The 115343-nt window shown below is 69.6% G+C and carries 73 protein-coding genes (2 of these 73 only partly in view); 31 read left to right on the forward strand and 42 right to left on the reverse strand.

Annotated features, from left to right (window positions below; translation table 11 throughout):
* The 5 genes in view from AC07FN_RS03605 to AC07FN_RS03625 are tightly spaced (at most 7 nt apart) and all read left to right on the forward strand, a layout consistent with a single transcriptional unit that may run on beyond the window.
* Nucleotides 1-74: the 3' portion of an ABC transporter substrate-binding protein gene (locus AC07FN_RS03605; protein WP_478394176.1), read on the forward strand. 1537 nt of this gene lie to the left of the window's left edge; 74 of the gene's 1611 nt are visible here — the last part of the coding sequence; the start codon falls outside the window, past its left edge; its stop codon occupies nucleotides 72-74.
* A gap of 7 nt (nucleotides 75-81) precedes the next feature.
* Nucleotides 82-1008 (forward strand): ABC transporter permease, encoded by a 927-nt coding sequence (locus tag AC07FN_RS03610; RefSeq protein WP_478394177.1) that lies wholly within the window; start codon nucleotides 82-84, stop codon nucleotides 1006-1008.
* Nucleotides 1001-1900, forward strand: a complete 900-nt coding sequence (locus AC07FN_RS03615; protein ID WP_478394178.1) for an ABC transporter permease — start codon at nucleotides 1001-1003, stop codon at nucleotides 1898-1900. Before AC07FN_RS03610 ends, AC07FN_RS03615 begins: the two co-directional genes overlap by 8 nt.
* Entirely contained in the window at nucleotides 1894-2919 is a 1026-nt protein-coding gene (locus tag AC07FN_RS03620; protein ID WP_478394268.1) for an ABC transporter ATP-binding protein, read from the forward strand. The genes AC07FN_RS03615 and AC07FN_RS03620 overlap by 7 nt, the downstream gene beginning before the upstream one ends.
* On the forward strand, nucleotides 2916-3944 hold the full coding sequence (locus AC07FN_RS03625; protein WP_478394179.1) for an ABC transporter ATP-binding protein: 1029 nt from the start codon (nucleotides 2916-2918) through the stop codon (nucleotides 3942-3944). The genes AC07FN_RS03620 and AC07FN_RS03625 overlap by 4 nt, the downstream gene beginning before the upstream one ends.
* 82 nt (nucleotides 3945-4026) lie before the next feature.
* On the opposite strand, the gene AC07FN_RS03630 is transcribed toward AC07FN_RS03625, so the two are convergent.
* Complete coding sequence (locus AC07FN_RS03630; protein WP_478394180.1) at nucleotides 4027-4347, reverse strand: TetR/AcrR family transcriptional regulator C-terminal domain-containing protein; 321 nt, start codon at nucleotides 4345-4347, stop codon at nucleotides 4027-4029.
* On the opposite strand from AC07FN_RS03630, the gene AC07FN_RS03635 reads away from it, so the two are divergent.
* Nucleotides 4332-4853, forward strand: coding sequence for a zinc-binding dehydrogenase (locus tag AC07FN_RS03635; RefSeq protein ID WP_478394181.1), 522 nt, complete (start codon nucleotides 4332-4334; stop codon nucleotides 4851-4853). The two genes, AC07FN_RS03630 and AC07FN_RS03635, sit on opposite strands and share 16 nt — an antisense overlap.
* A gap of 121 nt (nucleotides 4854-4974) precedes the next feature.
* Here AC07FN_RS03635 and AC07FN_RS03640 read toward each other — a convergent pair whose 3' ends face one another.
* From AC07FN_RS03640 to AC07FN_RS03650, 3 genes are all read right to left on the reverse strand, one after another.
* On the reverse strand, nucleotides 4975-6159 hold the full coding sequence (locus tag AC07FN_RS03640; protein WP_478394182.1) for a Gfo/Idh/MocA family protein: 1185 nt from the start codon (nucleotides 6157-6159) through the stop codon (nucleotides 4975-4977).
* Between the two features lie 442 nt (nucleotides 6160-6601).
* A complete protein-coding gene (locus AC07FN_RS03645; RefSeq protein WP_478394183.1) occupies nucleotides 6602-7606 on the reverse strand; it encodes a hypothetical protein in 1005 nt (334 codons plus the stop codon).
* Between the two features lie 184 nt (nucleotides 7607-7790).
* Entirely contained in the window at nucleotides 7791-8690 is a 900-nt protein-coding gene (locus tag AC07FN_RS03650) for a LysR family transcriptional regulator (RefSeq protein WP_478394184.1), read from the reverse strand.
* Nucleotides 8691-8822: 132 nt separating this feature from the next.
* On the opposite strand from AC07FN_RS03650, the gene AC07FN_RS03655 reads away from it, so the two are divergent.
* Together AC07FN_RS03655 and AC07FN_RS03660 are read left to right on the forward strand one after the other, a co-directional pair.
* The gene (locus AC07FN_RS03655; protein WP_478394185.1) at nucleotides 8823-9779 is read left to right on the forward strand and encodes an NAD(P)H-dependent flavin oxidoreductase; all 957 of its coding nucleotides are present in this window, start codon (nucleotides 8823-8825) and stop codon (nucleotides 9777-9779) included.
* 75 nt (nucleotides 9780-9854) lie between these two features.
* Nucleotides 9855-10898, forward strand: a complete 1044-nt coding sequence (locus AC07FN_RS03660) for an NAD(P)H-dependent flavin oxidoreductase (RefSeq protein WP_478394186.1) — start codon at nucleotides 9855-9857, stop codon at nucleotides 10896-10898.
* Between the two features lie 127 nt (nucleotides 10899-11025).
* On the opposite strand, the gene AC07FN_RS03665 is transcribed toward AC07FN_RS03660, so the two are convergent.
* Together AC07FN_RS03665 and AC07FN_RS03670 are read right to left on the reverse strand one after the other, a co-directional pair.
* Nucleotides 11026-12210: a globin domain-containing protein gene (locus tag AC07FN_RS03665; protein ID WP_478394187.1), complete on the reverse strand. Its 1185-nt coding sequence runs from the start codon at nucleotides 12208-12210 to the stop codon at nucleotides 11026-11028.
* 75 nt (nucleotides 12211-12285) lie between these two features.
* Nucleotides 12286-12732, reverse strand: a complete 447-nt coding sequence (locus tag AC07FN_RS03670) for an RrF2 family transcriptional regulator (protein WP_478394188.1) — start codon at nucleotides 12730-12732, stop codon at nucleotides 12286-12288.
* A gap of 153 nt (nucleotides 12733-12885) precedes the next feature.
* On the opposite strand from AC07FN_RS03670, the gene AC07FN_RS03675 reads away from it, so the two are divergent.
* From AC07FN_RS03675 to AC07FN_RS03695, 5 genes are all read left to right on the forward strand, one after another.
* Nucleotides 12886-13593, forward strand: coding sequence for a GntR family transcriptional regulator (locus AC07FN_RS03675; RefSeq protein WP_478394189.1), 708 nt, complete (start codon nucleotides 12886-12888; stop codon nucleotides 13591-13593).
* 119 nt (nucleotides 13594-13712) lie between these two features.
* On the forward strand, nucleotides 13713-14849 hold the full coding sequence (gene solA / locus AC07FN_RS03680; protein WP_478394190.1) for an N-methyl-L-tryptophan oxidase: 1137 nt from the start codon (nucleotides 13713-13715) through the stop codon (nucleotides 14847-14849).
* Between the two features lie 16 nt (nucleotides 14850-14865).
* Nucleotides 14866-16317, forward strand: a complete 1452-nt coding sequence (locus AC07FN_RS03685; RefSeq protein WP_478394191.1) for a sodium:solute symporter family protein — start codon at nucleotides 14866-14868, stop codon at nucleotides 16315-16317.
* Entirely contained in the window at nucleotides 16314-17480 is a 1167-nt protein-coding gene (locus AC07FN_RS03690; protein ID WP_478394192.1) for an NAD(P)/FAD-dependent oxidoreductase, read from the forward strand. Before AC07FN_RS03685 ends, AC07FN_RS03690 begins: the two co-directional genes overlap by 4 nt.
* Before the next feature lie 476 nt (nucleotides 17481-17956).
* The gene (locus tag AC07FN_RS03695; protein WP_478394193.1) at nucleotides 17957-18751 is read left to right on the forward strand and encodes an SDR family NAD(P)-dependent oxidoreductase; all 795 of its coding nucleotides are present in this window, start codon (nucleotides 17957-17959) and stop codon (nucleotides 18749-18751) included.
* 207 nt (nucleotides 18752-18958) lie between these two features.
* Here the strand turns inward: AC07FN_RS03695 and AC07FN_RS03700 are convergent, their stop codons facing one another.
* Nucleotides 18959-19423, reverse strand: coding sequence for a MarR family winged helix-turn-helix transcriptional regulator (locus AC07FN_RS03700; RefSeq protein WP_478394269.1), 465 nt, complete (start codon nucleotides 19421-19423; stop codon nucleotides 18959-18961).
* Nucleotides 19424-19586: 163 nt separating this feature from the next.
* Between AC07FN_RS03700 and AC07FN_RS03705 the strand changes: the two genes are divergently transcribed.
* Both AC07FN_RS03705 and AC07FN_RS03710 read left to right on the forward strand, forming a co-directional pair.
* Nucleotides 19587-20789 (forward strand): MFS transporter, encoded by a 1203-nt coding sequence (locus tag AC07FN_RS03705; RefSeq protein ID WP_478394194.1) that lies wholly within the window; start codon nucleotides 19587-19589, stop codon nucleotides 20787-20789.
* Between the two features lie 57 nt (nucleotides 20790-20846).
* Entirely contained in the window at nucleotides 20847-21665 is an 819-nt protein-coding gene (locus AC07FN_RS03710) for an aldo/keto reductase (protein ID WP_478394195.1), read from the forward strand.
* Nucleotides 21666-21729: 64 nt separating this feature from the next.
* On the opposite strand, the gene AC07FN_RS03715 is transcribed toward AC07FN_RS03710, so the two are convergent.
* Nucleotides 21730-22620 carry a LysR substrate-binding domain-containing protein gene (locus tag AC07FN_RS03715; RefSeq protein ID WP_478394196.1) on the reverse strand — a complete coding sequence of 297 codons (891 nt, stop codon included), beginning with the start codon at nucleotides 22618-22620 and terminating at the stop codon, nucleotides 21730-21732.
* Nucleotides 22621-22771: 151 nt separating this feature from the next.
* Here AC07FN_RS03715 and AC07FN_RS03720 point away from each other — a divergent pair, with 151 nt between their 5' ends.
* The gene (locus AC07FN_RS03720; RefSeq protein ID WP_478394197.1) at nucleotides 22772-23782 is read left to right on the forward strand and encodes an aldo/keto reductase; all 1011 of its coding nucleotides are present in this window, start codon (nucleotides 22772-22774) and stop codon (nucleotides 23780-23782) included.
* 32 nt (nucleotides 23783-23814) lie between these two features.
* Nucleotides 23815-24228 (forward strand): SRPBCC family protein, encoded by a 414-nt coding sequence (locus AC07FN_RS03725; protein ID WP_478394198.1) that lies wholly within the window; start codon nucleotides 23815-23817, stop codon nucleotides 24226-24228.
* A gap of 65 nt (nucleotides 24229-24293) precedes the next feature.
* Here the strand turns inward: AC07FN_RS03725 and AC07FN_RS03730 are convergent, their stop codons facing one another.
* From AC07FN_RS03730 to AC07FN_RS03740, 3 genes are read right to left on the reverse strand one after another with little or no spacing between them, the layout of a single operon-like run.
* Entirely contained in the window at nucleotides 24294-25391 is a 1098-nt protein-coding gene (locus AC07FN_RS03730) for an NAD(P)/FAD-dependent oxidoreductase (protein ID WP_478394199.1), read from the reverse strand.
* Nucleotides 25392-25423: 32 nt separating this feature from the next.
* A complete protein-coding gene (locus tag AC07FN_RS03735; protein WP_478394200.1) occupies nucleotides 25424-26902 on the reverse strand; it encodes a peptide MFS transporter in 1479 nt (492 codons plus the stop codon).
* A 44-nt stretch (nucleotides 26903-26946) separates the two neighbouring features.
* Complete coding sequence (locus AC07FN_RS03740) at nucleotides 26947-27570, reverse strand: helix-turn-helix domain-containing protein (protein ID WP_478394201.1); 624 nt, start codon at nucleotides 27568-27570, stop codon at nucleotides 26947-26949.
* 246 nt (nucleotides 27571-27816) lie between these two features.
* Here AC07FN_RS03740 and AC07FN_RS03745 point away from each other — a divergent pair, with 246 nt between their 5' ends.
* The gene (locus AC07FN_RS03745; protein WP_478394202.1) at nucleotides 27817-28461 is read left to right on the forward strand and encodes a histidine kinase; all 645 of its coding nucleotides are present in this window, start codon (nucleotides 27817-27819) and stop codon (nucleotides 28459-28461) included.
* Between the two features lie 190 nt (nucleotides 28462-28651).
* Complete coding sequence (locus AC07FN_RS03750) at nucleotides 28652-29059, forward strand: CAP domain-containing protein (RefSeq protein WP_452615944.1); 408 nt, start codon at nucleotides 28652-28654, stop codon at nucleotides 29057-29059.
* A 5-nt stretch (nucleotides 29060-29064) separates the two neighbouring features.
* Here AC07FN_RS03750 and AC07FN_RS03755 read toward each other — a convergent pair whose 3' ends face one another.
* From AC07FN_RS03755 to AC07FN_RS03770, 4 genes are all read right to left on the reverse strand, one after another.
* Nucleotides 29065-30177, reverse strand: coding sequence for a sensor histidine kinase (locus tag AC07FN_RS03755; RefSeq protein WP_478394203.1), 1113 nt, complete (start codon nucleotides 30175-30177; stop codon nucleotides 29065-29067).
* Complete coding sequence (locus tag AC07FN_RS03760) at nucleotides 30174-30923, reverse strand: response regulator transcription factor (protein ID WP_452615946.1); 750 nt, start codon at nucleotides 30921-30923, stop codon at nucleotides 30174-30176. The genes AC07FN_RS03755 and AC07FN_RS03760 overlap by 4 nt, the downstream gene beginning before the upstream one ends.
* Nucleotides 30924-31132: 209 nt before the next feature.
* Nucleotides 31133-31813 carry a helix-turn-helix transcriptional regulator gene (locus AC07FN_RS03765; RefSeq protein WP_478394204.1) on the reverse strand — a complete coding sequence of 227 codons (681 nt, stop codon included), beginning with the start codon at nucleotides 31811-31813 and terminating at the stop codon, nucleotides 31133-31135.
* Nucleotides 31814-32192: 379 nt separating this feature from the next.
* Nucleotides 32193-33581 carry a helix-turn-helix transcriptional regulator gene (locus tag AC07FN_RS03770; protein ID WP_478394205.1) on the reverse strand — a complete coding sequence of 463 codons (1389 nt, stop codon included), beginning with the start codon at nucleotides 33579-33581 and terminating at the stop codon, nucleotides 32193-32195.
* 233 nt (nucleotides 33582-33814) lie between these two features.
* On the opposite strand from AC07FN_RS03770, the gene AC07FN_RS03775 reads away from it, so the two are divergent.
* Nucleotides 33815-36469, forward strand: coding sequence for an AAA family ATPase (locus tag AC07FN_RS03775; protein ID WP_478394206.1), 2655 nt, complete (start codon nucleotides 33815-33817; stop codon nucleotides 36467-36469).
* Nucleotides 36470-36477: 8 nt separating this feature from the next.
* Here AC07FN_RS03775 and AC07FN_RS03780 read toward each other — a convergent pair whose 3' ends face one another.
* From AC07FN_RS03780 to AC07FN_RS03790, 3 genes are all read right to left on the reverse strand, one after another.
* Nucleotides 36478-37587, reverse strand: a complete 1110-nt coding sequence (locus tag AC07FN_RS03780) for a sensor histidine kinase (protein WP_478394207.1) — start codon at nucleotides 37585-37587, stop codon at nucleotides 36478-36480.
* The gene (locus AC07FN_RS03785) at nucleotides 37584-37829 is read right to left on the reverse strand and encodes a hypothetical protein (RefSeq protein WP_478394208.1); all 246 of its coding nucleotides are present in this window, start codon (nucleotides 37827-37829) and stop codon (nucleotides 37584-37586) included. The genes AC07FN_RS03780 and AC07FN_RS03785 overlap by 4 nt, the downstream gene beginning before the upstream one ends.
* 146 nt (nucleotides 37830-37975) lie before the next feature.
* A complete protein-coding gene (locus tag AC07FN_RS03790; protein ID WP_478394209.1) occupies nucleotides 37976-39280 on the reverse strand; it encodes an aspartate aminotransferase family protein in 1305 nt (434 codons plus the stop codon).
* 84 nt (nucleotides 39281-39364) lie between these two features.
* Between AC07FN_RS03790 and AC07FN_RS03795 the strand changes: the two genes are divergently transcribed.
* Entirely contained in the window at nucleotides 39365-40291 is a 927-nt protein-coding gene (locus AC07FN_RS03795; protein ID WP_478394270.1) for a LysR family transcriptional regulator, read from the forward strand.
* Between the two features lie 442 nt (nucleotides 40292-40733).
* Here AC07FN_RS03795 and AC07FN_RS03800 read toward each other — a convergent pair whose 3' ends face one another.
* Nucleotides 40734-41531 carry a MerR family transcriptional regulator gene (locus AC07FN_RS03800; RefSeq protein WP_478394271.1) on the reverse strand — a complete coding sequence of 266 codons (798 nt, stop codon included), beginning with the start codon at nucleotides 41529-41531 and terminating at the stop codon, nucleotides 40734-40736.
* 146 nt (nucleotides 41532-41677) lie between these two features.
* Between AC07FN_RS03800 and AC07FN_RS03805 the strand changes: the two genes are divergently transcribed.
* Nucleotides 41678-42568: a lysostaphin resistance A-like protein gene (locus tag AC07FN_RS03805; protein WP_478394210.1), complete on the forward strand. Its 891-nt coding sequence runs from the start codon at nucleotides 41678-41680 to the stop codon at nucleotides 42566-42568.
* Between the two features lie 184 nt (nucleotides 42569-42752).
* On the opposite strand, the gene AC07FN_RS03810 is transcribed toward AC07FN_RS03805, so the two are convergent.
* The 16 genes from AC07FN_RS03810 to AC07FN_RS03885 form a co-directional block, all read right to left on the reverse strand.
* Nucleotides 42753-43391, reverse strand: a complete 639-nt coding sequence (locus AC07FN_RS03810) for a type VII secretion system-associated protein (RefSeq protein ID WP_478394211.1) — start codon at nucleotides 43389-43391, stop codon at nucleotides 42753-42755.
* A 29-nt stretch (nucleotides 43392-43420) separates the two neighbouring features.
* Nucleotides 43421-44059 carry a type VII secretion system-associated protein gene (locus AC07FN_RS03815; protein WP_478394212.1) on the reverse strand — a complete coding sequence of 213 codons (639 nt, stop codon included), beginning with the start codon at nucleotides 44057-44059 and terminating at the stop codon, nucleotides 43421-43423.
* Between the two features lie 54 nt (nucleotides 44060-44113).
* On the reverse strand, nucleotides 44114-72646 hold the full coding sequence (locus AC07FN_RS03820; protein WP_478394213.1) for a DnaJ domain-containing protein: 28533 nt from the start codon (nucleotides 72644-72646) through the stop codon (nucleotides 44114-44116).
* Nucleotides 72647-72954: 308 nt separating this feature from the next.
* Entirely contained in the window at nucleotides 72955-73992 is a 1038-nt protein-coding gene (locus AC07FN_RS03825; RefSeq protein ID WP_478394214.1) for a hypothetical protein, read from the reverse strand.
* A gap of 111 nt (nucleotides 73993-74103) precedes the next feature.
* Nucleotides 74104-74514 carry a YbaB/EbfC family nucleoid-associated protein gene (locus tag AC07FN_RS03830; protein ID WP_358383367.1) on the reverse strand — a complete coding sequence of 137 codons (411 nt, stop codon included), beginning with the start codon at nucleotides 74512-74514 and terminating at the stop codon, nucleotides 74104-74106.
* Nucleotides 74515-74625: 111 nt separating this feature from the next.
* Entirely contained in the window at nucleotides 74626-77928 is a 3303-nt protein-coding gene (locus tag AC07FN_RS03835; protein ID WP_478394215.1) for a right-handed parallel beta-helix repeat-containing protein, read from the reverse strand.
* A gap of 64 nt (nucleotides 77929-77992) precedes the next feature.
* Nucleotides 77993-80683, reverse strand: coding sequence for a hypothetical protein (locus AC07FN_RS03840; RefSeq protein WP_478394216.1), 2691 nt, complete (start codon nucleotides 80681-80683; stop codon nucleotides 77993-77995).
* 5 nt (nucleotides 80684-80688) lie between these two features.
* Entirely contained in the window at nucleotides 80689-82041 is a 1353-nt protein-coding gene (gene eccB / locus AC07FN_RS03845; protein ID WP_478394217.1) for a type VII secretion protein EccB, read from the reverse strand.
* 10 nt (nucleotides 82042-82051) lie between these two features.
* A complete protein-coding gene (eccD, locus tag AC07FN_RS03850) occupies nucleotides 82052-83443 on the reverse strand; it encodes a type VII secretion integral membrane protein EccD (RefSeq protein ID WP_478394218.1) in 1392 nt (463 codons plus the stop codon).
* Between the two features lie 85 nt (nucleotides 83444-83528).
* Nucleotides 83529-87524, reverse strand: coding sequence for a type VII secretion protein EccCa (gene eccCa, locus AC07FN_RS03855; protein WP_478394219.1), 3996 nt, complete (start codon nucleotides 87522-87524; stop codon nucleotides 83529-83531).
* A gap of 40 nt (nucleotides 87525-87564) precedes the next feature.
* Nucleotides 87565-90522, reverse strand: a complete 2958-nt coding sequence (locus tag AC07FN_RS03860; RefSeq protein ID WP_478394220.1) for a hypothetical protein — start codon at nucleotides 90520-90522, stop codon at nucleotides 87565-87567.
* A 73-nt stretch (nucleotides 90523-90595) separates the two neighbouring features.
* Nucleotides 90596-91393, reverse strand: coding sequence for a hypothetical protein (locus AC07FN_RS03865; protein WP_478394221.1), 798 nt, complete (start codon nucleotides 91391-91393; stop codon nucleotides 90596-90598).
* Nucleotides 91394-91496: 103 nt separating this feature from the next.
* A complete protein-coding gene (locus AC07FN_RS03870; RefSeq protein WP_478394222.1) occupies nucleotides 91497-91793 on the reverse strand; it encodes a WXG100 family type VII secretion target in 297 nt (98 codons plus the stop codon).
* Nucleotides 91794-91826: 33 nt separating this feature from the next.
* The gene (locus AC07FN_RS03875) at nucleotides 91827-92150 is read right to left on the reverse strand and encodes a WXG100 family type VII secretion target (protein ID WP_358383393.1); all 324 of its coding nucleotides are present in this window, start codon (nucleotides 92148-92150) and stop codon (nucleotides 91827-91829) included.
* 593 nt (nucleotides 92151-92743) lie between these two features.
* Entirely contained in the window at nucleotides 92744-93982 is a 1239-nt protein-coding gene (locus AC07FN_RS03880; RefSeq protein ID WP_478394223.1) for a PLL family lectin, read from the reverse strand.
* A 348-nt stretch (nucleotides 93983-94330) separates the two neighbouring features.
* Nucleotides 94331-94684, reverse strand: coding sequence for a hypothetical protein (locus tag AC07FN_RS03885; protein WP_478394224.1), 354 nt, complete (start codon nucleotides 94682-94684; stop codon nucleotides 94331-94333).
* A 506-nt stretch (nucleotides 94685-95190) separates the two neighbouring features.
* Between AC07FN_RS03885 and AC07FN_RS03890 the strand changes: the two genes are divergently transcribed.
* A complete protein-coding gene (locus AC07FN_RS03890; protein WP_478394225.1) occupies nucleotides 95191-96402 on the forward strand; it encodes a LysR family transcriptional regulator in 1212 nt (403 codons plus the stop codon).
* A gap of 17 nt (nucleotides 96403-96419) precedes the next feature.
* On the opposite strand, the gene AC07FN_RS03895 is transcribed toward AC07FN_RS03890, so the two are convergent.
* A complete protein-coding gene (locus AC07FN_RS03895) occupies nucleotides 96420-96860 on the reverse strand; it encodes an ester cyclase (RefSeq protein WP_478394226.1) in 441 nt (146 codons plus the stop codon).
* A 370-nt stretch (nucleotides 96861-97230) separates the two neighbouring features.
* Complete coding sequence (locus AC07FN_RS03900) at nucleotides 97231-97737, reverse strand: carboxymuconolactone decarboxylase family protein (protein WP_478394227.1); 507 nt, start codon at nucleotides 97735-97737, stop codon at nucleotides 97231-97233.
* Nucleotides 97738-97899: 162 nt separating this feature from the next.
* Between AC07FN_RS03900 and sigJ the strand changes: the two genes are divergently transcribed.
* Entirely contained in the window at nucleotides 97900-98841 is a 942-nt protein-coding gene (sigJ, locus tag AC07FN_RS03905) for an RNA polymerase sigma factor SigJ (RefSeq protein WP_478394228.1), read from the forward strand.
* Between the two features lie 216 nt (nucleotides 98842-99057).
* Nucleotides 99058-102042: an arabinosyltransferase domain-containing protein gene (locus AC07FN_RS03910; protein WP_478394229.1), complete on the forward strand. Its 2985-nt coding sequence runs from the start codon at nucleotides 99058-99060 to the stop codon at nucleotides 102040-102042.
* 297 nt (nucleotides 102043-102339) lie between these two features.
* On the opposite strand, the gene AC07FN_RS03915 is transcribed toward AC07FN_RS03910, so the two are convergent.
* Nucleotides 102340-103563 (reverse strand): trans-sulfuration enzyme family protein, encoded by a 1224-nt coding sequence (locus AC07FN_RS03915; RefSeq protein WP_478394230.1) that lies wholly within the window; start codon nucleotides 103561-103563, stop codon nucleotides 102340-102342.
* A 99-nt stretch (nucleotides 103564-103662) separates the two neighbouring features.
* Here AC07FN_RS03915 and AC07FN_RS03920 point away from each other — a divergent pair, with 99 nt between their 5' ends.
* From AC07FN_RS03920 to AC07FN_RS03935, 4 genes are all read left to right on the forward strand, one after another.
* Nucleotides 103663-104166 (forward strand): Lrp/AsnC family transcriptional regulator, encoded by a 504-nt coding sequence (locus AC07FN_RS03920; RefSeq protein WP_478394231.1) that lies wholly within the window; start codon nucleotides 103663-103665, stop codon nucleotides 104164-104166.
* A 175-nt stretch (nucleotides 104167-104341) separates the two neighbouring features.
* On the forward strand, nucleotides 104342-105751 hold the full coding sequence (locus AC07FN_RS03925; RefSeq protein WP_478394232.1) for an endoglycoceramidase I: 1410 nt from the start codon (nucleotides 104342-104344) through the stop codon (nucleotides 105749-105751).
* A gap of 669 nt (nucleotides 105752-106420) precedes the next feature.
* Complete coding sequence (locus AC07FN_RS03930; protein ID WP_478394233.1) at nucleotides 106421-106936, forward strand: hypothetical protein; 516 nt, start codon at nucleotides 106421-106423, stop codon at nucleotides 106934-106936.
* Nucleotides 106937-107093: 157 nt separating this feature from the next.
* Nucleotides 107094-107687, forward strand: coding sequence for a sterol carrier protein domain-containing protein (locus tag AC07FN_RS03935; RefSeq protein WP_478394234.1), 594 nt, complete (start codon nucleotides 107094-107096; stop codon nucleotides 107685-107687).
* Between the two features lie 34 nt (nucleotides 107688-107721).
* Here the strand turns inward: AC07FN_RS03935 and AC07FN_RS03940 are convergent, their stop codons facing one another.
* On the reverse strand, nucleotides 107722-108867 hold the full coding sequence (locus AC07FN_RS03940) for a glycosyltransferase (RefSeq protein WP_478394235.1): 1146 nt from the start codon (nucleotides 108865-108867) through the stop codon (nucleotides 107722-107724).
* A 572-nt stretch (nucleotides 108868-109439) separates the two neighbouring features.
* Between AC07FN_RS03940 and AC07FN_RS03945 the strand changes: the two genes are divergently transcribed.
* Nucleotides 109440-110498, forward strand: coding sequence for a hypothetical protein (locus tag AC07FN_RS03945; protein ID WP_478394236.1), 1059 nt, complete (start codon nucleotides 109440-109442; stop codon nucleotides 110496-110498).
* Nucleotides 110499-110664: 166 nt separating this feature from the next.
* Here AC07FN_RS03945 and AC07FN_RS03950 read toward each other — a convergent pair whose 3' ends face one another.
* Nucleotides 110665-111276 (reverse strand): DUF4232 domain-containing protein, encoded by a 612-nt coding sequence (locus AC07FN_RS03950; RefSeq protein ID WP_478394237.1) that lies wholly within the window; start codon nucleotides 111274-111276, stop codon nucleotides 110665-110667.
* A 385-nt stretch (nucleotides 111277-111661) separates the two neighbouring features.
* Between AC07FN_RS03950 and AC07FN_RS03955 the strand changes: the two genes are divergently transcribed.
* Nucleotides 111662-113581, forward strand: coding sequence for an FAD-binding monooxygenase (locus AC07FN_RS03955; RefSeq protein WP_478394238.1), 1920 nt, complete (start codon nucleotides 111662-111664; stop codon nucleotides 113579-113581).
* Between the two features lie 31 nt (nucleotides 113582-113612).
* On the opposite strand, the gene AC07FN_RS03960 is transcribed toward AC07FN_RS03955, so the two are convergent.
* On the reverse strand, nucleotides 113613-114710 hold the full coding sequence (locus AC07FN_RS03960; RefSeq protein WP_478394272.1) for a glycosyltransferase: 1098 nt from the start codon (nucleotides 114708-114710) through the stop codon (nucleotides 113613-113615).
* Nucleotides 114711-114822: 112 nt separating this feature from the next.
* On the reverse strand, nucleotides 114823-115343 hold the 3' portion of the coding sequence (locus tag AC07FN_RS03965; protein WP_478394239.1) for a glycerophosphodiester phosphodiesterase family protein. Its footprint extends 469 nt past the window's final position; the window shows 521 of its 990 coding nt (coding positions 470-990); the start codon falls outside the window, past its right edge; its stop codon occupies nucleotides 114823-114825.

Below are 115343 nucleotides of genomic sequence, written 5' to 3' on the forward strand. Positions count from 1 at the left end.
CGCCGGTCACGCTCGGCGGCGACCTCCAGTACTACCTGACCGAGTTCGAGTGCGGCCCCGGCCGCGAGGGGTGATGCCGACATGCTCGGATACGTCGTCCGCCGCTTCGCGGCGATGCTGCCGGTGTTGTTCGGCGTCACGTTCCTGATCTTCGCGCTGGTGTACGCGATGCCCGGCGACCCGATCGCCGCGCTCGCCGGCGACCGGCCGATGCCACCGTCCACTGTGGCGGCGCTGCGCGAGCAGTACCACCTGGACGAACCGCTGATCACCCAGTACCTGCTGTACATGACCGGGTTGTTCCAGGGCGACTTCGGCACCGACTTCTTCGGCCGGCCGGTGCTCGAGATGATCGCCGAGCGGTGGCCGACGACGCTGCAGCTGGCGCTGACCGCCTGGGTGTTCAAGCTGGTGATCGGCCTCGTGGTCGGGATCTTCGGCGCGCTGCACCGCGGCCGCTTCGGCGACCACCTGACCCTGGCGTTCACGGTGCTCTTCGTGGCGCTGCCCGGATTCGTCATCGCGTTCATGGCGCAGCTGGTGTTCGGCTTGCAGCTGGAGCTGTTCCCGATCGCGGGCGTGGCCAACGGCTGGCCGATGAGCTTCATCCTCCCCGCGCTGGTGGTGGCGCTGGAGGCAGCGGCGCCGCTGGCGCGGCTGACCAGGTCGAGCCTGGTCGACGTGATGGGCGCCGAATTCATCCGCACCGCGCGGGCAAAGGGCGCGTCGGCCGGTCGCGTGGTGTGGGGGCACGCGCTGCGCAACTCGATGATCCCGGTGGTCACCTATCTCGGGCTCAGCCTGGCGGCGATGCTCGGCGGCGCCGTGATCGTCGAGAGCGTGTTCAACCTGCCCGGCATTGGCGGCCTGCTGGTGCAGGCGGTGCAGACCCAGCAGGGCACCATCGTGGTGGGCGTGGCCACCTTCATCATCCTGATCTACCTGCTGGTGAACCTGCTGGTGGACATCAGCTACGGAATCATCGACCCGAGGGTGCGCAATGGCTGACCGGACCGACTTCTCCCCCACTCCTACCCGGGCCGCGCCCCGCCGGAGGTTCACCGCGGTCGGGCGGCTGCCGAGGCCGCTGCGCGCGCCGCTGTTCGTGGTCGCGGCGCTGATCGCCGCCGGCTACGTGCTGATGGCGGTCTGGCCGAGCCTGTTCACCTCCGCCGATCCGATGCACTGCGAGCTGCGGCTCAGCGGCGCGGGCCCGGCGCCGGGCCATCCGTTCGGCTTCGACATGCAGGGCTGCGACTACTTCGCCAACGTCGTGCACGGCGCCCGGCCGTCGATCGCGATCGGCCTGCTAGTCACCGCGGTGACCTTCGTGCTGGCCGCGGTGCTCGGCTCGCTGGCCGGTTACTTCGGCGGCATCGTCGACGGGGTCGTGTCGCGGATCGCCGACGTGGTGTTCGGCCTGCCAATGATCATCGCCGCGATCGTGGTGCTCAACCTGTTCGAGGAACGCACGATCTGGACGGTGAGCCTGGTGCTGATCGTCTTCGGCTGGCCCGGCGGCATGCGCTACATGCGCGGCTCGGTGCTCAAGATCCGCAACCTCGAATACGTGCAGGCCGCGCGCGTGCTGGGCGGCAGCCACCTGCGCATCATGGGCACGCACATCGCGCCGAACGCGCTGACCTCGCTGATCGTGCTCAAAACCCTGGAGATCGGCGGTGTCATCGCCGCCGAGGCGGCGCTGACCTTCCTCGGCATCGGGCTCCAGCCGCCCGCGATCTCGTGGGGGCTCCAGCTCTCCACCGCCCAGCAGCAGTGGCAGGCCAGCCCGCACCTGCTGGTCTACCCGGCCCTGTTCCTGACCGGCGCCGTCCTGGCGTTCGTTGTCCTCGGCGACAGCCTGCGGGAGACCCTCGACCCGAAGGGAAAGCAATCGTGAACGCGAAGGCGCGGTCCGCGCCGCACCAGGCCGAGGACGACCGGCGCACGGTTCTCGACGTGCGCGGCCTCAGCGTCGACTTCCACACGCCCGCCGGCCGGTTGCACGCCGTCCAGGACGTCAGCTTCAGCGTGAGCGCGGGCGAAACACTAGCCGTGCTCGGCGAATCGGGCTCGGGCAAGAGCGTCACCGCGCAGGCGATCATGGGCATCCTCGACACGCCGCCGGCCGAGATCGTCGGCGGCATCGTCGAGCTCGGCGGCCAGGACCTGCTCGCGCTGCCCGAGCGGCAACGCCGCGCGGCAACGGGATCACGGGTGTCGCTGATCTTCCAGGACGCGCTCACCGCGCTGAACCCGGTGCAACCGGTGGCCAAGCAGATCGGCGAGCTGTACCGGCTACACCGCGGCGCGTCGCGGAAACAGGCGTGGCGGCAGGCCGTGGAAATGATGGACCGGGTGCGGATTCCGGCGGCGGCCAGCCGCGCCGGTGACTACCCGCACCAGTTCTCCGGCGGCATGCGCCAACGCATCCTCATCGCGATGGCGCTGGCGTTGGACCCGGAGGTCGTGATCGCCGACGAACCCACCACGGCGCTCGACGTGACCGTGCAGGCCCAGATCCTCGACCTGCTCGCCGAGCAGCAGGCCGAGCGCGGCCTGGCGCTGGTGCTGATCACCCACGACCTCGGTGTCGCGGCCAAGATGGCCGACCGCGCGCTGGTGATGTACTCCGGGCGCGTCGTCGAGCACGGGCCGATCCGCCGGCTGTTCACCGCGCCGATCCACCCGTACAGCCAGGGCTTGGTCGCCTCGATCCCGCGGCGGTCGCACCGCGGCGGCCCGCTGCCCGCGATCAGCGGCCTGCCGCCGAGCCTCACCGATCGCCCCGCGGGTTGCCGCTTCCACCCCCGCTGCAGCATCGCGCGCGAACACTGCGAGTCGGTCGAACCGGAACTGCTGCAGCTGGACGACGGCAGGCAGACCCGGTGCCACTTCTGGACGGAGGTCGCATCGTGACCGATCAGCACATCCTCGAAGTTCACGACGTCACCAAGCACTACCGCAAGCGCGGCGGCGGGCGATTCGGCCTCGGATCGGCCACCGTCAAGGCGGTCGACGGCGTGAGCCTGAAGCTGCGCAAGGGCGAGGCGCTGGGCATCGTCGGCGAGTCCGGGTGCGGCAAGTCCACGTTGACCCGGCTGCTCACCGCGCTGGAGAAGCCCACCAGCGGGCAGGTCCGCTACCGGGGCGTCGACGTCCACAGCGCGAAAGGCGCTGCTAGAACCCAGATGCGGCGCAACATCCAGATGGTCTTCCAGGACCCCTACGCCTCGCTCAACCCGCGCAAGACCGTCGGCTCGATCCTGGCCGAGCCGTTCCGGATCCATCGCGACGCGCTGCCCGAGCCGGGCCTGCGCCCGCGGCTGGAGCAGCTCCTGGAACAGGTCGGCCTGCGGCCGGACCACCTCGACCGGTATCCGCACGAGTTCTCCGGCGGGCAGCGCCAGCGCATCGGCATCGCCCGCGGCATCGCGCTGAGCCCGGAGGTGCTGATCTGCGACGAACCGGTCTCGGCGCTCGACGTCTCGGTGCGCGCGCAGGTCCTCAACCTGCTCGCCGAGCTGCAGCGCGAACTGTCGCTGACCGTCGTGTTCATCGCGCACGACCTCGACGTGGTGCGGCACTTCTGCGACCGGATCGCGACGATGTACCTGGGCAGGGTGGTCGAGGAAGGCGACTGCGACGCGGTCTACGACCGCACCGCGCACCCCTACACCCGGGCCCTGCTGTCCGCGATCCCGCGCCCCGGTTTCGACGACGAACCGGAGCAGGAGCGCATCGTGCTCGAAGGCGACCCGCCGTCGCCGATCGCACCGCCGGCCGGCTGCCCGTTCCACACCCGGTGCTGGATGGCCCGGCCGGACTGCGCGCACACCGTTCCGGCCGGCCACGACCTGGGCGAGGGGCACGTCTCGCACTGCCACTTCGCCACCGAGGTCGCCGACGCCGACCCGCGGGCCGCGGCCGACGGATCGCGGTAGCCGTTCAGCCGACTGCACCAACTCGTGTTGATCGAGGATGAGCGATCATCCGCGACGGACGAGTTGGTGCACCTGCTCCACATCAGTCGCGTGCGATGTCCTCGCGCTCGATCAGGATCCGGAATCCGGTCAACAATGCGGTGAGGCCGACTTCGAACTCGTCGTCGCTACCGACCTCCGCGAGGACATCGGCGTGCTGGACGAGCAGTGGAAAGGCCGCAGCGTCTCGTGAGCGGTACAGCAGGCGCCGGTGACTGATCTCCTCGGAATCCGACGCGTCCAGGCCGAGGTTGAAGTGCACCGAGCCGATCACGAAGGTGGCCAGCGACGACGCGACGGCGGCCGCGAGCCGGGGGCTGAGACCGGCGCCGATGAACCTGGCACGGTGTGGATAGCGCGGCACTCAAGCCCGGGGAGCGGGTGGCGGTCGTCGGCGGCGGCAGCATCGGGCTGCTGGCTGCGGCGGCAGCCCGGCAGCGCGGCTTCGACGTCGATGTCGAGGTGCGCCACAAACACCAGAGGATCGCGGCGGAACGCCTCGGACTCGGCTCGGCGGACGGCGTCTACGACGTCGTGATCGACGCCGCGGGCAGCGAGGCCGGCCTGGCCCGGTGCGCCGAACTGGCCCGCGCCGGCGGTCGCGTCGTGCTGCTGGGCGTATACCAGCACACCGCGCCCATCCCGGGCATCGTCAGCCTGGTCAAGGAACTCATCTACATCCACTCCATCGCCTACGGCCGGCACGACGGCGTCCGCGACACCGAACAGGCCGCGGCGATGCTCGCCGGCAACCCCGAGATCGCGCAGGCGGTGATCACCCACCGCTTCCCCCTCGACGACGCCGCAGAGGCCTTCCGCGTGGCCCGCGACCGTGCCTCCGGAGCGATCAAGGTCGTCCTCCACCCCTGACAGCACACCGTCCGCGCACCATCTTGGAACGATCTCCGGGGAGGTGTGATGGCTTGTCCCGTTAGAAGGACGCGGAGCGTCCGCTGCGCCCGCCGATGCGGCGGGCACAGCGGAGCGCTGGTCAGGACGAGCTGACGCGGGACCGCTCGAAGTAGTCGATCAGGGCGGCGTCCGGCGCGGTCACCTCGACCGGCATTCCACCGCTGCGCAGCGATTCCGTTGCCGCGCAACCGGTCGCGACCGCTTCCCGCGCCGCGATCGGCGAGGTGACGGTCGGCACGTCGGCGCTCACGAACGCCAGGAACTCGGCCACGATGCGCGGGTCCGCGCCGCCGTGCCCGCCGCTGGCGCGCTCGACCTCCACCACCCGGTCGGCATCGGGCGCGTAGCCGCGGTGCCTGCGGTTCCACACCTTGACCACCGAGTCCGCGTCGTCGCCGAAGTTCTCCAGCCTGCCCTCGGTGCCGATGACGGTGTAGTTGCGCCAGTAGTCCGGCGTGTAGTGGCACTGCTGGTAGCTCGCCAGCACGCCGTTGTCCAGCTCCAGGTTGACCAGGCTCAGGTCCTCGACGTCCACCACCGGGTTGAGGCCGGTCTGGCTGCGCGGCGGCCAGTTCTGCTCGTACTCGGCCCAGTCGTGGCCCGTCTTGTAGGTCTCGCGCTCGTTGCGGTCGGTGATGTCGCCGTAGACCGTCAACGCGCCCATCGCGTTGACGCGCCTGCTGTACCCGCCGGCCAGCCAGTGCAGCACGTCGATGTCGTGCGCGCCCTTCTGCAGCAGCAGGCTCGTGCTCTTGCTCCGGTCGGCGTGCCAGTCCTTGAAGTAGAAGTCGCCGCCGTGCCCGACGAAGTGGCGGCACCAGATCGAGGTGACCTCGCCGATCGCGCCCGAGGTGATGAGATCGCGCATCGTGCGGATCACCGGCATGTGCCGCATGTTGTGCCCGACGTAGAGCTTGCCGCCGAACTGCCGCGCCGCGGCGAGGACGCGGTCGCAGCCGGCCGTGGTGACCGCCAGCGGCTTCTCGAGGTAGACGGCGAGCCCGGCTTCCAGGCAGCGGATGGCGTGCTCTTCGTGCAGGTGGTCGGGACTGACCACGAACACCGCGTCGAGCTCGCTTGCCAGCAGCTCGTCGAGCGCGTGCGTCTGCCGGACGCCGTCGCCGTAGCGCTGCGCGGCGGCAGCGGCGCGCGCCGGATCCGGATCGCACACCGCGACGATCCGCGAACCCTCACCAGGCCGGTGGGCGTGGTCGGCGATCCCCACTCGCAGCCCGCACCCGAGCACACCTGTCCTTACGTCCATGGGTCACCTTCCCGCACCACGGCCACGTGCGCGCACCGGCAAGACTGCGCGCTTCTGCTCCAACGTGATTGTTTGAAGCATATATCGATCACTTTCGCGCAATCCACTCTATGTCGCCCACGCCGCCGGCACCACCCCCACCACAGACACGACACGTGACATGCCGGCCCCGTGGCCCTGCCGACCAGAGGGGCATGGCGCCGAGTACCCGCTCAGCCGAAACCGGAACCACGGGCCGAACGCGGAGAGCAGAGAGGGCCGTGGAGTCAAGCGGATCGGAGGCTCGCCCGGCGACCTGGTGATCGCCGCGCGGTCGCTGGCGCGAGTTGTTCGCGACAGCGCGTCAGAACATCGTCCACCGCGATGCTCACCGAGGGCGCGACCACGACGAACGCGTGGACGGCCTGGCCTGCACCCGCCGAGCCCGGCACAGTCGCGCGGCTCAACGATCCACATTGGACTGGGGTGCGTCACCGCCTCCGAAGCGCTGATCCCGGCACTCGGTCAGCGAGTCGAGCGACTCCTGCGCGACGGCGGCGATGAACGCCGGGCACAACAGGGCTTCCAGTGGCTCCTCCCGGCCCCGGCGGGAACGTTCGTGGCGGGCCCTGCCCGCGGCGTAACTCAGCAAGATGCCCTGCTCCGCAGCAATCGGTCCGCTGTCGGGAAGCCTGGGGTGATCGTCGGGATCATGCTCGCAGGAAACGCGGCCGTAGCGGGCCAGCGCGTCCTCCAGGCCCTCGATCAGGTCGTCGAGGACCGACTTCCGCGCGGTGTCCCAGATCGCGTGCCAGCTCACCGCCCTGACGACCAGGACCCGCCCGGCCAGCTCATCCGGATCCGCGGTGGACAGGACCCAGCCCTGCGAAGCGATCTCGTCGTCGACGTCGGTCGACCACTTCGGATACCCCTCCAGAAGGGACGACAGCACGTCGATCTGCTGCACTGCCTCGGCCGGCAGGCGTGGCGGAACGTCGGCCACCGAACCGGGGTCGATGATGTCCAAGGCGATGCGCGCGAATCCGGCCACGTTCCGCGGGCAGAGCCACTCCTCCCGCGGCCGCGGCTCCTCCCACCCCTCCCCCTCGTTCGCGAGCGGCGAGAACGCGTCGAGGAGGCCTTCGTCATCCTCGTCCGTGTGGGTCTCGTACGGGTGGGAGACGTGGGTGCACGGCTGAGCCTTCAAGGCCCCGTCGGCTGTTCGGAGGGCCTTGACCACCGCATCCACCACACCATCGCCCGGGAGCCAGGTGAGATAGGGAGCGGTGATCACCGATCCGAGCACCCACAGCCACGCCTGCTCGCCACCGGGCTCCTCGGCGAGCTTGGCGGCGCAGTCGAGCACGGCCCGGTCGTACTCGTCGTTCCCGGAATCCTGGTAGCACAGGCGAATTTCTTCCCAGGAATCGACCAACGCATCGAGGGAGTCGCCAACGACGTCGAACATGACCACATCGAAGCACGACGGACCACCGGGTTCCGCCCGCATCGCGAACAACGCCGGCAACCTGGTCAAGGTCGTCGTGATCTCCAGTGCCGAATACCCGGCCTGAAGCGACACCCCGCAACCCCGAGCTCCAAGAGCGGGAGGCTCGTGTGCTGTGGTCGAGCACCGGTCCACCGCGTCACAGCTATAGCGCGACCTGCGGCGAATCCAGCGCACTGCGGTCGGCCGCGGCGTGGAGGTGCCTGCGGAACTCCTTCAGCGCCATGGTGACGTGTGTGTCGCGACGACGAACGAGCACGGTCGTCACCGTTGCATCGGCAGGCGCCATCCGGTGCAGGCGGAGTCGGTGGCGCAGTCCGGAATGCTCGACCAGCGCCCGGGGCAGCATCGTGACCCCGAGGCCCGCGGCGACGCAGCCGAGGATGCCTTCGACCGTGCCGTAGTCGAGGACCTTCGGTTCCACGCCGCGCGCTCGGACGACGGCTTCGAGCCTGCGCCGGTACGAGCACCCCGCGCGGAACACGAGCAGCCGGGGGCCGTTGGGGTCGCGCAATTCGTCATCGAGGTCGCGGTGCCTCAGCGCGGTGATGACGACCATTTCCTCGGTGAAGACCTCTTCTTCGTGCAGGTCCTCGTCGTCGACCGGGCCGGCGACGAGCGCTCCGTCGAGGGCGTGGTCCTTGACCAGCGCCACCAACGACTCGGTGGGGCCGGTGAGCACGGAAAGGTCGACATCCGGCCAGGCCGCGGTGTAGGACTCGAGGACGGGCGGCAGCCGAATCCCGGCCGTCGTCTCCATCGCCCCGATCCGCAACGGTCCGGAGGGCCTGTCGTCCCGAACGGCGCGGCGGGCCTCGTCCGCGAGCGAGGTGATCCGCTGGGCGTAACCGAAGAACTGCTCCCCGGCCGCGGTCAAGGCCACTCCCCGGGCGTGGCGGCGGAGGAGGATCGCGCCGAGTTCTCGTTCCAGTCCTGCCATTCGCGCGCTGATGGTGGACTGCACGGTGTGCAGTTCCGCGGCCGCGCGCGTGATGCCACCGGTGCGTGCCACGACGACGAACACCTGCAGGTCCGACAACTCCACGTGCTCGCTCCCGACATCGAGGGTTCGCCGCTGACGATGGCAGCGTTCATCACTCATCGTTGGACACGATTCCTAGCAGAGCCTAGCGTCCTTCCTGCACCGGAGACTCAGGTCGACAGCGGGGAGAACGCGGTGATCCCGACCAGACTGACGGCGGCACTGGGCATCGAGCGGCCGGTCGTGCTCGCGCCGATGGACAAGGTCGCCGATGCCCGGCTCGCTTCGGCGGTGTCCGCGGCGGGTGGGCTTGGCTTGCTCGGTGGCGGCTACTGCGATCGCGAATGGCTGGTCGAGCAGCTGGCTTCGGTGAGCGGGCGGGTCGGATGCGGGTTCATCACGTGGTGCCTGGCCCGGAATCCCGAGCTGCTCGACGTCGCGCTCGATCACGACCCGGCAGCGGTGTTCCTGTCGTTCGGCGACCCGATGCCGTTCGCCGACCGGATCCACGACGCGGGCGTGCCGCTGCTGTGCCAGGTCTGCACGGTCGAAGAAGCGCGACGCGCCCTGGATGCCGGAGCGCGCGTTCTGGTGGCCCAGGGAGGAGAGGCGGGCGGGCATGGCACCGGAACCCGTTCGACCCTCACCCTAGTCCCCGAACTGGCCGACCTGCTCGCGGCGCGTTCTCCTGACACACTGCTCGTGGCCTCGGGCGGGGTGGCGGACGGCCGCGGACTGGCCGCCGCCTTGTGCTTGGGGGCCGACGGCGTGGTGATGGGGAGCCGGTTTTGGGCGAGCACGGAAGCGGCCGTGTCCGCCGCCGCGCAGCGCCGCGCACTCGCCTCCAGCGGCGACGACACCGTGCGGCAGAGCGTGTACGACATCGTCCGGGCGGTGGACTGGCCCTCCCACTACACCGGACGAGTGCTGCGCAACGACTTCGTCCGCCAGTGGCACGGGCACGAGCAGAAGATGCGCGAAGACCTGCCCCGCCTGCAGGAGGTCTTCAACAACGCCAAGGACAACGATGACTACAGCATCGGGAACGTCATCGTCGGCGAAGCGATCGGCCTCATCGACGAACTCGAACCCGTCGAAGCGATCATCGACCGCGTCGTGCGGGAAGCCTCGTCCATCCTCTTCTCGACCTGAGCTCGTCGGCAGCGCGCCGCACCCGCAGACCTGATCTGCTCGTCCACCACGCGACAACCACGGGAGGAACTGCACATGCAGCAACGAGTTCGGGATTTCTGCGCGCGCTTCGGCCTGCGCGTGCCGATCGTGCAGGCACCGACCGCAGGCGCCTGCCCGCCCCGGCTGGCGATCGCGGTGGCCGAAGCCGGCGGGATGGGCGCGAACGGGGTGGTGCTCGACCGGCCCGAACTCATCGGCGACTGGGTGGAGCGGTTCCGCGCGGGAACGACCGGCCCGTTCCAGCTGAACACCTGGATCCCGGACGCACCGGTCGACGACCCCGGGCGACAGCAGGCGGCGGAGCAGTTCCTGACGCGATTCGGCGAAGCGGGCGAGGCAGGGCCTCCGAGCCCGGATTTCGCCGAGCAGTGCGAGGCCATGCTGGCGGCCCGGCCGACGGTCGTCTCGTCGATCATGGGGCTCTTCGCCGATGACTACGTCGAGCGGCTGCACCGGGCGGGCATCGCGTGGTTCGCCTGCGCGACCAACCTCGCCGACGCCCTGGCCGCCCAGGACGCCGGCGCCGACGCCGTCGTCGCCCAGGGCATGGAGGCGGGCGGGCACCGGGGCAGCTTCGACCCGCAGACGGCCGAGCAGACCGACGTCGGCCTGTTCGCCCTGATCCCGCACCTGGCCGACCGGCTGCGGATCCCGGTCATCGCGGCCGGCGGAATCGCGGACGGTCGTGGCGTGGCCGCCGCGCTGACCCTCGGCGCGAGCGCGGTCCAGGTGGGGACCGCGCTGCTGCGCTCCCCCGAGGCGGGCATCGACGACGGCTGGTCGGCCGCCATGGAAGGGCTGTCGCCGGAGCGGACGGTCACCACCCGCGCGTACACCGGCCGACTCGGACGGGCGGCGCCGACGCCGTTCGTGACGGCGTGGACGAGCGACGAAGCTCCTTTGCCCGCCCCATATCCCGTCCAACGGCGGCTGGTGGGCCAGTGGCGCCGAGGCGGCGCGGCCGGTCTCGACCGGGTCAACCACTGGGCCGGTCAGAGCGCGGCCCTGGCCACCACGGCACCGGCGGGAGAAATCGTCACTCGCATGTGGACGGACGCGCGCGAACTGCTCGCCTGATCGCAGACGAGCACCAGGTGGCGCCGACGATGCATCCGGATGTCCGGGCGTGGTCGGCACCCTGGTGGTCGAGACTCGGTTCAGCGATCCGGGCTGGACCGAATCATCGGAACACTGCTCGGAAACGTCAGTCCTGGCCGAGCCAGAGGTCGGGGCCGAACACCTCGTAATGGATGCCGGCCGCCGGGACGCCGAGCTCGCGGAGCTGGGTGCGAACCGCCCGCAGGAACGGCAACGGGCCGCACAGGTAGGCCGTGATGCCCTTCGGGATGCCGATCGCGGTCAGGTCGACCAGGCCCGTGCGGTCGGCAGGCCAGGGACCTTCGGGGGCCTCGTACCAGACGTGGGCGGTGGCGTCGGGCAGCTTCGCGACGAGTTGGTCGAGGTCGGCGCGGAATGCGTGGGTGCCCTGGGCGCGATCGGCGTGCACGGCGATGACCCGGCGCGGCGAGCCGGTGGCCGCCAGGTGGTTGAGCATGCTGATCATCGGTGTGCAGCCGATGCCGGCCGAGGCGAGCAGGACCGGGCCGTCGCCGTCGCCGAGCGTGACATCGCCGAACGGTGCTCCGATTCGGAGGACGTCGCCTTCGGCGACGTCCTCGTGCAGGTGGTTGGAGACCTCACCGTCCGGGCTGCCGACGACCTTCTTGACCGTGAACTGCACCGCGTCGGCGGGCGCGCCGGAGAGGCTGTACTGGCGGATCTGGCGCGCCCCGTCCGGCAGTTCGACCTGCACGGACACGTACTGACCGGGTCGCGATGCGGGTGGCGGGGAGCCGTCGACCGGGCGGGCGAGGAACGTGACGACGTCGTTGTCGGGCAGGCGGCCCACGACGCGGTAGTCGCGCCAGACGTCGCCGCCGGGGGTGCCCGCCTCGGCGTACAGGCGGGTTTCGATCGCGATGAGCGCGTCCGCCATCGACCAGTAGACCTCGCTCCACGCCGCGGCGACTTCGTCCGTGACGGCCTCGCCGAGCACCTCTGCGATGGCGGCGAACAGGTTGGCGTGCACGATCGCGTACTGGTCGGGCGTGATCCCCAGGGACGCGTGCTTGTGCGCGATGCGGCTCAGCATCGTCTCGGGCGAGGTGCCGAGATGTTCCAGGAGCGCCGAGGCGAACGCCGCGATCGATCCCGCCAGGGCCTGCTGCTGCTCGCCGCTTGCCTGGTTGCCCCGGTTGAACAGGTCGCGCAGCAGGTCGGGGTGAGCGGCGAAGAGCTTATCGTAGAACACCGACGCGATCTCGCCGATGGCACTGCGGACCGCCGGCAGGGTGGCGCGCACCGTTTCGATCGATTCCTCCGACAACATCGGCCAACTCCAAACTGGTATCCCGTATTCGTATTTTTGGCCGCACCGGAGCACCGGGCGCGGTGCGTTCCGGGGTCAGCCCGCCGGCGGCCTCGACGACAGGCTCAGCAGGATCGGTCCGGTGGGGGCGGCCACCAGGTCCTCGATGGTGATCGGGTCGAGCGCGGCGAAGAAGGCTTCCTGGGCGTTGCGCAGCGCCGTGCGCAGGCGGCATGCCGACCGCAGCGGGCAGGGCGGATCGTCCTCGCAGCCCACCACATCGCCCACGCCTTCGAGCTCGCGGACGAGCCGGCCGAGAGATCCGGTGCGCCCAGACCGGGTCAGGGTGAGCCCGCCGCCTCGACCGCGGCGAGCCTCGACGACGCCGAGGCGCTGCAGCAGCGTGACGACCTTCGCGGCATGGCTGTAGGGAACGGCGACCTGATCGGCGACCTCGCGAGTGGTCGGGGCGGCCTGGTCGTCCAGGACCGCGAGGCGCATCGCTATCCGCAGCGCGAGATCGGTTCGTTTGGTCAGCCGCACGAGCACGACCCTAGATAATTGGAATCTCCAAATCCAAATATCCCGCGCGTGCCTGTAAGGCAGCTCATACCGGGCACCCGCGCTCCAATCCGGTATTGACCGTGCAAATCCAGTATTGACCGGTCAATTGATCGCCCGCTAGATTCTCGTCCCATGGCAGTCCCGGCGTACTTGCGGATCCGCAACGAGCTGGAGCGGCAGATCCGCTCCGGCGCGCTTCCGCCTGGAACCCGGCTGCCGACCGAGTCCGAGCTCCAACGGGAGCACTCGATCGGCCGCGCGACCGCGCAGCGAGTGCTGACCGAGCTGGCGCAGGCGGGCCTGGTGGAGCGCCACCGCCGCCGGGGAACGTTCGTGGCATCGAGTGCGCGGCAGGAGAACCTGCTGCGCATCGCCAACCCGGTGTTGCAGGGCCCGGAGATCCCGGGGCGGCACGCGGTGGACTCGATCACGGTGCTCCCGGCCGGGGACGCCGACGTCGAACTGCCCGGCGTGGCCGACGACGTGCCGGTGCACGAGTTGCGGCGGCTGAAGTTCGACGTCGACGACAACCCGATCGCCGTCGAGCTGTCCGTCATCCCGTTCTCATTGGCACCACGACTGCAGGACGAGGACCTCGTCCACCTGACCGTGCACGACTACTTCACCCGCATCGGCGTTCCCGCGGCCAAGTCCCGCGTCTACATCGATGCGATCAACCTCGACGAGGCGACCGCGGATCGGCTGCAGCTGCCCGCGGACAAGGCGGTGATCCGGCTGCGGCGCCTGACCTGGCTGACCGACGGCGGCCTCGCCGAAGTGGCGTGGAGCATCATGCGCCCCGACCTCGTCGAATACTTCCTCGAACAAACGATTCCCTAGCAACGAGGAATCCCCCTCAGCCACCGATCCCGGGCGGATCGGTCGATCCGCCGTGCGCATTTTCACGGACCTCCCATCCCTCGTGAACATCGTCATCGGGGCACAAAGGAGTGTGAGCATTGGCAACTTCGCGCATCGCGATCATCGGCACCGGCGTGATCGGTGCGATGACCGCCTGGCAGCTCACCCGTCGAGGGGCCGAGGTGCTGGCCTTCGACGCCCACTCGCCGGGGCACGACCGCGGCGCATCCGCCGGTGAATCGCGGATCTTCCGGACCATCTACAAGGAAGGATCGAGCTACGTCCCGCTGCTGCAGCGGTCCGGCGGCCTGTGGCGCGACCTGGAGCGAACGTCCGGGTCCGATCTGCTGACGATGTGCGGCGGGCTGACGATCGGCCGCGCCGACCACCCGGACGTCCAGGCCGTCCGGCGCTGCGCCGAAGGGCACGGGCTCGACCACGAGGTCCTCGATGCGAACCGGTCTCGGGAGCGCTTTCCCCAGCACGCGGTCGACGACGACGAAGTAGCGGTGTTCGATCCGGCCGCGGGCGTCCTCCGCCCCGAGCTCGCGGTGCAGGCGGCCCTGCACGCCGCCGAGACATCCGGTGCGACGCTGCTGCCCCACCACTCCGTCCAGGAGGTCTCCGAGACCGCACGCGGATGGCGAATCACCAGCAACGGCAAGGACTTCGACGCCGATCACGTCGTCTTCGCCCCGGGACCGTGGGCGTCGCGGCTGGAGCCGCTGCGAGGGCTTCCGGTCGAGGTCAGGTTGATCACCGCGTGCTGGTGGGCGGCCCGCGACCACCCCGCTCACCTGCCGGACCGGTTGCCGATCACCATCCGCCGGCACCGCGAAGCCGGGTTCTCCTGCTTCCCGTCGCTGGACGGCGCATCCATCAAGACCGTGCCGCACCACCTCGGGTTCCCGGTGCTGGACGACCCGGATGCCTTGCCCCGCAACGCTTCCCCGGAATTCGTCCGCGCAGCATCGGCCGCCGCGGCCCGGCTGCTGCCCGGCGTCGTGCCGCACCCGATCCGGATCGGCACTTACGCCGAAGGGTTCACCCCGGACGAGCACGCGCTGCTCGGCGCCCTGCCCGGCCTGCGCAACGCCACGGTCATGACCGGCTTCTCCGGCCACGGTTTCAAGCTCGCACCGGTCTTCGGCGAGATCGGCGCCGATCTGGTCCTGACCGGCGGCACCGCGCACGACATCGACCACCTCGACCCCAGCCGCTTCGCCAGCGCGTGATCACTGGAGGCACACCATGCCCACAGGTTCGACCGGACAACTGGTCGGGATCGTCCTCACCAGCCTGCTGGTGATCGGCGCCGGCGCCGCCATGTCCGTCTACTTCGGACGACGCGCGAAGACGTCCCAGGACTGGCTCGCGGCCAACGAGTCGCTGCCGCTGTTCGTCGTCGTCATCACCCAGTTCGCCGCCGCCTCGGGCGGTGGCGTGCTCATCGCCCACGTCGGGATCGGCTACAGCTCCGGGTGGTCGGTGTTCATCTACGAAGGATGCGTGCTGGTCGGCTTCCTGCTGCTCATGCTGATCGCGCGCTGGCTGCGCGAGCAACGGTTCACCACCGTGCCCGACGTCGTCACCCGCCTGTTCGGCCAGAACCGGCTGCTCACCGCCATCGCCGCGGTCGCCGCGCTGGTGGTCCCGTTCGGCTGGATCGCGACGCAGTTCGTCGCCTTCGCCCGCCTCTTCGGCCAGCTGACCGGAATCCCGCTCCCCGTGCTCGTCGCGGTCATCGCCGTCGCTTCGCTGGCGTTCGTGCTGCCCGGCGGGCTGACCTCGGTGGCGTGGGCCGACTTCGTGTTCGGCCTCTTCAAGATCACCATGGCGCTCGTCGTCGCGATCTACGGCATCCAACTGGCCGGCGGCTGGACGCACGTCACGCAGGTCGTGCCGCAGCGGCTGTGGGGCTTCGAGGGCGTCACGGCCGTGGGCTGGCAGCAGATCTGGCTGTGGGCGGCCGCGATCATCCCCGGCACGCTGACCAACCAGCTCTACTACCAGCGCGTGTTCGCGACCAAGCGGATCAGCGACGCGCGCCGCGGCCTCGGGCTCTCGGGCCTGACGATGCTCATCAGCGGCGTCTACGCCGGCTGCATCGGTCTCGCGGTGCACGCGATGAACCCGAACCTGGCCTCCCAGGAGGACGCCGCCGGCTGGCTGCTCACCCAGCTGCCGTCCTGGATGCTCATCGTCTTCGCGGCGTTCCTCGTCTCGACGATCGTCGCCACCAGCGGCGCCGCCCTGCAGTCGGTCACCGCCAACCTGACCCGCGACGTCTACCAGAACATCGCCGGCAAGGCGGCGAGCGAGCGCCGAACCGTCGCGCTGTCGCGGTTGCTGACCATCGCGGTGTCGATCGTCGCGGCCGTGCTGGCGGTCGTGTTCCCGCAAGCCCTGCCGTGGCTCGTGGCCACCTACGCCTACTCTGCGGCGGCGCTGGCTGCGCCGATCTTCCTCGGCTACGTGCTGCACCGCCGCCGCCACCTCACCCCGGCGACCGCGATCGCGAGCATGGTGGCGGGCATCGTCGGTTGCGGTGTCGCGCAGGTGCTGGACACGACCGTGCCCTACGCGGTGTACGGCATCGCCACATCGGCCGTGGTGCTGCTGCTGATGGCCGCCGCGACGTCCAGCAAGAGGGCCGACGCACCCGCGCCGGCCGTTCACCGTGAGATTGTGAGGGAACGATGAGTAAGAGGATCGCCGTCGTCGGCCTCGGCGTGCTGGGCGCCAGCGTCGCACGATCGCTGGCTCTGCAGGGCGCCGAGGTGACCGTGTTCGAACGGTCCGCGGCGCTGGCCGGGACGTCGGGCACGTCGTTCGCCTGGACCAACTCGCACAGCAAGAACCCGCGCTCCTACCACGACCTCAACGTCGCCGGCCTCGCCGAACACGACGCGCTCGCCTCCGACGCCGCGCAGACATGGCTGGTGCGCAACGGAAACCTCGAGTGGGCCGAAGACCCCACGGGCGCGGAGCGACTCGCCGCCTCGGTCGCGGAACTCGCCGACCGCGGCTACCCCGTCGAATGGATCACCCCGCAGCGGGCCCGCGAACTCGTGCCCGACCTGCGCGTCCCCGACCACGTCGCGGACATCGCCCACTACCCCACCGAAGGTCACGTCTTCCCGGCGCTGCTCGTATCGCGGCTGTGGGGCGAGGCACGCGACCACGGCGCGCGCCTGCGCTGCCCCGAGACGGTGACCGGCCTGTCCGAGACCGACGGCGGGGTGCGGATCGAGCTGGCCGACGGCGCCGCCGAGGCCGACGCCGTCGTCCCCGCGGTCGGCCGCTGGACCGAGGCGCTCACCGCGTCGGCGGGTCACCGCGTCCCCGTGGCCGATCCCGCCGCCGCGGGATCCGCGACCGTCGGGATGCTCGGCTACACCAACCCGCTGCCGACGAGGCTGGACCGCGTCCTCACCACGCCGCGGCTCAACGTCCGCCCGGACGGCGGCGGCCGACTGATCGTGCAAGGCCTGGACCTCGACGTCGACGCCGACCCGGCCAACCCACCGGCGCTCGACGGCTACCACGCCGGCCAGTTGTGCAACCGCCTCAACGACCTGCTCGACGGCACCGAAGGCGCCCGCTTGGAGTCCCTGCGCATCGGCCAGCGCGCCATGCCCGCCGACGGCCTGACCGTCGCCGGGTTCCTCGGCGACCGGGGCAGGATCTACACCCTCTGCACGCACAGCGGCGTCACGCTCGGCCCCCTTCTCGGACGTCTCGCCGCACAGGAACTCCTCACCGGGAACCCCGCGGAGATCCTCGCGGACTTCCGTCCCCAGCGGCTCATCGGCCAAACGGACCTCCCCACCCTCCAACCGGCCCGCTTCGCCGGCCAGCAGTAACGAAACCCGCAGTGCCCAGGCGCACGTCCGGCCACCTGAGCACGGCACATACCGGCACAACGATGATCCACGCTCGATGATCCACGCTCGGTGATCCACGTTCCGTGATCCACGTTCCGTGATCCACGTTCCGTGATCCACGTTCCGGTGGTCCGCAGTTTCAATTGAAACTGCGGACCACCGGCGTGTCGGGCCACGACACGCCGGGGGCTGTGGACAACTCCCGCAATTTCAATGGAAATCGAACCTCTGATTTCCATTGAAATTGCGGACATCCGGGGGCCGGGAGCGCCGGGTGCGTCGGCGGCGGAGGGTTTCGTGGGGGAGAATCCCAAGGATGTTCCGGCGCCGCGCGAGTAGGGCGCCAATGCCGACGCCTCGTGCCGCATCCCGAACAGCTCGCCCCTTCCAGGACGCGCCACGATCACCGTCCCCACGAGACGACCGGCCGACTTTTCCGGCCAGAGAGGCGAAAAATGCGCATCGACCTCAGCGAGAAGACCGCACTCGTCACCGGTTCCTCAGCGGGGATCGGTTTCTCGGTCGCACGCGGTCTCGCCGGCGCGGGCGCCGATGTCGTCGTCAACGGCCGTTCGGAGAAGACCGTCACCGCCGCCGTCGACAAGATTCGGCAGGAGGTCCCGGACGCGGCCGTGCGCGCGGCCGTCGCCGATGTCGCCACCGACGACGGTGCGAACCGAGTCGTGGACCTGGCGGGCGACGTCGACATCCTGGTCAACAACCTCGGAATCTTCGGCGCCACCCCGGCGCTCGAGATCACCGATGACGATTGGCGGCGCTACTTCGAGGTCAACGTCCTCGCATCGGCGCGGCTGACCCGCCTGCTGCTGCCCGCGATGATGGAACGCGGCTGGGGGCGCGTGCTCAACATCGCCAGCGACTCCGCCGTGGTCATCCCCGAGGAGATGATCCACTACGGCACGAGCAAGACGGCGTCGCTCGCCGCTTCCCGCGGATTCGCGAAGGCCGCCGCGGGCACCGGGGTCACCGTCAACTCGGTCATCGCCGGCCCGACCCACACCGGCGGCGTGGAGGACTTCGTCTACCAGCTCGTCGACCGGGCCCTCCCCTGGGAGGAAGCGCAGCGCGAGTTCATGCGCACCAACCGGCCGCAGTCGCTCCTGCAGAGGCTCATCGAGCCCGAGGAGATCGCCAACATGGTCGTCTACCTGGCCTCACCGCTCGCATCGGCCACGACAGGAGGCGCGGTGCGCGTGGACGGCGGCTACGTCGATTCGATCTTGCCCTGACCCGGTCTCGTCCGGGCGCACCGGCCGGAGAGGCCGTTTCGGAACGGCTCCACCCGGCTCGCCCCGAACGCCCCGGCACCCGACGCCGGTGGGCGATTTCGCGCGAAATCGACGCCCTTCGCCTCGGACGACCACGTCCCACACCGGCCCCACGCACCGGCCTGAAACGAGCGCTGAGCCGAGGTCCGAGGATTGCGCCGGCGCTGATCAGCGTTGAAGTGCCGGCGGGCGGTGCGTCAGCCCGTGCAGCGCCTCGACCAGCGGGGCGAGCTCAGGGGTTCGCCCCGCCGCGGCGAGTGCCGCTTCCAGCGCCGCGTCGTGGGTCGGACGCGCCTGCTCCAGCAGGGCTCGGCCCGCATCGGTGAGCTCGGTGTAGATCCCCCGCCGGTCCTCCTTGCAGAGCACGCGGGTCAGCAGCTCGCGGTCCTCCAGCCGACTGACCAGGCGTGTCGTCGCACTGCCGCTGAGCGCCGTGGCGCGGGCGAGCTGCTGCATGCGCATGTGCCAGCCGTCCTGGCGGCCGAGCGCATCGAGGACCGTGTACTCGACGACCGACAGGCCGTGTTCGGCCTGGAGCGCCTTCTCCAGCGCGGTGTCGAGCATCCCGTGCAACGCGGCAAGCGTGCGCCAGCCGTGGGCACGCACGTCGACTGCATCGTCGGCGATTCCCACGAGCACCTCCTGTCTGTCGACCTGCAACACCAAGCTTGCACCTTTATGACGCGCCTGCAACTATCTGCCACGTCACAATGCCTGCACATTGAACTAGCACGCGTCTGCAACTATTGTCGACGCTCGCAAGGTTCAGACGCAGTCATACAGGAAGGCCGTGCACATGCCTCTCGCGCTTCTGGCCCTCGCCATCGGCGCCTTCGGAATCGGCACCACCGAATTCGTGATCATGGGTGTTCTTCCGCAGGTCGCCGGCGAGTTCGGCGTCAGCATTCCCGCCGCGGGCTGGCTGGTGTCCGGCTACGCGCTCGGCGTCGTCATCGGCGCCCCGATCCTCACCGTCCTGGGCACCAAGGTCTCCCGCAAGAAGATGCTCCTGTTCCTGATGGGCGTCTTCATCGTGGGCAACGCGCTCTCCGCCGCCGCGCCGACCTTCGGCGTCATGCTCATCGGCCGGGTCGTCGCCTCGTTCGCCCACGGCGCGTTCTTCGGCATCGGGTCCGTGGTCGCCGCCAGCCTGGTCGCCCCCGAGAAGAAGGCCTCGGCCATCTCGCTGATGTTCATGGGGCTGACCATCGCCAACATCATCGGCGTCCCCGGCGGCACCTACGTCGGGCAGGCCGCCGGCTGGCGGGTCACCTTCGCCATGGTCGCCCTGCTCGGCGTGATCGGGTTCCTCGGCGTCGCCATGCTCGTCCCGGAGCAGGGCAAGCCCGAGGCCGCGAGGATCCGCACCGAGTTCGCGGCGTTCCGCAACGTGCAGGTCTGGCTCGCGATGGCGATGACCGTCCTGGGATACGGCGGCGTGTTCGCCGCGATCACCTACATCGCGCCGATGATGACCGATGTCGCGGGCTACTCCGAGGGCGGCGTGACCTGGCTGCTCGTGCTGTTCGGCATCGGCATGTTCCTGGGCAACCTGCTGGGCGGCAAGTTCGCCGACAAGGCCCTGATGCCCATGCTCTTCGTCACGCTCGCCGCCCTCGCGGTCGCCCTGCTGCTGTTCACCGTGACGGCGCACAGCCAGGTCCTCGCCGCGATCACCCTGCCCACCATCGGCGCCCTGGGCTTCGCCACCGTGCCCCCGTTGCAGAAGTGGATCCTCGACCAGGCATCCGCCGCCCCGACCCTGGCCTCCGCAGCCAACATCGGCGCCTTCAACCTCGGCAACGCCCTCGCCGCCTGGCTGGGCGGTGTCGTGATCGCCGCCGGATTCGGCTACACCTCGCCCAACTGGATCGGAGCGATGCTCGCCGGCACGGCGCTGCTGCTGTCCTTCCTCGCGGCCTTCCTCGATCGCCGCAGCCGGGCGACCGGTGCCAGCGCGGAGCCCGCGCTCGCCGAGCCGGTGGCCGCCCAGCGCTGATCCCGCTCCCCTGACGGGGACGCAAATCCGCAACACCCACAAGGAGTTCCGCACATCATGGTTCCCACCACCACCCTCAACAACGGCATCGAAATCCCGCAGCTCGGCTTCGGCGTCTTCCAGGTGCCGGACGCGGAGACCACGGCCGCGGTCGCGGCCGCCCTGCAGGCCGGTTACCGCTCCATCGACACCGCCGCGATCTACGGGAACGAGGCCGGGGTCGGCCGCGCCATCGCCGAGTCCGGAATCGCCCGCGACGAACTGTTCGTCACCACGAAGCTGTGGAACGCCGATCAGGGCTACGACACGACCCTCGAGGCGTTCGACCGCAGCCTGGACGCGCTTGGGCTGGACCACGTGGACATGTACCTCATCCACTGGCCCACCCCGGCTCGCGACCTGTACCTGGAGACCTGGAAGGCCATCGAGAAGCTGGTCGCGGACGGACGGGTTCGCGCCGCCGGTGTCTCGAACTTCCAGCCCGCGCACCTGCGTCGCCTGCTCGACAACAGCGCTCTCGTCCCGGCGGTGAACCAGATCGAACTGCACCCCGGGCTCCAGCAGCGCGAGCTGCGCGCCCTGCACGCCGAGCGCGGAATCGCCACCGAGGCCTGGAGCCCCCTGGCCCAGGGCGCGATGCTCCGCGAGAGCACGCTGACCGAAATCGCCGCTCGGCACGGCAAGTCGCCCGCCCAGGTCGTCATCCGCTGGCACCTGCAGCTGGGCAACATCGTGATCCCGAAGTCCGTCACCCCGTCCCGCATCCGCGAGAACATCGACGTCTTCGACTTCGCGCTGTCCGAGGACGAGATGACCGCGATCGCCGCGCTCGACCGCGGCCTGCGCACCGGGCCGGACCCCGACACCCTCAACTGACCATCCGCACAGGTCGCACGGGCGGATCTTCCCCGCCCGTGCGACCTTTCCGCGCGGTTGCGGGCTATTCGGCGCCGCTCGTGCGGAGGACGGTGGCGCGGAACGAGGTCACCACGGGCCGCAGGTCGACTCGGTGCCATGCGGCCCACAGCCGGACGCAGCCGTCGTGCCAAGGGAGTTCGCGCACCTCGACCTCCTCGGTGGTGGCGCCGGCCATGCTCTTCTGCACGAACGCGAGCCCGAGCCCGGAGGCGACCAGGCCGAGCGCGGTCAGCGGCTCGGCGGCGTCGAGGCGGATGTCCGGCGTGAAGCCGGCCGCGGCGCAGGAAGCGATGAACGTGTCCCGCCAGGCGGGGTCCTGGGCGTTCTCGATCGCGATCCACGACTGACCGTCGAGATCGCCGGGAGCGATCTCCGCCTTGTCTGCGAGTGGATGACCCGCGGGCAAGGCGAGCAGCAACGGGTCCTGGAACAGGGGCGCGGCCAGCAGATCGGGATCATCCTCGGACGGCGGTTCGTGAACGAGCGCGATGTCGAGGCTGCGCTGCCGTAGTCCTTCGAACTGCGCGTTGGGCACCAGGTTGTACAGAGCGATATGGACGTCGGGGTTCGTGTCGTGCAGTGCGCGTAGTGCGCCGGGAAGGATGCCGGTGTGGATGGCGTCGGCGACGTAGCCTATGCACAGGCCGCCCTCTTCCCCACGGCCCAGCCGACGCCCCAGGTTCTCCAGGCGGTCGGCATGCCGCAGCAGTGCACGGGATTCGGCCAGGAAGACCCGGCCGTCCCGGGTGAGCCGGATTCGCTGCTGGCTGCGCTCGAACAGGGTCAGCCCCAGGTTCTTCTCGAGCTGCGCGATCTGCCGGCTGAGCGGCGACTGGGAGATGTGGAGCCGCTCGGCGGCCTGGCCGACGTGTTCGGTCTCGGCGACGGCGACGAAGTAGCGGAGTTGCCGCAAGTCCAACATTGTAAGACATCAGAAGACTTAACTGCGTCCAAGTAAGTCTTGGACAGTCTCAAGTTTCGTCCCTAACCTCGAACTTGTCAATCGACGAAGCGACGCAGGAAGCACCTTCCCGTTGCACCTCGCACAGCAAGGAATCCGCACCATGTCCATCAATTCCTTCCTGCCCGGCCGGCTGGGCTTCGGCACCGCACCGCTGGGCAACATGTTCCGGGCCATCCCCGAAGAAGAGGCCGCGGCCACCGTGGAAGCCGCCTGGGACAAGGGAATCCGCTACTTCGACACCGCCCCCTTCTACGGCGCGGGCCTGGCCGAGATCCGGCTGGGCGACGGGCTGGCCGACCGCCCCCGCGACGAGTTCGTGCTGAGCACGAAGGTCGGCCGCGTCATCCTCGACGAGGTCGAGGACCCCGCCGCCCGCGACCTGGGCGAGAAGGGCGGAATCTTCGAATACGGACGCCCCAACAAGATCGTCCCCGACTACTCCGCCGACGCCACGATGCGCTCCATTGAGGACAATCGCAAGCGGCTGAGGACGGACCGCCTCGACATCGTGTGGGTGCACGACGTCGCGCAGGACTTCTACGGCGACGAATGGCTGGCCGCATACGAGTCCGCCCGCACCGGCGCGTTCCGGGTCCTGCAGCAGCTGCGCGACGAAGGCGTCATCAAGGCCTGGGGCCTCGGCGTCAACCGCGTCGAGCCCCTGGAGCTGACGCTCGACCTCGACGAGGCGAAGCCGGACGCGTTCCTCCTCGCCGGCCGCTACACGCTGCTCGACCACGAGCGCGCCCTGCAGCGGCTGTTGCCGGCCGCCGAGGCGCAGAGCGTCGACATCGTCGTCGGCGGGCCGTACAGCTCCGGCATTCTCGCCGGCGGACAGCACTTCGAGTACCAGAAGGCCCCCGCCTCGATCATCGCCAAGGTGGAGCGCATCAAGTCGCTCGCGGCGCAGCACGGCGTGGGCATCAAGGCGGCGGCGCTGCAGTTCTCGCTCGCCCGCCCCGCCGTCGCCGCGGCCATTCCCGGCGCCACGCGTCCGAGCCGCATCGCCGAGGACGTCGCCGCGCTCAACGAGACCGTCCCGACGGCTTTCTGGGCTGCTCTGCGCGCCGAAGGGCTGGTCGCGCAGGACGCCCCGCTTCCCAACGCCTGACCCCACTACCCCACCAGTTTCAGGAGACGACCGTGGCAACTACGACCGCGACCATCGACATCCAGGTATCCGCGGACCGCATCTGGCAGCTCATCGGAGGCTTCGACTCGCTGCCCGACTGGCTGCCCTACATCCCCACGAGCAAGCTCAGCGAGGGCGGACGCGTCCGCAGCCTCACCAACGAGGAGGGCGGCACCATCGTCGAACGCCTCGAAGCGTTCGACAACGACGCGCGCACGTACACCTACTCCATCGTCCAGGCCCCGTTCCCCGTCACCGGCTACCGCTCGACCATCACCGTGCACGAGGTGTCCGGCACGCAGAGCCGCGTGGAGTGGTCCGGCACCTTCACGCCGGTGGGAACGAGCGACGACGAAGCGATCGCCCTGTTCCACGGCATCTACGCCGACGGCTTGGCCGCGCTGACGAAGACCCTGGGCGCGTGAGCCCGGATACGGGATGCCCGCGCGCCACAACCGCCGGGCCACGGCACCGGGCGCGGCCCGGAACCTCAGCGCAGCGGGTCGTACGGCGCCAGGTCGATCCCCGGGTCGACCTGGCGGGCGAGCCGCGCCGCGACCGAACCCGTGTACGGGCCGATCGTCAGGCCCGAGGCACCCAGGCCGTTGACCACGACCAGCCCGGCGACCTGCGGAACCGCGCCGAGCAGCGGCCGGATGTCGGGTCCCATCGGGCGGAACCCGATGCGGGTCTCCACGTGCGTCGCACCCGCCAGCCCGGGGGCCACCGACAGCGCCTCGCCGAGCACCTCCGCCATCCCGGCCGCGGTCACCCGGTGGTCGAAGCCCGCGTCGTCCTCGCGGGTCGCGCCGACCACGACCCGCGAGTCGTCGAAGGCCAGGATGTAGTGCCGCGACTGCGGCAGCACGACCGGCCAGTTCGCGGTGTCCACGCCCGGCAGCCGCAGGTGCATGATCTGGCCGCGCTGCGGCGTTACCCGCACCTGGACACCGATCGGTTCGAGCAGCTGCGGCGACCAAGCACCAGACGCCGCGATCACGGCGTCCGCGCCGATGAACACGTCGTCGACCCGCACTCCGCGGACCGCGCTGTCGGCGACGATCGCCGCCGTGCCGTTGATGATCCGAGCGCCGCGCCGGGCGGCGGCGCGGCGCATCGCGTCGCGGACCAAGCGGCCGTCCAGGCGCGCTGCGCCGGGGATGTGGATCGCCTTGCCGTCGTGTTCGAGCGGCGGGAACAGCTCGCTGGCCCGGCGACCGCTGATCAACTCCACTTCGCCGGCCATCGGGGACTCCGCGGCGCGCTCCGCCACCCGCTGGAACGCCTCCTCCGATTCGTCTTCGGAGACCAGCCGCAGCGAGCCGACCCGCCGGTAGCCGAGCTCGGTCTCGCCGTCGGCGGCCAACGCCGACAGCAGCTCCGGGTAGTGCTCCGCCCCGGCGACCGAGATCCGGTACCAGTCCGGGTCGTCCACTTTGGACGACCACGGGCAGATGATGCCCGCACCGGCCGACGTGGCGCGGCCCGGGGCCGGCGAGTCCACCAGGACCACCTCCACCCCGGCCCGGGCCAGCTCGTATCCGGCTGCCGCACCGGCGATGCCGCTACCGACGACCACCACCCGCATTTCCCGCTCCTTCCGGTTCGACCGACTTCTCCTCATCGCACACCGCCCATGCGCCGCTGCACCCGAGGCGCGATCAGGTGCATGACGACCCCGGCGGCCATCACCGCCGCACCGACCCCGGCGAAGTACCCGACCTCGGTCTCCGCGCTGTAGAGCTGCACCAGCTGCGCGTTGATGCCCGCCGCCGCGGCGGAGGCCAAGAACCACAGGCTCATCATCTGGGCCAGGAACGCCCGCGGGGCGAGCTTGGTGGTGGCCGAAAGGCCCACCGGCGACAGGCACATCGACCCGCAGATCACCACGAAGTAGCTCGCGACGAGCCACCACGGGCTGGCGAGCGCGTCCACGCCGTGCAGCAGACCGGGCCCGGCCATCAGCACGAACGACGCCCCGCCGAGCAGCAGTCCGGTGGCGAACTTGCGCGGCGTGGTGGGCTGCCGGTCCCCCAGCTTGATCCACAACCAGGCGAAGGTCGGGGCCAGTACGAGCGTGGCGATCGGGTTCAGCGACTGGAACCACGAGGACGGCACCGCGAACCCGAAGATCTCCAGATCGGTTCGCGTGTCGGCGAACTGCGCGAGCACCGAGCCGGACTGCTCGTTCACCACCCAGTAGCACACCGCGCCGACGAACAGCGGGATGTAGGCGATCAACCGGGACCGCTCCACGGCATCGGTCTTCGGGCTACGCAGCATCGTGATCGTGTAAGCCGCCGGCAGTAGCACCGCGAGCACCGACACGGCGTTGATCAGCACTTGGACGGTCAAGAACCCGGTGGCACCGAGGACCACGACCACCACCGCCAACACCGCAACGCCCACGGCTGCGCGCATCGCCACCTGGCGCCGCTCGCCGGCGCGGAGCGGATTCGTCGGCACGTCCCCGGCCTGGCCCAGCCGCGCCCGCCCCCGGACGTACACCACCAGGCCCGCGGCCATCCCGACGGCCGCGAGGCCGAAGCCGAGGTGGTAGTCGACCTGTTGCCCGAGCGTGCCCACGAGGTACGGCGCGATGAAAGCACCGAGGTTGATGCCCATGTAGAAGAGGGAGAAGCCGGCATCGCGGCGGTTGTCCGCCGGCGTGTACAGCTCCCCCACCATGCTGGACGCGTTCGGCTTCAGGAGTCCGGTGCCGACCACGATCAGCAGCATCGACACCAGCAGCGCGGGCAACCCGCCGGGCACCGCCAGTGCCAGGTGGCCGCACATGATCAGCAGGCCGCCCAGCAGGACCGCGCGGCGCATGCCCAGCAACCGGTCCGCCAGCCAGCCGCCGAGGATGCCGGACATGAACACCAGGGCGCCGTAGACCGACACCAGCGCCGACGAGGTCGGCTTGTCCAGCCCGAGCCCGCCATCGGAGGTCTGGTCGTACAGGTAGTACAGCAGGATCGCGGACATCCCGTAGTAGGAGAACCGCTCCCACATCTCCAGGAAGAACAACGTGGCCAGGCCGCGGGGGTGGCCGAAGAAACCTCGGTCGCTAGTGGGGATCTCCGTCTGCTCGCTCATGGCCGCCTTTCGATGGATGGCGTGCACCGGCGGGAGAAGTGCGGTCAGCGAGTCGTGCCGTCGGGTCGCCGCAGCAGCGGGCGGTCGACCGTCCAGAGCACCTCCGCGATCGCGGTGCCGCGGTTGTGGATGGCGTGCGGAATCGTGGACTTGAAGTGGATCGAGTCGCCGGCGCCGAGCACCGCGGTCTCGTCCGGCAGCAGGAACGCCAGCTCGCCGCGCAGGACGTAGCAGAACTCCTCGCCGTCGTGCTGGGTGACCGGTGACGGCTCGGCGGTCGGGTGCACCACGGTGACCATGGCTTCGATGCGCTGGCCGGGCAGGTCCGCGGTCAGCACGCGGTGCTCCCGCTCGCCCATCACCACCCGCGTGGCGTGCGGGTCGTCGTGCCGGGCGATCGAGTACTCGCGCCGGCTGCGGCGACCGGCCGCGCCGAGCAGCTCGACCGCGTCCACCTCCAGCGCGCCGGCCAGCGCGAAGAGCGAGGTCAACGAGATCGAGTTGATGCCGCGCTCGGCCAGCGAGAGGAAACCCGGCGACAGTCCGCAGCGTTCCGCCAGGTCTCGCAGCGTCAGACCGCGCTCGGTGCGGATCCGCTTGATCGCCGCCCCCACCAGCCGGGTCGGGCCATCGGCGGCGGGTTCGGCCGGATGAGCGCTGTCGGCCACGGTTCCTCCCCCTTCCCTCGGGTACTGGCATTTAGTCACACCAAACAGGGGCAGTCAATACTGAACAACTCGTGCAACCGGCCCCGGCGGAGCTCCTAATCCGATGTGGACAGTCCAGCGCGACTCTCGGCAGCGGGCCGGACGCGGTCGTGGACCCGAACCCGCGCCGTGCACGGGAGATGAGGGATATCCCCGTCTTGCCGGGTTTGCATCCTTTCTCCCGGGCTTGACCGGGATGATGCTGTTATGACGACTGAAATCGCGCGCAGGATCACCTGGCTGGGCAGGCTGCTGCCCGGCTGGTTGCGCGCGCCCGGCCGCAGCACCGTCAGGTACCGCTACGAGCTGGAACGCGAGCTGCACGACGGACCGGCGGCGGGCCTGTCGGCACTGGCCCTCCAGCTCGGGCTGATGTCCGCCACGGCCGGCGACCCGCACCTCTCCGCCCGGATCGACACACTCCGGGACACCGTCTGCCTGCTCGTCGAACGCATGCGCCTGCTCGGCGCGACCATCCACCCACCGGCACTCGCCGCTGGTCTTGAACCGACGTGGATGTCCGTCGCCGAGCACGGCGACCCGACCTGCCGGGACACGATCTCGGCACGCAGCTCTCCGGCCGGACGGGTCTCCTCGTCGCCGATCACCTGCGAAGCTGGAACCCGGCGGCAAGAGGCTCGTGCGCGTGCACATCACCGAACAGCGGCCGGGAACCGCACAGCAGCAACATTTCCGGGCGGTACTGGGATGAAGGCCGCCATCGCCGAAGACGGCGCGCTGTTCCGGGAAGACCTGCTCCTGGAGGCGGGTCGCCGAATGCTGAACCTGTTGGTGGGCAAGGGAATCAGACACCGCCGCGGTGTCCACTGCGCGGAAGCGAGGGCTGACTGAAACGATCGGGCGGCCCTTCGTGGTCTTCCGGTCGCAGCGACGGCCGGCGAGGGGCAACGGTGCGGCCGGAACGTTGCCCGAAAGTCGCGGATTCCTGCCCGTTCGCCGACTTCGCGGCCCGGCCGGTTCGTCCCGCCCGCCGCACGGGCGAAGCTGGTGCCGGTCGGTGAAGTTCGGGAGGCTCGGGAGAATGGCTTTAGGTTCCAGCCGCGATCTGGTGCGAACCCAGACCGAGGACAAGGTCGTCCGGCTGGTGAACGTGGAGCGGGCGAAGCGGCGGCTCGGCCCGTTGCACGTCGACGAGCGGTTGCGCCGCGCCGCGCGCGGGCACAGCGCCGATATGGCGCGGCGCGGCTTCTTCGCGCACCAGGCGACGCGCGGCCCGTCGCCGTTCGAACGGATGCTGGCCGCGGGTTTCGAAGACCCCGGCGGCGAGAACATCGCCGCCGGTCAGGAAACGCCCGCCGCGGTGGTGCACGCCTGGATGCAGAGCATCCCGCACCGCGCGAACATCCTGAACGCGGACTTCCGGTTCATCGGCGTGGGGCTGCACGTCGACGCCACCGGCCCGTGGTGGACGCAGAACTTCGGCTACTGACGGCCTCAGGCCGCGGGCAGCGGGAGACGCACCTCGAAGCAGCAGCCGCCCGGAACGTTTCGCACCGACACGTTCCCGTTGTGCGCCTGCACGAGACCCTGCACGATGGCCAGGCCGAGGCCGCCGCCGCTGCTGCCGCGCGTCCTCCGGTCCTCCCCGCGCCACCCCATGTCGAACACCGAGGCCAGGTCGCCTTCCGGGATTCCCCCGCACTCGTCGCTCACCGCGACGGCCGCCCAGCCCGAGACCGCGCGGATGTCCACGGTCACCGTCGAACCCTCCGGGGCGTACCGGATCGCGTTCCCCAGCAGGTTGTTGAACACACGCGTGAAGGCGCGGTCGTCCACGTTGACCACGATCGGCTCGATCATCCTCGCCCGCAGGCTGATCCCCCGGTCACCGGCCACCACTTCGAGCGCCGCCACCTCGTCGCTGATGAGGTCGTCCAGCGCCACCATCCGCGGGGCCAGGCGCAGCGTCCCGGACTGGATCCGGGAGAGTTCGAAGAGGTCGTCCACCATCTCCGACAGGACCTCGGTGTCGCCGCGGATCTTCCTGCAGTAGTCCGGCAGGTCGTCCACCACGCCGTCCTCAATGGACTCCGTCACGGCACGCAGCCGCGCCAGCGGGCTGCGCAGGTCGTGCGAGATCCAGGCGACCAGCCGCCGCCGGGACGCGTCCATCGCCTGTTCCCGGCGCCGCGACTCGGCGAGCTTGTCGTTGGTGATCTGGAGCTCCTGCGCGAGCTCGGCGAACTCGGCGCTCGGCAGGTCCGCCGGCTGCTGGAACCGGTATCGCTGACCGAGCGAGCGCGTGGCGTCGGTCAGCTGCCGGCTGCCGTTCATCACCGACCGGCCGAGCACCAGTCCGACGCCGATGGCCACCGCCCCGGCGATGAGGACGACCGCGAGGAGCAGGTCTGCGGGCAGCTCCGCCGACCGCGCGACGAGCACCACGGTGAGGGCGCTCGTGTTGATCGCGTACACGGTGATGATGATCACCGCCACCAGCGAATATCCCACCGGGTACTTGCGGAGCAGCCGCAGGACCACCATGCCGACGAGGCCCACGCCGACCGATTCGCACACCGCGATCAACGCGACCAGCAGCGGCGTCATGCTGGTCCGGCGCCGGTCTCGGGGAGGTCGAGCCGGTAGCCGACGCCCCAGACGGTCTTCAGCAGCGCGGGGCGGGACGGATCGTCCTCGATCTTCTCCCGCAGTCGCCGGACGTGCACCGTGACCGTGGAGGCGTCGCCGAAGTTGTGCGCCCAGACCTCGCGCATCAGCTCGTCCCGCCGGACCACCCGGCCTGCGTTGCGGATCATGAAGACCAGCAGCTCGAATTCCTTGATCGGCATGTTCAGCTCGCGTCCGGCCTTGCTGACCGTCCGCGCCGACCGGTCCACCAGGAGGTCGCCGACGCGCAGCACGCCGTCGACCCGGGCCGGCGGCATGGCGACCGTCCGGCGCAGCACGGACTGGACCCGCAGCACCAGCTCGCGCGGGCTGAACGGTTTGGTGAGGTAGTCGTCGGCGCCGGATTCCAGGCCCCGCAGCCGGTGCTCCTCCTCCCCCAGCGAGGTCAGCATGATGACCGGCACCTGGTTGGACGCGCGCAGCTCGCGCAGGACCTGGATGCCATCCAGCCCCGGCAGCATCACGTCGAGCACGACGAGGTCCGGCGACATCTGCCGCGCCAGCTCCAGCCCCATCGTGCCGTCCGAGGCGTGCACCGGGGTGTAGCCGGACCGGCGCAGGTAGCCGGTGACCACCTGGGCAACCGTCGGATCGTCCTCCACGACCAGGATCCGCGGTTCTCGCCCCCGGAATCGGTGATCCGCGCCAAGATCAGCCTGCGTCATCGTCGAAACCTGCTTCTTGCCGTTTTCATGCCACCCTAGTCCGAACCACCGAGCCGCGTGCAGGCGGCCGAAGTGCACCGTGCCGCGAGAAGCGTGCGCTCCCGCAACCGGAAACCGCGGTCGAGCACGGGCGCGCTCGCACGAGCGACCGCGAAAATCGTTCTCCCGCAGGGACGACGTCCGTGCGCATCCCGGCGTCTCCGGATCGCTCAGATCACGCCCGTCCGCACGCAGTGGGCCACCAGCTGAGGCCGGTTGCGCAGCTTGAGCCGACTCGTCATGGCGTGGATGACGTTCTTCACCGTGCGCTCCGAGTAGCAGAGCTTCTTGCCGATCTCCTCGGAATCCCAGCCTTCCGCCAGCAGCCGCAACACGCCGATCTCCCGGGAGGTGAAGCCTGCGGAGTTCAGGCCGCGCGGCTCCAGGACCTCGTGGTTGAGGTTCTCCACCTGCCGCAGCAACTCGCCCAGCAGGTTGGCCGGCAGCACACCACCTCCCTCGGCCACGACGCGGATCGCCTCGGCCAGCCGCTCGCCCGTGGCGACGTCGCGGTGCAGCACCGCGACCACGCGGCACTCGACCACCCGCAGCAGCACGGTGCGCTCCAACTGCCTGGCCACCAGCACCGCGGGCGCCGCCGATTCCGAGGCCGCCTTGCTCATGCTGGCGAGGACTTCCGGGGTCACCCGGTCCGCGGCGAACACGAGCACGTCGACGTCGGCGGGAAACGCGTCCGCCGCGACGAACACGTCCGCGGTGCCCAGGAGCATTCCGGTCAGCCCGGTCAAGGTGATGGGGTCCTGCGCCCACACCGCGACCCGAACCTGCTCGTCGGGCTCGTGCGTTGCCGAGTTCACCGTGTGCGTTGCCGATTCGACCTTGGTCATCATCGCGCTCTTCCTCCGACCTGCATTGCGAGCGTGCTGTTCGACGCGACGCCCGACCTTCCGCTCCGCCCCGGCGCTCTCGGCGGCACAACGCGCGAGCCACATGATTCGAGTGTCCGGCTCCGGGAGGGCCGATCGCGGCCTCGGGGCGGGCTCGCGGGAATCCCCTCACCGGATTCCCCCCGCGGATCTGCCGGCGACCGCGCCGATCCACTTGTCCAAAGGCGACACCGAATCCCCTGCGGAACCGCTCGGGGTACATGACGAATCCGCAATGCCTTGTGGGTGAAACTCATTTCTAGACAGTGAATTCGCCCGTCCACGCCAGGATCCGACCAGTTCATCAACACATCTTTGCGCCCGCTGTCCACTTCGGACCTGGTTAAGCCGCGGACCGCCCGCGCAGCGCGGCGCCTCGCAGGCTTCCGGCCGAGTTCGCGGCCGCCACGAGCGCCACGCGGGAGCGGCAGCCGGTCTTGGCGAACAGCCGGGTGAGCTGACTCTCCACGGTCTTCTCGCTCAACCCGAGCGCCGAGCCGATCCGCCGGTTGGTGAGCCCCATGCCGATCAGCTCGACGATGCGGGACTCGGTGGCCGACCAGGATTGCGCGGCGGACGGGGGCTGCGCCGGGGCCGCCGCCAGCGGCGAACCACCGGTTTCGCGGAGCAGCGCCGGTTTCGGGAACTCGGCGGCCGGGCCCGCCAAGCACCGGACCGCGGCGCGCTCCTCGGCCACCGCGGAGACCGCGAGCGCCGGGCATAGGCAGCACAGCCGCCCCCGAACATCCCCCACCAGCAAGCCGTTCTCGACGAGCCGGTCCACTGTCCGGCCGCACTCGGCGACGTCCTCGCCCAGCGCGTCCGCGACCGCGGGCAGGTCATCGATGTCGAACGCGCCGAGCCAGGCCGTCGTGGCGAGCAGCCGCGGGCCGAGGCCGCCGAGCCGCCGGGCGCGCAGCAGCAGGTCGTGGTCGTAGGGCAGGCAGATGGATGCCTGGTCGTCGAGGCGGAGGCGGCCGCCATCGGCGACGAGCCGTCCCCTGTCCCGCAGCGCCTCGACCGTCGCCAGCACCGTGCCGGGGTTGCCGTACAGCGGCCCGAGCGCCGCGCGCAGAGCCGTGTGAACGCTCTCGTCCAGCTCATCGCCCGCGAGGGCCGCGATGTGCTCGTCCGCGAGCGGGCCCAGGTCGATCACCTCGTCCGCCAGGTCGAGCAGTTCGGCGAATGCCGACGCCACCGCGTCGTCCGGCCGGATCGACGCGACGACCAGGCAACCGGGGCGGCGGACCGCCTGCAGCAGCGGGACGGGGTCGGCGATGTCCAGCACGTCGTCGACGAGCACCGCGACGGGGCCGCGGCTGCTGATCCGGCCGAACACCCAGTTCAGCTCGGTCGCCACGGCGGGGAACCGCGCGGCCGGCTCCCCCGCCTGGCGCCGGTGGAACCGCGCCAGGGCGCTGATCGCGTCGACCAGCCCGCAGTCGCCGAGCCGGTCGAAGTCCTGCCGGAGCGCGTCGACGACCGCGCCGACCCCGTACCGGTCGGTGCCGGATTCCGCCGCCGTCGCGCGGGACCGGCCGCGCACCTGCGCCACCCGCGTGCCCCTGGCCCGCCAGCGGCGGCCCGCCGCGTCCAGCAGTCTCGTCTTCCCGATGCCGGCATCACCGCGGACGATCAGCAGGCGACCGCCGGGCGCGCTGCTCCGCAACGCGGACCGCAGCGCCGCCAGCGCGTCATCCCTGCCCTCGATCGCCATCTGTTCCCGCCCCATTGCCGTCCGTCCCGTTCCCGGCGCCGTCGCGCCAGACTCGATGCATTTACCGCGTCGGGGCGGACGCTAATGCCGGGTGACCCGGAAACCCGGGCGCGGAAAGACTCCTGAACGACAGAATTCAGAAATGCGCAAGGATTCCGAACCAGTGGATGACCTGGCAAGAAAAGCTTAAGAATCTCCTCACAACTTGGAACTCGATGCGCCGAGGCCGGCTGGCAATACTGGGATTCGTGCTGAACTCCCGACGGATGATCCCCACGCCCAACAGGACGATCCCGACTCTTCCCGAGCTCGCGGACCGGCGTACACCTCGAGCTGCGAACGCTGCCCGAGAAGCCGGGCCGGATGCCCGTTCGTCCGGCCGCGAGGAACTGATCGCCCGCGTGCTCGACGTCTGCACGAGCCGTCCGGGGCGGCCGCTGGTCGTGATCACCGGCCCGGCCGGGATCGGCCGCAGCTGGGTGCTGGGTCGGCTGCGGGCGCGGCTGTCCGGGCTGGATGTCTCCACTGCGGACATCAGGGTTTCCGTCGGGGATCGGGATTTCCCCGGTCTGGTGGGCAGGATCGCCGATGAGCTGGGCTCGCCGCCTGTCCGCGGCGAGTCCGGCGCGGCCGCGGTGCGGCGGCTGTCGGCCGCCCCGATCCGAGGAGGCCGGCTCGTCGTCCTCATCGACGATGCACACCGGCTCGCCCCCGAAAGCCTCTCCGCCGCGCTCGACGTGCTGGCCGACGACCGGATCACGTTCGTCTGCACCGTCACCACGCCCAACGACGGCGGCGCGGACCTGGCGCCGCTGCGCGCCCGCAGCCTGGTGCACGAGGAACGGCTCCGGCCGCTGCCGGTGTCCGCAGTGGACCACGTCCTCACCTCGCTCCTCGGCGCCAAGCCCACGCCGGGGCTGGCCGCCGAACTCCGCGACGCGTGCCGGGGCGTGCCCGCCCTGGTGCACGCCGCTATCGAGGGCTACCTGGCGGCCGATCGCCTGCGGGTCGTCGACCGCCGGGCGCACCTGATCGGCACCGGTGCGCCCCGGCTGCCGATCACCCACCCGCTGTTCGCGACCCTGCGCGATCCGGCGACCTGGCCCGTGGCCAAGGCCTTGTCGGTGCTGCACCCGCTGGGCGAGGCGGCGCCGGCGCTGATCGCCGCGACTGCCGGGATCGGCGAAGACGAGGTCCTCGAAGTCCTTCGCGAGCTGCGCGCTTCGGGAGTGGTCGCGTTCCGGAACGGCTGGCGGTTCCGAGCGCCGATGCTCGCCGCGTTGCTGACCGCGTGCCTCGGCCCCTACGAGCGGAGCAGGAGCGCGCAGCTGGCCGTGACCGCGCTCTGGGAACGTGCCGTGACCTGCCCCGATGACGGCTATCTGCCGGATCGGATCGTGGACGCGGGCAGACTGGTGGACGCCGAGCGGGCGGCGGCGGAGCTGCTGGCCCACGGCGAGGCGGCACCGGAGGACGCTCGCGCCGTCCGGTGGCGGTGGGCGGCGTGCGGGCTGATCGCCGATCCCGCCCGCCGCGCCGCGGCGCTGCACCGGCATTCCGTCCTCTGCGCCCAGCACCAGAGGTTGGCCCCCGCCGCCGAGGCGGCCGAGGCGGCGCTGCGCGACCACGAGGACTGGCTCGCGGCGGATTCCGTGCAGGAGCTGCAGATCATCGCCACTGCCGGGCTCGCGAGCAACGGGCACACGGCCGCGCTGCGCGACATCGCCGCGGTCGGATGGCACTCGAGTGGCGACGCGACCCGCCTCGTGACCCGCGCCGCCGCGCTCTGCCTGCTCGACCGCTGGTCCGATGCGCGCGACGAACTCCTCGCCGGGCACGGCACGTGGAACGCGGGCGGCACCGGCTCGGCCGCTTTCGGGCAGGCCATCGCCGAAGCCGCGGTGGCGGTCGCGGGCGGGACGGCACCGACGGCCGCGTCACCCACCGTGGAAGCGGCCCGGGCACTGCTCCAGTCACTCGGCTTGGGCTCCCCCGATGTTCCGGCGGATGGTGGGGCGGTCCGCGCCGCCCTGTCCGGGCAGTGGGACCGCTCGCTGGACCTCGCCCGGTCGGCCATCGCCACCGCGTCCCTCCACGGTGATCCGCCCGGGCAGGCCGCGATGTTCCGGGAGATGGCGACCATCCTCACGGCGCGCGGTCAGCTGAACCGGGCCCGGGCCGCCATCGAGGACGCCCGCTCCCGCCACCTGCTGCTGCCGCACCGGTTGGCCCTCCCGGAAGCGTTGCTGGACCTGACGATCGGCGCGCACCAGCAGTCGCGAGCCGTCGTCGAGCAAGCGCTCACCGCTGCCTCCGAAGCCGGTGTCATCGCCGGGACCGAGGAGTTGTGGCTGCACCTCGCCGAATTCGATTCGCGGCGCGGCAACAAGGACGCGGCGAGGCTGTACGCGGAACGGATCGAACGGATCGCCGACGAGCTCAGCACCGCCGAGGCCCACCAGAACCGGCTGCTCGCCCGGGTATTCGTCGAGGGCGACTCGGACGCCGCGGCGGAAGTCCTGGGACTCGCGGCGGGGCGGGGCCGGCCCTTCGAGTTCGCGACCACCGTCACCGCCGTGGCGGAACGCGGGTTCGCCGACCGGAAGCTCCTGCTCGCGGCGTACGAGGCTTTCGGCGAGCTCGGCGCCCTGCTCCCCCGCGCGCGGCTGCGGTTGCTGATGCGGGAGCGCAACGTGGCCGTCCCCGGCCGCAACGCGACGGTGGCGGAGAACGAGCGGCTGCTGGCCACCCTGATCACCGAGGGCCTGACCAATTCGCAGGTCGCTACCGTGCTGAGGACCAGCGAGAAGAGCGTGGAGGGGCGGCTGACCAGGTACTTCCAGCGCACGGGTTACCGGTCGCGCGCCGAACTCGCGACCGCGACGCTCCGCGGCTGCGCCTGACCCGCGGCTCAGCGGATCAGGGGCAACCGGACGTCGAAGCAACAGCCGCCGGGCACGTTGCGCACCGACACGTGCCCGCCGTGGGCTTGCACCAGCCCGTGCACGATGGTCAGACCGAAACCGCCGCCCCGGGCCGCCCCGTTGTTCGCCTTGCGGCCACGCCATCCCATGTCGAAGACCGAACCCAGGTCCTGCGGCGGGATCCCGCCGCACTCGTCCGACACCGACACCACCGCCCAGCCGTTCACCGCGCGGACGTCGACCACCACCGTCGTCCGCTCCGGGCTGTACCGGATCGCGTTCGACAGCAGGTTGTTGAACACCCGGGTCATGGACCGGTCGTCCACCCGGACGGTGACCGGCTCGACCGTCCTGGCGCGCAACCGGATCCCGCGGCCGGCGGCCAGCACGTCGAGTCCGGCCGCCTCGTCGCTGACGAGATCGTCGAGGGCCACCTCCCGCGGGTTCAGGCGCAGCGTCCCGGTCTGGATCTGGGAGAGCTGGAAGAGGTCGTCCACCATCGCGGTGAGGTGCTCGGTGTCCGCGCGAATCCTCCCGAGGTAGTCGTCCAGGTCGCTCACCACACCGTCCTCGATGGACTCCGCCACGGCCCGCAGCCTCGCCAGCGGGCTGCGCAGGTCGTGCGAGATCCAGGCGACCAGCTGCCGCCGGGACTGCTCGACCGCCCGTTCCCGCCGCCTGGACTCCGCCAGCTTGTCACTGGTGATCCGCAATTCCCGCGCCAGCTCGGCGAACTCCGCGCTCGGCGGGTCCTCCGGCAGCCGGAACCGCTCGGCCACGCCGAAGGTGCGGGTGGCGTCCGCCAGCTGCCTGCTGCCCTTCATCACGGACCTGCCGAGCAGCAGGCCGATCCCGAGCGAAACCGCGCCGGCGACGAAGTTGACCAGCAGTGGCACCGCCACCGGCACTTCGGCGGACTGCGTCACGATGACGACGGTGATGGTGCCCGCGTTGGTGCCGCAGACGGTGATCACGATGACCGCGATCAGCGAGTTCCCGACCGGGTACCGCCGGAGCAAGCGCAGCGCCACGGCACCGACGAGCCCCACGCCCACCGACTCGAACACCGCGATCAGCAGGATCAGCGACGTACTCACCGCGGACCGCCCGCGGGGCCGGGCCGGCCGAACCGGTGGCCGATGACCGCCCGCGGTACGAGCTCAGGAGAGCCTGAGCGCGACCGGTCATCCCCGGCCGGCCCCGCGCCCGGAACGGCGACCGGCGAGAAGCCGGTCCGTCCCGGGCGGCCGGTGCGCACCTGAGCGACCACGAGGTCGTCCAGGATCCGCTGCCTTTCCTGGTGGGGGCGGGGATCCGCGGCGTGATCCGTCTGCGTCATGTTCCGAACCTGCTTCAGAGCGTTGATCGGTCCACACTAGTCACCGATCAACACGACCCGGAAACGCTCTTGCCGTTGTGACAAGTTCGACCCGCAGCGGGGCGGTTCACGCCGTCACGATCGAATCGGGCGAGAACGCCGGATCGTCAGCGGCCGGTCGTCTCGGCCAGCGCGGTGTCGAGGATCGCCAGGCCGCGATCGATCTCGGCGTCGGTGGCGGTCAGCGGCGGCGCGATCCGGAACGTCCCGCCCATGCCCGGCAGCTGCACGATGTTCATGTGCAGCCCGAGCTCGGTGCAACGCCGGGTGACGGCGGCGCCGAGCTTGTCGGCGTCCTCGCCGCCCGGCCCGTCGATCAGCTCCAACCCGACCAGCAGGCCGCGCCCGCGCACGTCGCCGATCACCGGATGCCGCGCGGCGAGCTCCTCCAGCCCGCCGCGCAGCCGCACGCCGAGCTCGCGGGCGCGCACGTCGAGGCGGTCGCGGCTGAGCACGTCCAGGACGGTGTTGCCGACGGCGGCCGGAAGCGGGTCATTGACGTGCGTGGTGAAGAACAGGAATCCGCGGTCGTGGGCCTGCTGCTCGATCTCGGCGCTGGTCAGCACCGCCGCGAGGGGCAGCCCGGCGCCCAGGGTCTTGGACAGGACCAGGATGTCCGGGACGACGCCGTCGCGCTCGAACGCGTACCAGTCACCGGTGCGGCACAGCCCGGTCTGGGCCTCGTCCAGGATCAGCAGCATGCCCCGCTCGCGGCACTTGTCCCGCAGCGCCGCCAGGTAGCCCGGCGGGAGGTCGATGACGCCGCCCGAGCTCAGCACGGGCTCGACCAGGCAGGCCGCGAGGCTGCCGACCGACTGGGCGTCGATCAGCTCGAAGCCGAGGTCGAGCTGCCGGCGCCAGTCCAGGTTCCCGTCGGCGTCGACGATTCCCGGCCGGAACCGGTCGGGGACCGGCAGGGCGAAGTTCCCCGGAGCTGCCGGACCGTACCCGACCCGCCCGGCGCTGTAGGTGGCGTTCGCCGCGGCCTGGGTCATGCCGTGCCAGGACCGGGCAAACGAAACGACCTCGTGCCCGCCGGTGACGAGCTTGGCGATCCGCAGCGCGGCCTCGTTCGCCTCGGCACCGGTGGTCAGGAACATCGCCTTGTCCAGCGGCTCCGGCAACGTCCCCGCGAGCCGCTCGGCGAGGTCGAGCACCGGGCGGCTCAGCATCCCGCTGTAGAGGTGGTCGAGCCGGGCGACCTGCTCGCGAACGGTCGCGACGATCTCCGGGTGGGCGTGGCCGAGGATCGCGCTCATCTGCCCCGACGTGAAGTCGAGCAGCTCGCGCCCGTCCTCGGTGAACACCGAGCTCCCCTCGGCGCGGGCGATGATCCCGGGGCTGAAGGCGCCGCGCCCCGAGTAGCGGACCAGGTGGCGTTCGGGTGCGGTGCCCGCGATGTCGTCCAGCATGGCCCCGACGCTACGAACGGACGTAGCTTCACGTCCATCACACGATTTCGACGATGCTGTTCGATGGAGCTGCACAATGGTGGCATGCTCAACCCGTGGCGCCTGCGCCTGCTCGGGCTGCTCGACAGCCTCGGCACCGTCCGCGCGGTGGCCGAAACGCTGCACATGAGCCCGTCGACGGTGTCCCAGCAACTCGCCGTGCTCGAAACCGAAACGCGCAGCCGGCTCATCGAGCGGTCCGGGCGCCGGGTGCGGCTGACCCGGACCGGGATCGCCCTCGCCCGCCGGGGCCGCGAGATCCTGGCCCAGATGGCCGAGGCGGAGGCCGAGCTGCGCGCCCTCAACGACGAGCCGATCGGCACCGTCCGGCTCGGGGTGTTCCAGAGCGCGATCTACACGCTCGCCGTGCCGGCGGCGGCCCGCCTGGCGGACTCCCACCCGCACCTGCACGTGGAGCTGATCGAGTCCGAACCCCACGAGAGCGGGGCCGCGCTGCGCACCGGCGAGGTGGACGTGATCGTGACGACCACGGACTACGTCAAGTTCCCGTGGGACCGGGACCTCGAAGTCGTCCCGCTGGGGACCGACCCGGTGGTCCTGGTCCTGCCGCCGGACCATCCGCTCGCGCGGCGCCGGGTGATCGACCTCGCCGCATGCGCGGAGGAGACCTGGGCGTGCGACCGGCCAGGCTCGTACATGGCGGAGCTGACCCAGCGGCTGTGCCACGAGTCCGGCTTCGAACCCCGGGTGGCCTGCCGGTTCAGCAATTGCCTGCTGCTGCTCCAGCACGTCGAGTCCGGCCGGTCGGTGGCACTGCTGCCGGCGCTGGCAGTTCCGCCCGGCACCTCGGTCGTCACCCGCGAGCTCAGCACGCCGGTGCACCGCAACGTCGCGATCGTGCGGCGCCGGGAGGCGGGACTGCGCACGGCCGTGGACGCCGTCGTCGAGACGCTGCTCGACCACCCGGACATCCCGACCCTGTCCGCCCCCGGCTCCGCCGGACACCGGTAACACCCCGCTTCGGCCTCCCCATCCCGCAATTTCCATTGAGGTTTTTCCAACCTCGTTTTGCGTGGCGGTGCGGGTAGCGGAACCTCAGAGGCTTCCTGGTCTGTGGGTGCCCCTCCTGATGTGTCCAATACACGGCGGAGGGGCCGTCCTCGCCAGGAAACCTCTGAGAACCCGCGGCGGTGCCAGTGTCATAGGTGGGCTATGCGCCTGCGGCGCATGCGACAGCCCATCGACGTACACCTTTGCGACCCGCGACTGCGGGCTGACCAGGATGAAAAACGCTCAATGGAAATTGCGGAAAAAACAGGACTCCTCCGCGAGCCCCGGTCTATTGTGGACGTTTGGCTCGAACCCGGCGAGGTCTTCGCCGATCTCGGCAAGGGTGGCATCGGCCCTCGCGCTACCGCCGGCCGGGGCGATATGAGCGACCCGACGACGGCGGCTACTGCGCGATGCGGACGAAGGTGTCGAGCTGGGCGGCGTTCAAGTACTGCTCCAGCAGCTGGCCGATGAGCGGGGCAGCTCTCGCAGGCAGCGAAGAGCTCGTGCCGGACCGGATGGCCTGCACGTGGGTCCGCAACTCGTCCGCGACGCGCTGCCTGCGCTCGTCGGTGGCGTCCGGCGGCATTTCGGCCAGGCATCTGAGCGCATCCAGGAACTCCGTGCTCTGCGCGTGCTCGCCCACGGCCGCGAGCTCCTCGCGACGCGCACGGACGTCGGAGCCGAGCAGGTGCCCCATCAGCGTGGCGACGTCGAGGTCCAGTCTCGTCGCATCGGGCGGGAGGCGGGCGACGTCGTGCAGCCGGGTGAGGTCGCCGTGGACGTCGGCCGGGATGTCAGGGCTGCGCCCTTCCACGCGCAGGGCGCGCACTAGATCGCGTTGCGCCTTCAACCGCTCGATCTTCGAGTCGATGCCGGCTTCGACTCGCTCGAGAATCGTCGTGCTCGTGTCCGTCGACTCATCGTCCAGCATGGCCGGCACATCGGCGAGGCTCACCCCGAGCTCGGCGAGATGCCGGATGCGCAGAAGCCGTACCAGGTGAACCGCGGTGTATCGCCGGTAGCCGTTCGAGGACCTGGACGGCTCGGAGAGCAGACCGATCTGGTGGTAATGCCGCAGTGTCCGCACGGTCACACCGGCAAGATCCGCGAGTTCCTGCGACCTCAAGGAAGGCCCTCCGTTCCAATGAGGTTTTGCCAGTGCCGTAGGTGGGCTATGCGCCTGCGGCGCATGCGACACCTCATCGACGTGCAGCTTTGCGACCCGCGGCTGCGGGCCGACCAGGATGATTAGGCTCAATCAATCTTGACTCCGACGCTACGTCGTAGTTTTTCCTCGGTCCAGGCATCACACGCGATGACGTGAGCACGGACCGAGGAGACGACATGAACCACGCACCGCCCGCCCGCGACGGCAAGATCCCGCAGGCGTTGTCGTACGTCCAGGCGTACCGGGACCGGCGGCAGGTGTGGCGCACGATCCTGGCGATGGTGGCTGGCCTTGGCGCGCTGCTCGCCGTGCTCTTCGTCGCGGCCGTGCCGGCCGGAACCGCGCTCGACCGCCTCCTCGGCGTGACACCGTTCGATCCGGCTGCGCCGTCCTTCACCGTCGGGTTCTGGATCGCCGGAAACCTCCTGCTCGCCGCACTGATCCCCACGGCGGGGTTGCTGCAGTGGTCGATCTACCGGCAGAAGCCTCGATGGCTGTCGTCGTTGGCAGGTGGCTTCCGGTGGCGGGTTCTCGGGCGTGCCGCTGTCGTCATCGTCCCGTTGTGGGCCGCGTACATGGTCGTTCTGCAGCTCGTCATGCCGACCGGACCGATCCGGCTGACCGCGACGACGATCGCGCTCACCGCCGTCGCGATGATCACCGTGCCCCTGCAGTCCGCAGGTGAGGAGTACCTCTTCCGCGGCCTGCTCTCCCGCGCGATCGGTGCGCGCTTCCGCAGCCCGGCCGCCGCGCTCACCGTCGCCACTGCCATTACTGCTGTGCTTTTCGGTGCGATCCACGGCGCCGCGAACGGCGGGACACTCGCCTACTACATCATCTGCGGGGTGGCCCTCTCGGTGGTGGTGCAGCGCACCGGTGGCCTCGAAGTCGCCGTCCTCGTCCACGCGGTGAACAACACGATGCTGCTCGTCCCGGCGATCCTGGCCGATCGCCTGGGCACTCTGTCGGCCCCCACCGGTCCGGTGCTGATCATCCCCATGGCCGTCATCGCCCTGGCCGCCGCCATCGTGTGGCGGCTGGCACCGCGGATCACCTCGCCCAACTGATGGCACCACCCGGCGGTCGATCCGGTGCCGGCCCGCCCTGAACGCGTCGATGGCCAGCGACCGCGGTCAGGTTTCGCCCTCGACCGACATGCGGCGGACGCCGCTTGCGGCGTGGCCCACCGCAGCTGCCGAAGTGCGCGCTGACCTCAGTGCACGGGAAATCCCCCACCACCGCGCCGGCGGCTCATCCCGGCAACGTGACGCCCGCGGGCTCGCCGGCCGGCTGCAAGCCTTCCTCCGGGACGCCGACCGCGTTCGGGCGGTCGCCGCCCGTACCGCGCACCGCATCACGGAACTCCTGCGCCCCGATGCGCGTCGATGCGGGCGCGCCCGGGTTGAGCAGCACGTCGACGCCTTCTTCGGGCAGGGCGGCGGCGAGCTCCTCTGCGGTGATCTCCGCCCACGCCGGGACGGTCAACCGCTGCGCGTGCGCGAAGGCGGTCAGCACCAGCACCGACGGCTTGCCGTCCGGTGCGCGGGTGACGATCGGGGAGTTCTCCTCGTCCAGGCCGATGACCAAATGCGAGCCGGGCAGTGATGCCATCAGTGCGGGAACGGCCAGCTCTCCCCGCATCACCAGCCGCAGCGTGGCGTCCACCGGGTCGGTCGGCGAGTCCTCGCTGGACGGCTCGTAGGCACGGTTCGGGCGGAAGTCCCGCAGCGAGCCGTCGCTGTCCATGTACCAGGAACCGACGATCGCTGTTTCCGGCGGCTGTTGCTGCTCGGGCTCGGGCTCCCACTCGGGGTCGATGATCAACATCCACCGGTCGACGGGCTCGCTCTCGGCAACCGGGGCGGTTTCGGGTGTTTCGTCCTCGGACATCGAAGGCTCCTCGCTGCTTCCTGTCGGCTTCAACGCTTTTCCGCCGGCGGCTCGGGCGGGGTTCCGCCCGCGTCCGGATCGCCGGTTCCGGCGTCGGCCATCGCGTGTTTGAGCGAGCTCGCCAGCACTCGCATGGACGTCGGCGCGCCCGGGTTGAGCAGCACGTCGACCCCCTCGTCGGGCAGTGAGTCGGCCAGCGCCTTCGCCGTGATCTCCTGCCAGGTCGGCACGTCGACCCGGCGGGCGTGCACCGGCGAAGTGGCGACCAGCACTGACGGCACCTCGTCCGGGGAGAGTGTGACGACGGCGTTGCCATCGTCGTCCAGCGCGATCAGCAGCAGTGCATCACGCATGGCCTCCAGCAGCGCCTCCCTGCGGTAGTCGCCGCGTACTACCAGTTGCAGCACCGCGTCCACCGGGTCGGTGGCGGAATCCTCGCGGGAGGGCTGGTAGTCCGGGTTGGCCTGGAACGTGCTGATGGTGCCGTCGGCTCCGATGTGCCAGGAACCGAGGACGGCCTCGTTCGGCGGCTCTTCCTCCTCGGACTCGGGCTGCCAGGCCGGGTCGATCACGAGGGCCCACGCCTCCTGGTCGGAACCAGCGGGTGTTTCCTCGCTGGGACCAGCGGGAGCTTCGCCCTCCTCCGGAGTGGGGTGGTCACTGGTCACTGGTGATTCCTTCCTGCATGCGCTGTGCCTGGTAACGCCGGTGAGGCGGGAAGGCTAGCGTGGTTTGAGCTTGGGGATCTTCTTGAGTTCTTTCGCGCTGTAACGGGTTCCCTCGTGCACCTCGATGTACTCGCGGCCGTCCTTGAGGTAGCTGCTGACCCAGCCCGCGTTGTTCGAGGCGGTGACCGGATTGGTCGTGAACACGTCATCCCGGCCGGCGATGAAGGGGTTCTCGAAGCCGAGCTCGCGAGCTGTTGCCACCGAGTCCAGAAACAGCCTCGCGGCTTGCTTGGGCTGGCGGTCCGCGAAACCGGTCTCCGTGCCCTCGGCGGCCCGGCAGAACATGAACAGCAGGCGGCCCTTCGGGTTCGCCGCGTGCATGCGGTGGAACCCTTCCCGCTGGAACTGCGCCTTGGTCAGGGTCGCCCCGGACACCGACAGCTTGATACCGCGTTTCAGGCGGAGCGCGGCGGTCTTCTTGTTGCCGTGGCCGGTGAAGAGGTTCGGGCCCACCTTCACCCGGACCTGAGCGCCCGTGTCGGGGTGGGTGAGCGTGGTGATGACCGGCGGGAACGGACTGGGTGTCAGCCGCTTCAACGGATCCCGGCGGTGCAGGTCTTCGTGGCGGAGGGCCGTCGGGCCGTCTTCCATTGGCCTGGTTCGCGCCACGGAGCCCATGCTGTCGAGTTCCTTGGCGAACAACTTGTCGGGCAGCTGCTGGCCGAGATCCAGCGCCAGGCCGTTGACCCGCTCCCATCCGGTGCTGGCGCTGGTGAGCTCGAAATCCTCCACTTCGCGTGCGTAGAACTCGACCTCCTTGCCATTGGCCTGGTCGATTCCGTGCAATGGTTCGTCGGCGTCCAGGATGTACGAGGCGTTCGGGAGGAAGCGCTCGAAGAACTCGATGTTGGCGATGTTGCCAGGCGAGTACTTGTTGTTGACCTGGCTCGTCCAGCGATTGGTGTGTTCGGTCCAGCCCTGGTTGTCGGACGCGCCGAAGCGGCCGTCCGGCAGCTGGGACACCTCGCCCTCGGTTCCTTCGACCGAGCCCAAGAAGCGCGAGTCCGCCAGCTGCTTGGCAGTGGCGTTCAGCTCCGCGTTGCGCGAGGTCAGCAACCGGACCTTGACGCCAGGGGCACGGACGAGATATCGGAACGCCCCGAGGTTCATCAGGATGGCGGTGAGGCCATCGCTGCCGATGCGCACGTCACGACCATCCCGCAACGGCATCGCGTACTTCCGCCTCGGCCCGGCGCTGTCGATGTCGACGTGGAAGACGTCTTCGGTCTGCTCGGTCGCCGGATCGGGCCGCTTGGGGTGCCGTGCCGCTTCGGTCGGCGTTTCGCCGGGCATCGTCGCAATGGTCCGGCGGTAGCCGCCGGTCAAGTCGTACTTGTTGGCACGGGTGAACGACACCCCGTACCCGTCTCCCCGCATCATCGCGTACGCGAGGTCGGTCATCCGGACGCTGGTCTCCCGGTCACCGTCCCACGCCCGCACCGTGACATCGGGCTCCAGGAAATCGGATCGCATCGGGACATTCCGGCCGGCGGAGCCGTGCCTGGTGAAGCCGATGAGACGGGAGAGCAGGCGTGGCTTGAGCTTGGGGAGCTTCTTGAGTTCTCTCTCGCTGTACCGGGTTTCCCCGTGCACCTCGATGTACTCGCGGCCGTCCTTGAGGTAACTGCTGGCCCAACCTGCGTTGTTGAACACGGTGGCCATTTGAGCCACCCCCACGTCATCCCGGCCGGCGTAGTAGACGTTCTCGAAGCCGAATTCGCGGGCTGTTGCCACCGAGTCCCGCAGCAGCGTCGCGGCTTGCTCGGGTTGGCGGTTCGCGAAGCCGGTCTCCGTGCCCCCAGCGGCGTGGCAGAACATGAACAGCATGCGACCGCTCGGGTTCGCCGCGTGCATGCGGTGGAACTCTTCCCGCTGGAACTGCACCTTGGTCAGCGTTGCCCCGGACACCCCCAGCTTGATGGTCCTGCCGCCGCGGGTGATGAGGAGCTCGGCGTACTCCTTGTGGCCGTGTCCGACGAAGAGGTTCGGGCCCGCCTTCACCTGGACCTGAGCGCCCGTGTCGGGGTGGGTGAGAGTGGTGGTGACCGGCGCGAACGGACTGGGCGCGAGCCGTTTCAACGGATCCTTGCCGTGCAGCTTGTCGAAGTTCTTTCCGCTGTCGGCGTACGCTTGCTCGCCGCTCTCGTTCGGCCTGGTCCGCACCACGGTTTTCGTGATGTCGAGCTCGTCGGCGAACTCCTGGTCGCTGGCCAGGTTTTCGTTGGCCAACGTCAGGCCGTTGACCCGTTTCCATCCCGTGCGCTTGGCGGTCAACTCGTCCACCTGCACCTCGTGCGCGTAGAACTTGATCTCCGCGCCGCTGTTCAGGTCGATTCCGGTCAACGGCTGGTCGGCGTCCGGAATGTAGGAGGCTTTCGAGAGGAAGCGCTCGAAGAACTCGATGTTGGCGATGTTGCCCGGCGAGTACCTGTTGTGGACCTGCTTGTTTCCGCCGTGATCGTATTCGGTCCAGCCCTGGTTGTCGGACACGCCGAAGCGGCCGTCCGGCAACTGGGACACCTCGCCCAGGGTTCCTTCGAGCGAGTTCTTGAAGCCCAGTCCCGCCAACTTCCCGATGGTGCGCTCCAACAGCACGTTGCGCGAGGTCCACATCCGGACTTTGAGATTCCCACCGAGATAGGCGAAGGACCGGATGTCCTTGGAATTCATCAGGATGGTCGCGATGCCTTCGTCGTCGACGCTAACGTCACTGCCGTCCCGCAACGGCGTGCCGTACTTCCCTCCGTCGATTTCGATATCGATATTGAAGATGTTCTTGGCTCGTCCGGGCGCTATTTTGGGTCGGTTGGGGTGCTTTGCGGCCTCGGCAGCCGTTTCACCGGGCATCGTCGGAACGGTTTGGTCATCGCTATCGCCCACATTGAGCTTGTTGTCGCGCGTGAACGAGACACCGAGTCCGTACCCCCGCATCTGGTGGATCTCGAGGTCGGCCAACCGGACTCTGGTCTTCCGGCCCGTGTCATCCCATGCCTGCACCGTGACATCGGGGTCCACGAAATCCCATGACACCGGTACGGACCCGCCCCGGGCTGTGCTGCTGGGGCCGGAATTCGGTTTCGGTACGAACTTGGGGATCCTCGCTAGTTCTTCTGCGCTGTAACGGGTTTCCTCGTGGACCTCGATGTGTTCACGGCCGCCTCGGAGGTAGCTGGTGACCCAGCCCGCGTTGTTCAAGGCGAGCGGAATCTGGGCCACCATGACCAGGTCACGGCCGGCTATGAAGGGGTTTTCGAAGCCGAGTTCGCGGGCGGTCGCCACCGAGTCCCGCAGCAGCGTCGCGGCTTCGTCTGGTTGGCCGTCGGCGAAGCCGGACTGCGTGTCCTTGGCGGCGTCGCAGAACATGAACAGCATTCTGCCGTTCGGGTTCGCCGCATGCATGCGGTGGAATTCTTCGCGCTGGAACTGCATCTTGGTCAAGGTCGCCCCGGACACGAGCAATTTGTAGGTCCTGCCGCCGCGGTTGATCTTGAGCTCGGCTTTCTTCTTATAGCCGTGTGCGGTGAAGAGGTTCGGACCTGCTGTCGCCTGGACCCGAGCACCTGTATCCGGATGGGTGAGAGTGGTGAGGACGGGTACGAACGGACTGATCGCCAGCCGCTTCAACGGATCGTGTGCGTACAGCCGGCTGAAGTTCCTGTCGGTGCCTCCGAAAGCATCCAAATTGTTCTCGTTCGGCCTGGTTCGCAACACGTGGTACGCGTAGTCGAGCCTGGCGGCGGAAAGCTGGTCGACCTGCCGCATTTCGGGGACCAGCGTCAGGCCGTTGACCCGCTCCCATCCGGTGCTGCTGCTGGTGAGCTCGTAGGCCTCCACTTCATGTGCGTAGAACTCGAACTCCGACCCATCCAGGGTTCCGACCAATGGCTCGTCGGCGTCCAGGATGTGCGAGGCGTCCGGGAGGAAGTGCTCGAAGAACTTGATGTTGGCGATGTTGCCCGGCGAGTACTTGCCGGTGACCTGGTGCGAGAGCTTGGAGGGGTCCTCGATCCAGCCCCTGTTGCCAGAAACGCCGAAGCGGCCGTCCGGAAGCTGGGACACCTCGCCCTGGGGTCCTTCGACCACGTCTCTGAAGCCCGACTTCGCCATCTGCTGGACAACGCGCTCCAGTTGCCTGCTGTGCGGAGTCAGCAACCGGACCTTGAGGTCAGGATCGTTGATGCCGAGATCTCCGATCCCTCTGAGGTTCATCAGGATCTTGCCGAGGGCCGTGCCGTCGATGTTCACCGAACGACCGTCTCGCAACGGGATGTCGAGGAACCGATCAGAGCTGTCGATGTCGTAGTCGACGTGGAGGACGTTCCTGGATTCCCCGACATCGACTCCGGGTCGGTTGGGGTGCTGTGCGGCACTGGCGGGTGTTTCGCCGGGCATCGTCTTGATGGTGTGGAGGTAGTCGCCGCTCAGGACGTACCTGTTGTCGCGGGTGAACGCTATGCCGACCCCGTCCCCGCGCATCCGGTGGTACGCGAGGTCGGCCATCCCGATCCGGACCTTCTGGTTTCCGCGGTATGCCGCCACCGTGAGATCGGGGTTCAGGAAATCGGCCTGCACCGACACGGTCCGGTGGGGATTCGCCGGGCCGCGCCGGTAGAGGCTCGGGTCGAAGCCTTCCGGCGGGGCGCCGCCGCGCCGCCGCGTGGAGCTGGATCCGGTGTTCGAGATCGGCGTGTACTCGGGAAGGCTGCTGAGTTCTGTTGCGCTGTACTGGGTTCTCGTGTGCACCTTGATGAAGTCGCGGCCGTCCTTGGCGAGGTAGCTGCTGGCCCAGCCCGCGTTGTTCGAGGCGGTGACCGGATTGTTGGTGAATACGACATCCCGGCCGGCGTCGAAGATGTTCTTGAAGCCCAGCTCGCGAGCTGTTGCCACCGAGTCCAGGAACAACCTCGCGGCTTGCTCGGGTTGGCGGTTCGCGAAACCGGTCTCCGTGCCCTCGGCGGCGTGGCAGAACATGAACAGCATGCGGCCGTTCGGGTTCGCCGCGTGCATGCGGTGGAACTCTTCCTGCTGGACCTGCACCTTGGTCAGGGTGGACCCGGACACCTCCAGCTCGATGTACTCGCCGTCGCGGCTGACGAAGAGCTCGGCGTAATCCGCGCGGCCGTGGCCGGTGAGGAGGTTCGGGCCCACCTTCACCTGGACCGGAGCACCGGTGTCGGGGTGGGTGAGAGTGGTAGTGGCCGGCGCGAACGGACTGGGCGCCAGCCGCTTCAACGGATCGCTGCTGTACAGATCGTTGAGGCTTCCATCGTTGCGGACGAAAACTCCCACATTGTCTTCGTTCGACCTGGTTCGCGCCACGGAAGGCATGCGGTCGAGCTCACCGGCGAGCTCCTCGTCGTTGTGCCGCTCTTCGGGAGGGGACAGCGTCAGGCCGTTGACGCGTTCCCACCCGGTGCTGTCGCTGGTGAGCTTGCTGGCCACCACCTCGTGCGCGTAGAAGGTGAACTCCTTGCCATCCGAAGACCTTCTTCCGACGAGTGGCTCGTCGGCGTCCAGGATGTACGAGGCGTCCGGGAGGAACTGCTCGAAGAACCTGATGTTGGCGATGTTTTCCGGCGAGTACTTGCCGACTCGGCGCTTCTCGCCGTTGCGGTACTCGATCCAGCCCTTGTTGTCGGAGACGCCGAAGCGGCCGTCCGGGAGCTGGGACACCTTGCCGTGGGTTCCTTCGACCGCGCCGGTGAACCCGGATTTCGCCAGCTTCTTGGCAGTGCTCCCCAGATCCAAGTTGTCCGATGTCAGCAACCGGATCTTGAGGCCCGGATCGCTGGCCATGAGGTCTTGGACAGCTCGGAGGTTCATCAGGATGGCACCGAGGGCCTTGTCGTCGACGTTCACCGAACGACCGTCCTGCAACCTCATGACGTAGCTCTTCACGTCGTGATCGATATCGACGTGGAAGGTGTTCTGTTCGGTCGTGGTTCCGGGACGATTGGGGTGTTGTGCCGCTTCGGCTGGTGCTTCCCCGGGCATCGTCTTGATGGTCCGGAGGTGGTCGCCGCTCAAGTCGTACTTGTTCTCGCGCGTGAACGACACGCCGTGGCCGGTACCCCGCATCCGGTGGTACGCGAGGGCGCCCATCGGGAGCTTGATCTCCTGGCCCGTGCTCCTGTCCCGCACCCGCACCTTGGCATCGGGATTCAGGAAACCCGTCCGCACCGGGACGGTCCGAGCGGGATTCGCCGAGCGCCCGGACGACGACTGCTTGGACAAGGTTCGAGGATCGACTCCCCCGGCCGGTGCTCCGACCCGGAAATTCCGGTCCAACCGGACCTGGTCTTCCATCACCGCCGTGCCGGTCTTGACAAGCGGGATGTACCCGACGACCTTGCTCGGCTCGACGTTCGCCATCGTCTCGCCATGCTGATCCGCGAAGAGGATTCGGTCGTCCTCGTCCTTCTTCACCAGCACGGCGTGCACCAGGTCGGTGTCCGCGCGCTCCTGCAGGATCACGGCTCCGAAAGAGCCGGGCGGCTGCATGTTCGTGTGGCTCAGGACCTCACCGTACGTCGCTTCCACCGCTTGGACATCGGGCCCGAGGCTGGCCTCCAACTCCCTGATGTTCATCGGGCCACCCTCAGCGGCGACGACCGTGACATCCCCGGTGGTAAGCCTCCGCTCGGCCGCGATCAACGCCAGCGCGCAATTCTGGCTTCGCCCGGACCCACCCTGAGCGGGACCACCCCCGTTCACCCCCCGCAACAGCGGCAAGCGATCCCGGTAGAACGCGGCAGCACTCTCCTCGTCGGGGAAGCTGTCGGCAGTGAGCACAAAGTCCGGGGAATCCAACCAGTCCGAGCCGTCATCGGACTCCGAATCGGACGGCACGTCAGCAATGAACCCTGGACCGGACTCCGGACCTGGCTGTGCGATGAACCCTGGACCGAACCACGGTTCTGCCTGCACGTCGCCGTCCGCGTCGTCCTCGGACTCCGTATCGGTATCCGCCTGCACGTGACGGGCGTAGCTGACGTGGGCTTCGGCCTGCTGGCGCGTGATGCCGAACAGCGCGACGAGTTCCTCCGCGGTGCAGGGGTCCCCCGCGTTCCGGGTCTCGCGCGCATAGGCGAGAGCAGCCTCGGAGATCTCGTGCACGGCCGCCCGACGGCCGATGCCGTACCGCTTGGCGAGTTCCCCCGGGGAAAGCGGCTTGCCGCTATCCGCCGCCGCACGCACATCGGCGCGCGCGGCCCCGGCGATCACACCGCGTGCCCACCGGTAGTTGGAGTGGTCGGGCTCATGGTTGCCCTCCTGCGCGGGGAAAGGCCGAAACCTCTCAACCACTTCCTTGCGGGAGTACGGCTTGCCGCCAGCCGCCGCCGCGCGTACATCGGCCTGTGCGACCTCACCGATCAGGTCCAGAAGGTCGTCCGTGTTGATCCCGTACCGTTGCTCGACGTCATCGGTCTTGAGCGGCACGCCGCGATCCGCCGCCGCCCGAACACCGGCCAGCGCGGCATCGCGCCTGATGCGCTTGGCCCATTCACGGGTCTGCCCGAACCTCTCGGTCAGCTGCGCTATGTCCGGAGGCAGCTCGGTCGCCGCAAGATCTGCCACGTGTTCGAGCGCGACGGCCTCGATCTGCGCGATGACCCGCTGATGGCTCACACCGTACTTCGCCGCCAATGTCTCATCGGTGTAAGGCGCACGGCGTTCCGCAGCCGCGCGCACATCGGCCCGCATGCTGCCATCGATGTGGCGTTCCACCGTCTCGGGGCTGATGCCGTACCGCCTGGCGAACGCCTCGACCTCACCCGGCTCACCGCGCTCGCGGGCCGCGTGTGCATCGGCGAAGACGGCCGCCACCACAGCCTCCGCGGCCGCCTCCTGATCGATGCCGTACTTCCTGGCGAGTTCATCGATGGTGCGGAGCTCGCCACGATCCGCCGCAGCGCGCACATCGTCCTGTACGACCTCCGCGATCCGATCGGCTGCCCACTGGGCGACCAGGCGGTACCTCCTGCCCAGTTCCGCAGCCGTGTACGGCGCCCCGCGATCCGCCGCAGCGCGCACATCCGCCCGAGCCGCAGCATTGACCAGATCCAGCGTCCGCTGGGTGTCCACCACCCCGGACCTCTGGGCCACTCTGCTCAGGTACGTGGCCGGTTCCGGGACCTTGACCGGGACCTTAGCGCCCTCGCGGCGCAGCTCGTTGACCACCGCGGTTTCGATCCGCGCGGTGGCCCACTCCAAACTCCTGCCGTAGCTCTCGGCGAGGGCACCGGCGAGAATCGGGTGACGGCTCCGCATCCCCGCCGCGACCTCGTTCTCCGCGGCGGTGTTGATCAGGACCTCGGCCTCCGGCGCACTGATCTCAAGCTTTTCGGCGACCGCATCGGAGGAGGCTTTCCGGAAGTTCCCATACATGTTGAGAACCAGGTTGACCGCTACCGGGAAGATCGCCTGCTCGCGAGTGAGGCCGTACTTCTTCATCACGGAACTGAGCCGCAACCGAGTACCAGGCGCAATGCTGACCTGCTCGACCTCGCCACCAGTTCCTATCCACACGCCGTCCTCGAAGAGGATCCAGTCCCGCGCGGCGCGCACGTCGGCCACGCCGGCCGCACGGACCTCGGACTCGGCTTTCTCGACGCTGATGCCGTGCCTGTCCGCCAGGTCCACGGCACTGGCGGTAGCGCCGCTGTTGTGCGCCTCGCGCGCATCCGCGAAAGCCGCCCCCGGGCCACGCTGGTACTCGACCGCCGCACGGCTGATGCCGTACCACTCGGCCAGCTCATCGGTGGTGAACAGACCGCTCTCCGCGTCGGAGCGCAGGAGAGAGGCGAGCCGGTCGACCGCCCACCGCCGACTCTTGCCGTACCGCTTGGCCAAAACGTCCGGGTTGTGCGGGCCGACCGTCGCACGTGCCCAGGCCACCGCAGCGGACCTGATCTCGTGCTCGGCCTCCCTGATGCTGATGCGGAATTTGCGGGCGAGCGCATGAGCGGAGCAGGGCATGCCGCTGTCGGCGTAGTCCTCCACCCTGGCACGTGCGGCGGCACGGATCGCATTCCGGGCCGATTCCTCGTCGATCCCATACCTCTGGACCAGTTCCGCTGGCGGGTAAGGCACGCCAGGGTGCCTGGCATCGATCAGATTCCGGGCATGTTCCTCGTCGATCCCATACCTCTGGACCAGTTCCGCTGGCGGGTAAGGCGCGGCAGGGCGTCGCAAGGCCTCGATCGTTTCGCTTCTCGCGGCGTAGGCGATCTGATCGGCCGCCTTCTTGACGCTGATCCCGCGCCGGTCCGCCAGTGCCTTCGCCGAGTAGGGCCGACCGGCGGCCGCGGCCGTGCGGGCGTCGCGAACAGCGTCTGCCTTCACGAATTCCTCGATGGCAAGGGCGTTGGTGATCTGGCGATGCGCCCAGCGGGTGTTCATGCCGTACTTCTCGGCCAGTGCCTTCGCGTCGTACCGCTGCCCACGTCCCGAAGCCTCGATCACATCCGCGTGCGCGGCGGCGTTGATCTGGTCGAAAGCCCATTCTCGGGCCTTGCCGAACTCCTCGACCAGAGCTTCCGCGGTCCACGGCTCTCTGGCCTTTGCTGCCGCGCGCACCTCCGCCCGCGCACGCACCTCGTCCGAGCTTGCCGGAGCGGGGATGACGTCCTTCAGGAACTGGAACGCGTGCGAGAACCGCGAATCTTCGAGCGGCCCCCGCCAGGACGGCTCCGCGTTGATCACCGCATGCGCCCACTTGCGGCTCCTGCCGTACCTGGTGGCCAGATCGTCGAGGCTGACGGAACCGCCGCCTTCCACCGCCTCGCGCACGTCCGCAAGCGCCGCGACATCGATCAGCTTCTCCGCCTCGGCTTGGTCGATCCGGTGTTTCCCGGCCAGCGCGTCAGGAGTGAGCGGCCGACCAGAGGCCGCTGCCTCGCGCGCGTCCAAGACCACCGCGGCGGAAATGCAGGCCGAAACGTCCCATCCGCTAGGGCCGAACTTGGCGACCAGATCCGAGCGGCTGTAGGGGTGGCCGGCGTCGGCGGCCGCCCGGATCTCGGCGATGGCCGCGGCCTCGACCAGAGCAGTCATTTGCTCAGTGTTCGTCACACCCCACGTGGACAGGGCGGCCATGGCGGCAGGAACAGCGTATGACTCGGCCGCGCGCAACCGCGCACGCACAGCGCGGACGACCACGTCCAGCACCCACTCGCGATTCATGCGGTGCTTCTCGGCCAATCCCGAAACCTGTTGCGTCAGGCCGGAATTCTCGGTGCCGAGCAGGTCGGTGAGCGCGGCGGAGTCGATCTGGTTCTCCGCATCCGCTGCGGCGCGGACGTCGGCCTGCACATCGGCTCCGCCCGGTTCGGCATGAGCCCGCCGACCGCCGGTGCCAGCCGTGCTGTCCCGGCCGCGCCGTTCCTTGCGCACCCGCCGGGCCAGCTGGCCGAGCACGCCGCGAAGGCCGGTACCGCCCTTGCCACTCCCGGCCGGCGCCCCGATCAAGAGCCTCGGGTTCAGCGGAACCCCGTCCACCGGCGCCGTGCCGGTGTCGACGAGCGGGATGTACCCGATGACCTTGCTCGGGTCGATGTCCGCGATCGTCTCGCGATGCGGATCCCCGAACACCACGATTTCGTTTCCGCGGCTCTCGACCAGCACGCCGTGCGCCACGAACCGGTTCCCCTTCAGGACCACGACCCCGAAGGAGCCCTTCGGCTGGTCGCGCGTATGCGTCAAGACCTGTTCGTACGTCGCTTCCACCGGAGTGGCACGGAGAGCTTCCTTCAACGAGCTGACCTTCATCGGGCCACCCGGGTCGGTAACGACCGTCTCGCCCCCGGTGAGGGTCAGCTTGGCCGCGATCAACGCCAGCGCGCAGTTCTGGGTTCGTCCGTCCGCACCCCGCGCGTAGCCGTTCTCGTTCACCCCTCGCAATGCCGGGTAGCGATCCCGGAAGTACGCAGCGGCACTCGCCTCGTCGGGGAAGGAAGCGGCGGTGATCACCGACCCCGGGGGCAGCGACGGCCACGTCCCGGCAACCTCAGCGTAGGCGGGTGGGTCCACCGGGCGGGGGTCGATGCCGGCGTACGCGGGTGGGTCCACGTAAGGCGGAGGCGGCTCCACGTCGTTCAAAGCCAACGTGCTGAGCTGCTGGATCTCCTCCGTCGTGAACCGGGTGTAGGCGCGGTCGACGAGAGTGCCGTCCGGGCGGTAGCTGAACCAGCCGCCGTTGCGGCTGACCGTGATCGCGGACCGGCCGGGGTTCGGCGAGCGGTCCGGCGGAACGGCCAGCGTCGTGTCGCCTCCGACGTGGATGGTGACGGGATCGTTGTTCTGCTGAGCCGCTTCGGCGAGTTGGTCGGTGGCGGCCTGCTCGACATCGTCGGCGAGCAGGGCGATGTCCGAATTGGAGTTGTAGGCACGCAGCAACCGGTATTCGGGCAGCTCGCGGAGGATCCGGTAATAGGTGTCGCCGGAGACGACGCCGTCGACGAGATCTGGGCCTCGCTCCACCTGGAGGTGGAAGCGATCGCCATGGGTGCCGATGGCGAGCCAGACCGGATCAACGGTCCAGGGCGCCGGCACGTTCCCGTTCGTCCGCCCCGGGTGGAGGGCCGCATGCGGGACGGTCTCGTGGGGCATCGTGCGCATCACGTGCTGCACCCGCTCCATGCCTGCCGCCCACCTGCTCAGCTCCTCGTGCGACGTGGGCTGAGTGCCGAAGCTGAGGACCCGTGCCTGTCGCTGCGCGTTCACCACGAGCAGGCGGTGGACATCGCGGCTGCGGAACTCGAACGGCCGGCCGTCGTCCAGCCGGTGCCCGCTGTGCAGCTCGCCGTCCGCGCTCCGCGTCCCGGGGAACAGGTGCGCGAGCGATGATCCCGGTGCAGGCCCCGCCTGCTCCGCACTGGTCAGTGCTCGTTCGATCGCGGAGATCTGAGCGATTTCCTCCGCCGAGAAACGGGTTTCCTCGTGGAGGATCCGCCGTCCCCCGATGCGATGGCTTTCCCAGCCCTGGTTGTCGACGACGCGGACCGCGGACGGGGACTCCCCGTTCGCGGGAAGGATCCCGTACGGACCCCGTGGGCCGAAAACGGTGGCGTCGCCACCGTTCTCGTGACCGGTGCGGGCGAAGAGACCGAGCCCTGTGGAGTTCTCGTCGCGGTCGTGGAGCAGAACGATCCCGGGGTCACCGTGGCTCTCGAACCAGCCCCGGTTCTCGGTGACGTGCCAGAGTTCGTCCCCCGCGACGACGACGGTTTCGGACTGTTCACCGCGGCGCAGTGGCACGGAGAAGTAATCGCCGTCCGATTCGACGAAGAACCAGCCTGGATCGCGCCAGGGTGCCTGGGCGAAGCTTCCGGGGCGGAACAACACCGAGGACGAGCGCAACGTGGTCTCGCCCGGGAGAGAGCGCAGGACGTCGTGCATGCGCCCGAACCCGGCCGCCCATTGGCGCACGGCATCGGACTCCTGCGGCCTGAGGTTGACGACGGGCGCCCCGTCCTCGTCGGTGCGCATCACCTCGGCGTCGACGTCGCGGGCGTCGAAGACGACGGGCGCACCCTGTTGGTCGAAACCGAACCGGATCGCCGGATCGGGATCGCCCGACGCGGGTTGGGCGATGTCGTTGCGGATGGTGCCGTGGACGGTGCCGACCGTCAGGCCTTTGAAGCTACCGATCATGGTGCCGCGGATGATGGCGTCGTCGACCGAGATGCTGCCCTGCACGGACCTGGTGCCCTCCGCACGGGTCGTGACCACGCCGTAGATCTTGCCGGTGAAGGCGCCGACGAAGGCGCCGTCGACGATACCGTCGCGGACGCCCGCGAAGGGTTCGGCGAAGGTCCGGTCCGCGACCCGCTCGACCGGCGCCGAGTCGTGACCCGCCAAGCCCTCGTCCCAGCGCCGCACCAACGGACCACCGCGGCCGGAATCCCCTGCAGCGGACTCGCCCGGACGATCAGATGGCAGCCCCACGTCCTCGCGCTGCAACGACCTCGGAGCAGCGCCGGCTGTCCGGCGCCGATTGCCCCGAACCACGGAATCCTGTGCCGTGGATTCGCCCCCGCGATCGGACGCCAAGCCCGCATCCTCGCGCTGCAACGACCTCGGAGCAGCGCCACCGGTCCGACGCGGATGGCGCCCATCACCACCGGAGTCCCGGTTCGGCATCCCGACCAGGAGGTTCGGGTCCAGCTCCGTGCCGGGCAACGGCGTCGCGCCGGTCTCGGTCAGCGGCAGGAAGCCCACCACGTCGTCCGGTCCGGGTTCGGCCATCTCGCCTTGATGCACGTCCGGGTACCTGACGCGGCCGTCCTCGCCGGTCTCCGCGAGCACGCCGTGCACCATGCCGCGCGGGCCGCGGAGGAACACCGCGCCCCAGGCACCCGGCTGCGCGCCCATGTGCGCCTCGACCTGGTCGCGGGTCGCCACGACGGCCTGCCCGCCGAACTCCTCCTGCAACGACGCCACGGTGACCGGACCGCCGGCGTCGGCCGCGACCATGACCCCGCCGGAGCGGGTCTGCGCGGCCGCGATCAACGCCAGCCCGCAGTTCTTCGTGTGCCCCGGCACTCCCTGGGCGTACTTCTCCGCGTTCACCCCCCACAACTGCGGGTAGCGATCCCGGAACTCCCCGGCGGAGGCGCGGTCCGGCGTTTCGAGCCAGATCTCCACCTCCGTCGGCCCCTCGGAGCGCACGAAGTGCGGTGCCACGTCGAAGCCGAGGTCGCTGCGGCCCAGCCGATCGGCGCTCGGCGCCGCCGACTGCGCCAGCTTGAGCAGGCGGTCCAATTCCTTCGCGGAGGCGGAGAAATCGTCGGCCGCACGCGACGAATCGACGTCACCGTGCACCCGGTACCGCACGGTCGGTCGCGCACCGGACTCGTGTGCGGCCAACACCTGCCGCACCAGCGGGTACAGCTTGCCGCGCTCCCCCAACGGAAGCCGGTCCGCGCCGGCGGGGAACACCACGCGCGCGTCGGGTTCCACGCCGCCGAGGCCCGGGTCCTGCCGGGCGTGCGCCAATTCCTGCTCGTAGACCTGCTTCGCCCGCCAGAACGCCGCCGCGGCGGCCTGCTCGGCTTCGGCGGCGTTCCGGAAAGCGAACTCGGCGTCCACCTGGGCGCCCAGGTCACCGTCCGGATCATCCAGACCGAACGGGTCGGCGGCGCGCAACCGGCCGCGGGCAGCCGTCCACTCCGCGTCCCGCGCGGCGAACTCCTTGGCCGCCCTGACCAGCGGCTCGGGCAGCAGATCGTTCCGGTCCGTACGACGGACCTCGTATCCCTGCGCGAAGTCGACGTCCACGACGGCGGTGCGTCGCAAGCTGACCCTGGACGTCGGCTCGACGACGAACCGGAAACCGGCGCCGTGCGACCAGGCGCTGGTGATCCCGTCCGTGGCGGGCTTCTTGCCGGCCTTGGGCAGCTCGCCGCCGCCGGTCTCGTCGGCGTCTTGGTGCTCGTGCTCGGCCTTGTGCGCCCCGAGCGGCTCCATCATCAGCGCCCAGCCGCTCATCCCGCCGAACGTCTTCCGGTCGGGATAGCTTGCCGAGTCCGCGTGCTGGGGCGCGCCCACCGCGAGCAGCGGAACCGCCGCCAGCATGTTCGCGGTGCCCGAGCCGACTGCCGTCTCCGACGTGCCGTGCGGCGTCTTGGCGCCGGCGATGCGGATGCGGTCGCTGACGCCCCTGAGCTCGCCATGACCGGGCAGCTTCGGGTGCACGCCCAGTTTCAGCCCGAGACCCGGCGGCAGCTCCAGCGGCACCGCCTCGGTCCCGTACATGCCCTGGATCGCGCTCACGCGGCTCGGGGTGAGTTCGGCGCGCAGCATCCGGCGGGTGTGCGAATCGACCTTGCCGCCCGCCGCTTCGATGGCCTGCTCCGCCGCGCGGACCAGGTCGGCGACGTCGCCCGTGAAGTCCATCACCCGGGACTTGTTCGGGTCGTCCGGCAGGGCCGCCGGGTTGTCGGCCGCGCGCCACTCCGCGAGGCGCTGCTCGTTCGCGTCCTCGGCGGAGCGCACGACGACGTTGCCCCCGCGTGATTTCTCCCCGGCATCGGAAACCGCCGTGTCCTCGACCGGGGTGTGCGCGGTGACGGTGCGGACGGCCGGTGCCGCCGCGATGCGCTCGCCGTGCCGCTCAATGCGCACGTCGAACACCACATCCGCGCGGTGCTCGGCCAGCGCGCCCTCCACCGTCTCGGTGTGGACGTGCTCGGTCGTGCGCACGTTTCGGGTCTCCCGGACCTGCTTGAGCCATTCGAACGCGTGCCCGAGCCCGAATCCGAGGTTCGCGTACGTCGCGCCGTGGTCGCCGGGTTTCGCCGCGGCATCCGCCACGGCGGAGTCGTTCTGGAACATCCCGGCGGGCAGCATGACGGTGAAGATCTCGGCCAGCACCCTGGTGAACTTGCGGCTGGAGCTCTCCTGGAACGTCGCCCTGGTGGTCCTGGTCAGCCCGCCGTGCTTGATGCCGGTCGGCGTCGGCGTGGTCAGCAGCTCGGCGTCCACCCGCAGGTCGTAGGTCTCACCTGTGAACCGGTCCTGCAACCGCAGCGGGGTGCCGGTGCCACCGTTGGCGAGATCGCCCAGGGATGCCTGGAACTGCGACAGGTACCGCTCGACCTCGCCGGAGTTGTCGTGTTCGGTCTGCAGCGACGACGGAGGCAGCAGCCGGTCGGCCCGCTCCTGGCCGAGGCGCCGCGCCAGGCCGTCGCGCAGCACATCGATGGTTTCGTCGTAGAGGTCGATCGGCTCGGTGACGCCGTCGGCCCACTTCGGGGCGCCGACGTGATGCCCCTCCGGCACGGGGCTGAGGTCGCTGGCATCGGTTGGCACATCCTGTTCCGGGATCGCCGGCGGTTCCTGCGCAGACGTCTCGGCGGCGCGCCGCGCGTCCTCCTCGGCCTGCCTGATCCGGATCTCGTGCAGCTGCTCGTCGGTGACCCAGACCTCCGCGGCACCCGGCTGCTCGAAGCGCTCGGCGGCCCGGCCCGTCTTCGGCTTGAACAGCGCCATGATCGGCGCCAGCGCGACGGACATGGCCGAGCTCGCGGCGACCTCGCCGACCTTCGGCCTGAACAGCTTCCAGCGGTCCAGGTTGCTCCAGTCCACCGTCTCGACCGCCATCGTGGACTCCACGGTGGCGGTGATCCGGTGCATGCGGCGGGGTTCCCCGGTCACCGAGCGCCCGTGGGAAACGTTGGTGCGATGGCCTTTCTCGCCGCTGAAGCTGGCCATCCACGGGTTCAGCTCGCTCAGGATCAGGCCCATGCCGCCGGTGATCGTGCCGGGGGTGTGGTTCGAGGTCTCGCTGGACGGGCCGAGGAAGCCTTCGATCTTGGTGCTCGTGGTCCAGGTGCCGCCTCGTTCGCTGCTGGTGGTGCTGCCGCCGATCGCCGACCGGCCCGGCTGCTCCCAGACGGTTTCGAGCACCACCGGGTCGCGCAGCGCGAAGGACACCGCGACCTTGGCCGCGGCGGTCGTCCGCCTGCGGTTCCAGCCCAATCCGTCCAACCGGAACTTGCGGTTGAAGGCCCGCCAGTCGCCGCGCAGCGCCTTGACCGAGAACGTCCGGTCGAGCAGGCCGGAGTTGTTGCCGTCCTCGAACTGGTAGATCGGGTCGTTCGAAGCCCGCACCAGCAGCGAACGCAGGTTGTCGCGCACGTGCTCCAGGCCCTTGAAGGACACGATCCGCACGCCGTCGAGCTTGCGGGACGCGCCGCGGCCGAGCTCCTTGCTCCAGTCGATCGAGACGTCGTCGAGCCGCGTGCGGTTGACCGGTGCCACGTCGGCGCTCAGAGCGCCGTAGGAGGCGGGGAGTTCGAGCACCACGTCGACGGTGACCGTGCCTGGCTCGCGGCCCTGCGAGGCGGCCGAGTGATCCACGATCGTCAGCGCTTGCAGCTGCGGGGTTTTCTTCCCGGGAAGGCCGAGCGAGATGCCGCGAACCAGCTCGTTGTGCCGGGACCAGTGGTTTCCGGAAACGCTGAGCTTCACCCGCGCCCGGTACCGCCGCAACGGTTCGGGCCGCACCTTGCCGGACTCGTCGAGTTCCGCGCCGCGCACGCCGCCGCTGGAAAGCCCGGTCTCCTGCGCCGTTCCGGACTTCTTCGACCGGTTGAAGGAGATCCGTTGGGTGACGGTCAGCATCTCCGAGCTCAGCAGCGACATGTACACGCGGGCGATGAAGCCGCCGGCGAGCAGCCAGTTCCGGCCTTGTGCGTAGCGGCCGCTGGTCACCTCCGAGAGCTCCTCGGCCGTGGTGGGACCGTCGGCGGGGCCGAGGTCGACCAGGTCGCCTTCCAGGCTCGCGTGCAGCTTGAGCGAGGCGTGGTAGTCGTGGCCTCGCCCGGGTTCCGGTTCGAGGTCCAGCACCAGGGGGCGGCGGTCGGCCAGGATGTCCGGTGCGTGGCGGGCCAGTTGCTCGGCGGTGATCTCGCCGCGGATCTCCTCGCTCCTGGCCAGCTTCCGCTCCTGCTTCGGGGAGATGCCGTCGGCCAGGGCGGGGTCGTCGAACTCGGTGACGAACTTGGTGTCCCGCCACTTCCACCGGTGATGTCCGGGCAGTTCGGCCGTGGAGTCCCGCATGATCTTGCTCAGCAGTCCGCTGGCCTCGTCGAGCTGCAATGCGGCGCGGGCCGCGGTGTCGGTCAGTTCCTGGCGTCCGGGCGCCTTCCCGACCGCGGCGGCGCTGATGCCGGCGCGCTGCGCGTCCGCCTGCTTCGCCCAGTGGCGGGCGTTGACGGCTCCGGCGAACGTGATCGGAGCGTGGCCGGGCTTGCGGACCTCCAGGTCGTAGCGGGTGTAGTAGCGGGTCAGCGAACCGGTGTAGGAACGGGTGGTCTCGGCACCCGCCGCGCGGCTCTGGCTCTGCGCATGGCTGTTGCCCAACGCCCCGCCCAGGTGGACACCGCCGCCGACCGACATCATGCCCACGTCGTAGCCGGGACCACCCGAGATCGCGAAGCTCGCCTCGTGCCTCGCCTCGTAGGAGCCCTCGGCGGCGGGGGTCTCCGAGGTGGTCTCCTCGAACTGCGCGCCGTCGATGTCCTGGTCGAAGTAGACGCGCCGGGCGACGACGCGCATCTGCACCCGCCGGCCCTTGGTGCGCAGCAGCCGCTTGAGCGGACTTCCCTTCGGCAGCAACGCTTGCGAGGACACCCAGCCGTCACCGCGCTCGGCCTGGTCGGGGGTCACCGCCATCTCCGGCAGGCGCTCCTCGATGTTGCGGGAGCCGACGAACTTCCGGAGGGTCCGCTGGCCGTTCTTGCTCAGCGGGCCGACATACTGGTGGACCCGGTCGAACACGTCCCTGCGCTGGACGTCGGCTTCCTCGATCACCGAGGCGGGCAGCTCCACGGGCGGTGACGGGATCTCGGTCCCGTCGCTGTCGAGCCCGATGGGCACGCTCAGCTCGACCGACACCGGGGTGTCGTCGCGGCCCACGGCCGGACCGACCCAGGCCTTGGGCAGGGCCGGTTTCCCGTCGCTGCCAAGCCGGTCGAGGGTGAACATCACCGGGGCGCGCACCGCGCGCATCCCCTGGAATCCGGTCCCGCTCGTCGACTTCTCCGGGAGCAAGACGCGGGTCCGCACGCGCTGCGAGTGCTGCTGCGAGAAGCCGAGGGAGGTTGCCGCGGCCGTCGGCGCGTTGGCGCTGCCGGTGAGGAACAGGCCCGGGACCATCGGGACGAAGTAGAACCACCGCGACATCGGCGTGCGGCTGGCCGAGGTTCCGACGGTGGAGGCCCGCGTCTGCTCGACGCTCGCCGAACTCGTCCCCGCGTGCGCGTCGATCGGCTCGACGCGCGAGAAGTCCACTTCGGCTCGGACCAGCACGCGTTCCCCGCCCAGGACCATTTCCCGGCCGTCGCCCAGGAACGAATCGAGCTCGTTCTCCACGGCCGCTCGCAGGTCCTCGGTCTCCTGAGCGGTCGGCTCGCCGGTCACCAAGCCCTTGGCGGCGGTGACCACCCGGTCGGCGCCTTCGACGCGGGTGAGCTGCGTGCCCGCACCGAGACCCCGGTTGCGGCGCAGGTAGCGCGGCAGGAGCCGCCGCCAGCCGCGCGGAGCGGGTTCGGTGGTGGTACGCCCGTTGCCGGCAGAATCCGGGTCCTGCGCGTCGTTGCGGGCGCCGGAAACGGTGTCGCCCGCCTCCTCCGGCTCCTCACCCTCCGGGCGGGAGAACTCCTCCCCGGCCCCGCCGGTCCAGGAATCATCGATGCCGTCTTCACCCGACACATCCGAACGCTCGGCGTCGGTGCGGCCGGCCAGCTCCAGCGAGTCGACGCCATCCTGCCTGGCGGTGTCGAAGAGGTCGCGCAGCATCCGGGCCTCCTCGCCCGGGCGCGAGCCATCGTCGCCTGTCAACAACCGGATCACGTCCTGGCGGCTGGCGTGTCCGGCGAACGGGCCACCGCCCGCCAGCCGGTCCAGCTCGCGTGCCACCGCCAGGTCCTGCTCGTCCAGATGCCTGCCTGCGTCCAGGCCGTACAGGTCGCGCACCCGGTTCTGCTCCGCCCGGTCGGCGCGACCGGGCTCCCCGATCTCCTTGCCCAGCTCGACGTTCAGGTCCGGGTGGGCGGAGCGCAGGTCGGCGACCAGCTGCTCGGCCCCGGCTCTGGTCAAGACGGGCTGGTCCTCGTCGCTGATCCCGACCTGCCCCCAGTTGACCATCACCTTGTCCACTACGGAAAGGGAAAGCGGGCCGTGGATCTGCGCTTCCAGGAAATTGTGCGTGCTCGGCCCCGGGGCGTCCTTCAGCTTGGGGTCGTAGGAATAATCGGTGGCTCCGGCCACGAGGTGCCGGAACAGCTCCACGTCGCCGTAGGCGAGCAACGGGTACAGGTGCTCGTTGTCGGTGTAGGTGACCGCGTTCGTGTCCTCGTCCGCGCCCACCGAGTCGCCGGGCGTGAACGTGCTGCGGGCACGGACATCGTTGTTCCAGTGCAACACGACGGTGCCGTACTGGATGGAAGAGCCCTCGGTCCGGCGCGGCGGGATCACCGCGCTGTAGCGCGGCATCTCGGCCGGGTCCGCGACCGTCGTGCCGTCGCCGCGTTGGAAGGACGAGGAATAGCCGAACAGCCATTCCGCATTGGCACGCCGGCTGACGTCGGTGGATCCCTGCGAAACACCCGTCTCCCACAGGTTCCGGATCGACTGCCCTTCGGAGAGCAATCGCATCAGCGGGGCGTGCCCGCCGTTGCCGTCTGGCACCATCCGGTTCGGGAACAGGTTCGTGACGATGGGCCAGGACTTGAGCTTCTCGTGCGCAGCGGCGGCGATCTCGGCTCGTTCGGCCTTGCTGGTCGGGTATTTCGCGCCGTAGTTGTTGAGCATGCGGATCCGGTTGGTGGCCTCGTTGAGATCGCGCTGGTTGAACTGCTCGCCACGCAGCTCCGCAGCCATCAGGGCCCACGACTGCGCCGGGCTCAGCTCGTCCCAGCCCGGCCGGTAGTTCGGCGAGTTGGGGTTGCGCGCCTCGGCGAGCCGCTCGACTTCCGCTCCATCGGGCACCATCCAGCGGCTTTCATTCACCGGGTTCCCGTAGGCGTCCAGGTCCAGGTCGCGGCTGTGCACGCTCAGCGGGATCGTGCGTCCATCGTCGAGACGGACCGGTGTGTACACCGGCGTCAGGACCGCGTTCGAGGTCACCGGCGAGAACCACACCTCCACCGGAGAACCCAACCGCACAAGCGAATGCGACTCCCCGTCGTAGAACCCCACATCCCCACCGCGCTTGTGCACAGTGAAGAAATGGCCACCACGATCGCCGAATTCCGCATACACCAAGCCATACGCGCCATCGGTGTCCTTACCCGCCACGAAATCCGTCACATCGTCATAACCCCGGTCCTGCTTCACCATCGGCGGCAGACCCGTCTTCGGCACCTCATCCCGATGCACCACACCACTCGGACCGGCCACGAACTCCTTCGCCCGACCCGGATGCATCTCCCGGTTCAACGCCTGAATCGACGACGGCTGGCAATTCGTCCGATGCCCAGGAACACCCGCGACATACTTGTCCCGGTTGATCCCCTCCATACCGTCGAAATTCTCACGCACATACGCTGCCTCGCCGGCCGGATCACCCTCGAACGACTCCGCCGACACCACACCCGGCCGCACCGACGCCGCACCCACCGACGCCGACGACGCACCACCGAAACCGAACCAACTCGGTCCCTGGCTTTGCCGGCGACGGCGGGACGTGCCGTCGCTGCGATAGTCCCCGCTTCTCCCCGGGGCGGTGGGGCGGCGCGGGACACCCCCATCGCTCGGCCCCGGCGCCGGGAAACTCCACGGATTCGACTGCGGGCGCGTCCGCTGGTACTTCGCCCGCAGCTCGTCCAGTTTGAGCTTGTCGTCGTACCTCTGCCGCTGTTGTGGATCTGACAAGACCTCGTAGGCTTGTTGGACCATCTGGAAGTTCGCTTGGGCCTTATCGGCCTTGTTCTTGTCCGGATGCCACGCCAGGACCAGCTTCCGGTGTGCCTTCTTGATCTCGGTGTCTTGCGCATCCTGAGCGACACCCAGCACGTCGTAGTACTTCGTCGGAACCGCGAACGACTGCGTCGGCCCGGCCTGCTGTCCCGGTTGCTGACCGGTTCCCGGCGCCGCCTGCTGAGCCGACGACTCCGCACCCGGGCGAGACCCGGCCTGCTCGCTCGGACCCGATGGCTTCGGCTCAGAACTCGACCCGGCCGGGCCGGGCCGCGACGTCCCCGCCTCGGGGCGAGGCGCTTTCTGTCCCGGCCGCCCGGAGGGCTTCGGCTTCGGCTTGGACTTCGATTCCGACTTCCGTTCTGGCTTCGGCGGCTGACCGGTGGGCCGGGAGGTCGACTCGGGACGCGGCTGCGCGCCGGAGGACTCCTCGCTCCGGCCGCCGTAGAACTCCTCGGTCAGCTTGGCGAACGCCTCTTCGATCCGCTGCCGTTTAGCGTCCGAGAGATCCGCGATTCGCAGCCGGTCGACCGCCCGCTCAATCCGGTGGAACGGCCAATCACGATCGACATCCAGCACCTTGTAGGGGTCCATCGGCGAGCTCTCCGGAGCCGGTCGCGCACCGGATGTGCTCGGCCGCGAGCCAGACGCGGTCGGTCGCGCACCGGGTGCGTCCGGGCGTGGGCGCGGCTCCGAGTGGCCCGCTTCACGCCGGCGAATCTCGTCGCGCAGTTCGTCGGTGGCGAAACTGCCTTCCGCCCAGAAGTAGGACAGGACTTCTTGCTCCGAGCCGGTGTAGGACGGAACCGTCTGGTTGTAGTAGCCCAGCCAATTTCCGTTGTCCCTGGCCCCGATGCGTCCACCAGACGCCAGCCCCATCTCGGTGTCCGCGGTGAACACCCGCAACGGAAGTCCACGCCAGTGCAAGCGAGCGGCCAGAGCCCTGACGCCGCTTGCTTGCGAGGCACCGTGCACCGGCAGCAACAGCGAATCGAATCCCCGGAGCCGAATGGCTTCCTGGACCCGTTCGGAATCGGCGAGGAAGTTCGCCAACGTGGTTCCGCTGACCCAGATCTCGGTGGTGTCTCCGTCGGGGTCGACCGGGATCATGAAGCCGTGCCTGACGGGACTGACCGCGAGGACCAGTGAGTTCGCGAAGGGAGAGTCTGCGATCTCGCTGTTGGGCCGGGTCCCGCTCCTGCGCCTTGCTTCGCCGACCGATTCACCGGGCATGGTGCGCACCACGCGGATCGGGCCCCGGATGCCCTTGGCCCAATCGCGGAACTCCGCCCTTGTGGCCGGATCCGCCAGCAACTCGAAACCACGCCGCCCGTCCGCGTCGCGCAGCGCGCCGAACTTCGCATCCTCTCGAGCGAAAGTGACGGAACGGTTGGAATCATTCAGTCCGGGGTACAACTCGGGCGCAGCCGGCCGGGGTGCGGGCCGGGGTGCGGGCCGATCGTACGGACGGGAATCCGCGCGAGGCCGAAACTCCGGTTCCGGCCGGGGTGCGGGCTGGGGAGCAGGCCGATCGTACGGACGGGAATCCGCGCGAGGCCGAAACTCCGGTTCCGGCCGAACCGTTGACCGTCGATTGATTTCGTCGATCTCGGCCCGCGAGAAGCGGGTCGTGCCATAAGCGATGTCCGTGGTGGTGCCACGGAAGGTCAGCATTCCGCCGTTGTCCAGCACGACCAGGCGTCCACCGTGTCGCAGTTCCATCAGGCCGTCACCGGTGCTCACCAAGAGTTCAGGGTCGGCAGCGGCCAGCTCACGAGCGAGTTTCACCGGGGCATCGGGCGAATGGGGTCCCGATAGCAGCAGTAGCACGGAGTTGGCTCGGCGGATGCTCTTCGATTCGGCCACGAGCGCCTGCGCGGCAGTCTTCGCATCCACCCAGACCCGGAGTTCCCCGCTATCGGTGCGGACGGGCAGCGCGTACCTGCCGTCCCCCCGGGCGTTGACCGCCAGAACCACCGCACCCTGGAATGTGATGGTCGCTTCGCCGTTACGAGCCGGGCTGTTCTCCACGGCCTTGGCCGCTGATTCGCCGGGCAACGTGCGCACCACGGTGAACGTGGCGCCCCGGACACCTCGCACCCAGCGCTTCACCTCGTTGGCATGACCGGTGTCCGGCAGCGCGGAGACCAGCTTCATCTCGCCTGCATCGATCCCCTTCACCGCCACTTCACCACTCTTGAACTTGACCGAGCGCCCTGCGTCATCCCTGCCCCGGTAACGCGACGAACCACCGCCCCAACCGGACGGTTGCCTGACCGTCGAGCTGCCAGGAACCGGTTCGGACTCTTCAGCCGCCATTCGTTCGGCCGCCGAGCGCATGCCGACCGGCGAGTACATCGGTGTCAGCACCACGCCCTGGGGAGCCTCCCAGAACTCCACCTTCGACGGAGAACCCCAGAACTGCTGACTCTCCTCCTGAGCATTCAGGAAAATGGGGCGACCTTTCTTGACAGCCGCGAAATAATGGCCACCGTCAGGGTAATACGCGAGCACCATGCCGGACGCGCCACGCTCCAGGCGTGACACATATTCCTCGACATCGGCGGCTCCCGAGAACTCGCCCACATACCTCAGACCCGAACCCTCGACCCGATCCCGATGCACCTCCCCACTCGGCCCGGCCACGAATTCCTTGGCCCGATCGGGATGCGCCAACCGGTTCAGGAACTGAATCGCCGCCGCAGCACAATTCGTCCGATACCCCAGATCGCCGTCGACATCGCCATCGAAATTATCCTTGTTCACCCCGCGCATGAGCTCGAGAAGCTCTTGATGCTCTTGCACCGGCACCGCACCATCAAACCCAGTGGGATGCCCAGACGTGTTCGCCGTGGACGGCGCCGGCCGAACCGCGCGCCGGCCTCCCGCCGCGGGTCCGGACGCGCCTCTGCGCTTTGGCTCACGCCGAGCGTGGTCGTCCTGGACAATCCGCGCCTTGTCCCCGCGCGGAGATTGCCGGACGGTCCCGGCATGGACCCTGCTGATGTCGAACCGCATCTGGAAGTTGCCGGAGCCATCCCGCCTGACACCACCACCCGAGATCTGGAACTTCTGGTCGTCGGGCAGCTCTTTCAACTCGTTGAACGTGTCGACGATGTTCTTCGTGGACTTGCCGTTCACCGTCTTCATGACCTCGGCGTAGACATCATCGTGGGCATCGAAGTCCACGCTGTTCCGGCCGGCCAGCAGGTTGCCGAAGACTTCCTTGGCCGCCGTGCCGGAGATGTTCTGCCGGAAGATGGTTTCCGGAAGCCGATCCGGAACATCCTCGGGTTTCGTCTTCCTGCCGAACAGCTTCGGAGCCCGCTTGTCGATCTCCTTCGCCTTGGTCACCTCGTTGAACAGCGCCTCCGCCTGCGACCACTGGTGGATGAAGGCATCGCTGGCGGTGTACCTCTCCCCCTTGGCCCGGTAGTTCTCCATCATCACCGCGACACTGCCCGCGTCGTCCCGCCCGTAGAGGTTGTGGAAGTGCCCGCCGGACTCCGGGGCCTCGCTCTCCGGTTTCGTGGGGTGCGGCCGGTAGTCGGCGGTCTGCTCGTCCACGTCGACCAGCTTCGGACTGGGGATGGGCCGGCCGAACTCGGCAAGCGCCGCAGACCGGCGCGCATGCATGGATTCGCGCTCACCGCCTTCCACAGCGGCGAGGTAGTGCGCCAGCCGCTCCTCCGGCGGATCGAAACGCCGCCGCCCCGGAGAAACCTGCTGGTTGACCGCGGCGTCGCCGATGCTGTGCCGCTGACCGTCCTGATGGCTGACGTGGAAGTCTTTCAGGCGCTCCGCCAGCCCCGACACGCCATCGTCGCCACGCCACTGAGCTGTGTCATCACTGACGTGGAAGTCCCCCAGCCGCTCCGCCAGGTCCGACACATGGCCGTAGCTGAATCCGGCCGGTGTGCCATCTCCCGAATCGGACGACGCCTCGGACAGCTCTCCGGCGTGCGCGTTCCGCGCGGTACCCCGGATGCTGGGGCCGCCGGAACGCCCCGATCGATCCCGGGCGCGATCCCGTCGGTACCGGTCCCGGCGATGGCTCCGGTCGGCCCCGAAGACGGCCTTGCCCTGCTTGCCGTCCTGGCGGGCTTCCGGACTGCTGTCATGCCGTTCGGTGGAAGCGGAGTCGGTTTCGCTGTTATGAGCGGCGAAGTCCGCGGACAACACCGTGTCATGCGGCAGCGGGATGAACCTGATCCCGTTGTCGGCCGAATGCAGTTCCTTGAAGGGGGTCTTCGGATCGATCGGGAGAACTTCGGTGAAGTTGCCCTTCTGCCCATCGAAGTAGTTGACCGTGCCGTGTTCGTCGACGGATGCGAGCACGACGTGGCCGGTGTCACCGGTCTTCCGGGTGACCAATGCCTGGGTGTAGTCGTTGACCGGGGAAAGCAGAAACCGCGTGACCGGGTCTTTGTCGTAGAACGGGCCCATGGCCTTTCGGCCCGCCTTCCGCTCCATGTCCTGGAGCGACCACTTCCCGCTCGGGCCCGCGGTGAACATCTTCTTGTGTTCGATGGAATTCGCCAACTGCATGTTGGACGGCACGCAGTTGTTCTCCGACGCACCGCTTTCCCGCGTCGCCCGGTTCGTCTCCAGGACGTAGTGCCCGTATTCGGTGTTGTTCCGCAGGAACTCGCGCCCGGCATCCTCGTTGGCGAAATCCCGCTCCGTGCGCACCGCGTCCGGTGGCACGGCCATGCTCGGGTCGTTCAGCAGATGCGAGTTGTACGGGTTGGCCGGGTTCGATGTCTGCTGGTCCGAGCCCTGTTGGTTCGACCTGGACGCCGCGTCAGTGTCCCCCGCGAAGACGGCCGCCGAGTTCTCGTTGGGCCCTTCGTAGCCGAATACGTCCTGCGTCAAGGCGGGCTGGGCACGCCGCTGGACATCGGCGAAACCTTCACCAACGGGCGGGCCTTCCACCGGCACCACCGGCTGTGCCGGCGCCACCACCGGTTCCGGTTCACTGCTGCTCTTCGGAGTTCCGGCCCTGCCGGGCGTGGTCGAACTCGTCCTCGGCTCGCTACCGGAGGACACAGTGGACGGCCCGTCGCGCTGAGTCAGGGGCTGGTTCCCGGTCGACGTCGCACCTGTTGGCGCTTCGTAGGCAAGCTGCGTCGCAAGCCGGGACGGACCGTCCTGATCGCCCACGGTCGGCTGGCCGGACTTGTCCCGGGACACGTCCTGGGACGAGGTACTCGGCGTGCCGACGGTGTTCGAGGGTGCCTGCGAGTTGCCGGCCTGACCGGACGGCGTGGACGTGGCGCTCGGCGTCCCTGCGGGTTGCCCCGGCCCGGTCTGCTGGCCGGTCGGGCGGAGCTGCGCGGCCCCGTTTCCGCTCTGCTCCTGCTGGTCCGCTCGCGGCTGGTCGCGCTCGAGCGACACCGTGTTCTGATCGAGGCCGCGCTGACCAGCGTTCTGCTGGCCTGGCGTCGACTGCTCCGGCGACTGCTGCCCCTGAACCTGCTGATTCGGGGACTGCTGCCCCAGGTTCTGGCCGGGCGACTGCTGACTCGGGGACTGCTGATTCGGCGACTGCTGTCCCGGCGACTGCTGTCCCGGCGACTGCTGGTTCGGCGACTGCTCGTCCCCCGGCTGCTGGGCGGGCGGCTGCTCGACGGGCGTGTGCCGCACCGGCGGCTGCTCGGCGGACGGTTGCTGGGACTGGGGATTCTGGTCACCGACCGCCGGATCCACGCCCTGCGGCGCGTTACCCGGTGGCGTCGTCGTGTCGAAACCAGGCAAACCCTGATTCGAGCCGACATCCTGCGGCCCGCCGGTAACCGGCGGCTGCCCAGCCGGTTGCTCCACCAAAACCGGCCCTGCTTCGACGCCCGCAGGCGGCGGAACCGACGCAGGCGGCGGAGACACCACCGGCGAAACACCCGCAGGCGGCGGAACCGAACCAGGCGGCGGCGAACCCGCAGGCGGAACCGACGCAGGCGGCGGAGAACCCACAGGTGACACACCCGCCGGTGGCGGTGCCGAACCGGGCCGAGAACCCGCCGGTGGCGGAGCCGAACCAGGCGGCGGAGAGCCCGCAGGCGGAGACCCCACGGGCGACACACCCGCGGGCTGCTCCGCGGCCGGAGGCTGGTACGCGGGCGGCGGTTCCCCGGCCGGGGACTGGTAGGCGGGCGGAGGCTGTTCGTTCCCCCACACCTCATTGGACGGCGGCGCCTCACCACGCGGCGAGTACGGAGGCGGCGGGACATCGGAAGGCTTCCCCGCCGGAGAATCCGCGGGTGCCTTCGAATCCGACCCGACCGGCGGCACCTTCGAATCCGACCCGACCGGCGGGACCTTGGAGTCCGACCCAACCGGCGGCACCTTCGAATCCGGCCCCCTGCCGGGGATGTCCTCGCCACCGGGCAGGCCCTTACCGTCCGGGTCGTAGGAAGGCGGCGGCGACTTGTCCGACCCTCCGGTCGGCGAGTTGTTCGTGTTGCGGTTGTTCTGCCACGCACGCGACCTGATCTGCGCGTCCTTCTCGATCGTGCCCATCGAGACACTCGAGATATAGGTACCGAACGCATCGAAATCGCCGCCGATCGCCGTGATGACGATCCCCTCCGCCGGCAACTCCGCAGCCGCATCGAGCTGCCCCGCCCCGACCGGCTTGCGCACGAAATCGTCCGTGTGCCTGTTCAGCTTCGCCAGACGATGCAAAATCATCGCGTTGAACGCCGCCTTGGCCCCGACAGCGCCCTCCAAGAGCATGTCGTCCGCGTCGTAACCGTGCTTGCGGTTACCGTTCGCCGTCGTGATCCCCTGCGGCAAAAATGCCTGGAACGTCTCCTGGACGAACTCCTCAAGAGGCTCCCACGCCATCCGCAACTGCCCGGACAACGTCGCGGCCTGCTGCTTCGCCGCCGCGATGATCTTGCCAATGGCGTCACGCCCAGCCGCGATCCACTCCGGAACCAGCGCGTACAACCCACTCAGGTAAAGCCCGAGAATCGTGGACGCGAAAAACGTCAGCTGGAGGAGGATGTCGTACTCCGCCTCCTCCCCGTTCAACCCGAACCTGTCCACCATGTCCGCCGCGTACCGCAACGCCGCCACCTGCGCCTGAACCGGAGCGGTCAACCCCCGAACATGATCATCGAACGCCGCCGCGGTCTCACCCTCAAGATTCGCCCGCACACCAGACGCCAACGAATTGACATTCGCCGTCGCGTCCACATAGACATCCGCGTTGTCCCGCATCTCCCGGGACAACGCGTACATGTCATTCGACCTCACCAACGGCGGCTTGTTACCGACGAACCCGTACATCGAATAGTAAATAGGCGCCCAGAGACCATCCTCGGGAATCTGAATCTCACCCATCGCTCACCACACCATCCGATTCGGACTCACACCACCGACCGCGCCACCACACGCCCGGCTATCAGCTACCTGCGGAAGCGGAAGAAGCCCGGTTCCCCGTCGCGCGGGAATTCCATGAAGACCTGCTCGTCGAACGACTTCCCGGGCTGCTGCGATCCGGGCTTCTCCGTGACCAGGAAGTGCCGCTCCCCATCCTCGGTCGGGTAGGGCTTCGACTCGGACGGGTTGTTCGGGTCGTCGAGCGTCAGATCGCGGCCGTTCAGCGGAGTGATGTCGGAGTAGCCGTCGACACCGATCCGCACCACCCCGTTCGACAGTTCGGTGGCGCTGACGATGCGCTGCCCCTCGCCCAGCGGGTGGCCGTACACCATGGGCTGCTCGCTCTCCCGCAGGGCGCGCAGCCTCATCGCGGAGGTCATTCCCGGCTTGCGAACCTCCACGTCCTCCGGTTTGAGCCCGTTCAGCACGTATCCGCGGTCGGAAACGGGCAGCTGCGGCTTGAGGCCCTCGTTCGCGTGCCCGCCGGCGGGAACGGCACGCTGCGACTTCACGAACGTTCCCCCTTCGACAGGCTTCTTCGGCTCGACACCGCGGTTCGGCGCCAGCGCCTTCGAGCTCCTGGCCGCTACGTGGCCGGTCGTCTTCTCCAGCGGGACCTTCTGCGCAGGAACGTTATGGCCCGTCGACTTCACGGGCACGTTGACCGTCGACCCCTGCAGCGGAACATCCTTCTGCGCAGGAACGTTGTGACCCGTCGGCTTCTGGGAATCGCCGGAACCGTTCTCTCCCGCGGTCTTGAACTTGTGCGACAGCTGGTCGGCCTCGTCCCGGGAACCGCCGTACATCTTCCCGTTCTCGTAGAGGCCGTCGCTGATGTAGAGCAACGATTTGGCCTGCCGACCGATCCCGTCGAGGAACACCCGCTGGCCGTCTTCGAAGTTCTGGAAGAACTCCCGGCCCTCGTCATCGTCGCCGAAGCTATCCTTGTACCGGGCACCGAGCGGAGTGGCCCGTTGCAGGAGCGACTGCAACCTCGCCTGCACCGCTCCGTAACCCTCACCGCTCTTGCTCAGGTTCTCCGGATCCACCCAGAACTGGTTCATGGTCCTCATTCCTCCGCTCACGCCGTAGTCGAATCCGGCCCCGTTACCGCTTCTCCGGGGCGCGCGAACCGCAAACCCGTGGCACGGCCGCGAAAGCGCGGCGGCCAGATCTCAGCGCCGGTTCAGCCGCTCCCTGAGCAGCGGCGGCAGCTTGGACTCGTCCGGGGCCAGCTTCTCGGCGCTGATCTCCCCGTTCAGCATGGCTTTCACGTCCAGCCCGGGAGGCATCATCGGCGTCATGATCTCCGCGAGCTGGTCGTTCAGCTTGTCCCGTGCGTCGGAGATCGTGCGGATCACCAGCTCCGACAACTCGTTCTTCGCCAGCCGGCGGTACGCGCTGGTCAGGAACTTCAGCTCGGTGATCACGCCCTGCGGGCCGACCGTGACCGACAGCTCGCGGCGCGGGGACACCGCGGTCGCCGAGGCCTCGCTGATCCGCCGCTGCGACTCGGCGAGGCCGGTGACCTGGCGTTCGTACTCCTCCCGCAACATCTCCACGTTACGACGATCCACTTCGGACATTCGAGCCTCCTGAAAGCTTTCCGAATCAAGTCAACGGCATGAGAAGCCGCTCCTGGTCGACGCGGGCCGACCAGGAGTCCTCCGGGCACGAGGTCTGCCCGGACCGCCACCTCAGCCGACCGAGGCCAGCCCACCGACCGCGGGCACGACCCGCGCCAGGCCCGCCAGGTCGGCGGCGGCCAGCGTGCGCGAAGCCGCCATCCTGGCCAGGTGCCGGGTGAGCCGGTGAACGCCGTGCACCGTGGTCTCCCCGGACGCCTCGATGTGCGTGCGCATCGCGGCGCGCACGTCGTCGGGCACCTCGTGGCCACGTTCGCGCAGCTGCCGGACGGCGATGGCGGCCAGGTCCGCCGCCGAGTACGCGTCGATCTCCCACCACTCCCCGAAGGAGTCGCGCAGCTGCGGCACGCGCCCGAGCAGGCGCTCCACACCGGGGCGGGTGCCGGTCAGCACCACCACCGGATCGGCGGCGTGATAGCGCAATGCGACCAGCAGCGCCTCCGCCTCCTCCGGCTGGGGCTCGCCGTCCGCGTCGACGTCCACCACGAGGAGTCCGCCCTGCGCGTCCTGGAACGCCCTGTGCACCAAGGTTTCCGCCTGTCCCGGCCACGCCGGGCGCAGGTCCTCGGTGAGCGAGGCGCGCACCACCTGGCCGATGCCGACCAGCCCCAGCTCGGCAAGCCCCTGGGCGTAGAGCCGGGCGAGTTCCCGCCTGCCGCTGCCCCTCGGCCCGGTCAGCACCGCGTTGCCGTGCTGCCCGATGGCCCGGCGGTGATTCCGGCGCTCGCACAGCGAAACGAGCAACGCGGCGACCGACTGGCGCGGACCTTCGAGCCCGATCAGGTCGGACATCCGCCGCCACGCCCGGCTGGCCCGCACCGCCTCGGTGGGATCGGTGGCGGCGTCGGGGGATGCCGTCTCCTCGGCCGGCAGTTGTTCCAGCATCGCGCTCTGCGGGGCGATGTCCGCCGCCGTCAGCCGGCTGAAGTCGGTGTCCCTGGCGGGCGGGCTCTGGGCGAGCCGGGACGCCTGGGTGCTGATCATCGACTCGAAGAGCTTGCGGGCGACGCGGCCGTTGCCGAAGGTCTCGCCCTTGGGCACCCGGGTGAAGTACTCGGTCAGCTCCTCGACCGCGTCGTCGGTGAGCTCGTAGTAGTGCTTGCGGCAGAGGTTGGTCGTGATCGTGACCAGTTCTTCGACGCTGTAGTTCGGGAACTCGATGGTCCGGGTGAACCGGGAGGCCAGACCGGGGTTGGACTGGAGGAACTTCTCCATCAGCTCGGAGTAGCCGGCGACGATCACCACCAGCTCGTCGCGGTGGTCCTCCATCATCTTCATCAGCGCGTCCACGGCTTCCTGGCCGAAGTCCGGGCCGACGCCGCCGGTGCTGGCGGTCAGGGTGTACGCCTCGTCGATGAACAGCACCCCGCCGATCGCCTTGGTCACCAGCTCGGTCGTCTTGATGGCGGTGGACCCGATGTACTGCCCGACGAGGTCCGCGCGGGCGGCCTCGATCATGTGGCCGCTGGAGAGGATGCCGAGCTCGCCGAGCACCGCGCCGTAGAGCCGCGCGACCGTCGTCTTACCGGTGCCGGGCGGCCCGGCGAACACCAGGTGCCGGCTCATCGGCGGCATCGGCAGGCCCATCTCCTGCCGCACCTGCGACATCCGGATCAGGTTGATAAGCCCGCGCACTTCCTGCTTGACGCCTTCCAGGCCGATGAGCGAGTCGAGCTCGGCGAGCGGGCCGTCGAGCACAGCGCCGCCCGCCTCGCGAAGGCTTGCATCGCCCTGCCCGACGGCGTCGGGTTCCGGCTGCGGCCCGTCGTTCCCGGTCGGCCGCGGCGAGGCGCTCGCGGACTGGGTCACCAGGTTCTCCACCACGACCTGGCGGTCGTCAGACGGCCGCCGGATCGCCATGCCGCCGCTGTTCTTCACCACGCATTGGCTCAACCGCACCGGTTCGGCGGTCTCCAGGTGCGCGCCGTTCCCGCCGCTGTCGACCAGTTCGCACTCCGCCAGCTCCGCGCGGGCGCCGTCGGCGACGCGGATGCCGTGCCCGCTCGCCCCGCGAATGCGGCAGCGGGTGCCGATGATCGAGCCGCCCCGGTCGACCCGGACGCCGTCCGAGGGCACGTCGACGATCTCGGTGTCCCGCATCACGACCTCGGCGGAACCGACCGCCAGCCCGCCGCCGCGCAGCATCGACGAGGTCAGCTCCGCGCGCCCGTTGCCGGTGAGCGCGACGGCCGATTCGGAACCGGTGCTGATCGTGACGTCGGTGAGCTTCGCCTTCGCCGTCCCGGAAAGCTCCACCGCCGTGGCGGTGCCGGTCTCGATCGAGGCATAGTCGAACTCGACCACGCCGCCGTCGACCAGCAGGCCGGCGCCTTCGGTCGCGTTGGCCCGGAAACCGGAGAAGTGCACCGACGCGGCAGTGGACAGCTGCGCGATCGCCTCGGTCGTCCCGCTCACGGCGGTCTTCTCGAACCTGGGCGACGCTTCGCCGTCCACGATGAGACCCACTGGGGAGTCCGCCAGGACGCACTCGATGAGCCTGGCCGCCGCCTGCCCCGTGACCTGCACCGCGTTGCGCCCGGCGCCGGTGAAGGTGCAGCCGCGCAGCACCGGCCGCGCGGTGCCCGAGATGTGCGCGGCCTGCACCGCGGCGCCGGAGAACGTGGACTCGGCGATGGTGATCGAGGAACCGCCGGTGAAGTAGAGATCGACGTTCGCGCCGTCCTGCACCGTCAGGTCGCTGACGTCGAGGCTGCCCTCCTGCTCCACGACGATCGCGGGTTTCGCGGCGGCGGTGATCACGCCCTGGCCGATGACGCACCGGCCGCGCCCGTTCACGCAGATGCCGTTGCCGACCGGTCGCTGGATCACGATCCGGCGCAGCGTCAGGGAACCGTCCTCGCCGACGACGGCGGCCGACGAGGCCACGTCGGCCACGACCGTGTCCTCCACGGTGCTCGGCGACGAGGAGGTGATCACGATCCCGGCGCCGCCGGTGTTGGTCACCTCGCACCCGCGCATGGCCAGCGATCCCGTTCCCCTGGTCAGCAGGGCCGCCCACGACGAGCCCGCCACCCAGCAGCCGTCGAGGGCGACCTCGCCGTGCCGCACGTCCACCGCCGCGACGGTGGCGTCATCGCAGGCCAGCCGCAGGCCCCGGAGCTGGACGCCGCCGGCGTCGACCACCAGCGCGCTGCCCTCGGCGGCGTGCACCTCCACCGTGCCGTCGCCGTCCTCGGCGGCGATGCTGACCATCCGGTTCACGACGAGGTTCTCCTCGTACCGGCCGGCGCGGACGCTGATCATCGCCCCGTCGGGGGCCGCCGCGAGGGCCGAGGCGATCGTGGGGTGCGCCCCCGCCCGATCTCCGCCCACCACCAGCAGTTCACGGTTCATCGCCCGTCATCCTCTCTCCGCCGCCCTCGATGCTTCCCCGCGAAATCGCCGTTCTCCCCGGTCATCACCGCTGCACCAGCCCCGGCATCCAGCCGAACCGGCGGGTGGCGGACTCCCCCACCACGCCTCGGGGCTGGGCCGCCGACCAGCGTTCGACGCAGCGCCGCAGGGACGTGATCGCCAGCTCGTCCAGCGACTCCCGCGCGGCCACCCGCCCGGATTCGTCCACTTCGGACTCCGCGAGCTCGCGGAGGAGAATCCGGCCCCGCGTGCCGTCGGCTCCCGGTTCCGCCATTTCCAGGATCTTGAAGCTGGTGCCGGGCACGAAGACGACGCGGTTGTCGACCTCGTCGGCGCCACCCGGTTCGAGCAGCTTCGTGCGGCGGGCCGTCATCGACCACGCCAGAACGTCGACCTCGCCCTGCTGGTCCGGGCTGGGCTCGGTCAGCGCGTGGATGAAGCTCCAGTCGGTCACGAGCCGCCGCTGCTCGTAGAGCTGCCACTGCTGCGGGGTCGGCGACGCCGTGAAGGTGGTCGCGCCCCGGTGGGACGGCAGCCGGGTCAGCCCGGAGACCACGCAGCGGGCGAAGGGCACGTGCGGCCCGTTCTCGCCGGTCCGCAGGGCCTGGTCGATCGCCTCGCCGCGCTCCGAGAGGTGCAGCCGCACGGCGACGGCATCGGTCAGCACGTCGGCGGACGACCGGCCGTCGGAGCCCTGGAAACCGGGGTGTTCCGAGAGGATCCGGGAGGTCGAGTGAGACATGGTGTCGAAATCGCGGCTCAGCGTCCGGCGCAGCCAGGCGCGCTCCTCGGTGAGACCGTGGTCGGCCACCAGCGCCGACGCCGCGGGTTTCGGAGTGGGCTGGAGTCGCGGTTCGGCGGGTTCCTCCGGCTCTTCCGGGCGGCCCTCTTCTGCCTTGACCGGCTCGGGGTCTGGTTCGGGGGCCGGCTCCGGCGCAGGGGTGGCGCTCGGTGCGGGCGGCTCCGGAGCCGACGGCGTGGTGTCGGCCGGTCGCGGCGCAGGCGGTTCGCCGACGGTGGGGATCGGAGAGCTCTCGAGGCGGATCGTCATCGCCGAGACGGGGCCGGTTTCGGGCCGCGGCTCGGTCGTGACCGCTGCGGCGATGGGTGCGGGTTCGATCGCGGCCGCTGCGATGACGGGCGCGGGTTCCGGCGGGGTCGCTGTGGTGGCGGGTGCGGGCTCGGACGGGACCTCGGCACCGGCCACGACGACGTCGACCGGCGACCCGGTGTCGAGGGAAATCCCGGCATCGGCCGGGATTTCGGCGACCGGGGTTCCGGCGACCGGGATTTCGGCAACCGGGCTCGCGACGACCGCGGGCCCGCCGGTGTCGGCGCGCACCGGGTCCAGCACCACGGGCAGCTGCACGGTGTCGGTCACCGACGAGTTGCCGGCCGCCCGCCCGGACGGCTGCTCTGCCTCGGTGACCAGCTCGCCCTGCGCGGGACCGGCGATGCGGATCTCCGCCCGGCCCACTTCCGAGGCGGGCACGATCCGGCACCGCACCCGGGTGGCGGGGTCCAGCCGGGCCAGCACGTCCTGGGCGAGCAGCCGCATGCGCTCGGCGCGCTTCTCGTCGGTGGCGTCGAAGGCCAGGATGTTGACGTCGGCGCGCGACGGCTCGGCGCGCACCGCCGCCGCGTTCTGCGCGCCCTCCGGCGGGCGCACCCACAAGCCGGACTGCACGACCTCCAGCACCGCGTCGGGCGTGTACCAGTAGACCGCCGGTGCGACCTGTTCCACCCCGCCGACCGGGACGCGGTGCGACAGCAGCGCGGGGGTCTCCCGGAACGCCGGGTCCGTCCTCGGCAGGTACCCGACCTCGCGGGCGAAGGCGTGCCAGCCGAGCCCGCCGTCCGCGCACACCGTGTAGATGTCCGGGGCCGTCGTCGAGCCGACCGGCATTCCCGTGTAGCAGACGACCCGGCTTTCGAGCAGGTCCGCGAGCGCCTGCCCGAGCGTGCCGCCCTGCGGCAACCGGACGGGGCCGTACTGCACGAAGCGGACCTTCTCCCGGATCTGGCCGTCGAGCTGCCGCCAGAACCGGCTCACGTCGTCGAGCGAGAGCGGCGGCGTGCCCGGGCAACCGAGCACGACGGTGAGCACGTCCGGTTGGCAGGGCATGCTGCTCACCAACCGCGACCAGTGCTCGCCCGACTCGGTGTCGCGGGCGACGGCGTGGATCCACACCCCGCCCGGGATCGGGTCGGCCATGCCGACGGCGCTGGTGGGCAGGGGGTCGGTGGCGCCGGAATCCCAGGAGGGCCGGGGAAAGCGCTTCGCCTCCCACTCCGGCGGCCGGCCCGGCCGGAACCGGACCCAGCCGCTGCCCTTGCCGGAATGGACGAACAACGTCCCGCCCACGCCCGGGAAGATCGCCCCGTCCGGGGCCACCACGGTGCGCCCGATGCGCTCCGACAGCCACTGGCCGGTCAGGGCGGTGGCCTCCCGGGGGCGGCCGCCGAGGATGAGCCGGACCCCGCGGCGCCGCCGCGGCAGCAGCTCGGCGACGGAATCCCAGGCCGAGACCGGGACGCCGACGGGCAGGTCGACGACCACCATCTCGTGCTCGTCGTCGGGGGCCACGGACATGGCCAGCGCCTGCGCCTCCGGGGTCATCCTCTTCTCCGGGCACACCACGAGCACGTTGCCGACGGTGTGCCTGGCGAGCGCGAGCTCCGGCGTGCCCCGGCGGCGCCGGTTCAGCGGGGACAACGAGGACCGTGCGGCCATCACTTTCATCCCTTCCTGGTCGCGCCGACCGCGGCCTGGCTCAGCGCCGGACCGCTCGGCACGGTGGCGAGCAGATCGTTCGCGATGGGCCACACCGGCACCCCGGCGTAACCCAGCGCCCGCATCGAGTCGTCGTCCGGCAGCAGGTACTTGCTGTCGCCGGTGATGAGGTAGCGGTCGGGAACGCGCTGGCCGGGCGGGATCGGCAGCGCCGCCACCACCACGCCGGTTCCCGGTCGCATGTGGACACCGCCCGCGGCGGCGCCCGGATCCGCGAAGACCACCTCGCTGGCGATCCGCGGCCCGACGGGAACCTGCCGGAGGCAGATCGCGGCCGCGCCGTGGTCCTGCCACCGGGCTCCGCTGAGGTCGGGGAGCCTCCCGAGGAGCGACCGGTCGGCCGAGCGCGGCGCCGAGGCGACGGCCGCCGGGTCGATCCGGGCCGGTTCCGGTGTGCCGGGAGCGACTTCCAGCAGCATGAACTCGGTCCGGCTGATCGGCGCCAGGCCCTCGCGGCGAAGCACGAACGTCTGCACGTCGCCGTTCGCGGAGCGCTGTTCGAAGAGCTGGCCCACCCGGTACGCCTTGCCGCCGATGGAGGGCCCCGAGGTGCCGCTGCCGTCGATCTGGGCCGACGCGAGCACGGGGCCGTCCGGGAGTGCATCGAGCCATTGCTGCGGCGCCGGTACGGGCCCCGCGGCCGCCATGCCCAGCGCGATAGGCACGGTCGGCTCGGCCACCTGGTGCTTCGCGCCGCCCCAGAGCACGTACTGCGTGCCCTCCGGCGACTGCACGAGCACGTACCGGTCCGGGGGCAGCGGCGCGGCGGGAGCGCCGGGGTCGAAGTTCAGGGTCAGTTCCGGCGAGCCGGGCGCGACGGCGCCGGCCGAGCTCGGCAGGCAGGTCAGCCAGTTCGAACCGACCAGGTCCTGCGCCGCCGGCAAGATCTGCGGCGCGTTCGGGATGCCCAGCGGTGCGCCGCGCGGCGCGTCCGCCAGGGACGCCTGGGAAAGCAACGTCACCTTGGCGCCTGCGTTAGGTCCCTGCAGCAGCTTCGCCGAGGCGTAGTTCAGCGTCGGGTGCAGCACGCCGCCGACGTTGACGTAGCGGGTGCCGGTCTCCTTCTCCACGACGATCGCGCCCTGCGCCCGCCAGGAGTTGTTGCCACCGGGGACGAGCCACCCGAAGATGCCGAAGCCGACGGCGATCAGCAATGCCAGCACCAGTCCGATGTAGATGCCGACCGCGGCCCGCCGGGCGGGCACCTCGGCGCTGGCGGGATCGCCGAGCACCAGGGCGGAACTCATCCGGCCCATCAGGAACTGGTGGGCGTGCACGTGGTCTCGCTGGGTCTGCATGGTCCGCCCCTCACCCGGCCAGTCCGCGCGCCCAGGCGTACACGCCGAGCAGCTGGAGCAGCAGCGGAACCACCGCGAGCGCGGTGCAGGTGTCGAAGATGTTCGCCAGGTGCCCCCAGATCGGCAGCATCCGCCGCGTCTCGGGCCGCAGCGTCGCCTTGACCAAGGCGAACAGCACCAGCAGCAGCCCGACCAGCAGGACCGTGCGCCACCCCGGCGAGAACTCCTGCGCGAAGTGGAGGACCACCAGGCTCAGGCCGAACGTGCCCGCCGCGGCCAGCGAAACCCGTTGCCAGACACCGAGGAAGTTGCGGGAGCGCAGCAGCACCGCGCAGGCCAGCAGGCTCACCATGGCCCACGAGATCCAGCCCGGCTCGGCCAGGATGAACGGGAACGCCCCGACGAAGACGGTGGCGGCGACGACCATCGCCACGCTGATGTACCGGTCCGCGGCCGCGGTCCGGGCGAACACGTCGGCGGCGGGCGCGGGATCGATGTCCTGCTGGAGGTCGTCGGCGTTGCGCGGCAGCTGCGGCCCGCGCAGGTAAGCGGCCCGGATGGTCAGCTTCGGCACGAAGACGACCACGCCGAACAGCACGGTGGCCAGGACCCCGGCGACCTGGCCGACCGTCAGGCCGAATCCCGCGCCCAGCCAGACACCGCCGATCACCGCCGCCGCCACCAGCAGCATCGTGATGAACGGCGCGTACGGGATCCCGTCGGCGGCGAACCGCCGCAACACCAGCAGGATGGCGGCGGCGACGGCCGCTCCAGCCGCGCCGACCACGATTCCCGTGGGCGTCGGTGCCGCTGCGCCGGGCACGCCGTCGGCCGCGATCAGCCCGGCGAGCCCCGCGAACGCGCACCCCACCAGCCCGGTCAGCCTGGTCAGCCCGAGGTCGTCGAGCTTCTTGGCGACGGGCACGGCGGCGGCCACGAAGACCACGCCCAGCCCGAGCGCGAAGCCGGCGTGCAGCTCCGTCGGTCCCGGACCGAGCAGGACCAGCCCGATCACCGCGGCCACCGCGGCCGACAGGGTGGTGAACAGGACGCGGCCGTGTGCGTGCTTCCAGCGGTCCTTGCGCTGCCCGACGGAGGTCGCGATGCCGTCGGCCAGGTCGTCGAAGTCCAGCTCGGGCAGCGGATCGTCGGCCGGCCGCAGGTGCAGCTGTTCGCCCTCCAGCCAGTCCAGCGTCTCCGGCGTGCCCGACGGATCCAGCGCCGCCCCGCCGAGCCGCTGCAACACCCACGACCCCTGCTCGCCGCCCTGCGGCTGCTTCCGGGTGTGGCTGAGCAGCACCGGCAGGAGATCGGCCACGGTGGTCGAGACGGGCACGGCGAGGTCGGCCTTGCCGTCGGGCCCGAACACCGTGATCCTGCACAGCTCAGCAGCTCTGGTCATGAGCCATTCCTCCTGGGATGAAGCTTTCGTCGACTCGGCTCGCGCGGCGGTCGTCGCGCGCGGAGGGGAATCCCACTGCGGGCCCCTACAAGCCGGCCGGTGAGGCGGTGGTGGTCGAATCAGCGGTCACGAGACCGGTCTGGATGAGGCCGACGCCCCGGCGGGTGACCAGCTGGGCGCGCCCCGGCGGCAGCTTGCGCGGCGCGGCCTCGCCGAGGAATTTCCCCTCTTCCTTGGGGTAGGACAGCAGCACGCCGGGCGTGCCGAGCTCCCAGAGCCTGCGCAGCACCGGGTCCATCATCGAGCGCATCGCGCCCGAGGTGCTCCGGGCGATGATCAGGTGGAGTCCGATGTGGACGCCCTGCGGGATCATCGGCAGCAGCGGTTCCAGCGCCGAGCTGACGCCGCCCCGGCCGAGCAGTTCGTAGTCGTCCACGACCAGGAACAGCTCCGGGCCCTCCCACCAGTCGCGCTTGCGCAGCCGCTCCGAGGAGATGTCCTGGCCCGGCACCCGCTTGGTCATCGATCCCAGCGCCTGCTCGGCGAGCTGGAAGAGGGTCTCGGAGCTGAACCCGAAGCCGACGCCGTACTCGGCGGGCACCTCCTGGTCGAGGTCCCGGCGCACGTCGCCCAGCACGATCTTGGCCTCGTCCGGGCCGTACCGCTGCCGGATCGAGCGCAGCGCCAGGCGCAGCAGGTTGGTCTTGCCGGTCGCGCTGTCGCCGAAGACCATCAGGTGCGGGTGGACGAAGAAGTCGTGCCACACCGGTTCCAGCCGCTGCTCGTCGTAGCCGAGGCACACCCGGAATTCCCGTTCCGGCGCCGGGAGTTCTGCCGCGGGCAGGTGGGTCGGCAGCATCCGCACCGGCGGCGCGCCGCGGCCGGGCCAGAACGCCCGCATCTCCTCCGTGACGCCCTTGGTCGCGTCGGCCAGGTCCTCGGCCCCGGAGGTGCCGTCCAGGCGCGGCAGTGCCGAGATGAAGTGGAATCCCTTCGCCGTCATCCCGCGCCCCGCCTGGTTCGGCACGGTGGCCGCCTTGCGGGAGCCGATCTCGGATTCCATCGAGTCGCCGAGGCGGAGCTCGAACTTGGTGCCCAGCAGGTCGCGCAGCCACGGGCGGATCTCCGACCAGCGGGTGGCGCTGAGCACCACGTGGATGCCGAAGGAGAGCCCCCGGGAGGCCAGTTCGCCGATCTTCGTCTCCACGTCGGTGAAGTCCTGCTTGACCGTGAACCAGCCGTCGACGACGAGGAAGACGTGACCGAACGGGTCGTCGATCTCGCCCCGCGCGCGGGCCCGCAGGTACGCCGAGATCGACTCGAACCCGTGCTCGGCGAACAGGGCCTCGCGGCGCTCCAGCAACTGGGTCAGCTCCGCGATGGTCCGCACCACCCGGTCGTGCTCCATCCTGGTCGCCACCGAGCCGACGTGCGGGAGGCCGGACACCGACATGATCCCGCCGCCGCCGAAGTCCAGGCAGTAGAACTGGACCTCTTCCGGCGTGTTGGTCAGCGCGAGACCCAGCACCAGGGTCCGCAGCAGCGTCGACTTCCCGCTCTGCGGCGCGCCCGCGACGCCGACGTGCCCGTCGGCCCCGCCGAGGTCGGCGACCAGCAGGTCCCGCAGCTGCTCGAAGGGCCGGTCGACGACGCCGACCGGCACGCGCAGCACGCCCCGGCTGCCGGGGTCGTCGACGGTCATCCCGCGGGCGGGGTCCGGCACCACGGTCGGCAGCAGCGTGTCCAGGCTCGGCGCCTCGGACAGCGGCGGCAACCAGACCTGGCGGGCCGGCGGGCCGCTGCCCGCCAAGCGCCCGATGATGACGTCGACCAACGAGGGAACGTCCTCATTGGACTCCGCCGCGGGCTGCTCCGCCGGCTCCTCGGCGGACTCCGGTTCCTCGTCGACGGGCCGGAGCGCGTGCAGGCTCGGGTACGGCTGCGTGCGGAACGAGACGACCTCGGAGAACGCCCGGTTCTCGGGGGCGGCGACCGGGCCGTCGCTCGGCGGGCACGGCCCGGAGACGTAGGCGCCCTTGAAGCGGACCAGCGTCGTGGTGTCGATCTTCAGGTAGCCGTTGCCCGGATCGGACGGCAGCTCGTACGCCTTCGCCGCGCCGATGACCGCCCGCGACTCCATCGAGGAGAAGGTGCGCAGCGCGATCCGGTACGACAGGTGCCCTTCGACTCGGTGGATCCGGCCTTCCTCAAGGCGCTGCGACGCGAGCAGCAGGTGCACCCCGAGGCTTCGGCCGAGCCGCCCGATGGACACGAACAGGTCCATGAACTCGGACTTGTTGGCCAGCAGCTCGGAGAACTCGTCGACGACGATCAGCAGGTCCGGGAACGGCACCAGCTGCGCGCCGCCGCCACGGGCCTTCTCGTACTCGAACGACGAGGAGAAGCCGCTCGCCCGCAGCAGTTCCTGCCGCCGCACGAGCTCACCGTTGAGCGCGTCCTGCATCCGGTCGACCAGCGGCAGCTCGTCGGCGAGGTTGGTGATCATCGCCGAGGTGTGCGGCAGGCGGTCCATCCCGAGGAACGTCGCGCCGCCCTTGAAGTCGACCAGCACCAGGTTCAGGATCTCGGACGAGTGGGTCGCGGCGAGGCCGGTCACGAGGGTGCGCAGCAGCTCGCTCTTGCCGGAGCCGGTGGCACCGATCAGCATGCCGTGCGGTCCCATCCCGCCCTGGGCCGGTTCCTTCAGGTCGAGGTCGACGACCTCGCCGTCCTCGGTGACGCCGATGGGCACCTGCAGCCGGGCCCGCTGCGCGGCGCGGGGCCGCCACAGCGCGGGCACGTCGAACGTGCGCGGGTCGCGGATGCCCAGCAGGCTGGTCAGCTCGAAGTCGCTCTCCAGCGGCTGGTCGACGACGTCGACCGAGCCGCTGGTCCGCTTCGGCGCGAGCAGCCTGGCCAGCGACTCGATCTGCGCCAGGCTCAGCTCGTCGCGCTGCGCGGACCCCGTGGCATCCCCCGCCGGGAACTCCACCGCGTCGCCTTCCGCCGTCAGGCGGAGCACTTTCGGCCCGCCCGGCATCTTGCCGGTGAGATCCAGCAGCACCACGTTGCGCATCCCGCCGTCGAGCAACCTGGACGACTCGGGGATTTCCGCCTGGTGCGCCACCACGACGATGAACGGCTCGACGACGCCCGGCCGGCTACCCGGATCGTGGTCGGGCCGGTCGGTGATATCGGGACCGAGCACGTCCAGCAGCTCGTCGTGGTCGCAGGCGAACAGCCGCAGCGGGCCCGCCGGGTCCTGCATCGCCGAGTGCGCGTTGTGCGGCAACCACTTGACCCAGTCCCATTCCGGCTGCCCCGTCTCGTCGGTCAGCACGGCCACCCGGAGCTCGTCCGGCGAGTGGAAGGTGACCAGCTGGCCGAGGATGGCGCGGGCCAGCCCCACCGCCGATTCCTGGGAACCGGCGAACTCCACGCTGGTGAAGCTGCGCAGGCCGACCGAGATGGGGATGCCCGACACCGTCCGGTACGCCTCCCGGAAGCGGCGCAGCGAGACCGCGGCGAGCGGTTCGAGGTCCTCGATCGGCTTCGTCGACGGCGCCGTGTACTCCACCGCCGCGGCCAGGGTGCCCAACCCGATCCGGGCCCGGCCGAAGTCGATGTCGTTCGCCCGGCGTTCCCACAGCCGCGGCCCGCTCGCCACCGACCAGAGCCAGGACGGCTCGGGATGGTTCCACACGACCGCTCGCCGCTGCCGGTCCGCGGCTTCCCGCGCCTTCTCGCGCAATTGCGCGATGTAGCGCAGGAAGTCGCGGCGCTCGGAGCTCATCTTGCGCTTGCGCTCCGCGCCGGCACGCCCGATCTGGCTCAGGCCCATGATCAGCATGCCCACGCCCATGATGCCGCCCATCATGTACATCGCGGGCGACCTGCTGGACGACGCGAACATCATGACCATCGCAGCCGAGCCGATGCCCATCGGCAGGAACATGGCCGCCGAGCGGAAGTCGAGCGCCGCAGGCTCCGCCATCACCGGCGGCTCCTGCAGCTCGACCTCGCCTTCGGGCATCTCCGGCCCGGCGACCCGTGGCGGGCGCTTCACCGTGATGGTGCTCATGGGTGTGCCTCATTTGCGGTCGGCGAGTGCGGAATCTCCCCTATCCGATCACTCCGGAGGGCGGCGTGGCCGGTCCTGCGCCCCAGGCAGAGTTATCCCTCACGAGCAGGTCTGCGCTGGACCGCTCCTTCTTCTCGTCCTCCTCCTCGGCCTCCGCCGCCGCGGCCTCCGCTTCGGCCTGGGCCTGCTTCTCGGCCCGCACGGCGGCCGCTTCCGCCGGGCTCAGCGTCGGGCCGCCGCACATCAGCGGCTGCTCGTCCTCGACCGGTTTCCCGTTGCCCTCGGCCCACTTCGCGCTTCGCCAGGTGGCGTAGCCGTTGCCCGCCGACGACGCGCCGGTCCACGGCTTGCTGTCCCGAAGCGCGTGGTCCGGCGCGGGCCGGTCGCGCTCCGATTCCTCGGGGCGCGCGGCCACCGGGAACGGAACCAGCCACGGCAGGCCGTCGCTGGGCACGTCCCACGCGCTGGTGTCCTGCTCCGCCGCGTCGCGCCTGACGACCGGCACGTGGTCCTCCGGAACTTCCGCCGGGTCCCCGGGACCGGCCGTGTCCTCGCCGGACTGTCCGACCGACTCGGCCGGATCGGCAGGCGTCCCGTTCGGCGCCTCGGGTTCGCCGCCGTCGGATCCAGCGCTCTCCCAAGGCTTGTCACCGGCGTCCAGCAAGCCCGAGGCATCTGGGCGCTCCGCGTTGGAACCCTGACCACCGGCACCCGGAGGCACCATCGGCGGAACCAACGGCATCCCGCTAGGAACCTGCTGCCCGTTCTGCGGCGTGCTCTCGCCCGGCGACCAGTCCTGCGGACCCGACGCACGCGGAACGCCTTCGAGCGGCATTGCCGCGTCGAGCGGGAGTGCCGGGGTCTCCACATTGGCCGGTGGCATGCCGAGGCCCGGGCCGCCCGGAACGGCACCACCCGGCGCTTCCGGTTCACCGGGGTTCGGACCGGTGCTCTCCCAAGGCTTCTCGCCGGTGTCCAGCAAGCCCGAGGCGTCCGGGCGCTCCGCGTTGGAACCCTGACCACCGGCACCCGGAGGCACCATCGGCGGAACCATCGGCATCCCGCCGGGAACCTGCTGCCCACCCGGCGGCGTGCTTTCGCCAGGCGACCAGTCCTGCGGACCCGCCACTGGCGGAACACCTTCGGGCGGAGCCTCCGGCTCGCCTACATTCGGACCAGCGCTCTCCCAAGGCTTCTCGCCGGCGTCCAGCAAGCCCGAGGCGTCGGGGCGCTCCGCACCCGAACCCTGACCACCACCGGCACCCGGGGGCATCATCGGCGGCATCATGGGCATCCCACCAGGACCCTGCTGCCCACCCGGCGGAACTTCCAGTCCGACGCCGCCGGGATCGGCGCCCTGCGGCGCTTCCGGCAGCCCGAGTCCCGGCGGGTTCTCGCCCCAGGGCTGTTCGCCGGCGTCCAGCAGACCCGAGGCGTCCGGGCGCTCGGCGTTGGAACCCTGACCACCGGCACCCGGGGGCATCATCGGCGGCATCATCGGCATGCCGCCGCGATCCTGCTGCCCACCAGGCGGAACCTGCCCGCCTGGAGGAGGCGACCAGTCCTGCGGGTTCGACGCCGGCGGCGGAGTGCCGATACCGCCCGGCGGTGGCGTCGAGCCCGGCGGTGACCCCACGGGTGGCGGCTTCGAGCCCGGCGGCGGACCCACGGGTGGCGGCGGCTCCGAGCCAGGCGGCGGAGCCTCGCCAGGTCCCCCGTTCTGGTAGTCCTTCGGCAATTTCGGACCGGGCGGCGGGCTCACCGGAGGCGGCGGACCCACCGGCGGCGGCTTCGAGCCGGGAGGTGGTTGCGAACCAGGAGGCGGCGCCGAGCCCGGCGGCGGGCTCACCGGAGGCGGCGGACCCACCGGCGGTGGCGGACCCACCGGCGGTGGCGAACCCGGCGGCGGCTTCGACCCCGGTGGCGGAATTTCGTTGAAATTTCCGCCCTTCTGATTGTTCTTCGGCTGGTTCTGGCCGGGCGGCGGGCCCACCGGAGGCGGCGGACCCACCGGTGGCGGCGAACCCGGCGGCGGCTTCGACCCCGGAGGCGGACCCACGGGCGGCGGCTGCGAGCCCGGAGGCGGCGGGTTCTTCTGCGGCGGGCTCTGCGGTGGCGGCGGACTCTTCGGCGGTGGCGGAGAACCCGGCGGTGGCTTCTGCGGCGGCGGCGGTGGACTCTTCGGTGGCGGCGGTGGACTCTTCGGCGGAGGCGGCGGACCCTTCGGCGGAGGCGGCGGGGGTGGGCCGCCCTTCTTGTCGATGGGCGGCGGCTTCTCGCCGTTTCCGCCCGGCGGCACCGGCGTCGTGGCCCGGACTTCGTCGATGGTGACGCCGTAGTTCTCCGCGAGCTTCTTGATGGGCTTGCGCATCTCGATGTTCATGGCCTTGACGACTTCTTCGTCGTCACTGACCTTGACCAACCCGTTGTCCATCACGTCCGCCACGCCGCGCCATCTCGCCACCTGGGCGTAGTGCTGGTCGATCTGGTTCACCGCGTCGCGGGCCCAGGCCAGCCAACGACCGTTGTCGTACAGCTTCGACGGGACCGGGTGCACCGTGTCCGGGCCGCCCAGCCGGTCGGCGTTGTCCTTGATGTTGTTGGCGAGGGTCTGCATCTTGGCCAGGAACACGCCGGCCGCCTGGCCCTTCCAGGAGCCGTGCTCCCCGGCGACCGCGTTCGCCTGGGCCTCCAGGTTCTTGGAGACGGCGTGCATGGTCTCCTGGATGTGCAGGAAGGCGTTGCCCGCCGAGTACAGCGTGCGGGGATCGACCTCTTTCCAAGCCTGTTCCCACAGTGCGTCGGTCGCCAGGGCGGCACCACCCCACAGCGCGGCCTTGATCTGCTTCCAGTCCCAGTGGGTGAAATCCTCGTCCTGTCCTTCTTTCCAGGCCGCCTTGTGGTTGACGAACACCGCGTGATCGTCAATATCGTCCTCCCGGAAGACGTCCGGGTCGTAGTCGCCGTACTGCCTTTCGTTCTCTTCCGACTCAGCCATCGACCCTCACGCTCCCTAGAAGACCAAATCAAGATCAGAATTCAGCCGCCGTCCACCACCGGCACCGGGCCCGCTACTTCGAGCGCGAGCTCGAGTCGATGAAGCGGAACGAGTCCCCCATCACCTTGTTGAGCTTGTCGGTGGTGAGCTTGTTCAGCTCTTCGGTGCTGTCGTAGTCGACGATCAGCTTCCGGATCTCGTCCCGGACGTTCGCCAACGTGAGGTCCAGGGTGTCCATGTAACTGCGCACGCTGTTCTTCAGGCCGGGATCTTTGTCGCCGGTGCCCATGATCTTGTCCCGCAACTTGAAGGCGACGTTGAACCCGCCGGGCAGGACGTTCACCTCGTCGGTCTTCTTCTTGGACTTGCCGATCACGACGCGCAGTGCTTCCACATTGTCGGCGAACACCGCGAGGGCCTTGGTGTTGACGCTGATGACACCGTCGCCGCCCTTCTTCTTGTCGCCGCCATCGCCCGGCACCTTGGGCACGTCGCCCACCGGGGTCTTCTCCTCACCCGGAACGTCGTTGGGACCGTCCTTGTGGTAATCCTTCCCGTCCTTCGGGCCGTCGTCCCAGTCCGGCGGGGGGATGTCCTCCGCCTTGGTTTCGTCGTTGAAGATCGGGTCGTTCTCGTGCTTCTCGTTGACGTCGAGGTACTTCTTCCACGCCGCGTCGGTCTCCGAGAACCCGCCCGACGATTCCGGGTTGAGATAGACCATGCTCCCGTACGCGTGCAGGTACTTCCGGTCCTGCTCCGTGAGCCAGCCGTGCTCGACGTAGGCGTCGATCTTCGACCAGTCGGCGACCTTGGTGTCCTTCCAGGCGTCGCTCGCCAGGAAGTAGTCGAGACCTTTCAGTTCTTCGGCCATTGCGAACCTCCCCTTCTTCAGGACCTGCCGCAGGTCTCAGCCGCGAACGGCCGCCGGAGAAGTGCGAAACCTCCCCGGCGGCCGAACCGCGGATCGCGGCAGGTCAGCGGCTGCCGTCCCAGATCTGCTTGGCCCGCTGCTCGGTGGTGCCGTAGTTGTCCGAGATGGAGAGCAGGGTCTGCCGCCCCGACTCCAGGTAGACCGGCATCTGATCGGCCTGCTGGTTCCATTCCAATTTGGCCGCCCGGTAGGCCTCCTGGGCGACACCGGACCAGTCCGCGAGGGTCGACTCGACCTGGGCCTCCATTTCCGAGAGCGCGCTCCGGACGCGGCCGTTGACCGCGTTCATCTCGTCGAGGGTCATGTCCGCGACGTTGAAGTCGAACCTGTAGTCGGACAATCTCTTCTCCTTACGATTCGGGAGGGATGTGCGTCAGACGCCGGGCAGGGCGCTGGCGAAGGACTGGGCGGTGTTGGCCGCGTCGTCCTCGGACGCCACGTAGTCCTTCGTGTTGACGCCCATCACGTCCATCATGTTGATCAGCTTGTTGATGATCGTCTGGAACGAGCGCTCCCAGTTGTCCATGGCGGCGTTGAAGTTCTTGGACGCGGTACCGGTCCAGCTGCCCTGGAGGCTCGCCATCATCGAGTTGATGCGCCCCAATTCCTGGGTGAACTCGCTGGCCCGGTCGCTGAAGATCTGCGCAGCCTGCTGCATTCCCGGCTGCGACGTCTGCACCTGCGGAAAGTTTGCCATTCAGGAACTCCTCTGGTCTCTGTTGGACCCGCGGTCACGCGCCGGGCCGGCCGGCTCGCGGGCGCGGGCACCTGTCAAGTCTTCCGCCGGGTCAGCCGCGTGCCCAGCCGATCCGGCACGCCCCTTCCCGAAAGGCAGGCGGCCTTGCCCGTTCCGGCACGCCGGGGTTTTCCAGATCACCTCGAGCCCCGAACGGGCAAACCCGAGGCCACCGAAGGCAATCCGACGAGCAGCCCGCGTTCGCGAATTCGTCTCAGATCCGGGCGCGAGCCCGTGTGGGACGTGGCCGCACGAGGCGCAGGATGGCGGTTTCGCGCGAAACAGCCGCCGACGCCAGGTACCGGACGTATCCGGATGAGCCGGGCGGAGCCATTCTGGAACGACCTCTAGGCAGCACCACAGGCGCTCAAGGGCCTGTCATCGTCCGACCACAATGCTCGCCGGTGGGTTCGCACACGCCGACGCGAAGAATTGCGAATGGGATATTCCGGTATCGCACAACATTTTCGCGGAACCGGATTCACCAGGGCCGCGCGGGTGCAGTTCCGATCGGAACTGCACGCCGAGCAGCGCCGCACCCGCGGCGGGGCGCGTCATTTCGTGGGGAAGACCCCGCCGAGGTCGCTCTCCCAGCCCACCCACGGGCCGCTGGCGGGGATCGTCTGGTAGGTCTGCTCCATGCCGCCCCGCTTGCTGATCCCGTAGACGGCCAACCTGCCCTGCGAATCCTGGGCCGAGGACACCAGTTTGGCGATGCTGCCGCCGTGGTCGTGCCACTCGCTCCACAACTTCCGATCCGGCAGCTGGAAGATCTCCTCCACGGTGCCGTTGACGGTCAACACGTGCACGACCACGCAGCCCTTGGGATCTGCGACGGCCAACGGTCGCCCCATCAGCTGGCCGCCCCGGCTCTGCCAGCCCCGCCAGGTGTCCGACGCAGCGCTCAACTCGACATTGTCGAGCAGCGAGCCGTCCACGGTGAGCGAGAAGACCCGCAGGCTGCCCTGGTCGTCCATGGCCACCGCGGGAGGCCCGGTCGTGGCGCCGCCCAGGCCCTTCGGGGCGTCCCACTCGTTGACGGCGAGCCCGGCCTGCGCCATCGTCCGCAGCTGACCGTCCGGCCCGGCCGCGAAGATGCGCAACTTCCCCCTGGAATCCCGGAAGAGCGCGGGATCATGGGCCGCCGGCATCGGGAGGCTCCGCCACTCGGTCCAGGTCTTGCCCCCGGGCTGGGTCTGCTGGGCCGTCCACAGCGACCCGTCGGCGGCCCGGGCCACCACGACCAGCTTGCCCACGGCGTCCTGCGCCACGGCGGGCATTCCCACGAGGTTCGTGCCGCCGAGCACGCGCCAGTTCGCCACCGCGCCTGTACTCGGCTTCACCTGGTAGTTCTCCAGCAGGGCGCCGTTGGTACCGATGGCGAAGGCCACCAGCTCGCCAGTCGCATCCGTCGCGATGACCGGGTCCCCCGCGGCGCTTCCGCCCAAGTTGACCCACCCGGTGGTGGCTGATCCCGAGGACGGGGCGGACTGGGTGCTGCTCAGCACCTCGTGGTTCTGCCCCTTCGCCACCACCACCAGCCGCCCCAACTTGTCCAGGCGGGCCGATGTCGCGGGCAGCTGGGAGACCTGCGTCGGCTGCGCCGCGTACGTCCCCGTCTCGAAGGGGAGCTGCATGCCTGCGGGGTCGCCCGAGTTGGTCCAGGGTGCGGGCTGCTCTCCCATCGCCTGGCTGAACACCACGACCGGGGCCGCGATCAGCACCAACCCGCCGAGACCGGCCAGCACCAGCAGCTTCTGGTCCTTGCGCCGATCCACCCTCTTGATGGGCATGGTCGGCTGGTCGTAGAGCGGGGAGAACCCCTGATTCGCACCGGATCCGGCAGGTTTCGACGAGCCACGGTTGTCGGACGGGTGATCCGATCGGCCGCCAGCCGAGAACAAACGCACCTGCCACCCCCATCCCTGTCAAGAGGCCATCGCTGATTCCCACACTATCGGGAATGACCTTGGGGCAGAATGCACCCCCGCGCACCGGCTTGGTGTACAGATGTACATGATTTCAGCACCTCGGAGCGCACCTGCCGCCCGGCGAGACAGGGCCGGAATCGGCCCCGGAAAACGACTGCGCCGCTGCCGCGGTTCGCGGCAACGGCGCAGTTCGGCCTTCGACCGGCCCCGTCAGAACGGGTAGAAGCCCGGCCCGTCGACGGTGGCGATGTTCAGGCCCGCACGACCGTCGTAGGTGACCGACCCGATGACGCCGTCGCTGTTCGCGTTGACGATGTCCACCCGCTCGGGGCCGTTGCCGCCGTAGTTGAAGTCCTGGCACGAGCCACTGCGGACGACGAAGGTGGAGAAACCGCCGCGCTCCGGGAACGTCGCGTAGGAGTCGTAGGACCCCTTGGAGCACAGCTTGAAGACGCCCGGGGTGGCGGCCTGCGCGGTGCCGAACGTCCCCATGGTGAGCGCGGCGCCCGCCGCGACGGCGAGGGCGACTCCCCGACCCGTCCAACGCTTGGTGGCCTGCTGCATCAAGTGTTCCTTTCAGCGGTTTTCGCTTGCAGAACAAGTCAACCAAGCGCGGGACCGATTGGCCGCGATCCGCTGCGCGCCGATGACGTCCGGGTAAAGGCGCTGCCCGATCATGCCGGGAAAGTGAACCTCTCGCGGACTTGGATCGTGTACCAGGTCGGGACCACCAGGTTTCCGCCGACGACACCGGTACGGAGTCCAATGTGACCAGCCGGCCGTCCCATTGCGACAGCGTGTCCTCACGACTTTCCACATCGGACAACCGCTGACCGATCAGGGCAGCCTTCACGAGGAAGTGCGGTCCTCCCGTTCTCGTCCGACTCGTCCATCGCGGCGATGTCGGAGAGCGGCACGCCCAGGCCCCGAGGGCATGGTCGAGCACCGGCCCGCGCGCCGCTTCTCGGCTCTTCATGACCCGGGCATGGAGTAAACGCGCCGCCTCCCGTGTTGTCGCACTTGTTACGACAACTGGACCGCGGTCCACCGCAGGGAGGGGACGGGAGCCGATGAGCCTTCGTCAATACGAGTACGCCCTGGCCGTTGCCGAGGAGGGCTCGGTGACGGCGGCGGCGGAACTGCTGCACGTCGCTCAACCGTCGGTGTCCCAGCAGATCCGCAGCCTGGAGCGGGAACTCGGCGTGCAACTGTTCGCCCGCACGCCGACCGGACTGGTGCCCACCGTGGTCGGCCGCGCGTTCCTGCGGGAGGCGGAGGTCGCGGTGAGCGCGTCGCGGCGGGCGAGGGCGACGGCGCGGGCCGGTGCCGATGAGCTGGTGGGCGAGCTGCTGGTCGCGGCGCAGATGGGCCTGGGCACGCGGCAACTGCCGAGCGCGCTGGGCGCGCTGCGCCGCCGCTTCCCGCGGCTGGAGGTCACCGTCTTCGAGGAGCCGAACCCCGCCGAGCTGGAGCGGCTGGGGCGCCGGGGCGTGCTGGACCTCGCCCTGGCGGCTGCGCCGTGCGACGAGGGCGCCGCCGACGTCCACCACCTCGGCGACGAGGAGTTCGTCGTGGTGCTGGGCGCCGGGCACCGGCTGCTCGCGGCGGACCGCGTCGAACTGCGCGAGCTGGAGGGCGAGCCGTGGGTGAGGTTCGACCGCGACAGCGCGCTCGACGGCGTGCTGAGGGACGTGCTGCGGGACAACGAGCTGACCCCGACCACGGTCGCCCGCGTATCCCAGACCGCGACCGCCGTGCGCTGGGCCGCCCACGGGCTGGGGGTGACGCTCGTCCCGGCCTCCGCGGTGCCCCGGGTCACGAGCACTTCGCGCGCCCGGTGTTCCCGGTCGTGTCCCAGCCCGTCCTCGCCGCGGTCCGGCGTGGCGCGGGCCCCGCGGAGACCGCCCTGCTCGAACTCCTGCGCCAAGAGACCTGGCACAAATCCGCTTTCTTCTCACCGGGACCCTGACCCGCACGGTCGGCGATGCCCGCCTGATGGCCTGGACCATGACCGGACCGCACCGGTTCGACCCCCTGTCCGGCTCGCACCGGCGACCGGGTCGCCGCGCGAGAGCATCCGCGCCGCCTGCACGATCGACATGGGCGACAGCTTCGCCGTCGACCCCGAAGTGCGCACGGCGATGGTCTCGATCACCACCGGCACCGGCCCTCGGCACCCTCGACCACGCCGCCCCGGATGTCCGCGGCGGGATCGAAGCGTTCATGCCCCACCGCGCGGCAGAGGGAACCGCACGATGAAGCTGTGCGCTCGCTGTCGTTGAGCGCAGGAGTTCCGCTCCTAGAACTCTCCGGGAATCGCGCCGAGCTGTCGCAGCTGCGTGAGGACGTCGACGACTCCCCGGATCTCGACGATCCGGCCGCCGGCGAAGCGGACGATGAAGATCTCGTTGTAGGTGACGGCTTTTCCGGTGGGCGGGAGTCCCCGGTACTCGCCCAGGTGGGTCCCGGTCACCGTGTTCCTGAACACGACCTTGTCCCCCTCTGCGACCATTTCCTCGACCACGACCTGAATGTCGGGGAACGCGCGCAGGAGCACCGCCCACACCTGCTTGAGCGCCTGCGCTCCGCCCGCATCCATCGGCACCGGCGTGTGGAACCGCACGTCCGGCACGACGAGCTCGTCGATCGTCTTCGCGATGATCTCCGCATCACGGGTGTTCATGGCGTCGTGGAAGCGGCGGAACGTCGCCTTGTTGCTGGTTTCCTGGTCCGCTGACATCTGGTTTCTCCTCAGGTCGAACATTCGGCCGTGTTCGGGGTGCGGGCGCCCAGTTCGCAGTTTCAATTGAGCGTTTTTCATCCTGGTCGGCCCGCAGTTGCGGGCCGCAAAGCTGCACGTCGATGAGGTGTCGCATGCGCCGCAGGCGCATAACCCACCTACGACACCTGCACCGCCGCGGGTTCACTGCGCCCGTGCCCCTGGGGCACTCCTGGGCGAGGACGGCCCCTCCGCCGTGTATTGGACATACATCAGGAGGGGCACCCACAGACCAGGGAGCCTCTGAGGTTCCGCCACCCGCACCGCCACGCAAAACGAGGTTGGAAAAACCTCATTGAAACTGCGCGCCCGCACCTCGAACCGGTTGGCGTTACTTGCTGTAGTTCTTCCCCGGGGGCCTACCGGGGATCGGCTTGCCGATGAGAGCGACCGGGACGAACAAGCAGAAATGCCCGATCGCCATGGTGAGCGTCCAGAGCGCTTGGTCGTCGTAGTGGGCGGCGGCCTTGGCGAACAGTTCGTCGGAGACGCGCTCCCCGAACGGGTTCGGGGTGAGGACGGCCTCCACCAGTTCCAGTACGACTCGTTCGGCGTCGGTGAAGTAGGGCGCGTCCTGCCAGGTGGCGACGGCGGTGATGCGCTCCTCGGACTCCCCTGCCTTGCGGAGGTTTTCGGTCGCTCGAACGGAGTGGTAGGTGCTGCCGACGATCTGCCCGGCTCGGAGCCGCATCAGGCCGATGGTGCCCTGCGGAACCGGACCGTTCCGGGTGGCGTTGAGGACGGCCGCGGAGAGCTTCGCCAGCTCGGGGAACTGGTCGGTGAGGTCGGGCAGACGCGACTTGATGTCGTCGTGCCGGGTCGTCGTGGGTGTGGACATGGTCAGGTGTTCCTCTCTCGATCTCGGTGGCGCGCTGGACCGCGTCACACCAGTCCGACAACGCCGGACTCCGGAATGTGAGGCGAGGTGGCGATGTCACAGTTCGGCGCGCTGTCTTGTCCTACTGGTGAGGACAGCTGCGACCGAGGGAGCCGGCGACACATGACCACGCGATCCGTACCCGCGCACGACCGATCCGACCCGAACCTGGGCGCGATCATGAGCGAGCGGCGTCAGCTGATCAATCTCGCCTACCGGCTCCTCGGCTCCCTGGCCGATGCCGAGGATGCCATCCAGGACACCTACGCGCGCTGGTACACCCTGTCCCGGGAGGAGCAGGACGCCATCGCATCGCCCGGCGCCTGGCTGACGAAGGTGGCCAGCCGCATCTGCCTCAACCTGCTCGGCTCGGCGCGCGCCCGGCGGGAGCGCTACGTGGGCGAATGGCTCCCCGAGCCGCTACCCGAACCCGCGGAGTGGACCGGCGGCATCGTCGACCCGGCCGACCGGGTCACCCTCGACGAGTCGATCAGCATGGCCTTCCTCGTCGTGCTCGAATCGATGACCCCGGCCGAACGCGTCGTGTTCATCCTCCACGACGTCTTCCGCTACGCCTTTCCCGAAGTGGCCGACATCGTCGGCCGGACACCGGCGGCCTGCCGCCAACTGGCCACCTCGGCCCGCCGCCGCATCCGCACCGCGCAGGCACCCGCGACCCCGGCGGCCCGGCGAGCCGACATCGTCCGGGACTTCAAGCAGGCATGGGAAGCCAAGGACATCGACGCCCTCGTCGGTCTCCTCGACCCCCGCGTCGCGGTGATCGGCGACGGTGGTGGGCTCGCCAGCACCAGCCGCCACCCGGTCGAAGGCGCGCAGCAGGTCGCGCGTGGCCTGGTGAGTCTTGCGACCCGCGTACCCGATGTGGAGTTCCTGGAACGCACGGTCAACGGCCAGCCCGGTCTGGTCGCCCGACAACACGGCGTCATCGTGACCGTGTACGCGTTCGGCATCGCAGAAGGGAAGATCAAGAACATCTGGGCCGTGCGAAACCCCGAGAAGCTGCGGCCGTGGAAGGAGGAGACGCAGCACTGGCCCCTCTCGTGAGTGTTGATTCCGGCAAGAACCGGAGCCAGCACTCACGAGTCGCTCGAAGCACGGGTGCACGCGAGGGCAGTGATTTCGCGGGCAACCTTTCCGGCCTTCGTTGCGTGCTGTCAACTGCGCCGATCATGTTGCAAGATCGACGCACGGGGAATCGCGGCCAAGGGGCGGTCAGTGAACTTCTCCCGTCACCTTTGATCACGAAGGACGAGGCAGAACTTGGGAGACGTTCCGCCGAGACGGCACGACCGCGCCCCGCGCGGCAATCGCCGGCTCGCCGCGTTGGCCGGTTTGACGCTCTTGCTCGGAGTGCTCGCGGTGCTCGCGCCGGTGAAGACGGATGCGCCGCTGGTCACCTGGCCGCGAGCCGGTGACGCGACGCCGTCGACGGTGTTGCCGCTGTCGCCGTACCGGCCGCTGGACTTCACCGCCACGATCCCGTGCGAAGCACTGCGCACCAGCACTGCAGCAGCGTTGCGCACGCACGCCCCGGGCAACCCCGGCCTGGAAGTGGCCGCGCGGGCGGGGCAAGCACGGTTCCTGGTCGACGGCAGCGAGATCCTCGCCGACCCGCTGCGCGCGACGTGCGAGTACCAGGTGATCGCCGACGCCACCGGAATCCGCGTTTCCCGAGACGGCGCGCTCCTGGTGAACCGGCCGGACCTGCTGCCGCCGCAGGTCTCCGAGCTGTCCACCACGGGCTCGGTCGACGGCCTCGAAGTCGCGCTGCACCCCGACGCGCGCTACGAATCCTCGGCCAGCGCCTTGAAAATCGCGCTCCTGCTGGCGCACGCGGCGTGCCTGGTCGCGCTGCTGGTGCTCGCATGGCGGCGGTGGCGGGGCCGGCAGTCGATGAGCGGCCTGACGATCCCCCGCTTCGCCGCCGCCGACGCGGTGATGGTGCTGGTCGCCGCGGCGTGGGTGCTGCTCGGCCCGGTCAACATGGACGACGGCTGGTACCTGATGATGGCCCGCAACGCGGGCGAATCGGGCTATGTCGGCAACTTCGTCTACATGTTCAACGCGACGGAGAACCCGTTCGTCTTGAGCCAGTACCTGTTGCAGTGGTGGGGCGAGCTCGGCGGCTGGTCGCTCTGGTGGATGCGCCTGGTCCCGATGTTCTGCGGGCTCGCGACCTGGGTGCTGCTGCGCATCGTCTTCGCCACGCTGCTCGGACGTGCGGCCAACCTCCGCGCGGTGCCCTGGGCGCTGCTGGTCGCGCACCTGGTCTGGTTCTTGTCCTACGGCATGTCGCTGCGCCCGGAACCGGTGATCGTGGTCTGCGCGGCGGCGGCGCTGCTCTTCGCGGAGGCCGCCTCCCTGCGGCATTCGATCGGCGCGTTGGCGGTGGCGACGATGTTCGCGGCGCTGGCGATGACCGCCTCGCCGTCCGGTCTGGTCGCCGCCGCTCCCCTGGTGCTGAGCGTGCCGTGGCTGCTGCGCTGGCTGCGCCGGCAGCCCTGGTCGGGGCGCGTCGCCGCGGTGTTGCTGGCGGCGGCTTCGGCAACCGTTGTCGTGCCAGTGGGTTTCGCCGACGCGAGCTTGGGCGATGTCCTCGAAGCGACCGACATCCACCGCTGGTACTACCTGTCCTTCCCCTGGTACGAGGAGTTCGAGCACTACAACACGCTGCTGAACACGGCCGGTTGGGCGCGACGGCTACCGGTGCTGCTGACGTTGGCGATCGTCGGCGTGGTCGCGTTGGCCAGCGGACGCGGCGGCATGGGCCGGGATCCGATCCGCCGCCTGCTGATCACCAGCGCGGTCACCACCGCGATCGCGCTGGTGCTGATCGCGTTCAGCCCGACCAAGTGGGTGAGCCACTTCCACGCGGTGGCCGCCGCGCCGACGGTGCTGCTGGCGGCGGCGCTGCTGCGCTCGCCGTTGCCGCGCCGGGCCGGGCCGGTGGTCGTGGGAGCGAGCCTGGTGCTGATCATCGGTGCGGTTTCGTTGAGCTTCGCCGGGGACAACTGGTGGATCCCGTTCTCCGACGCCGGGCAGCGCTTCGGCGAACACCTCAACCGGGATTCGCAGACCAACGACCTCGAACCGCACTTCGGCCCGCTCTACCTGCGCAATCCGCTGTTGTGGATCGGCATCGCGGTGGTGGCGTATTCGTGGGCGAAGTGGCGTCGCCGACGTGGCGAGCCGGTGCGCGTGGGCCCGGACCGCGCGGTGCTGGGCGTTGCGTCGATCGGCTCGGTGCTGCTGCTGGTCGCGTTGTTCTGCTACGCGCCGATCGGGCAGGCACCGGGGTGGACGATCGCGCGCTCCGGCGCGCAGACCTTGTTCGGCGACGGCTGCGGCCTGGCCGCCGATGTCCGGGTGCAGCTGCCGTCCGGACGGCTCGGCGCACCGAGCGCGCCGGAACTCGCCGGGGATTTCCAGGTCGGCAACGTGCTGCCGGCCGGCCCGTGGCCGGAGCCGGTGACGATCTGGAACACCGACCGTCCGGACGGGACGACGCCGGGCGTCGGTCGACTGGTCACCGGCTGGTACCCGCTGTCCGGCCCGGGCACGCACGTGACGGTGCCGGTGGCGGGGCTGCTCGCGGGCCAGGTCCTGGAAGTCGAGTTCGCGCGTCCTGGCGGTGTCGTCGCGCAGCAGCTGCACCCGGAGTTGCGCCGATCCGCGTTGCGGGAATGGCAGCAGCTCGCGGTCCCGATCCCGGCGGGCGCGCACTCGGTGCGGGTCGTCGCGACCGACCAGGTGACCGGGGAACGGTCGTGGTTGGCCGTCGCGGAACCGAAGACGACCGAATCCCGCCCGATCACCGAACTCACCCGCGGCCGGCCGGTGCTGGCGAACCACATCAATGCGCCGTTGTGGCCCTGCGTCGACCAGGTCGGCATCCGCGACGGTGTCGCGGACACGCCGGCGGTGCGGCTGACCGCCGACGAAGGGCTTCCGCCGGAGTGGCTGGACAACATCAGTTACCTGGAGTGGGGCGGCGCCTGGACGCAGACGACCCGGGAGTGGACGCAGACCCGGTTGGCCGCGGAACTGCCCGGCGGACCGCCCCGACTGCCGTGGGGGAACGTGTTCGTGGTCCGCTACCAGCTCCCGGTGGGCCGCTACGACCTGCGCGTTTCGCAGGAGACGCGGTGGGGTTGGACGCGTCTGCCGACGCTGGCCGGCAACGACTACCCGGACATCTCGCGCAACGCAGGCGTTCAAGCGCCCGACGACGGCAATGCCCGGTAACAGAGCGTTTCAGCATGGTTCCGCCCGGCCTGATCCGAAAGCGCCCGGTTACGGCGCGGCCGGAGCGGGCTTCGCACGGCTGAACTTCGCGACGGCGCCGGACGTGCTCGCGGAAGCCCTCGGCCGGATCGTCCGCGTCCTGACCAAGACCAGATCCACCGGTGGTCCTGGGTAGCGGCTGGGCGCACTCGCCGATATGCCCTCCCGATCGGGAGGGCATATCGGCGAGTGCGGTCTTCTCGCAGAGTGCCGCGCTGGTGGATGCAGCGTTCGATGAGCCGAACGTCGGAGAGCCGCTCAGCGCCCCGGTGCTCCGCTGCTCGTGGCCTCCACCAGGCCGCCGGTCGAGGCGGCCGCGAGGGATTGGTCGAGGTCGGCGCGCAGGTCTTCGACGTCCTCCAATCCGATGGACAGCCGCAGGATGTCCGCGCCCGGCCGGGCCTCTTCCGGGACCGGGCGGTGCGTCAGCGCCGCCGGATGCTCGATGAGCGAATCCACTCCGCCCAGCGAGACGGCATGGGTGAACAGCCGAACCCGGTCGGTGACCCGCATCGCGTGCTCGTGACCGCCCGCGAGCCGGATGGAGATCATGGCGCCCGGCCCGCTCATCTGGCGTCCGAGGATGCCTGCGCCGTTGCCGTCCAGACCCGGGTAGAACACCTGCCGGACTCCGGGCCGGAAGCGCAGCCAATCGGCCAGTTCCGCAGCCGTTTCCTGCTGCCTCCGGACGCGGACCGGCAGCGTGGCGAGACCACGGTGCAACAGGTACCCGGCCATCGGGTGCAGCAGTGCGCCGGTCACCGCACGGACCCGCCGCAACGCCGCCGACCATCCCGCGTCGGCCGCGATCACACCCCCGACCACATCGCCATGACCGCCGAGGTACTTCGTGGCGCTGTGCAGCACCAGGTCCGCGCCGTGCAGGGCGGGTTGCTGGAGCACGGGCGTGGCGAAGGTGTTGTCCACCAACACCGGGCACCCGGCCGCCGCGGTCGCCACGGCACCGATGTCGGTGAGCTCCAGGGTGGGATTGGCGGGTGTCTCGACCACCACCAGGCAGGTGTTCCCGGTCACCGCGTCCGCGACCTCGTGCGGTTCGCAGTAGGTGACCTCGACGTCGAGCAGCCCCGATGCGAGGAGGTGATCGGTTCCCCCGTACAGCGGCCGCACGGCCACGACGTGGCGGCCGCCGAGTTCGGCCTTGGCGGCCAGCACCACTGCCGTCATGGCGGCCATTCCGGAGGAGAACGCCACGGCATCTTCCGTTCGCTCCAGCTGCGCCAACGCCGACTCGAACCGGGCGACCGTCGGGTTCCACAACCGCGCGTACACGGCGCCGCCCTCGGCAAGCGGCCGGCCACCGCTGGCCATGGACTCGTAGGAGGCGCCACCGGTCTCGGAGTCGGGCAGCGGGTTGGTCGATGAGAGGTCGATCGGCGGGGCGTGCACGCCGAGTCGGATCAGGTCTTCCCGGCCTGCGTGGACGGCGATCGAATCGAAGGAGCGAGCACTCTGGGTCATGCGCCGTAGGATGCAAGAAAACATCGGCGTGAAGCGGAATGGACGAAGGAACCTCGGCAAACAGCGAGATCACCGAAGATCGTGACGGAAGGTGGCGTGGTGAGGGTGGCCAGATCGAGGAATTCACCGGAGCAGGCCGGGCTGGACGCCACCGATCTGGAGATCCTGGCCGAGCTCGCGGCCGACGGCCGCATCACCAACGCCGCGCTGGCCGCGCGGGTCGGTATCGCGGAATCGACCTGCATCCACCGAGTGCGCGCGCTGCGGGAGACCGGCGTCATCGCGGGGTTCCACGCACAGCTCGACCTCGCCGCGCTCGGCCTGCCGATCCAGGCGCTCATCAAGGTGCGGCTGGGCAGCCACAATCGCGACGAGGTGCTCAGATTCCACGCCAAGCTCGCGAAGATCCCCGGCATGCTGACCGCGTTCCACGTCGCGGGCGAGGACGACTACCTCCTGCACGTCGCCGTCGCGTCCCCGGAAGTGCTGCGCGACCTGGTCTTGGAACACATCAACGTCCACCGGGCCGTCCGGCAGACCGAGACCCAACTGGTTTTCAACGTCCTTCCCGGCACCGGCCCACTGGCCGCCGCCCGGCCTTGAGCGCAGCATTCCGGGCCGGATGACACCGCGTGGCACCGGTGAGCCCGCGGAACTGCGCGCCGCAGCAACCTCACCGGACCCTCAGGAACCCAGCAACCCGAGGCAGGCGCGCCCTGGCCAAACGTGAGAATTATTCATATGATCCTGGTCCGGTGGTGATTCGACAGGAGGCAGCATGTTGCGGTTGCCCAGGTTGTTGCTCGTCCTCGCGCTCGCATCGACCATGGTGGGCGCCGCGGCCCCGGCACAGGCCGCGCCCGCCGATCCCCCGCTGCGCATCGACGGTCGCTGGTTCCTCGACGAGCAGAACCGCGTGGTGCTGCTGCACGGCGTGAACAACGTCGACAAGGACGCCCCGTACATCGAGCCCGGTGACGGCTTCACGTTGACCGCGGACGACGCGCGGTTGCTGGCTCGGCACGGGTTCAACACCGTTCGGCTCGGGGTGTCCTTCGACGGGCTCATGCCTTCCCGGGGCGACGTCGACGAGGCCTACCTCGACCGCCTCGCCGGGGTCGTCGACGTGCTGGGGGCGTCCGGGATCCACGTGTTGCTGGACAACCACCAGGACGGACTGAGCAAGAGCTGGGGCGGCAACGGTTTTCCGGAATGGGCCATCGAGGCGCGACCGCAGTCGTGGGAGTCGAACCCGGGATTCCCCCTCTACTACCTGATGCCGAGCATGAACGCGGGCTGGGACGAGGTCTGGCACAACTCGAACGGCGTGGTCGACCACCTCGGTGACGCGCTGGCGGCCCTGGCCGCCCGGGTCGCCGACAAGCCGAACGTGCTCGGCATCGAGCTGCTGAACGAACCGTGGCCCGGAACGGCCTTCCCGACCTGCTTCCCGTTCGGCTGCCCGTTGTTCGACCGCCAGTACCAGGCCGTGCACGAGGATCTGACCGAGCGGATCCGCGAGGTCTCCCCCACCCTGCCGGTGTTCTGGGAACCCAACGTCACCTGGAACCAGACCATGCCGACCCATCTCGCCGAACCGCCGCTGACCCCGCCGATCGACGACCCGAACGTCGCGTTCTCCTTCCACGACTACTGCGTGATCAGCCAGTCGGCGATCTACCTGGGAATGCCCGAGGAACTGATCGGCATGTGCCCGCTGCAGCACGACATCACCTGGGGCAACGCCGACAAGTTCACCGAACGCACCGGAACACCGGCGCTGCTCACGGAATTCGGCGACAACGACCCCCGGGTGCTCGGCAACTCGCTGTCGCGCGCCGACGAGCGCTTCATCGGATGGCAGTACTGGCACTACGCGAGCATCAGCGGCCCGGAACCTGAAGAGGACCCGTTCCTCGGTGAGGCCGGACGCCAACTCGTGCGCACCTACCCGCAGGCCACCGCGGGCACCCCGGTCTCGATGAACTTCGACCCGGACAACGGCGCTTTCCGCTACACCTACCGCCCCAACAGCACGGCCCAGACCGAAATCTACGTGTCCGACCTGCACTATCCGGACGGCTACACCGTCTCGGCGGCCGGCGGCGAGGTCACCTCCCCACCCGGAGCACCGATCGTGACCGTGCGGGCGACCGGCAGCGACCCGGTCACGGTGAACATCCAGTAGCGATCCGCTACCGGCGTGCTCCGCAAGTGCACGAACAGGCGGGCGGTCATCGGTGCATCCTGTGCCGTCCGTCGCTCGCCCGGGTCATCCTCGCATGCCATGGCGAGTGATCAGGTGGTTCGGCCGCAATTTCCAGGTCACCGGCTCATCCAGCTCGCCATCCTCAACCCGCGCCAATCCAGGAATTCCGGCAGAACGCGAAGTACTCGCCCTCAATAACGCTCCAGGCGGCCGAGTTAATTTGCTCTGCGGAAACGAAGTATTCGGAACGCGTCACATCCACGCAGGTCATCCAATCAACAATTCGGACGCATTTACGGATTGCTGGCTGACTACCATAGCCACCAACAGAACTCGCCCAGGAAGCGATCCCAATGGGAGCACGGAGTGGTTCTTGCCTTATGCCCCCGGCAAGGAGGCCGTGGTCGTCACCGATAATGCGGATCGCGACACCTTGACGGCATACACGACCGGCAGCGCGGACTGGAACGGATGTGCCGCTCTGCGATGAGCAATGTGCGTTTGGCACACCCAGCAACCCGCTGGGTGTGCCATACTCGCGAAATGATGGATCACGGGGGCCGTGCAGCGCAGCCACCTGAAGCCCAGGTAGAAAAGCTGACGAGCGAGCTCGTAGTTCGCCCGCATGCCACTCCAGAGGACAGCTCGGTGACCGAGATGCTCGAATGGCTCCGAGCCGAACGACACAAGGGCGGGGCCGAACTAGCAGGATTTCACATTGCGGAACACCCGGTATTCGATTCGTTCGCCAGCCGCAACGCTTTGAACAATTCAAGCGTAATCGAGTCCGTGCTAGCCCATGAATCCGTGCGCGATTCATTGCCCCAATTTCGGATTGCCAGTCCAATCAAGTACAGGAACTTTGGGCGCCGCCTGCGCGGATGGAATGTCGCCTGGCCCTACCAGGTTGCGGGCGATTGGGCAACCTACCTGGATTCAGGCGGCTTTTACGTACATCCCGATCACGACGGAAAAGAGGATCGAGAGGCACGCGGGGTCGCCGCCATGCACACGGCGATGTCCGCGTACAAGGCCCTCACCGGCAACCGCTACCTTCCCGATGTTTGCGCCTATCGCACATCGGATGCTTGGCGCGAATGGTTTCCCGGCGTCGGGGGGGGAGGAAGATTCAGCGGGGAATGGAGTGCGGCTCAGCTTCGGTGAGCGGCGGGATGACCTGTGTGGACGCCATCGCGCGGGACGAGGAGAGCGTGGTCGTGCACGCCGGTGACCACGAGTACGCGGCGCGCTGGGTCGGGCAACCTGCCCGCGCCGCTGACCAGCTTCATCGGACGCGCCGCCGTCGAAGTCCATCATCCCGATGTGCTACGTCGCCGTCCACCGTGACGCCGACGGCGTCCCGGACGGGTACGCCAGCTATTCGCTCGGCGAGCCCGGCACTTTGACCGTCGACGAGACCGTCGCCACCGACGACGCCGTCTTCACGGCCCTGGCCCAGTTCGTGCTCGGACACGACCTGGTCTCCGAGGTCGTGTTCAAGAAGTTCCCGCCCGGGCACCCGCTGCGCTGGCAACTCGCGGACTTCCGCGCCGGCCAGGTGAGTGACGACACCGACTGGCTCTGGGTGCGGCTGCTGGACGTCCCGCGTGCGCTGACCGCGCGCGGCTGGTCCGTGGACGGTGAGCTCGTCCTCGACGTCGACGATCCGTGCCTCGGCGAGCACGGCCGCTACCTGCTGACCGTCCGGGATGGCAAGGCCGACTGCGTCCCGACGGACCGGGAGCCCGACCTGTCCCTGGACGTGAGCGACCTGGGCTCGGTCTACCTCGGCGGCACCGCCCCGAGCACGCTCGTGCGTGCCGGACACATCCGGGCCCACCGCCCGGGTGCAGCGATGCTCGCTGACGCCCTCTTCAGCGCCGAGCGCTCCCCGCACTGCCTGCACTGGTTCTGACCACTCGCTCGCAGCCTGGGGCCGCTGCCGGGCATCATGCCGGTACCGGCTCGGCGCACGACTCGATCACGTCGCCGACGATCTCCTCCAGGTTCGGGAGGGCCATCATTCGCCGCCGCACCGCGGATACCGCAGCGCGGTACCGTGTTTCGGCGAGAACCTCGAAGATCGCGTCCCGGACCTGCGAAGGGGTTGCGGTGGACCGGTCGAGCAGCAATCCCATGCCGCGCGCGGCCATTTCCCTTCCGTTGAGCGGCTGGTCGGCGAACCACGGAAGCATCACCATCGGGGTTTCGGCCTCGATCGCTTCTCGTGATCCACCGAACCCGCAATGCGTGACGAACACGTTGGCGCGCCGGAGCACGAGCGTTTGCGGCGCGTATTCCACCACTCGGACATGGCTGGGCTGCGGGAGATATTGGGAGGCGTTGCCGCGTCCGACGGCGACGATCACGGCGCCGCCGAAACCCGCCAGGGCTTCGAGAACGATGCGGTTCGCCCGGTGGAAACCGGCCGCCATGCCGGGCGCGCAGTTTCCGGAACTCCCGAGCATCACGTAGACCAAGGGCGTGTCGTCCGGCAGCTCACGCACCCAGTGCGGGAGCGCTTCGCGGGCCTGCCTGGGATTCTCGTGCCGGTAGGGCTGAACCGCCGGAATGGGCAGGTCTGCGAGGAAGAGTTCCCGGGGCGCGGGGGTGAGCACCACGTGGTCCAGACTGCTCGGCGTCCGGGGTTCGGGGCCGAGGCCGAGCACCGAGCGGTGTTCGGTCAGCCTCGGACGGACGTGATCGGCGTGGTGATCCCAGACGTTGCGCAGCAGGCCGTTGTCGGCCGAGAGGTTCCGGATTCCCAGCGACAGCACCAGAAGCGGTCCCGCCCACTCCGCGCAGTCGTTGACGACGACGTCGGGGGCCCAGTGCCTCGCGTGTTCCAACAGGTCCTCGAACATCGGCAGCACGCACTGTCCGGCCAGGACCTCGCCGTAGAGCACCCGGCAGAAGGCTTCGTTGCCATCCCTGGCCAAGGCCGACGTCAGCCGCCGCTCGATATCCGGGTCCGCGGTCCAGTCAAGCCCGGCCGGCAGGTGGGGGATGCCGTACGACCTGATCACGAGGCGCTCCATCGACGCCGCCGTCGCCAGCCGCACGTCGTGCCCACGCCCGAGCAGTGCTCGTGCCAATGGTTCGTGCGGCCGGATGTGGGCTGGTAGAGCCAGTGACGTGAACAGGATCCTCAGCGGTCTCGCCGTGACCGCCCGCGATCCGGGGCCGGCCGTTCCCGGCAGCGGATCGGCCTCGTCAGCGACGGATGACGGATTCCCTGCGTTATCAGCGCAGAACACGCACTGTCCTTCCGTGTGGGTTTCGTCACCAGGACCTGGCCGCGATCGACGCGACGCATCTGCGAGCATTCCTACCGGCGCTGGAGGATTGGTGAGTACCCGCGAACCGTGGTGCTGCCTGAACACTCAGGAGCCTTGCCCTTCTGACGCGCGATATGTCCATCTGTTGCCGGTTTGGCTCTTGGGCGCTGCACTTCGTTGCATCAATTGACAATCGTGTTGCGGTCGGTGAAGCATCCGGGCACATGAGCGCATTGCCTCGACGTCGCTTGCTCCAGTTGTCCACGGCGGCCGGACTCGCCGTGTTCGGCGCAGCTTCCTGCAGCACCCCCCGGGAGAGACAGGGCAACGTCGATACGCAGCCGCTCATTCCGCAAGTGACCGCGCCGCCACCGAACGGTGTTCTCGGCGTGAACTTCAACGGTGACCCGCGCATCATGACCTTCGGCGAGGTCAAGACCGCCGAGGCGACGTGGCTGCGCGGCTTTTTCGCCATGCCCGACGCGGACAAGGGCAAGCCGGCCGATGCCCCCGCGATCAGCACCCTGCTGCAGGCCGGCGCGCACGGCTACGGAACCGTGCTGTCGCTGAAGTTCCCCTACTTCCCGGAACGCGGAAAGCCGTTGCCGCGCCCCGGCACCGATGCGATGAACGCCGAACTCCGCCGGCTGGACGAGATGCTGCCGGAGGTGCTGAACGAGGTCGACATCCTGGTGATCGGCAACGAGCCGTTCATCGAAAGTCCGCACGACGACTGGAACAACGGGGCCATCAACGCCTTCTACGAGGCCGTCGCCGACCACGTCATCGAGTACCGTGCTGCGCATTTCCCGGACAAGTGCAAGACGAGGCTCTACATGGGCTCGCTCAACCACCTCGACGATCCCGAGTGGACAGGTGAGGGCACCGAGCGCTGGATGGCCTACGTCCGCAACACCCCGGAAATCGAGGGCACGGACATCCACCCGCACGTTGCGGACCTGAACGACGCCGATGCCTACCTCGACTACATCCTGCCCCGGCTGGGCCCGGACAAGAAGTTCCTCGCCACCGAGTTCTCCCTCGTCCAGCTCTGGCAGGAGCATCTCACCGACCGGGTGCCCCGCGAGTACGCCGACGAGTACGACATCCCGCCGGACACCCGGGTGTGGCAGGTCATCAAGAACGCGCTCGACAAGCCGTTCCCGCCGGAACGGTGGTACGACTTCCTGCGCACCAGCCCGTGGTTCGAGAACAACAAGAACTTCCTGCACGACCAGACGCAGAAGTTCCGGGCCACCGGCAAGCTCGCCGTGGCCACCTACGGGGTCGGCCAGGACGCCGCCATGTCGAACGGCTTCGGACCGGACAAGAAGCCGTGGCTGCTGAACAGCCTGTTCGCCTCGCGCACGGTGCAGCCCCTCCCCGACGGCACCCCCGCTCCCAACTACGCCTGGCTCGACGAGTTCAAAGCCCTGCAGCATCAGTGACTACTGCGCTGCGGAAAACAGTGCTACCGCACGACTTCCCGCCCACCGGCAATGTGGCCGACGCGGTTGAAACGCTCAGCCGGGACACCCCGGCCGAGCGTTCTGCCACGCGATTCGTCACCACCGACTCGCTACGGTGTTGCGACGACCCCCAGATCCATCGACGTCAGCCCAGCTCTTCAGGGGTGGACACCAGCGAGCTGACCCGCAGTTGCTTCGCGGCGAATCGCATCTCGTCGGCACCGACGACGTGGACCGGCTGCGGCTCGGACATGTCCGGCAGCGAGGACTGGAACCCGGTGAGGACATTGGCGTTCGGGTCGCCGCTGTCGGCCAGGATCATGCCGATGCCGGCGTACGCGATCTCGCCGGGCTGGAGGGTGAATTCCTCGGGCGCGTCGGGAAGCCGCACGTCCTCGACGGGCAGCTCCTCGATCGGCGCGCCGCTCATGTCCAGGCCCTGGAGGTTGGGCACGCCGCCGTTGATCGTGCAGGTCTTGTCCGACCGGTTCCCGTAGGACACGATGAAACTGCCGGGCTCGCCCTCCACAGGTGCGGCGGAGATGATGAAATCGGCTTCCGAGCAGTTCGACGTGCCGATGTCCCCGCCGCCCCCGCCCGAGGCCGGACCGGCATTGACCGCGCCGCGCTCGGGCGCCGGCTGGAGCGCGGCGGCGGCTCCGCAGCCGGTGATCAGCAGTGCCCCACCCAGAATGCCGGTGATGGCCGTCGTCATGCGGTAGCGCTTGAGCATCGTGCTCCCCTTTTCCTCAGTCATATCAGCGGTTTCTCACCGCTTTGTCATCCCGGAAGACGCCCCATGCCCATCGAGGTTGCGCCCACCGCTCGGATTCGAGCAACGTTGCCCGAAAGGGCACCGAACCCCTGATCGACTTGACTCAGAGCGGCCGCGAGGGACCTTCCCGAGCCCGCGTGGCTATCCACTTGAAAGCTCGAACACCTCATCCGGCCTCCTTCGTGAACGGCGCACACATGTCTGTTCGTGGAGCCCACGGCCGTTGACTGTTCCTCATAGCAGAACAGACTTTCCGCCAGGGCGTCCCTGCCGCACGATGGAACGTGCTACCCGGTGGTCCGCGGCAAGGCTCAGCAGCCCACGCCCTGACGGCCCGGGTGGTCCGATGCCCAGAGGAGCAAGACCAGTGCAGTTCTATCTCGACGGCTACAAGCCCGGGGACCCGTTCGTCGCGGACCCCCACCCGTCCCTGGCCGACCGTCCAAGCGGCCTGCCGGACACGGCCGATGTTCTGATCATCGGCTGCGGCCCGGCCGGACTGGTCCTGGCGGCCCAGCTCGCCGAGTTCCCCGAGATCCACACCGTGATCGTCGACCGGCGGGACGGGCCGCTCGAGGTCGGCCAAGCCGACGGCGTGGCGTGCCGCACGGTGGAGATGTTCGAGGCGTTCGGCCTGGCCGATCAGCTCATCCACGAGGGCTACCAGGTCAACGAAGTGACCTTCTGGCGACCGGACCCCCAGGACGGCGGCTCCATCGTCCGGACTGGACGCATCGACGACGTCGAGGACGGCATCTCCGAGATGCCGCACATGATCGTCAACCAGGCACGGATGCTGGCCTACCTGCGCGACCACATGCGCCGCTCCGCCTCCCGCGCCGAACCCGTCTACGGGCTGCACGCCACCGACGTGCAGGTCGACACCGACGCCGACGCCGAACACCCGGTCACGGTCACGCTGCAGCACGTCAAGGATTTCCAGCCGACCGGAGAGAGCTCGACCATCCGCGCCCGGTACGTCGTCGGTTGCGACGGCTCGCGCAGCGGCACCCGCGAAGCCATCGGCCGCCGCCTCGAAGGCGACACGGCCAACCAGTCGTGGGGCGTGCTGGACGTCCTCGCCGTCACCGACTTCCCCGACATCCGGCTCAAGTCCGCCATCCACTCCGAACAGGGCAGCATCCTGGTCATCCCGCGCGAAGGCGGTTACCTGGTCCGGCTCTACATCGAGCTCGACAACGACCGTGACGCCGAGATGCTCCGCGAGCGCACCGTGACCCCGGAGAAACTCGCCGCAGTCGCCGGCCGGATCCTGCACCCCTACACCCTCGAGGTGAAGCACGTCGGGTGGTGGGCGGTCTACGAGATCGGCCAGCGTCTCTGCGATCGCTTCGACGACGTCCCCGACGCCGAGACCGGCACCCGCCAGCCCCGCGTCTTCATCGCCGGCGACGCCTGCCACACCCACAGCGCGAAGGCCGGGCAGGGCATGAACGTCTCGATGGCCGACGCCTGGAACCTCGGGTGGAAGCTCGGCGCCGTGCTCCGCGGGACCTCGCGACCCGAGGTGCTGCGCACCTACTCGGCGGAACGGCAGAAGGTCGCCCAGCAGCTCATCGACTTCGACCGCGAGTTCGCTGCGCTGTTCAGCGCTCGACCGGACAGCGAGAAGGACGCCGACCCGGCGCGATTCCAGCACTACTTCCGCGAGCAGGGCCGGTTCACCGCCGGGGTCGCGGTCCGCTACGAGCCGTCGGTCCTCACCGCGGCACCGACTCACCAGCACCTGGCGGCGGGCTTCCCGATCGGGATGCGGTTCCACTCCGCGCCGGTCATCCGGCTGGCCGACGCCAAGCCGATGCACCTCGGCCACGCGGCCCGGGCCGACGGCGCCTGGCGCCTCTACGCGTTCGCCGACCGGGCCCATCCCGGCGGCCCCGATTCCCGGCTGCGGGCACTAGCCGGGTTCCTGGCCTCGGAAGGCTCACCGATCGCCCGGTTCACCCCGCCCGGCGCCGACCCCGACTCGGTGATCGACGTCCGGGCCGTCCTCCAGCAGGGACATCGCGACGTCACCGTCGACGACCTGCCGCCGGTCCTCCTCCCCCGCAAGGGATCGTTCGAGCTCATCGACTACGAGAAGGTCTTCTGCCCCGATCCGGCCACCGACATCTTCGATCTGCGCGGCCTGGACCGGGACCACGGAGCCCTCGTGGTGGTCCGGCCGGACCAGTACGTCGCGAACGTCCTCCCCCTCGACGCCCACGACGAGCTCGTAGACTTCCTCGGCAGCGTGCTGGTCGAGGTCGGGACGCCGGCCTGCTAACGCAGACGTCGAGCCAGCAGAGCGGTCACCCTCAGCCGGCGACGGGCCCCTGGGTGATTTCCTTGATGACATCGGCGGGGCTGGGACGAGCGTCGTTCTCCGCGGCGGCGGCCCGGGCCCGGTCGCGGAAGGTGCCCTCCGCCAACGCCCGCCGCACCGCGGGGGAGATCTCGTCCCCGCTGCCAACGGTGATCGCCGCTCCGGCAGCGGCGGCGCGGGCGGCATTGATCGGCTGATCGGCGCCCTGAGGCCACAGCACCATGGGAAGACCGTGTGCCAGGGCGCCGAGGACCGTGCCGGAACCGCCGGCACCGACGACGAGATCCGCTCGGTCGAGAAGCTGGCCGAGCGGCACGAACGGCACGAAGTGCACCTCGCCGCCGTCGGGTCGCCGGCTGGGCAGGGAGCCGTCTTCGCCCGCGTCCGGGTTCCTCATCGAGGAGCCCACAGTGGCGATCACGTTGACGTCGTGGCCTGCCGTCGCTCTCACGGTCGTGTCGAGCACGTCCGGGTCGGAGAAGATCGTGCCCAGGGTGACCAGCACCGTGGGCTTGGCCGGGTCCGCGAAGGCCGGCGGTTCGAATGCCATGTCGCGGGGGCGTCGGTGGGCTTGCGTGCGCAGCGGCAGCACGGGAACGCGGCTGGACCAGCCGGGATCCTGCAGTTGTGGTGGGCACGGGTCGATGTAGCTCAGCGGCCCGACTGGGTCCAGTCCGGCGTCCCGATAGCGCGAAGCCGCGGCGCGCTCGATCTCGGTGATCACCGCGGGCGTCGCGGGGCCGATACCCACCTGGTACCAGGGGATACCGAGACCGGCTGCGACCATCGGGCCGATCGCGTCGAACGTCTCGGCCACGATCAGGTCGGGCGCCCACTCGCGGCCAAGGCTGATCGTGTCATCGCCGCCGAGGTCCACGCGGGAGCCCCCGAAGATCTCCCCGATGAGTTCGGGCCCCGGGTGGAACGGGTCTGCGCCGGTGCGGCGGGCAGCGTCCTCGGAGAACTCCATCGGCATCGCACCTGCGGCCAGGAACTCCACCTCGGCGGCGAGCTCCGGACCGACCTCATCCCGCACACCGGCGCTGGTCGCCAGCGCAACGGTATGCCCCGCCTCGACCGCGGCCTGCATCAACGGCACCAACGGAAGAACATGGCCGTACGCGGGGGTTGCACTGAACAGAATTCGCACAAACCCAACCTACACAGCAGCCTGCTGGCCTGGCCGAATTACGCCGTCCGCTTCAGCGGTCGATCAGCGGCGCCACCTCGGCGACCCGGTTGGTCCAGACGTAGCCCGTGAAACCACCGGGGATACGCGCCAGCGACTCCCGCGTGTCGAATCCCTCGGAGAACCCACCCGATCCGGCTACCAGGACGACGCGGGTGCCCGCGGACTCCATCCGGCTCACGAACTTCGACGGCCACGCCCACAGCCACGGCGCGTAGGACTCCGGGATGTGCAGTTCGGTGTTCGCGCAGGCATCCGGAACGATCCCGGTCCACCCGATCGCCTCGTACCGCAGAAGGCAGTCGGTCATGCTGCCCTTCGACGCGGCGCGGATCTGCGGCAGCCGATCCCGGACGGCCCGCACCGGCGCATCACCACCGTAGACGGCGATGTCGGCCAGCCGAGCCGCGTCCAGCTCGGACAGCCGCTGGGCCAGCGCAGCGCCCTCGGCCGCATCCTCGCTCTTGACGTGGATCAGCAGCGGCTCCTGGGGGAACGCCGACAGCACCTCGTCCAGCGACGGCATGAGCCCGA

It is taken from the genome of Saccharopolyspora sp. NPDC045941 (assembly GCF_056431445.1).

Coding starts and splice junctions, on each gene's coding strand:
- AC07FN_RS03610 (WP_478394177.1), top strand. CDS start 82: ATGCTCGGATACGTCGTCCGCCGCTTCGCGGCGATGCTGCCGGTGTTG.
- AC07FN_RS03615 (WP_478394178.1), top strand. CDS start 1,001: ATGGCTGACCGGACCGACTTCTCCCCCACTCCTACCCGGGCCGCGCCC.
- AC07FN_RS03640 (WP_478394182.1), bottom strand. CDS start 6,159: ATGGACGTAAGGACAGGTGTGCTCGGGTGCGGGCTGCGAGTGGGGATC.
- AC07FN_RS03645 (WP_478394183.1), bottom strand. CDS start 7,606: ATGTTCGACGTCGTTGGCGACTCCCTCGATGCGTTGGTCGATTCCTGG.
- AC07FN_RS03660 (WP_478394186.1), top strand. CDS start 9,855: ATGCAGCAACGAGTTCGGGATTTCTGCGCGCGCTTCGGCCTGCGCGTG.
- AC07FN_RS03665 (WP_478394187.1), bottom strand. CDS start 12,210: ATGTTGTCGGAGGAATCGATCGAAACGGTGCGCGCCACCCTGCCGGCG.
- AC07FN_RS03675 (WP_478394189.1), top strand. CDS start 12,886: ATGGCAGTCCCGGCGTACTTGCGGATCCGCAACGAGCTGGAGCGGCAG.
- AC07FN_RS03685 (WP_478394191.1), top strand. CDS start 14,866: ATGCCCACAGGTTCGACCGGACAACTGGTCGGGATCGTCCTCACCAGC.
- AC07FN_RS03690 (WP_478394192.1), top strand. CDS start 16,314: ATGAGTAAGAGGATCGCCGTCGTCGGCCTCGGCGTGCTGGGCGCCAGC.
- AC07FN_RS03695 (WP_478394193.1), top strand. CDS start 17,957: ATGCGCATCGACCTCAGCGAGAAGACCGCACTCGTCACCGGTTCCTCA.
- AC07FN_RS03705 (WP_478394194.1), top strand. CDS start 19,587: ATGCCTCTCGCGCTTCTGGCCCTCGCCATCGGCGCCTTCGGAATCGGC.
- AC07FN_RS03710 (WP_478394195.1), top strand. CDS start 20,847: ATGGTTCCCACCACCACCCTCAACAACGGCATCGAAATCCCGCAGCTC.
- AC07FN_RS03720 (WP_478394197.1), top strand. CDS start 22,772: ATGTCCATCAATTCCTTCCTGCCCGGCCGGCTGGGCTTCGGCACCGCA.
- AC07FN_RS03730 (WP_478394199.1), bottom strand. CDS start 25,391: ATGCGGGTGGTGGTCGTCGGTAGCGGCATCGCCGGTGCGGCAGCCGGA.
- AC07FN_RS03735 (WP_478394200.1), bottom strand. CDS start 26,902: ATGAGCGAGCAGACGGAGATCCCCACTAGCGACCGAGGTTTCTTCGGC.
- AC07FN_RS03745 (WP_478394202.1), top strand. CDS start 27,817: ATGACGACTGAAATCGCGCGCAGGATCACCTGGCTGGGCAGGCTGCTG.
- AC07FN_RS03750 (WP_452615944.1), top strand. CDS start 28,652: ATGGCTTTAGGTTCCAGCCGCGATCTGGTGCGAACCCAGACCGAGGAC.
- AC07FN_RS03755 (WP_478394203.1), bottom strand. CDS start 30,177: ATGACGCCGCTGCTGGTCGCGTTGATCGCGGTGTGCGAATCGGTCGGC.
- AC07FN_RS03760 (WP_452615946.1), bottom strand. CDS start 30,923: ATGACGCAGGCTGATCTTGGCGCGGATCACCGATTCCGGGGGCGAGAA.
- AC07FN_RS03765 (WP_478394204.1), bottom strand. CDS start 31,813: ATGATGACCAAGGTCGAATCGGCAACGCACACGGTGAACTCGGCAACG.
- AC07FN_RS03770 (WP_478394205.1), bottom strand. CDS start 33,581: ATGGGGCGGGAACAGATGGCGATCGAGGGCAGGGATGACGCGCTGGCG.
- AC07FN_RS03785 (WP_478394208.1), bottom strand. CDS start 37,829: ATGACGCAGACGGATCACGCCGCGGATCCCCGCCCCCACCAGGAAAGG.
- AC07FN_RS03790 (WP_478394209.1), bottom strand. CDS start 39,280: ATGCTGGACGACATCGCGGGCACCGCACCCGAACGCCACCTGGTCCGC.
- AC07FN_RS03795 (WP_478394270.1), top strand. CDS start 39,365: ATGCTCAACCCGTGGCGCCTGCGCCTGCTCGGGCTGCTCGACAGCCTC.
- AC07FN_RS03805 (WP_478394210.1), top strand. CDS start 41,678: ATGAACCACGCACCGCCCGCCCGCGACGGCAAGATCCCGCAGGCGTTG.
- AC07FN_RS03810 (WP_478394211.1), bottom strand. CDS start 43,391: ATGTCCGAGGACGAAACACCCGAAACCGCCCCGGTTGCCGAGAGCGAG.
- AC07FN_RS03825 (WP_478394214.1), bottom strand. CDS start 73,992: ATGAACCAGTTCTGGGTGGATCCGGAGAACCTGAGCAAGAGCGGTGAG.
- AC07FN_RS03830 (WP_358383367.1), bottom strand. CDS start 74,514: ATGTCCGAAGTGGATCGTCGTAACGTGGAGATGTTGCGGGAGGAGTAC.
- AC07FN_RS03835 (WP_478394215.1), bottom strand. CDS start 77,928: ATGAACCGTGAACTGCTGGTGGTGGGCGGAGATCGGGCGGGGGCGCAC.
- AC07FN_RS03840 (WP_478394216.1), bottom strand. CDS start 80,683: ATGGCCGCACGGTCCTCGTTGTCCCCGCTGAACCGGCGCCGCCGGGGC.
- eccB (WP_478394217.1), bottom strand. CDS start 82,041: ATGCAGACCCAGCGAGACCACGTGCACGCCCACCAGTTCCTGATGGGC.
- eccD (WP_478394218.1), bottom strand. CDS start 83,443: ATGACCAGAGCTGCTGAGCTGTGCAGGATCACGGTGTTCGGGCCCGAC.
- eccCa (WP_478394219.1), bottom strand. CDS start 87,524: ATGAGCACCATCACGGTGAAGCGCCCGCCACGGGTCGCCGGGCCGGAG.
- AC07FN_RS03860 (WP_478394220.1), bottom strand. CDS start 90,522: ATGGCTGAGTCGGAAGAGAACGAAAGGCAGTACGGCGACTACGACCCG.
- AC07FN_RS03865 (WP_478394221.1), bottom strand. CDS start 91,393: ATGGCCGAAGAACTGAAAGGTCTCGACTACTTCCTGGCGAGCGACGCC.
- AC07FN_RS03875 (WP_358383393.1), bottom strand. CDS start 92,150: ATGGCAAACTTTCCGCAGGTGCAGACGTCGCAGCCGGGAATGCAGCAG.
- AC07FN_RS03880 (WP_478394223.1), bottom strand. CDS start 93,982: ATGCCCATCAAGAGGGTGGATCGGCGCAAGGACCAGAAGCTGCTGGTG.
- AC07FN_RS03885 (WP_478394224.1), bottom strand. CDS start 94,684: ATGCAGCAGGCCACCAAGCGTTGGACGGGTCGGGGAGTCGCCCTCGCC.
- AC07FN_RS03890 (WP_478394225.1), top strand. CDS start 95,191: ATGAGCCTTCGTCAATACGAGTACGCCCTGGCCGTTGCCGAGGAGGGC.
- AC07FN_RS03895 (WP_478394226.1), bottom strand. CDS start 96,860: ATGTCAGCGGACCAGGAAACCAGCAACAAGGCGACGTTCCGCCGCTTC.
- AC07FN_RS03900 (WP_478394227.1), bottom strand. CDS start 97,737: ATGTCCACACCCACGACGACCCGGCACGACGACATCAAGTCGCGTCTG.
- sigJ (WP_478394228.1), top strand. CDS start 97,900: ATGACCACGCGATCCGTACCCGCGCACGACCGATCCGACCCGAACCTG.
- AC07FN_RS03915 (WP_478394230.1), bottom strand. CDS start 103,563: ATGACCCAGAGTGCTCGCTCCTTCGATTCGATCGCCGTCCACGCAGGC.
- AC07FN_RS03925 (WP_478394232.1), top strand. CDS start 104,342: ATGTTGCGGTTGCCCAGGTTGTTGCTCGTCCTCGCGCTCGCATCGACC.
- AC07FN_RS03935 (WP_478394234.1), top strand. CDS start 107,094: ATGTGCTACGTCGCCGTCCACCGTGACGCCGACGGCGTCCCGGACGGG.
- AC07FN_RS03950 (WP_478394237.1), bottom strand. CDS start 111,276: ATGACTGAGGAAAAGGGGAGCACGATGCTCAAGCGCTACCGCATGACG.
- AC07FN_RS03960 (WP_478394272.1), bottom strand. CDS start 114,710: ATGCAGGCCGCGGTCGAGGCGGGGCATACCGTTGCGCTGGCGACCAGC.